The sequence below is a fragment of the Mycobacterium sp. NGS45 genome (assembly GCF_059812645.1).
Genome location: NZ_JCALDB010000011.1, coordinates 1 through 115343, shown reverse-complemented (window position 1 = coordinate 115343; position 115343 = coordinate 1). Strand labels below are relative to the sequence as shown.

The window sequence follows — 115343 nt, the reverse complement described above, 5'->3', positions numbered from 1 at the left end:
CTACGCCGAGCATTACGCGTCGGCGTTCCCAGAAAGCTACAAGCAGATCGTCGAGCCGGTCGATGCGCTGGCCGACATCGCGGTCATCCAGAAGTTGCACGGTGATTCGGTGCAGCTGGTGTTCGCCGACGGCCGCAGCGACGAGGACGCCCGGCTGACCTGGTACCTCGGTGGGCGTTCGGCGTCGTTGTCCGAGCTGCTGCCGATGCTGCAGTGCATGGGTGTGGTGGTGCTCGACGAGCGACCGTTCACCGTCACCCGCCCGGACGGGTTACCGGTCTGGATCTACCAGTTCCGGGTATCCCGTCAAGTCGGCATTCCGGCAGCCCCGGATGACGAATTCGAGTCGATGGCAGCGCGTTTCGCTGACGCGGTGACTGCGATCTGGCGCGGCTCGGTCGAGATCGACCGGTTCAACGAACTGGTTCTGCGCGCCGGCATGACCTGGCAGCAGGTGATGATCCTGCGCTGTTATGCGAAGTACCTGCGCCAGGGCGGGTTTCCCTACAGCCAAGCCCACATCGAAAACGTGCTCAACGACCACCCGCACACCGCGCGCTCGCTGGTCGAACTGTTCGAGGCGCTGTTCGACCCGAACCAGGACGATGCCGCCAAGGCGCGCCGGGCGCAAGCCGCCGCCGCGGCCGTCGCCACCGACATCGATGCGCTGGTCAGCCTGGACACCGACCGGGTGCTGCGTGCCTTCGCCTCGTTGATCCAGGCCACCTTGCGCACCAACTACTTCGTCACCCGGCACAATTCGGCTCGCGGCCTGGGTGCGGTGTCGGTGAAGCTGAACCCCGGTCTGATCGACGAGCTGCCCTTGCCGCGGCCCCGGTTCGAGATCTTCGTCTACTCACCGCGCGTGGAGGGCGTGCACCTGCGCTTCGGTCCGGTGGCCCGCGGCGGACTGCGCTGGTCGGACCGTCGTGAAGACTTCCGCACCGAAATCCTGGGCCTGGTCAAGGCGCAAGCCGTGAAGAACGCGGTGATCGTCCCGGTCGGCGCCAAGGGCGGATTCGTGGTGAAGAACCCGCCGCTGCCCACCGGCGACGCTGCCGCCGACCGGGAAGCCACCCGCGCCGAAGGCGTGGCCTGCTACCGGCTGTTCATCGCCGGTCTGCTGGATATCACCGACAACGTCGAAAAATCCAGCGGCGCAGTGCTACCCCCGTCGCAGGTGATCCGCCGCGACGGTGATGACGCCTACCTGGTGGTGGCGGCCGACAAGGGCACCGCGACGTTTTCCGACATCGCCAACGGGGTCGCCGACTCCTACGGCTTCTGGCTCGGCGACGCGTTCGCCTCCGGCGGCTCGGTGGGATATGACCACAAGGCGATGGGCATCACCGCCCGGGGTGGCTGGGAAAGCGTCAAACGCCACTTCCGGGAGATGGGCGTCGACACCCAGGCGCAAGACTTCACCGCGGTCGGCATCGGCGACATGGCCGGTGACGTGTTCGGCAACGGCATGTTGCTGTCCAAGCACATTCGGCTGGTGGCCGCGTTCAACCATATGCACGTCTTCCTCGACCCGAACCCGGACGCCGCCGGCTCGTGGGCCGAGCGGAAGCGGCTGTTCGAACTGCCGCGCTCGAGTTGGGAGGACTACGACGCCGCGTTGATCTCCGAGGGCGGCGGGGTGTACCGCCGCGACCAGAAGTCGATCCCGATCAGCCCGCAGGTCCGGGAGCGCCTCGGCCTCGGCGAGAACGTCACCGAACTGACTCCACCGGCGCTGGTCAAGGCCATCTTGACGGCACCGGTGGACCTGTTGTGGAACGGCGGCATCGGCACCTACATCAAAGCCGAGACCGAATCCGATGCCGACGTCGGCGACCGCGCCAACGACCCGCTGCGGGTGAACGGGAACCAGGTGCGCGCCAAGGTGATCGGCGAGGGCGGCAACCTTGGGGTGACCCCGCGCGGCCGGATCGAGTTCGACCTGGCCGGCGGCCGGATCAACACCGACGCGCTGGACAACTCGGCCGGGGTGGACTGCTCCGACCACGAGGTCAACATCAAGATCCTGGTCGACTCGCTGGTCACCCACCGCAAGATCGACCGCCGCGAACGCGGTGGTCTGCTCGAGTCGATGACCGAGGAAGTGGCCGAGCTGGTGTTGGCCGACAACTCCGCACAAAACGATCTGATGGGCACCAGTCGGGCCAACGCGCCGAGTCTGCTCAACGTGCACGCCCGCCAGATCAAGGACCTCGAGGCCAACCGCGGTTTGAACCGCGAGCTCGAAGCGTTACCGGCGGACAAGGAGATTCGGCGCCGCATCGATGCCGGGCAGGGTTTGACCTCGCCGGAGTTGGCCACCTTGATGGCGCACGTCAAGCTCGCGCTCAAGGACGACATCCTGGCCAGCGACCTACCCGATCAAGAGGTGTTCGCCTCCCGGCTGCCGTTGTACTTCCCGAGTCAGCTGCGCGAGCGGTTCGGTGCCGAGATCCGTACCCATCAGCTGCGCCGGGAAATCGTGACCACCATGCTGGCCAACGACGTCATCGACACCGCCGGCATCACCTACGCCTACCGGGTGACCGAGGACGTCGGCGTCGGCACCATCGACGCGGTGCGCACCTACGTGGCCACCGATGCGATCTTCAAAGTGGGCCAGGTGTGGCGGCAGATCCGCGCCGCCAGCGCCGAGCACGACATTCCCACCGACGTCTCGGACCGGATGACGCTGGATCTGCGTCGGCTCGTCGACCGGTCGGCACGCTGGCTGCTCAACTACCGCCCGCAGCCACTGGCCGTCGGCGCCGAGATCCAACGATTCGCAGCCAAAGTCGCCGATCTCACGCCGCGAATGTCGGAGTGGCTGCGCGGCGACGACCGGGCCGTCGTCGAGCGCGGCTGCGCTGAGTTGACCTCGCACGGGGTGCCCGACGACCTGGCCTACCTCCTGGCCACCGGGCTCTATCAGTACAGCCTGCTCGACGTCATCGACGTCGCTGACATCTGTGACCGGGACCCGGTCGAAGTGGCCGACACCTACTACGCGTTGATGGCGCATCTGGGCACCGACGGTCTGATGACCGCGGTGTCGCAGCTGCCGCGCGATGACCGCTGGCATGCGTTGGCCCGGTTGGCGTTGCGCGACGACATCTACAGCTCACTGCGCGCGTTGACCATCGATGTGCTCGCGGTCGGGGAGCCGGACGAGACCGGCGAGCAGAAGATCCAGGAGTGGCAGCACACCAACGAGTTTCGGCTACAGCGTGCGCGGAACACGTTGGCCGAGATCTATGCTGACGACGACCGCGACCTGGCCACCCTGTCGGTGGCCGCGCGTCAGATCCGCAACATGACGAGAACCACCGGAACTGGAGCATCCACTTGACCGAACGCTTCGTCACGCCCGTACCGATTCGTTGGTCGGACATCGACATGTATCAGCACGTCAACCACGCGACCATGGTCACCATCCTGGAGGAGGCCCGGGTCCCGTTCTTGGCTGATGCGTTCGGGCCCACGATCACCACCACCGGGCTGCTGATCGCCGAGGTCAAGGTGTCTTACAAGGGTCAGCTGCGGCTGGAGGACTCGCCGCTGCAGGTGACCATCTGGGTGAACCGGTTGCGCGCAGTGGATTTCACCCTCGGCTACGAGGTGCGCTCGGTCAACGCCGACCCCGACTCGCGCCCGGCGGTGATCGGCGAGACCCAGCTGGCGGCTTTCGACATCGATGAGCAGAAGCTGGTCCGGCTGTCCCCGGAGCACCGGGCCTACCTCCAGCGGTGGTTGCGATAACCGAGCGGGGCATCTGGCTGCCGGATCCGGCCGACCGCGCCGATCTGGGCACCTTCGTCAACCGGGTGCTGCGCCTGGACGAGACCGCGGTGGTGCGCCTGCGGATTCGCGACCCCGGGACCGTCGTCGCTTGGGTGGCAACGGGTTTCGATGTGCTGGCGGCGCGGGTGCTGCGCGGCCGGGTGAATCCGGCCGACTTGTCGGCCGGCGCCGACGCGCTCGCCAACAACCTGGCCCAGGCGTCGGCCGGCGCCGACGGCTTCGTCGACCCGGGCTTTGCGATGGACTCCAGTTGGCACGGTGTGCTGCCGCCGGACTCCGGCTTCGTGCATGTCGATGACGTCCCGGCCCGGGTGATGCTGGATCTGGCCCAGCGTGGCGTGGATCTGGCCCGCGAGCACAGCGGCGCGCACGGGCCGCCGCCGTCGCTGCTGGATCAGGAGGTCATCGAGGTGAGCGGCGACGGCGTCGCGGTGGGCGTGCCGATGCGCTGCGTCTTCGCGTTGACCGCGATGGGCTTCTTGCCGCAGAACCTGTCCGCCGACGAACTGGCGCCGGATTCGGTGGCCGCCGACGAGATCGTGCGGGTGCGGGCGCTACCGGCGTGGCTGCGCATCGACGCACGATTCGGCTCGGTCTATCGCCGCCGCGGGGATCCGGCGTTGGTGCTGCGCTGAACCGGACCGCAACGGCTCAAAACGAGGAGTTCACCAGCATCTCGGCGGCCATGTCGATGTACTCGACCAGCATCTTGCGGTGCGCGTCGTCCATGGTCTCGGAGTCGATCTCGGCGATCGCGGTGTGCATGCAGCGCAGCCAGGCGTCCCGTTCGATCGGGCCGATCTTGTACGGCACATGGCGCATCCGCAGCCGCGGATGTCCACGCTGGTCGGAGTAGGTGCGCGGGCCGCCCCAGTACTGCTCGAGGAACATCCGCAGCCGGTCCTCGGCCCCGGTCAGGTCCTCTTCGGGGTACATCGGCCGCAGGATCTCGTCCTCGGCAACCTGCTCGTAGAACCGCGACACGATCTTCTGGAACGTCGCGTGGCCGCCGACGGCGTCGTAGTAGGAGTGCTCGGTTTCGGGTTGCATCGGATCCATTGTCCCCGATCGGGCTCAGTCCGGAATTCGGGCCAGCATCTCCGCGACCATCCGGTCCGGGCCGGCGCCGATCTGCTTGGCGATCACACCGATGTCGATCACCACGTTGTTCTTCACCGCCAGGATGCGGGCCTGCGGCAGGTCCAGCGAGCCGCCGCGGCCGTCGGCGCTGCGCAGCGAGATGACGGTGTTGCGCACGCTGACCCGATCCGACTCGGCGATCGGGGTGCCCACCTGCCAACTCAGCGAAGACCCGCTGGCACCCGAGCTGGTCACCCGTTGATCGGCGCACTGCACCCACTGCCGGGTGGCGCGGGTCAACACCTCGGTCGCGGCGGCGGCGTCGGAGTACGACGACACCACCTGTTCGACGGCGGTGGCGGTGCTCGAATCGCCGTAGAACGCGCGCTCGATCCCGGTCGGTTTGCTGCCCTCGTAGGTCTCGGAACTGCCGCTGACCGCGCCCGCGCATTCGGCCGGGTCCACGGTGTCGGGCTCGCTGGCGGTGGAGCCCTGCGAACTCGGGGGTGTGGTCTGGTCCTTGAGCCCCGGCGCGTCGAGGATGTTGCTGGCTTCCGGGACCGACAGCATCAGCCTGGGCAGCTCACCCGGACGCACCCCGTCCGGTTCGGACGGGGTGGTGGGCGCGGCCGACGGCAGCGTGAGCTCCGGTGCGCCGGGCTCGGACGCCGTCGTGCTCGTCGGCGACGACGACGGAATCACCGCCCAGACCACCAGGCCGATCACGGCCAGCAGGGTGAAGGCATAGGACAGGGTCAGGCCGACCAGGGCGCGGTCGCGTCCGTGTTCGCCGCGGCGCCGGATCTGTTCGAGCGCCACGTGCCCGAGCACCGCGCCCACCGGTGCGAACAGGAAGGCGAACACCACCGACAGGGTCGCGTTGGTGTTGGCCTCCGAGGACGGATATTCCAGCACCGGCGGCTGCTGGGGGTAGCCCGGCGGGGGACCGGCCGGATAGCCGGGCTGCGGCGAACCGCCGGTGGGGTAACCGGGTGCGGGACCGCCGGGATACCCGGGCACCGGACCGCTGGCGGGATACCCGGGCACCGGACCGCTGGCGTCGGGATACCCGGGGTAGCTGGGCGGGGGAGTCCCGGCGTTCGGGTAGCCGGCCGGTGACCCCGCAGGTCCCGGATAGTACGGCTGGCCCTGCGGATACTGCGGATCGTTCGGCCCGGGGCCGTAACCGCCGTAGGTCATCCCATCTCCCGCCAAGTGCGCTTGACTCCAAGCTAGTCCACATCGGTCAACCGGTGTTCACCGGAACGACCAGCGAACTCACCGCAAATAGCCGTGCGATGGCGGCCGATCCATGGTGGACTGTCTCGCGGAGGACCACATGGTGCAGCGGAAAAATCGCATCAACCGAGTCGGCCCGCGAGGTGCGTCGGGCCGAGGACGACCGGCGCCGCTGCACAGTGTCGCCGTCGCGCCACCGGTTTCGGCACGTCCAGAGGCCACCTCGCTGTGGGGCCGGCGACGGGTGTTGTTGCTGAACTCCACCTACGAGCCGTTGACCGCGCTGCCGCTGCGCCGGGCCATCGTGATGGTGCTGTGCGGCAAAGCCGACGTGGTGCACGACGACCCGTCCGGACCGGTCATCCACTCGGCCACCCACACCATCGTGGTGCCGTCGGTGATCCGGCTGCGCAGCTACGTCCGGGTGCCCTACCGGGCCCGGATCCCGATGACCCGGGCCGCGCTCATGCACCGGGACCGGTTTCGCTGCGCGTACTGCGGGAACAAGGCCGACACCGTCGACCACGTGGTGCCGCGCAGCCGCGGCGGTGAACACACCTGGGAGAACTGCGTGGCGTGTTGTTCGACCTGCAACCACCGCAAGGCCGACAAGCTGCTCGCCGAACTCGGCTGGACGTTGCGGTTGGCGCCGTTGCCGCCCAAGGGGCAGCACTGGCGGCTGCTGGCGACGGTCAAGGAACTCGACCCGGCGTGGGTGCGCTACCTCGGTGGTGAGGGCGCGGCCTGACGGCTTTTCTGATGTTGTCGTGCCCTTGGGCCGACTTCGCTGGGCGGCTGCGATAGGTTAGGCGCGTGAGTGAAACCGCGATCATCCATTCGGTGCTGGGGGGAGTCCCCCTCGCCTTGTTCGTCGTGTTGTTCCTCTTGACCATGACCAAGAAGAACCCGCACCCGGCGTCCTACCAGCTGCCTGACCGGTGGACCTACGGGCCCATCCTGTGGGCCGCCGTCGATGAGAAGGTCGGTGCCCCCGGGCACGGCCATGGACACGCCGAGTTCACCGTGGGAGGTGGCGCAAGTGGCAAGTGGTGAGCACACGACCGTAGCTACCACGCTGGTCGATCCGGACAGCCTGCCGTACGGCTGGGCGATCACCTCGAGCGGCCGACTCTCCGGCGTCACCGAGCCCGGTGAGCTGTCCGAGGACTTCCCGTTCTCGATCAAGGACCGGGTGCTGCTCGACGACACCCTGAAGTACGGTTCGCGCGATTCCAAGGCCCGCTTCGCGGTCTACATCGGAGACCTGGGCGCCGACCCGGCCGCCGAGGCCCGCAAGATCCTGGCCAAGGTGCCCACCCCCAACGACGCTGTGCTGATTGCGGTTTCGCCGGATCAGCATGCGGTCGAGGTGGTCTACGGCGCCGGTGTGGCCAATCGCGGCGCCGAGTCGGCTGCCCCGCTGGGTGTTTCGGCAGCGGCCGCGTCGTTCAAGGAAGGCAACCTGATCGACGGTCTGGTCAGCGCGGTCCGCGTGATGAGCGCGGCGATCTCCCGGCCGTAATCCAGTTATCCCGAAAGCCGCCTGTTCGCACCCGAACAGGCGGCTTTCGGCGTTCTCGGTCAGGCCGAGTCGAAGTGGCGGGCGCGCAGCGAACGCACGATCCCGGCGCGGCCCTCGACCACCAGCCGGCGCAGCGCCGACGGCAGCTCCGGATCCGACAGGAACCGGTCGGCCGCCGCCACCGCCGCATCGCTGATATCCGACGACGGGTACAGCCCGATCACCACGGTCTGCGCCACCTCGCTGGAACGCCGGTCCCACACCCCGCGCACCGCCTCGAAGTAGCGCTGCGTGTACGGCGCCAGCAGCTCGGCCTGTCCGGGTGCGTTGAACCCGGCGATGATCGAGCGCGCGGTGATGTTGGCCAGCGTGTCGTCCTCGACCACCTGCTGCCAGGCGGCGTGCTTGACGTCGGGCTGCGGCCGGGCGGCCGAGGCGGCCGCAGCGTTGCGCTGACCGGCGGCGGTGTTGTCGCGCGCGGCTTCGGCGTCGATGAACGGGGTGGCCGGCCCATCGGCGTCGACGTGGCCGGCACCGGCCAGCGCGGTCACGATGCGCCAGCGCAGGTCGGTGTCGACCACCAAGCCTGGGAGGCCCGAATCGGCCGGGTCGGAGTCCAGCAGGTTGGCCAGCGCCGCGACGTGCCCAGTGGAGAGCACCGAGCTGCACAGTGCGTTGACGAACGCCAGCTGGTGATCCGACCCGGGCGCGGCGCCGCGGGCCAATTCCAGCAGCCGGTCGGCAAACGCCGGCCAGCCCTTGGTGCGCGCCCATTCGGGTTCGGCATAGGAACCCAACGCGGTCTGGGCCTGCAGCAGCAGCCGCTGCGCCACGCCGACCTCGGTCTCGGCGCCGATGCCGGCGCTGACCAGGGCCACGAAGTCGCGGGTCCGCAGCTCGGCCTCGCGGGTCATCTCCCAGGCCGCGCTCCAGGCCATCGTGCGGGGCAGCGGCTCGGCGATGTCGGCGATCCGGGTCAGCAGGGTCTGCAGCGAGTCCGGGTCCAGCCGCAGCGAGCAGTAGGTCAGGTCGTCGTCGTTGACCAGGATCAACTTGCCGCGCGAAACCCCGCGCAGGGCAGGCACGTCGGTTGACGGGCCCTCGACGTCGAGCTCCTCGCGGTGCACCCGGACCAGCTTGCCGGTGGCTGGGTCGTCGTCGTAGATGCCGACGGCCAGCCGGTGCACCCGGGTTTCACCGGCGCCTGGGGTGGCGCCGTCCTGCAGCACCGCGAACCGGGTGAAGGTGCCGTCGGCGTCGACGTCGAAGTCGGCGCGCAAGGTGTTCAGACCGGTGGTCTTGAGCCATTGCTGGCCCCAGTCGCTCAGGTCGCGCCCGGACGACTTTTCCAGTGCACCAAGCAGATCGGCGAACGTGGCGTTGTCGTAGGCGTGCTCGCGGAAGTAGTCACGCAGCCCGGACAGGAACGGCTCCAGGCCCACGTAGGCAACCAGTTGCTTGAGCACACTGGCGCCCTTGGCGTAGGTGATGCCGTCGAAGTTGACCTCCACGGCATGCAGATCGGGGATCTCGGCGGCGACCGGATGCGTCGAGGGCAGCTGATCCTGGCGGTAGGCCCAGGACTTCTCGACGTTGGCGAACGTGGTCCACGCGGTGTCGTATTCGGTGGCCTCGGCCTGGCACAGCACCGAGGCGAACGTCGCGAAGGATTCGTTGAGCCACAGGTCATCCCACCAGCGCATGGTGACCAGATCGCCGAACCACATGTGCGCCATCTCGTGCAACACCGTCTCGGCGCGCCGCTCATAGGAGTAGCGGGTCACCTTCGACCGGAAGACGTAGTCCTCCAGGAACGTCACCGCGCCGGCGTTCTCCATCGCCCCGGCGTTGAACTCCGGCACGAACAACTGGTCGTACTTGCCGAACGCGTACGGGATGCCGAAGTTCTTGTGATAGAAGCCGAAGCCCTGCTTGGTTTCGGTGAAAAGCCGTTCGGCGTCCATGAATTCGGCCAGCGAGGCCCGGCAGACCAGACCCAGCGGGATTTCGCCGTGCTCATCGACATAGCTGTCTCGCCACACCGCGTACGGACCGGCGATCAGCGCCACCAGGTAGGTGCTCATCTTCGGGGTGGTGACGAAGACATGCTTGGTGGCTGCGCCGTCGCGCTCCGCGCTGGCCGTGGCGCCGTTGGAGATCACTTGCCAGTGGGTCGGCGCGGTGACGGTCAGGTCGTAGGTGGCCTTCAAATCCGGCTGATCGAAGCAGGCGAACATCCGCTTGGCATCAGCGGTTTCGAACTGCGAGTACAGGTAGACCTCGCCGTCGACCGGGTCGACGAAGCGGTGCAGACCCTCGCCGGTGTTGGAGTAGCGGCAGTCGGCGTCGACCACTACGGTGTTGCGTTTGGCCAGCCCCTGCAGTGGGATGCCGGTGGACTCGTCATAGCCGGAGACGTCGATCGGGCGGCCGTTGAGGGTGGCGCTACGGATGGCCTCGGCGGCCAGGTCCAGGTAGCTGTCCGCACCGGGCAGCGCGTCGAACTCGACCGTGGTCACCGAACGGAACGTGCGCTCCCCGGGGGCGCCGTTGCCGTCGGTCAGATCGAGGTCGATGCGGTAGTTGTCGACGGTGACCAGGGCTGCGCGTTCGACGGCCTGGATCTGGGTCAGATTGGGAAGTGCCACGCCTGCTCACACTAGTCGGATCGTGGGGGAGTGCCCGGAGTAGCGTCGGGCAGAGCAGCACCCGGGAACAGAGCCTGCGCTCATCCGGTTGCTCCGGAGTGCAGACTGCCTACGACGAGAGGACCCCATGGCCGAGAAGGACGCCGCCGACTTCTGGTTCGACCCGCTGTGCCCGTGGTGCTGGATCACCTCGCGCTGGATCCTCGAGGTGGAGAAGGTCCGCGACATCGAGGTGAACTTTCATGTGATGAGCCTGGCGGTGCTCAACGAGGGCCGTGACCTGCCCGAGGAATACCAGGAGCGGATGAAGCAGGCCTGGGGTCCGGTGCGGGTGGCGATTGCCGCCGAGGCTGCCCGGGGGCCGGAGATCCTGCGGCCGCTCTACACCGCAATGGGCACCCGGATCCACAACCAGGGCAACCAGGATTTCGACGACGTCATCGCCGGGTCGCTGGCCGAGGTCGGATTGCCGGCCGATTTGGCCGCCGCGGCCACCTCCGAGCAGTACGACGAAGCGCTGCGCAAGAGCCACCACGAGGGCATGGACGCCGTCGGCGACGACGTCGGCACCCCGACCATTCACGTCAACGGTGTCGCGTTCTTCGGCCCGGTGCTGTCCCGGATCCCGCGCGGCGAAGAGGCCGGCAAGCTGTGGGACGCCTCGGTGATCTTCGCGTCCTATCCGCACTTCTGGGAGCTCAAGCGCAGCCGCACCGAGGGACCCGAGTTCGACTGAGCCCACACAGCGCCGCAGCCGGCAGGATTGAACCCAGCGCGCAACGGTATGACGGGGAAAGGCGGCCATGACGCATCCAGCCAACGGGTCCGGCGCCGGCGACCAAGCTCGGGGACCGATCGGGGCCCCACCCGCCTGGTCGCCGATACCACCGAAACAGCGCAACCTTGCCGTTCCGTTGGCCATCGCCGTCACCGCGCTGATCGCATTGGTTGTCGGCGGGATCGTCGGGGCCGCCCTGCGCGGAACGGGGGCGCAACCGGCGCCACAAGGTGAACCGGTTGCCGACGTGCCGGCGGCGCCGACGCTCGACACCGAAGCGCCCTCGGCCGCCGAAGTGCACTCCCAAGATGTCGAGCTGTGCACCAAGTACGCCATCATCAACGCCGCGACGCCGAAGGACGACAAGTCGGCACTGGAACTTCTTCCCGGCGCGACAGCTTTACAGAATGCTCTGGCTGAGAACCCGCACGCCAGCACCCGGGTCCGGGTGGCCCTCACCGATGTCGTCTCGGTGTACTACGCCCGGATGAGCGCCTACGGCAAGGTTCGAGAACGAGGGCTGGCAGTTCCGCCGCCGTACGACATTGCGGTCGCGCAGGCAGCCCACGACGAAGCCTGGGCCGTATGCGGGCTCGACTGAGTAGCGGCAGGGGGTTGCGGTGGCGGCGGTAGGTAATCCGGGTGATGTGCCGAAGCCGACGGGACCCGCCGCGGCGCTGACTGCGAGCGGGTTCTTGGAGCGTTGACAACCCGGTCGGGTGCGCGCACAATCTGACAACAATGGTTTTCAGATAGCGAGGTCACCGTGAGCGTGCCGATTCGAAGCCGGATGCAGCCGATCGCCCCGCGTCGCGGGAGGCGCACACCTCGGCACTTGCGGGATCTGTTGACGCTGGTCGGCCTGATCAACCCGGTGGCCAACATCATCATGCAGCTGTCGCTGCCGCCGGTCGGCCACGGTGTCAGCGAGAGCCGCGTGCAGTCCGGCAGTCCGCGCCGGTACCCATTGAAGCGGGCTCGCACCACGGGCCAATACCTGGCGCTTTCGGTGCTCGGCAGTGACGAGGACCGCGCGGTCATGCGCAGCGCGGTCGCCGAGGTGCACAAGGCGGTGCACTCCGAGGACGACAGCCCGGTCCGCTACAGCGGCAACAGCCGCGAACTGCAGGTCTGGGTCGCGATGTGCCTATTCAAGTTCTATCTCGACCAGTACACCTTCCTGTACGGGCCGCTGGACGAGGACACCCTCGACGCATTGACCCGCGCCGCCGAACCATTGGCCACCGGCGTCAACTGCGCACCGTCGGACTGGCCGCAGACCTGGGCGGAGTACACCGCGCGCTGGCAGGCCACCCTGCCCGAGCTGCGTATCGATCCGGTGGTGCGCCAGGAGTTCGTGACGCTGTCCAACCTGACCTTCGTCGGGGAAGCCTGGGGCCCAATCGGTTACGCGCTGGCCCGGCTGCCGGGCCCGTTCTATCAGTTCCTCACCAAGGCCACGCTGCCGCCGGAGTTCCGCGAACTGATGGGTTGGAGCTGGACCGATGCCGACCAACGCAAGTTCGACCGGGTGCTGGCGCTGCTGCGCCGGATCGACCCGCTGATCAATCCGGTGGCCTTCCAGCTGGCCTACCGACTGCAGGTAGCGGACTTCCGGCTGCGGCGCCGGCTTGGGCTGCCGGTGATGGGCAACCTCAAGGTCAGCGAAACCCGGATCCGGGACGGCGGCGGTCGACGTTGGCTGGCGCGCGGCGCTTGAGATCGGTGTAGCAGGCCGAACTCTGAGCGCCCGGCAGCCGCCGGGGTGCCGCAGCAGACGCAGTAGGGTAACCGGCATGCGCGTCTACCTCGGTGCCGATCACGCCGGATACGAACTCAAGCAGGCCATCCTCGAGCACTTGCAGTCCACCGGCCACGAACCGGTCGATTGCGGGGCCTTCGCCTACGACGCCGAGGACGACTACCCGGCGTTCTGCATCGCCGCGGCCGCCAAGACCGTTGCCGACCCGGGCAGCCTGGGCATCGTGCTGGGCGGTTCGGGCAACGGTGAGCAGATCGCGGCCAACAAGGTGCCCGGCGCCCGCTGCGCGCTGGCCTGGAGCGTCGAGACCGCCAAACTGGCCCGTGAGCACAACAACGCCCAACTGATCGGGATCGGCGGCCGGATGCACAGCACCGAAGAGGCGCTGGCCATCGTCGACGCGTTCCTGGCCACCCCGTGGTCACAGGCCGACCGGCACCAGCGCCGGATCGACATCCTGGCCGAGTACGAGCGCACCCACGACGCACCGGCAGTGCCCGGCGCCTAACTGCTTCCGTGCCTGAAGGCCATACCCTGCACCGACTGGCGCGGCTGCATCAGCGCCGGTACGGCCGGCGCCCGGTGCGCGTCGGCAGTCCGCAGGGCCGGTTCAGCCAGGGCGCGGCGTTGCTCGACGGCCGAGTGTTGCGCAGCGCCGACGCGTGGGGCAAGCACCTGTTCCACCACTACGACGGCGGCCACGTCGTACACATCCATCTCGGCATCTACGGCACCTTCACCGAGTTCCGGACCAACGACATCCCCGACCCGGTCGGCCAGGTACGGATGCGGATGATCGGCGCCGAGTACGGCACCGACCTGCGCGGCCCGACTCGCTGCGAGGTGATCGACGAGGCGCAGGTACCCGAGGTGGTGGCCCGCCTCGGTCCCGACCCGCTGCGCCCGGACGCCGACCCGGACCTGGCCTGGGCACGAATCGTCAAGTCCCGCCGCACGATTGCCGCACTGCTGATGGACCAGTCGGTGCTGGCCGGAGTCGGCAACGTGTACCGCAGCGAGGTGCTGTTCCGGCACGGCATCGACCCGTTCCGGCCCGGCACGTCGATCACCGCCGACGAGTTCGCCGCGCTGTGGAGCGATCTGGTGGCGCTGATGAAGGTCGGGGTGCGGGCCGGCAAGATCATCGTGATCCGGCCCGAAGACGACCACGGTGCCCCCGCCTACGGTCCCGGCCGGCCCCGCACCTACGTCTACCGCCGCGCCGGCGAAGCCTGCCGGCTCTGCGGTACACCGGTGCTGACCAAGGTGCTGGAAGGCCGCAACCTGTTCTGGTGTCCGAGCTGTCAGGTGTGATGCATTCGGGTCACGCCCGGCGCCGGTGTTGCTGAAAGAATCGACGAATGGAATTGATCCTCGTCGTCGTCGGCGCCATCGTGGTCACCGCCATCGCGCAGCGACGGGGGCTGGAACCGGCGCTGATCATCGTGCTGGTCGGCATCGCAGTGTCGTTCATGCCGGATTTCGAGCCGCCGGAACTGGATTCGCACATCCTGCTGACGGTGGTGCTGCCACCGCTGCTGTATTCGGCGGCGCTGAACTTCTCCTACCCGACCTTCCTGCGCAACATCCGGCCGATCCTCGGGCTCGGTGTCGGGCTGGTGGTGGTCACCGCGTTCGCCGTTGCTGCAGTGTCCTCGTGGCTGGTCGTGGTGCCGCTGAGCTTCGGGGTGGCGTTGGTGCTCGGCGCGATCGTGGCCCCGCCGGACGCGGTGACCGCCGTCGCGGTGGGCCGCAAACTGGGCCTGCCCAAGCGGGTGATGGCGATCCTGACCGGGGAGAGTCTGATCAACGACGCGGCAGCGCTGACCCTGTTCAGCATCGCCGTCGCGCAGGTGGCCGGCACCCAGACGTTCATCGACAATCCGTTCCTGTTGTTCGGGTACGGCGCGGTGGTCGGGCCGCTGGTCGGCGCGGCGCTGGGCTTCATCACCTTGTGGCTGCGCAAACGGCTCGACAATCCGGGGTTGGAAACCGTGCAGGGGTTGCTGGTGCCGTTCGCGGCGTTCATCGCGGCCGAGCAGTTGCACGCATCTGGGGTGTTGGCCGTGGTGGTCGCGGGCTTCGTGGTCGGCAACGGGGCGCTCGGTTCGGGCTATCAGACCCGGCTGCAGGAGCGGTACGTGTGGAACTCGCTGGACGTGTTACTCGAGGCCTTCGTCTTCGCCTACATCGGGTTGCACCTGCGGTTCGTGTTGGAAGACCTGCACGAGGCGCACGAATCGCTGGCCGTCGTGGCGGTTTCCTCGCTGATCGTGTTGGTCCTGGTGATGTTCATCCGGCCGCTGTCGGTGTTCTTGATCTTTGCGCCCAACAAACTGGTCCGCCATGTCGGATCCCGCCTGAACGGCACCACATCCGACGACGGATCCCCGCCCGAAACCGTGGTGCCGGCCGACGATCCGCGGCCGCGGGCCAAGTGGCGATCCCGCGTCGACCGGCGCCGGTTGTCCTGGCGGGAGAACGTCGTGGTGTCCTGGACCGGGATGCGCGGGGTGGTCACCCTGGCCGCCGCGGCCGCCATCCCGGCGACCACCGCGACCGGCGAACCGTTCCCCGAACGCGCCAGCATCCAGGCGATCGCGTTCGTGGTCAGCGTCGGCACCCTGCTGATCCAGGGCGCGAGCCTGCCGTGGCTGATCCGGAAACTGCAGCTGTCCAGGTTCTCCGACGATCACGCCTTCGACCGCGGTGAGGAACTCAAGGCCGAGCAGGTGGCACATGCGGCTGCCAAACGGGTGATCGGGGAGTTCCGAGCGAACCCGCCGCGCGGGATGAACCCGGCCGTCGTCGAGAACATGCTGGCCACCATCGCCCGGCAGTCGCAGGACGCCGACGAGATGCCCGACCCGGAGGCGCCGACCAAGCTGGCCGGAACCTACTCGCGGGTCTATCGCGAGGTGCTGAGCGCGCAGCGGGCGGCGTTGATCGACGAACTGGCGGCCGGCAACATCGAGGACGAAGCCGTGCGCGGCATGCTCGAACGCCTCGATCTGCAGGAAGCCGGCGTCTCGGCGCGCCTGGACAGCCGGCTCTGACCCCCGGCGGCGGTACGGATCAGAAGTCGAAACCGCCGAAGTCGAAGCCACCGCCGTCGAAACCGCCGCCGTCGAAGCCACCGCCGTCGAATCCGCCGCCGTCCTCGAAGCCACCGCCGTCGAACCCGCCACCGGCGTCCAGGCCCTGGTCGAAGCCCTGGTCGAAGCCGGAGCCGTAGCCACTTTCGAAGGCCTGCGCGTCGTAGCCGACACCTGACATGCCGGAGAACATCGCGTCGAACAGCAGCACCGAGCCCAGGCCCCAGGCGCCCGCGACCAGTGCGGGCTTCCACCACGGTTCGGAGTACCACCCGGCCGGCACCGGCCGGCCGGCCACCCGGCCGCCGGGGTAGTAGTTCGGAGTGCGCTGCGACGGCGTCGGCGAAGCTTCGATCTCGCGGCCCTCGACCTGCACGCGCCGGTCCTCGGTGACGGTGCCGGCGGACTTCTGCCCGGCCAGCGATTCGAGCTCGGGGCCGGGGTCCATGCCCATCGCGACCCGGGCGGCGCGCACGTAGTACATGCCTTCCAACGCGCTTTCCTTGGCCAGCATGGCCTGCCGGGCGGTGGTGGCCTGGTCGATCTGCGAGGACGCCGCGGTGTAGCGCTCCGAGGCATCGGCCATCGCCTGCTTGGAAGCCTCGTCGGTGCCACTGAGGTTGAGCACTTGGCCGCCGAGTCGCTCGATCACCCGGCGCGCATCGGCCTTGGCGTCGGCCAGGGAATTTGCGTTGCGCTGCTCAGAGGCGCGTGATGAAGTGACGACGGCGAAGGCAATCGCCGCAACCACGAGCAGGATCAAGAGCACCAGCACGCCATTCATTCCCCCAGACTACCTAGGGATCGGGTGCGTTCAGCCGAGAGCAGAACCGGCCGAGGATCGCACGCCGAGCGCGGCGTACACCTGGTCGGACAGGGCGGTGGAGCGCGGGTCGGCGTTGCACTTGGTGGCGTCGAAGTAGTTCATCACGTAGGCGTAACCGATCCGGTGCTCGAGGTCGGCGAATGCATAGGACCCGCCCGAGCCGCCGTGGCCGAAGATCAGCGGGTTTGGCCCGGCCACCCGGCGTTGGTTGAGCATGTAACCCAAACCCCAGCCGTGGTCGGCGACCCGCGCCCCGAGTACCACGTCTGCGTCGAAACCGCCCTGGGACAAGCGAACTCGCTGCATGTGTTCGTGGCTGAGCAACTTCTCGTTGGCCACCGCGTTGTAGAACGTGGCCATCCCCAGAGCCGAGACGTGCGCGTTGGTACTGGGGAACTCCGCGGCGCGCCAGGCAGTCAGGTCGTGCACCCCGAGTTCGTCGTCGGGCACGAAGTCCATCGACACCGCCCAACCGGCCATCGGGTGGTCGGCCAACGAGGTGGGGGTGCGATCGACTCCGGCGTTGGCCAACACCTCGCGCACCGACGGTTTGTTGACCATCTCCGCGCAGCGGTGATGCTCGTAGTGGGGCAGACCGATGTGCACGTCGGCGCCCAGCGGTTCGGCGATCTCGGCGCGCAGATACTGGCCCAGAGTGCGTCCGGTGACCCGGCGCACCACCTCACCGAGGATGAAACCGAAGGTCACCACCTGGTAGCCCTGGGCGCTGCCCGGCGGCCACCACGGCTCGGCGGCCGCGATCCGCTGGCACACCCGGTCCCAGTCGCCGACCTCACGCCAGTGCATCGGGGTCCGGGGTCCGATCACGCCGGACCGGTGCGCGAGCACCATCGCCAGAGTGATCGACTCCTTGCCGGCCTGACCGAACTCCGGCCAGTACCGGGCCACCGGGGCCGCCAGGTCGAGTTCGCCGCGGTCGGCCAACAGGTGCACGCAGGTGCTCAACAAGCCCTTGCTGCCGGAGAACACGCTGGCCAATGTGTTCTGCCGCCACCGGCGTCGGCGCGCGGCGTCGGCGTGCCCGCCGCACAGATCGACCACCAGTTCGCCGTCCACCCAGACCGCCACGGCAGCGCCCACTTCGGTGCGTTCGGTGAAGTTGCGTGCGAAAGCGTCCCGGACGCCGGAGAATTCGGGCGCGCAGCGACCACCGATCTCGATGCTGGGCTGGTTGCTCACCGGGCCTCCTGAACGGGGTGCGTCAACGCGCATCTGATGACGCGCCCGTCCCGACGATGCTAGGGGCGGCCCGGCCCGGTGCCGAGAGTTGTGCCGGATCGTTACCAGGTCGGCATGCTTCGGCGATCACCAGATCCAAGGGAAGTAGCCGTACGCGCCGTACATCGGATAGAAGCTGGACGGGTTGGGCGTCGCATAGATCTGGGTGTTTCCCGGCGACGTGCACTTACTGCTGACGACGGTGGTCGTGCACTGCGGGGCGTCGGCCACCGATACCGCCGGCGCCGGGCCGGAAGCGGCGGCCGCCACGGGTGCCAGGGGCAGCGCGGCGGCACCTGCCGTCAATAATGCTGCGGCAATTCTTCGAATCCTCACTTCAGAACCTCCAATGGCCTTGCGGCCGTCCATATTCAGTTGTGTGGTAGCTGGTTTCAGCTAGATCGGCATTCGGTAGCCGAAGTATTCGTGGTCTTCGTTGTAGCCGCCGTGTCCCCAGCCGACGTCCCGGAAGCTCGCCACGAACTCGATCGCGGCGATCCACTTCACCTGCTTGAAACCCAATTCCAGCTCGTTGCGCAGGCGCAGTGGGGCGCCGTGTCGAACAGTCAGTGGCGCCCGGTTCATCTCATAGGCGAGTAACGCTTGTGGTTCGCGCATGTGCTCGATCTTGTGGCAATCGTAGTAGCGACCAGAGCCGGGTTCGGGGCCGTCGGCCAGGGAATAGAACACCACCCAACGTGCGGTCGGTAGGGGCGCGACGATGTCCAGGATGTCGCTCATCCGAACCCCGGCCCACTGCGCGATCCCGGACCAACCTTGGATGCAGTAGTGCTGGGTGATTTGTTCGTGCTTGGGCAGCGATAGCAGGTCGGCATATGACAGCGTGCACGGGTTGTGCACCAAGCCTTCGATGCGCAGTTCGTAGTCGGCCCAGCTGGATTCCAGCATTCGGCGGTACTCGGGTGAGTCCGGCTCCTTGCCATTGGCCCACAGTTGCGGAGTGATGTCCCGCTCGCTGTACTGCGCCGTGGGGTGGGTGCGCTCCATCAGGTCCTTCGCCCAGCCCACCACGAAGCGACCGGTCTTCTGCACGGCCCGCGGATAGCGCATGGTCAGTGGCGACGCTGCCAACCAGAGCGCCACGAAAACCGTTGCGGCCAGCCCGAAGATGGCCACTCCCTGATAGGAGGCGGAGTCGGTGCCGGTCGTCATGTGGTTCAGATTGCGTGCCGCGCCGGTGATCAACACCATCGAGACGTGGCTGACCACAAAGATCAGCATCCAGACCAGGACGCCGAAGTGCACGGAGCGAGCGACTTGACGGTTCAGCAGGCCGCGACCGGTGCCCAGCCGCGTCGCCACGGCAGGTGCTTGCAGCAGCCCGGTGAGCAGCGCGAGCGGGGCCGCGACGAAGACCGTCACGAAGTAGGTGAGCATCTGCAGCCCGTTGTAGCTGACGAACCCGTTGTTGGTCGGAAAGTCCAGGGATGCATACTGAATCGCAGCGGAGAATGCGTTGGGGAACACCGACCAGGATTGCGGCACGATCCTGCGCCACTGATCGGTACTCAATAGCAGCACGTAGAACAGCGCACCGTTGATCAGCCACAACAGGTCGAAGCTGAAATGCCACCAACGTGCCAACCCGATGGAATGCCGGAATCCGGGTATCCCCAACCACTTCGGTAGTGCCACCGCGTCGTCCTTTGAGGTCCAGGTCGGGGATGGGTCGTCCGCGCCGAAGCGGTTGGCCGGCACTGCACCGCGCAGCCGCAACCACTCCGTGCCGGGCCGGCAGCCCGAATTCAGATACAGCCGTGGATGATCGGCCAGCACCTGCAAACCGGACCGGATGATGAACATCATGAAGACGACGTTGAACAGGTGCTGCCAGCGTAGCCAGACCGGGAATCCGGAGTGCACGGGCGGGGCGAAACTATCGGATGTGCCGGGATATTCGGCGATGAAACTCTGCATCCATTCGTAACCGCGTAACTCCTGCGCGACGGCGATGGTGATCAGTAATGCGACCGCGGACATCGGAATCAGCCAGGCAACGGAGAACCAGGTCCGGCCGATCCGCACCGTGGGCAACCGGGCCGGAACCTGGGGGATACCCCCGGCGAACTCGGAGAGTTCGATCCGCTCGTCTCGCGTGCGCTTCGGCGGATGTGGGTCCAGCAGAGCGCCCAGCGGCGCCGATGCCGACGGCGCTGTGGCCCGATTTCGGCCATCGGCCATGTGTTCACCACCCTTCGCGGTTTGGATGCGCAGATCCTGCGTGCGTCGCGCTCGCTGGGTGGACAACCGGACGTAGACACGACGTCCTGACTCCATGCAACGCCGCCAGTCTGAACTGCGGCTGGGTGCAAACTGGTAGCCGGCTGAAGATCGCGCCGACCTGCCTGCCTTCAGTTCGAGTCAGTGTCCAATGCGGTGTCGAAGATGTGACGAGTGGGTAGTCCGACCGGATGAGTAAACACAGTGCGAACGGCCCCGACCGGGCCGCCGACGATGAAGTCAGTGACCCGGCCAAGGGTGCCGGGGACCGTTCCGATTGGACTGATGAAGGTGGGGCGACGCCGCAGGGCCCGGCTAGCGACGTCGACGATGGCTGAGGTCAGACCAGCGGTGCTTCGCTGATCTTGCTGTCCGGGGTGCCGATGGTCTGGCAGAACGTCTGCACCGCGACCCGAGTGGCGTCGAGTTCGAGGTTCGCCGGCTCGTTCTTGCCCTTGTCTTCGAGCATCTTGGTGATGGTTTCGTTCTGCTCCTTCTCGTCAGCCGAGGAGAAGTCCGAGCACTTGGTGTCGCCGCCCTGATTGATCACTGCTGACGAGCAACCCGTCATCAGTGCAATTGCTGCCAGCCCCGACACTGCGATCATCTGCATGCGTTTCATGCGGTCATATGTTGCCCGCTGACGCGTTGGTCAAACCTAGATTTGCCGAAAGGGTTGGCTGCTCGGTCGCCGAACCGTCCTGGAACGGCCCTCAGCCGAGCAGCGTCTCGGTGGCAGCCCGGGCCGCGCTGGCGGCGATCTCGTCCCCGGTGATGGCGGCGGTGACGATCGCACCTTCGGCCAGCAGGCGCACCGGCTCGGCGGGCGCGTCGGTGGCGGCTGCGACCCACCCGGCAAGCTGTTCGTGGAACTACCGGCGCAAGCGTCGCCGACCTGGCCGACGGGGATGAGTCGACGATGGCCGCGCTGACCCGCTGCGGCTACGAACCCCGCCGCGACGGTGCCGACATCGTGCTCGCAAACTGCCCCTTTCACGCCCTCGCCCAGCAGCACACCGACCTGGTGTGTGGCATGAACCTCGAATTGATCGAAGGTTTGCTCGACGGTGCCGGCTGCACCAGCCGGCGCGCTCGCCTCGCTCCCCGCGAACGGCACTGCTGCGTCCGGCTCGAACCCGCCCCTTAGCGAGCGGTGTCGCCGCGACGTCGATCACCTCGCCAGACTGCCGAACGATAGGAAACCCCGTCATGACCACCGCGTTCGTGCTCTCCGGCGGCGCCAGCCTCGGGTCGGTTCAGGTCGGGATGCTCGGGGCGCTCGCCGAGTTGGGCATCGTGCCCGATCTACTGATCGGCACCTCCGCGGGAGCGCTGAACGCCGCCTACCTCGCCGGGCGTGGTTTTAGCCCCGATTCGGTCAACGATCTGGCCACGGTGTGGCGATCGCTGCGTACCCGAGATGTATTCCAGCCCGACGCTTTACGCCTCGCGGAAACTGTCTTGGGCCGCAGCACCGCACTGTTCAGTGATCGCGGTCTGCGCACCTTGGTCGACCATCAGCTGACCTTCGCCAGGATCGAAGATGCCGGGATCCCCCTGGAAGTGGTGGCCACCGATCTGCTCACCGGCGCCGAAGTCGTGCTCACCGAGGGTTCGTCCATCGAGGCAGTCCTGGCCAGCAGCGCCATCCCGGCGATGCTGCCATCGGTGAGTTGGGGGACACGGACTCTCGTCGACGGCGGTCTCGCCGACAACACCGCGATTTCCCGGGCCGTTTCCGCTCAGGCCACGACGATCTACGTCCTGCCGTGCGGCTACCCGTGCGCGCGGACCAAGCCGCCACGGTCGGCATTGGGCACCGTCTTGCAAGCGATGTCCTTGCTCGTCCACCAACGCCTGATCCACGACATCGCGCTGTACAACCCGGTCGCGGAACTGATCGTGGTGCCACCACCCTGCCCATTGTCGGTCGCGCCGACCGACTTCCGCCAGGGCGCCGAACTCATCAGCCGCGCGCACGCGGCCGCGGCAGCCTTCCTGGCCATCGACGGCGGCCGACGGGAGGGTCCCGTCGCGCACCTCGGCATGCACACACATGTCTCCCCGGAGGCACGCAGCGCGCACGTCTCGTTGAGCACCGGCGACGTCGGCAAGCCCGATGTTCAGGTGTCAGGCCTGCAGGATGATCTTGAGCGCCTTGGTCTCGGCAGCCCCGCTCGAAGGTGTCGTAGGCGTCGAGGATGTCAGTCAGGGCGAACCGATGGCTGATGAACCCGGCGACGTCGAGCTTCTTCTGCGTGAGCAGCTTTATCAGCATGGCCGAGCTGTCGGTGTTGACCAACCCGCTGGTGATGGTCCGGTTGTCGATCCAGACCCGCTCCACGGGAACTGCACGGGCGTACCGTGCACGCCGGCGTTGGCGACGTGCCCACTCGGACGCACGACAGACAATGCCATGTCCCAGGTGACCGGTAGGCCAACGGGTTCGATCGACACATGGGGTTAGCGGCGTTCTTGCATCGCTCGGGTGAGCGGCTCGTAGTCGCCGTTGATAATGTCGGCGGTCGGCGGAACCAAAGGATGCTGGCCGGTGGCTCAACGAGTTGATCAATCGAGCGCCGGATGCCGCTGCTCGCGCCGCGTTCCGTACGCGTCGAACCCCCAGCAGATCAGGCATGACGCCAAGAACACCGATAGGACTACCGCTGGCGTCGTGCGCCACAGCAACAAGGCGGCCAGCATCGTCGTCGGAAGCAGCCCAATAATCCACATGCGATTGCGTCGACGGGCGATTCCCCACGCCGCCACGAACCCGATCATCGCAAGGGCGCAGCAGACCCAGAAGCCGAAGGTGACGGCGTTATAGGTGTAAGCCTCTGCACCTTCCCCGACGGTCCGCACTTCGCGGAAGACTCGATAGCCGATTTGGATGAGCATTACCGCCGATACGGCCAGAATTGGTGCCCACAGTCTGCGTTTGGCGTCCCGCGCGAGCAAGATCACCGACACCACCAGACATATCTGGCCGACAAACTCGCAACCGGCACTGATGACGTCGCCGAATGTGATCTCGCCGTAAGCAAGTGTCGATGGCGGGAAAGGCCCCAGATATTGGTGTTGAAGCCAGTAGAGGTGGTATTGCCCCGACCCGTAGCGGGCGGATAGGAAATGCACGATCACGCTCAAGGCGAATAGACCACCATTGACGAGTATCTGCTGGCGCGGCGACAGTCGTCGAACGATTGAGCGGTCCGCGGCTACCGACGCGGCGACTTGCGGTGACGCAGGGCCCGGTCGCGGCTCGGGGGCGGCGACTGTTGGCCGCTCCGCTGGGGGCAGCGGTCGTTGCGGCGCGTAAAGCATTGGCGGAGCAGTCGGCTCAGGATTTCGCTGCGGGACGTAGGGTGGTCTCGGCGGCGGGGTTGTAGGCAGTTCCACTGCGGTGGCATCGCGGGCGGCTTCGGCAAACGCCATCACCGTCTGGAAACGATCGGCGGGGTCCTTGGCCATGCCCTTGGCGATCACGTCGTCGAACGCCGGGCTCAAACCGGCCATGATCGTCGACGGCTTCGGAGGCGGCTTCGTGAGATGGGCGGCGATCTGGCGCTGCATGGTGGTACCGGGAAATGGCAGCTGACTGGTGAGGCACTCGTACAGCACACATGTCAGCGCGTAGATATCGGCCTGCGGCCCACAGTCGTTGGTCTCGAACCGCTCCGGTGACATGTACGCGAACGTGCCGATCGCCATCCCCGTGTTGGTCATCCTCGTCTGATCCGACGCCCGTGCGATGCCGAAGTCGATCAGGTAGACGAAGTCCCGGGGCGTAACGAGAACATTTGACGGCTTGATGTCGCGGTGCACCAAGCTCGCCGCGTGGGCGGCGTCCAACGCCTCCGCCACCTGCTCGACCAGTCGCACTGCGCGAGCCGGCGGCAGCGGTCCGCCGTTTGATCGCAGAACATCACCCAGATCGCGGCCGTCGATGAGGCGCATGTCCACGAACAGGCGACCGTCAATCTCACCGTAGTCGTGGATCGGTACCACGTGCGGATCGTTCAAGCGTGCAGCTATCTCCGCCTCGCGCCGGAAGCGCTTCTGAAAGTCTTCGTCCTCGGCCGAATTCGGCAGTAGCACCTTGAGCGCGACTATGCGATTGGTGGCCGTGTCGTAGGCGCGCCAGACTTCGCCCATTCCCCCGCGGCCCAGCAAATCCTGCAGCCGGTATCGCCCGAACGGCGTCTCGTCCAACCCACCCCCCCGTTGTTAGGTAGGAGTCCACCATAGCGAGGTCTCGGCCAACGGCTCCTGCCTCCGGGGCAACAGGCGGCCCCATCGAACATGAGCTCCGCGTACGGGGCCGGATAGGGGACCGCGCGGGCCGTCGAACCGTTGTTCGACGGGCTCTGCGCTGCTGGTCCCTGTGGAGCGGGCGACGGGAATCGAACCCGCGTAGCTAGTTTGGAAGACTAGGGCTCTACCATTGAGCTACGCCCGCGTGTACTGCTCGATGCCAGACTGTACGGCCAGCTTGAGTTCAAATCCAATTCAGGCCGTCGCGTGTCCACAAGCGACTTGGCTGCGACGTGCCTGCAGGCCGTAGGATGCCGTGGGCTGTGCTCCAGCCTGCCGACATTCGGGGTGTAGCGCAGCTTGGTAGCGCATCCGCTTTGGGAGCGGAAGGTCGCAGGTTCAAATCCTGTCACCCCGACCAGAAGCACCACCTGCTTACTGCACGACCACCGCAAGCAACAGACATCCGAGGAGTACCCGTGAAGAGCACCGTCGAGCAACTGAGCCCCACCCGGGTCCGTCTGAACGTCGAGGTGCCGTTCGCCGAGCTCGAACCCGACTTCGATCGCGCGTTCAAGCAGCTCGCCCAGCAGGTGCGGCTGCCCGGTTTCCGGCCCGGCAAGGCCCCGCGCAAGCTGCTGGAGGCCCGGATCGGCCGCGGCGCGGTGCTCGAGCAGGTGGTCAACGACGCGCTGCCGACGCGCTACAGCCAGGCCGTCAGCGAGACCGACGTCAAGCCGCTGGGCCAGCCCGAGATCGACATCACCAAGCTCGAGGACGGCGAGGAACTGGTCTTCACCGCCGAGGTCGACGTGCGCCCGGAGATCACCCTGCCGGACCTGTCCACGATCAAGTTGACCGTGGATGCCATCGAGGTCGACGACGCCGACGTCGAGCAGGAACTGGATTCGCTGCGCGCGCGGTTCGGCACCCTCAAGGGTGTCGAGCGCCCGATCGCCGACGGTGACTTCGTCTCGATCGACCTGTCGGCCACCGTCGACGGCGAAGAGGTCGAGGACGCCAAGACCGAGGGCCTGTCCCACGAGGTGGGCTCCGGCCAGCTGATCGACGGTCTGGACGAGGCCCTGATCGGTACTTCCGAGGGCGAGTCCAAGACCTTCTCCACCAAGCTGGTCGCCGGCCCGCACGCGGGCTCGGACGCCGAGGTGACCGTGACCGTCAAGTCGGTCAAGGAGCGCGAGCTGCCCGAGGCCGACGACGAGTTCGCTCAGTTGGCCAGCGAGTTCGACACCATCGAGGAGCTCAAGGCCGACCTGCAGGATCAGGTCAAGCGGTTCAAGAGCATCCAGCAGGCCGAGAAGATCCGCGACGCCGCGATCGAAGCGCTGCTCGAGCAGGTGGAGGTGCCGCTGCCGGAGACCATCGTGCAGGCCCAGGTCGACGAGAACCTGCACAACGCCATCCACGGCCTCGATCACGACGAGTCGAAGCTGGACGCGCAGCTCGAGGAGCAGGGCAGCTCGCGCGAGGAGTTCGACGCCGAGGCCCGGACCAACGCCGAGAAGGCGATCAAGACCCAGCTGCTGATGGACGCCATCGCCGACGACCTGGACATCCAGGTCGGCCAGCAGGACATCACCGAGCGCCTGGTGCTGATGTCGCGTCAGTACGGCATCGAGCCCCAGCAGCTGATCCAGCTGCTGCAGCAGAACAACCAGCTGCCGGCCATGTACGCCGACGTGCGCCGCGGGCTGACCGTGGCTGCCGTGGTGGAGGCCGCCACCGTCACCGACAGCGACGGCAACGTGGTCGACACCTCGGAGTTCTTCGGCCGCGACCAGGCCGACGAGGGCGACGACGCGGTGGCCGACGCGGCTGATGACGCCGACGCCGACGCCGACGCCACCGACGACGAGTAACGCCCACAGCGAACGCGGGCCATCTGGGGGAGTGCTGGACGCCCCCAGTTGGTTAGGGTCGTTGAGTAACACCCACGAGAAAGCAGGTATCCCGTCGTGACTGACATGCGTTCTGGGTCCATGGGACTGACCCTCACGGACTCGGTGTACGAGCGGCTCTTGGCCGAGCGAATCATCTTCCTCGGCACCCAGGTCGACGACGACATCGCCAACAAGCTGTGCGCGCAGATTCTGCTGTTGGCCGCCGAGGACCCGACCAAGGACATCAACCTCTACATCAACTCCCCGGGTGGTTCGGTGACCGCGGGCATGGCGATCTACGACACCATGGTGTTGGCGCCGTGCGACGTGGCCACTTACGCGATGGGCCTGGCTGCCTCGATGGGCGAGTTCCTGCTCGCCGCGGGCACCAAGGGCAAGCGGTACGCGCTGCCGCACGCGCGGATCATGATGCACCAGCCGTCGGCCGGCATCGGTGGTAGCGCCGCCGACATCGCCATCCAGGCCGAACAGTTCGCGCTGACCAAGAAGGAGATGAACCGGCTGAACGCCGAGTTCACCGGTCAGCCGCTGGAGCGCATCGAGGCCGACGCCGACCGGGACCGCTGGTTCACCGCGCAGGAAGCCCTCGAGTACGGCTTCGTCGACCACATCATCACCCGCGCCCACCTGAACGGGAGTGCCTCATGAGCCAGTTCGTCCACGGCCACGCCGACAACCCGATGCAGTCGCGCTACATTCTGCCGTCGTTCATCGAGCACTCCAGCTTCGGTGTCAAGGAATCCAACCCGTACAACAAGCTGTTCGAGGAACGCATCATCTTCCTCGGCGTGCAGGTCGACGACGCGTCGGCCAACGACATCATGGCCCAGTTGCTGGTGCTCGAGTCGTTGGATCCCGACCGCGACATCACCATGTACATCAACTCCCCGGGTGGTTCGTTCACCTCGTTGATGGCGATCTACGACACCATGCAGTACGTGCGGGCCGACATCCAGACCGTGTGCCTGGGCCAGGCCGCCTCGGCTGCCGCGGTGCTGCTGGCCGCGGGCACCCCGGGCAAGCGGATGGCGCTGCCCAACGCCCGCGTGCTGATCCACCAGCCGGCCGTCGGCGGTGCGATTCAGGGCCAGGTCTCCGACCTGGAGATCCAGGCCGCCGAGATCGAGCGGATGCGCACCCTGATGGACACCACGCTGGCCCGGCACACCGGGAAGTCGCCCGAGCAGATCCGCAAGGACACCGACCGGGACAAGATCCTGACCGCCGAGGAAGCCAAGGAATACGGCATCATCGACACGGTGCTGGAGTACCGGAAGCTCTCGGCGCAGACGGCCTGATCGCGTCGCGCGGCGGTAACCGAGGCGACACGCCAAAGACACAGCTGCGCGTCGCGGAGCGGTCCGGGGCCAGGAGAGGATATGTTTCCTGCCACAGACGAATACCACTGACGCGATTCGCACCTATCAGTCGCATCCCGTCGCCGGGAGCGGGTAGCGTCGGAGAACAGCACCAGAAGTCGGCGAACAGGAAGTAGGACACCTACAGATGGCACGCATTGGAGACGGTGGTGACCTGCTGAAGTGCTCGTTCTGCGGGAAGAGTCAAAAGCAGGTCAAGAAGTTGATCGCGGGGCCCGGCGTCTACATCTGCGATGAGTGCATCGATCTGTGCAACGAGATCATCGAAGAGGAGCTGGCCGACGCCGACGAGGTCAAACTCGATGAGCTGCCCAAGCCTGCCGAGATCCGCGACTTCCTCGAGGGCTATGTGATTGGGCAGGACACCGCCAAGCGCACGCTGGCGGTGGCCGTCTACAACCACTACAAGCGGATCCAGGCCGGCGAGAAGGGCAGCCGGGACTCCCGCGCCGAGACCGTGGAGCTGGCCAAGTCCAACATCCTGATGCTGGGCCCGACAGGTTGCGGTAAGACCTACCTGGCCCAGACCCTGGCCAAGATGCTCAACGTGCCGTTCGCCATCGCGGACGCCACCGCGCTGACCGAGGCCGGCTACGTCGGCGAGGACGTCGAGAACATTCTGCTCAAGCTGATCCAGGCCGCCGACTACGACGTCAAGCGTGCCGAGACCGGCATCATCTACATCGACGAGGTCGACAAGATCGCCCGCAAGAGCGAGAACCCGTCGATCACCCGCGATGTCTCCGGTGAGGGCGTGCAGCAGGCGCTGCTGAAGATCCTGGAAGGCACGCAGGCCTCGGTGCCGCCGCAGGGTGGGCGCAAGCATCCGCACCAGGAGTTCATCCAGATCGACACCACCAACGTGCTGTTCATCGTGGCGGGTGCGTTCGCGGGCCTGGAGAAGATCGTGTCGGACCGGGTCGGCAAGCGCGGCCTGGGCTTCGGCGCCGAGGTGCACTCCAAGGCCGAGATCGACACCCAGGATCACTTCGCCGAGGTGATGCCGGAAGATCTGATCAAGTTCGGGTTGATCCCGGAGTTCATCGGTCGGCTGCCGGTGGTGGCCTCGGTGACCAACCTGGACAAGGAATCGCTGGTGCAGATCCTGTCCCAGCCGAAGAACGCGTTGGTCAAGCAGTACACCCGACTGTTCGACATGGACGGCGTCGAGTTGGAGTTCACCGACGAGGCGCTCGAGGCGATCGCCGATCAGGCCATCCACCGTGGCACCGGGGCCCGCGGGCTGCGCGCCATCATGGAGGAAGTGCTGCTGCCGGTGATGTACGACATCCCCAGCCGCGACGACGTCGCCAAGGTGGTCGTCACCAAGGAGACCGTGCAGGACAACGTGCTGCCGACGATCGTGCCGCGTAAGCCGTCGCGCAGCGAACGCCGCGACAAGACCGCCTGACCACTCCCGCGTTTCCGGCGCCACTGCGGTTTCATCCGCAACACGCCGTGCGGGGCGGATGAAACCGCAGTGGCGAGCCCGACCGACCGGCTCAGCACCCCACCCGGTCCGGGCGGGTGTAGACGTTCATCGTGTCGCCGCGCAGGAAGGCCACCAGCGTCAGTCCGGACTGGCTGGCCAGGTCGACCGCCAGCGACGACGGCGCCGACACCGCGGCCAGCATGGGGATGCCGGCCATCACAGCCTTCTGGGTCAGCTCGAACGACGCTCGTCCGCTGACCAGTAACACGGTCCCGGACAACGGAATTCGTTGTTGCTCGACCGCCCAGCCGATCACCTTGTCCACCGCATTGTGCCGACCGATGTCCTCGCGGACCGCGAGCATCTCGCCGCCGGCGGTGAACAGCGCTGCGCCGTGCAACCCGCCCGTGCTGGCGAACACCTTCTGGGCATCGCGGAGGCGGTCCGGCAGTGCGGCCAGGACGTCGGCGCTGATGGTCAACGGATCGTCGCCGGGGGAGTGCCGGCTCACCGCCGCCACCGCATCCAGCGACGCCTTGCCGCAGATGCCGCACGACGAGGTGGTGTAGAAGTTGCGTCGCACATCGACGTCGGGCATCGGTACGTCCGGCGCCAGGGTCACGTCGAGCACGTTGTAGGTGTTGGGGGCGCCGTCCTCGGCGCCGCGGCAATACCGCACCGAGACGACGTCGTCGCGGCCGGTGATGATCCCCTCGGTGAGCAGGAATCCCTGCGCCAGTTCGACATCGGAGCCCGGGGTGCGCATCGTGACGGTGAGCGCGGTGCCGTTCAACCGGATCTCGAGCGGTTCTTCGACCACCAGGGTGTCCGGGCTGTCTATGCCGGTCGTGCCGTCGGGAGATGTGGTGAGGCGAGTGACCCGGCGTCGTGCGGTCACTCGGCCCATGCCGGCTCCAGTCTGATCACCACGGCCTTGGACACCGGGGTGTTGGACTTGGCGGCGGTGTGGTCCAGCGGCACCAGCGGATTGGTCTCCGGGTAATAGGCCGCGGCGTTGCCGACGGGCGTGGCGTAGGGAACCACCAGGAAGTCCTTGGCGCGTCGTTCCTGCACGTCGTCGTCGAGGCCGAACTCCGAGATCAGGTCCACCCGCATACCGTCGGACAGGCCGAGTCGCTGGATGTCGGCCGGGTTGACGAACACCACCCGGCGACCGCCCTTGATGCCGCGGTAGCGGTCGTCGAGGCCGTAGATGGTGGTGTTGTACTGGTCGTGGCTGCGCAGCGTCTGCAGCACCAGGCGGCCCTCGGGCACCGGCACCCATTCCAGCGGCTGCACCGAGAAGTTGGCCTTGCCGGTGGTGGTGGGGAATTCGCGGGCATCGCGTGGCGGGTGCGGAAGCTGGAAGCCGTCCGGGCCCCGCACCCGCGCGTTGTAGTCGGTGCAGCCGGGCACCACGTCGGCGATCGCGTCGCGGATCAGGTCGTAGTCGCTGCGCAAGGACTCCCACGGCACCGGGTGCTCGGGTCCCAGCAGCGCGCGGGCCAACTCGCAGACGATCGCCACCTCGCTGCGCAGCTGGTCGCTGGGCGGCGGCAGGCTGCCGCGGGACAGATGCACCATCGACATCGAATCCTCCACCGACACCAGCTGTTTGCCGCCGGCCTGGATGTCGCGATCGGTGCGGCCCAGGGTGGGCAGGATCAGCGCGGTGCGGCCGGTGACGACGTGGCTGCGGTTCAGCTTCGTCGAAATCTGAACGGTCAGTGCGCAATTGGTCAACGCAGCCTCGGTGACCTCGGTGTCCGGGGTGGCCGACACGAAGTTGCCGCCCATCCCGATGAAGGTGCGCGCGCGGCCGTCGCGCATCGCCCGGATGGCCTCGACTGTGTCGTAGCCGTGCCGCCGCGGCGCCACGATGCCAAACCGACGATCCAGGGCGGCCAGGAACGGTTCGGGCATTTTCTCCCAGATCCCCATGGTCCGGTCGCCCTGCACGTTGGAGTGTCCGCGCACCGGGCACACTCCGGCGCCCGGCTTACCGATCATGCCGCGCATCAGCAGCAGGTTGGTGGCCTCACCGATGGTGGCCACGGCGTGCCGATGCTGGGTCAGGCCCATCGCCCAGCAGAACACCGTGCGTTGGCTGGCTATCAGCTGGGCGGCCACCCGTTGCAGCTGCGGCAGCGGCACCCCGGTGGCCGCCACCACGGTGTCGAGGTCGACCGCCCGGGTCTGGCGCTCGTACTCGTCGAAGCCGGCGCAGTGGGTGGCGATGAACTCGCGGTCGACCACGGTGCCGGGGGCGGCGTCGTCGGCCTCCAGCAGCAGCCGGCCCAGGCCGGCGAACAGGGCCATGTCGCCGCCGAGCCGGATCTGGACGAACTCGTCGGCGATCGGCACCCCGGACCCGATCACACCGTGCGGTTTCTGGGGGTCCTTGAACCGGATCAGGCCGGCCTCCGGCAGCGGATTGACCGCGATGATCTTCGCCCCGTTGGCTTTGGCCTTCTCCAGCACCGACAGCATCCGCGGATGGTTGGTGCCGGGGTTCTGGCCCGCGATCAGGATGCAGTCGGCCAACTCGAGGTCGGTGACACTGACCGAACCCTTGCCGATGCCGATCGATTCGGTCAGCGCGGTGCCCGAGGATTCGTGGCACATGTTCGAGCAGTCCGGCAGGTTGTTGGTGCCGAAGCTGCGCACCAGCAGTTGGTAGAGGAACGCGGCTTCGTTGCTGGTGCGCCCGGAGGTGTAGAACAACGCCTGATCCGGGGAGTCCAGGGCGCGCAGTTCCTCGGCGATCAGCTGGTAGGCGTCGTCCCAGGCGATCGGGCGGTAGTGCGTGTCGCCGGGGCGCAGCACCATCGGATGGGTCAGCCGGCCCTGCTGGGACAACCAGTACTCGGGCTTGCCGGCCAGTTCGGCCACCGAGTGCCGGGCGAAGAACTCTGGATCCACGGTGCGCTTGGTGGCTTCCTCGGCGACGGCCTTGGCGCCGTTCTCACAGAACTCGGCCAGCTTGCGGCCGCCGGGCTCCTCCGGCCAGGCGCAGCCCGGACAATCGAAGCCGTGCCGCTGGTTCATCCGGCTCAGCGTCTTGGCGGTCCGCCACGGCCCCATCTGGGTCAGCGTGTGTTGCAGCGCCACGAGGACGCCCTTGACGCCGGCGGCGACGTCCTGGCGACCGGTCGCGGTGACGGTGTGCTCGTCGTAGCCGGCGTCGCGATCCCGGTCCGAGCGAGTTCGACGTGCCATGACCGCCAGCCTAGTCGGCGTGATCTGGCTCGGAAATCACGCTTGAAGTGGCGCAGCCCACCTTGATGGATTTTGACCGGAGCTGAATTAGGCAGGCTAAGATATCGGGCATGAGACGAGTCGCGCTCGCAGCGTCCGCAGCCGCCATCGCCGCTCTGGTGACCGCCACGCCGGCCCATGCTGATGTCGACACCGACTTTGCCAATACCCTGCACACCTACGGCATCTACGGGCAGCGCGATTACAACGCGTGGATTGCCAAGATCGCGTGCAAGCGGTTGCGCAACGGTACCGACACCGATGCCTACGCGTCTGCGTCGTTCGTCGGCGATCAGCTCGATCGGGAGAGCACCACCGAGCAGGCGTGGAAGTTCCTCGGATTGACCATCGAAACCTACTGCCCTGATCAGCGTCCGGTGCTCGAGCGGGCCGCCGGGACGGCACCCGCACCCGCACCGACCGACGGGCCTGCGCTCGCCGCTGAGCAGCCCAGCTGAGACTCCAGGAGAACACCATGGCCCGTAACCGTTTCCGCGCTGCCTTGACCTCCGGCATCGCAGCCCTCGCCGTCGGCGGCACCCTGATGGCCGCGCCGGTGGCCGGCGCAGACGCCACCGACGACTACCCGATCCCGAACCGGATCCTGCGCACGCCGTGCACCGCCGAGCAGATCCTGGCCGCGGTGCGCGACACCCGGCCGATCTACTACGAGCGCTACATGATCGACTACAACAACAAGAGCCCGGAACTGCATCAGGCCGTTCAGGACCGGATCCACTGGTTCTTCTCGATGGACTACGCGGGCCGCCGCCAGTATTCGGAGAACACCGCCACCAACGCCTTCTTCGAGGGCCTGGCCTGGCAGTGGCCGAACTGGGCGAAGATCTTCTTCAACAACAAGGGTGTCGCCGCGGCGGCCACCGACGTCTGCGAGAGCTACCCGGCCAACGACATGTCGGTCTGGAACTGGGACACCGTCCCGCGCTGAGTCGCCAAACCATCCGAAAGCCACTGCTGCGTTGTGCGGCAGTGGCTTTCGTCGTAGCGGCGGCGGGGATGCCCAGGTAGCGACAGAGCAGTCCGCGCCGGCGTCGAGCGTCGGCGCGGACTGCCTCAGTGGGTCAGCTCGCGCTGCACCGGCTGCGGCCACGGCGCGGGCCGGGGGCGCTGGCGCACCTGCTGCGGCCACCAGAACCACTTGCCCAGCAGCGCGGCGATCGACGGCGTCATGAAGGCCCGGATCACCAGGGTGTCGAACAGCAGACCCAACCCGATCGTGGTGCCGACCTGACCGATCACGGTCAGCTCACTCACCGCCATCGACATCATGGTGAACGCGAACACCAAACCGGCCGAGGTGACCACCGATCCACTGCCGCCCATGGCGCGGATGATGCCGGTGTTCAGCCCGGCGTGGATCTCTTCCTTCATCCGGGACACCAACAGCAGGTTGTAGTCCGCACCGACCGCCAACAAGATGATCACGGCCATCGCGATCACCATCCAGTGCAGCGGTATTCCGATCAGGTGCTGCCAGATCAGCACCGAGAGCCCGAACGACGCGCCCAGTGACAGCACCACGGTGCCGACGATCACCGCGGCCGCGATGATCGCGCGGGTGATCAGCAGCATGATGATGAAAATCAGTGCCAGCGCGGCGATTCCGGCGATCAGCAGGTCGTAGTTGGCGCCCTCCTGCATGTCCTTGAAGGTCGCTGCGGTACCGCCCAGATAGATGTTGGAGCCCTCCAGTGGCGTGCCCTTGAGTGCTTCCGAGGCGGCCTGCTGGATCGCGTCGATGTGCGAGATGCCTTCGGGGCTCATCGGGTCGCCGTCGTGGCTGATGATGAACCGCACGGCGTGCCCGTTGGGCGAGAGGAACATCTTCATGCCGCGCTTGAAGTCCGGATTGTCAAAGGTCTCCGGCGGAAGATAGAACGAGTCGTCGTTCTTGGCGGCGTCGAAGGCCTCACCCATGGCCGTCGAGTTCTCCTGCATCTCCTTCATCTGCAGTTGCATGCCGTTCTGCGTCTGATACATCGTCAGCATCATCGACTTCATGAACTCCATGGTGGAGATCATCTCCGGCATCAGCGCGACCATCTGCGGCATCAACTCGTCCAGACGCTCCATGTCGGGCATCAGGTCCTGGATGCTGTCGGTCATGGTGTCGATGCCGTCGAGGGCGTCGAAGATCGACCGGATCGCGGTGCACGCCGGGATGGTGGCGCAGTGCGGTTCCCAATAGAAGTAGTTGCGTATCGGACGCAGAAAATCATCGAAATCAGCGATGTGGTCCCGCAATTCGGCGATATCGAGCGTCATGGTCTTCATCTTGGTGACCATGCTGTGCGTGGTGTCGGCCATCTGCACCGTGATCGACTGCATCTTGTTCATGCTGTCGATGGTCGATTGCATCTCGTCGGCCTGCACCAACATGTCCTGCATGCGGTCCAGCAGATACTTCTGATTCATCTGGTTGGTGGTGCCCTGCATGCTGATCTGGAACGGGATCGAGGTGTGCTCGATCGGCGTGCCCTGCGGCCGGGTGATGGCCTGCACGCGGGCCACCCCAGGTACCCGGAAGATCTCCTTGGCAATCTTGTCGATCACCAGGAAGTCGGCCGGATTGCGCAGATCGTGGTCGCTCTCGATCATCAGCAGTTCCGGGTTCATCCGGGCCTGGGAGAAGTGCCGGTCGGCCGCGGCGTAGCCCTCGTTGGCCGGCAGATCGGCCGGCAGGTAGTTGCGGTCGTTGTAGTTGGTCTCGTAGCCGGGCAGGGTCAGCAGACCCACCAAGGACAACGCGATGGTGGCCACCAGGATCGGGCCGGGCCAACGCACCACCGCGGCACCGATCTTGCGCCAGCCACGCACCCGGGTCGCGCGTTTGGGTTCGAGCACCTTGCCGAACCGGGACGCCACCGAGATGATCGCCGAGCCCAGCGTCAGCGCCGCGAAGACGACGATCACCATGCCGATCGACAGCGGGACGCCCATCGATTGGAAGTACGGCAACCGGGTGAAGTGCAGGCACAGCGTGGCGCCCGCGATCGTCAAACCCGAACCCAGGATGACGTGCGCGGTGCCGTGGAACATGTCGTAGTAGGCGGTTTCCCGGTCCATTCCTCTGGACCGGGCCTCCTGATACCGGCCGATCAAGAAGATCGCGTAGTCGGTGCAGGTCGCGATCGCCAAGGTGACCAGCAGGTTGGTGGCGAACGTGGAAAGCCCGATGATCTCGTAGTAGCCGAGCACCGAGACACCGCCGCGTGCCGCGGACAGCGACAGCACGACCAGCACCAGAGTCAAGATGGTGGTGATGATCGAGCGGTAGATCAGCAGCAGCATCACGATGATCACCGTGAAGGTCAGCGCCTCGATCACCCGCATGGAGCGGTCACCGGCGATGTGCTGATCGGCCGACAGCGCCGCCGGTCCGGTCACATAGACGTCCAGACCCTCGGGCTGCTCGGCCTTCAGGTCGGTGACGATCTGCTGGACGGCTTCCACGGACTGGTTGGCCAGCGCCTCGCCCTGGTTGCCGGCGGTGTAGACCTGCACGTAGGCGGCCTTGCCGTCCGGGCTTTGGGCACCGGATGCGGTCAGCGGATCGCCCCAGAAGTCCTGAGCGTGCTCGACGTGGTCTTTGTCGGCCCGGATCGCGGCCAGCATCTTGTCGTAGAACTCGTGGTCCTGGTCGCCGAGCTTGCGCTGCGGGGTCTCCAGCACGATCATCACCGAGCTGTTCGACTTGAACTCCTCGAACACCTCGCCCACGCGCTGCATCGCGATCACCGACGGGGCGTCGGTGGGGGCCAGGGACACCGACCGCAGGGCACCGACCTCTTCGAGCTGAGGTGCCGCCACGTTCAGCGCAGCGATGATCGCGACCCAGGCCACGATGATCGGGATGGCGAGACGGCGGATCCACTTGGCGATCGCGCTGCGATGAACCTGATGGGTCGGGATCTCCTCGGTCGGCGAATCCGCCAGAGGCGCGCTCATGCGGACTTCACCAAGCAGAAGGTCTGGGCGCTCACCCCGGAGTTGGTCCGTTCGTCTTTGACCTCGTCGTCGACGGTGATGCGGCAGGTCAGGTTGGTGGAGTCACCCTGGGCGACGACGTTGGGGAACACCGAGGGGTCGGTGGTCTCCAGGGTCAGGGTCCAGGGCAGGGCCGCGCCGTCGACGCGCTGCGGTTGGGCGTCGAGGTCGAGGTAGTTGATATCGGCGTAGCTGCCGTCGCCCCACACCTCATAGGTGACGACCTTGGGGTTGAACGGTTCGGTGTCCTCGATGGCCGCGCTGGTGCCGAACTCATTGGGGTCGGCACCGAAGAAAGTCCGGATCCGGGAGACCGTCAGCCCAGCGATCACCAGGACTGCGACGATGACGAGTGGAAGCCACGTCCGTCGCACGAGTTTCAGCATCTATTACTCCGCACCGTCGGTGTCGTCGTGCGCGGGCAGTGCGCGGGGGACCGAAGGCCCCACTCGTCGCATACGCCGCAGATTAGCCCAATTAACGGACAGATTAGACCATATAACAGAATTTCGGATCCACGCCGGGTCCGGCGTCGCCGGCCGCCGGGCGGGCCCGATGTCGCCCGTCCCTACCAGCCAGTACGCCGCGACGGCAGGTGGCCGACGCCGGGCGCGAAGTGCAAATCACAACGACCAGTCAGTATGATCTCCGTCACCATTTCAACGACGCGAGCGGGGCTGGCTGACGACCCTGCAAATTTGCTGAAACGACGTCGTCGGGGTTCGTGCCGGTGTGCGTCCGGCGCCGCGGTCAGGCCCCGCCGGCGCCGCGTTGGCAACGTGCGCGGTCCAGCGCAGCGGGGATACCGACGGCGCGGCGGGTGTCAGCGCACGGTCGTCGAGCTCGCTCGCCGCCCGGTAGCTGGGGCGCGCCTCGATGGCCGGGCCGGGTCGCGCGCGCAGCGCCACGACCTGCACGACGACGGGTGTAGTCCAGTTCCCCCGGTCGCAACCCGCCGGCCTGCAGCCGCCCCAACGGCGCCCGGCCGAGGCTCGGAGCGCTTCGCTTCCGCGTAACAGGCCAACCTGGTACTGTAATGCTGAGCGACTGCTCAGCAGGGTGCTGGCTAATTCGCTCGCGCGTTGTTCGGGTTTCTTAGAATTTGCCTCCCGGCCAAAGTGACGAAAACCACAGATTCGTCACGACCGATCGGGCGGCGCGGCTCTGAACTGCAGCGTCGCTGCACGGCGCGCGGCGTGTCGGGCGGTGCCGGGGTGAAGCGGGACCTAAGAGAAGTGCAATAATCGGTACTAGCAGTGACACCAAACTCGGTGGGCCCTCACTGTGAGTCGTATCCGCGCGCCGGTATCGACTCGTGGAGAAGGCCCCAGCACGCTTGTGTGTCAGGACAGGCAACAAGACGAAAGGCGGGGATGTGGCCTCTAGCGTGAACGGAGCACCTCCGCGGGAAAAACTGGAAAAGGTCGTCATCCGGTTCGCCGGTGACTCCGGCGACGGCATGCAGCTGACGGGTGACCGATTCACCTCCGAAGCCGCGCTGTTCGGTAACGACCTGGCCACCCAGCCCAACTACCCGGCTGAGATCCGCGCCCCACAGGGCACCCTGCCCGGCGTTTCGTCGTTCCAGATCCAGATTGCCGACTACGACATCCTCACCGCGGGCGACCGCCCGGACGTCCTGGTGGCGATGAATCCGGCCGCGCTCAAGGCCAACATCAACGACCTGCCCCGCGGCGGTCTGGTGATCGCCAACTCCGACGAATTCACCAAGCGCAACCTGGCGAAGGTGGGCTACGAGGCCAACCCGCTCGAGGACGACAGTCTGTCCGAATACGTCGTGCAGCCGGTGGCCATGACCACCCTGACGCTGGGCGCCGTGGAAGAGATCGGCGCCACCAAGAAGGACGGCCAGCGCGCCAAGAACATGTTCGCGCTCGGTCTGCTGTCCTGGATGTACGGCCGGCCGATCGAGACCTCGGAGAACTTCATCCGGGAGAAGTTCGCCCGCAAGCCCGAAATCGCCGAAGCCAACGTGCTGGCGCTCAAGGCCGGCTGGAACTACGGCGAGACCACCGAGGCCTTCGGCACCACCTACGAGGTGTCCCCGGCGAAGCTGAAATCCGGTGAGTACCGCCAGATTTCGGGTAACACCGCGCTGGCCTACGGTCTGGTCGCGGCCGGCCACCTGGCCAACCTGCAGGTGATGCTGGGCAGCTACCCGATCACCCCGGCCAGCGACATCCTGCACGAGCTGTCCAAGCACAAGAACTTCAACGTGCTGACCTTCCAGGCCGAGGACGAGATCGCCGGGATCGGCTCGGCCATCGGTGCCTCCTATGGCGGCGCGCTGGGTGTCACCACCACCTCGGGTCCGGGCATCTCGCTGAAGTCCGAGGCCATCGGCCTGGCCGTGATGACCGAGCTGCCGCTGGTGATCGTCGACGTGCAGCGCGGTGGTCCGTCCACCGGCCTGCCCACCAAGACCGAGCAGGCCGACCTGCTGCAGGCCATGTTCGGCCGCAACGGTGAGTCCCCGGTCGCGATTCTCGCGCCGCGTTCGCCCTCGGACTGCTTCGACGTCGCCGTGGAGGCCGCGCGTATCGCGGTCAAGTACCACACCCCGGTGATCCTGCTGTCGGACGGCGCGATCGCCAACGGCTCTGAGCCGTGGCGGATTCCGGACATCAGCAGCTACCCGGCCATCGAGCACACCTTCGCCCGCGCCGGTGAGCCGTTCCAGCCCTACGCGCGCGACGCCGACACCCTGGCTCGGCAGTTCGCGGTACCGGGCACCCCGGGTCTGGAGCACCGGATCGGTGGCCTGGAGTCGGCCAACGGCTCCGGCAACATCTCCTATGACCCGGCCAACCACGACCTGATGGTGCGGCTGCGTCAGCTCAAGATCGACGGCATCGAGGTGCCGGACATCGAGGTCGACGACCCCGACGGTGACGCCGAACTGCTGCTGCTCGGTTGGGGCAGCTCGTATGGTCCGATCGGCGAGGCGTGCCGGCAGGCCCGGCGCAAGGGCATCAAGGTGGCGCACGCCCACCTGCGGCACCTCAACCCGTTCCCGGCCAACCTGGGTGACGTGTTGCGCAGCTACAAGCAGGTCGTGGTGCCGGAGATGAACCTTGGTCAGCTGGCGCTGCTGCTGCGCGGCAAGTACCTGGTCGACATCCAGTCCGTGACCAAGGTGCAAGGACTTGCGTTCCTCGCCGACGAGATCGGCCGGGTCATCCGGGCTGCGCTGGGCGGGACCCTCACTGAAATCGAGCAAGACAAGACGATGGTTGCCAGACTGTCGGCAGCCACCGTGGAAAGCGGTGTAGGAGCAGGGGCATGACAGACCTGATGAACAGCATCACCGGTGTCGAGCTGGGGTTGACCCCCGGCCAGTCCAAGACCCACGGCGTGCCGACCACCGACACGCCGCAGAAGGGCAAGGACTTCACCAGCGACCAGGAGGTCCGTTGGTGCCCGGGCTGCGGTGATTACGTCATCCTGAACACCATCCGCAACTTCCTGCCGGAGTTGGGCCTGCGCCGCGAGAACATGGTGTTTGTCAGCGGCATCGGCTGCTCGAGCCGGTTCCCGTACTACTTGGAGACCTACGGGTTCCACTCGATCCACGGCCGCGCCCCGACCATTGCCACCGGGCTCTCGCTGGCCCGCGACGACCTGTCGATCTGGGTGGTCACCGGTGACGGTGACGCGCTGTCGATCGGCGGCAACCACCTGATCCACGCGTTGCGGCGCAACATGAACATCACGATCCTGCTGTTCAACAACCGGATCTACGGCCTGACCAAGGGGCAGTACTCGCCGACCTCGGAGGTCGGCAAGGTGACCAAATCCACCCCGATGGGGTCGATCGACACCCCGTTCAACCCGGTGTCGCTGGCCTTGGGTGCCGAGGCGACCTTCGTCGGCCGTGCGCTGGACTCCGACCGGGCCGGCCTGACCGAGGTGCTGCGCGGCGCTGCCGAGCACCGCGGCGCAGCGATCGTCGAGATCCTGCAGGACTGCCCGATCTTCAACGACGGTTCCTTCGACCTGCTGCGCAAGGACGGCGCCGAGGAACGCGTCATCAAGGTCTCCCAGGGTGAGCCGATCACCTTTGGCGCCGACGGCGAATACTGCGTCGTGCGTTCAGGTTTCGGACTCGACGTGGCCAAGACCGCCGACGTGGCGGCCGAGGACATCGTGGTGCACGACGCAACGCTGAATGATCCGGCGTACTCGTTCGCGCTGTCGCGGTTGTCCGACCAGAACCTGGAACACACCGTGATGGGCATCTTCCGCTCGGTGCAGCGGCCGACCTACAACGATCAGGCGCGGGCGCAGGTGGCCCAGGCGCGTGAGACCACTCCGCATGACACGGCTGCGCTGCAGTCGCTGCTGCGTGGTCGCGACACCTGGACCGTCGACTAGCACGCCATGTCTGCAGCCTTGGCCGGGGTGGTGCTCGCGGGTGGGGCATCACGCCGGATGGGCCGAGACAAGGCCACGGTGCCCTACACCGGACCCGACGGCACCAAGACCATGGTCGAGCACGTCGTGGCTGCGCTGGCCCGGCGCTGCGAACCGATCTTCGTTGTTGCCGCGCCCGGACAACCACTTCCCGAGTTGGCGGCCACGGTGCTGCGCGACGAGATCCGCGGTCTGGGACCTTTGGTGGCCACCGGACGCGGACTGCGTGCCGCCGCCGCGGCCGGACGGGAGCGGGCGTTCGTGTGTGCGGTCGACATGCCGCTGCTGACCGCCGAACTCATCGATGAGCTGGCCGCCTGTGAGGGTCCCGCTGCGGTGTTGCCCTGGGACGGCCGCGACCACTATCTGGCCGGCGTGTACCGGACCGAGTTGGCCGACCAGATCGACGAATTGGTGGCCGGCGGTGCGCGCAGCATGCGGGAGCTGACCGGTTCGGTGGACACCCAACGCATCGTGCTGGCCCCGAGTCCGGCCCTGACCAACGTCAACACCCCCGCCCAATTGGTCTGAGCCACAACGCTATTCACCTGGACTCCCGGGTGCGTCCGCGCGCAGCTCGCACTACAGCCTTGAGGCCCGTCGAGCTGCGCACGCGGCGCCATCCCAGCAGCATCGCCGAGATCGCAAAGTCGGCGGGTCCGATTAATTCAATTCCCGGCTGTCCCAAACCAATGGTGGGGCCAGTGCGACGACCGTGCAGAATTCGTCCGTGGCTGAATGATCACCAGTGGACGCATTCCCTCATTCCGCACTTGTCACTCCTGTAACAGTTATTTCGATCGCGGGCTTTCGGCTACCGAAAGCGGGGACTGCCCGAGTCGTGTCCTGGGTCACAAAAAGCTGGTGATCTCGGTCACCAGGGGCGCATCGGCGCTGGCTGTGGCCCCATTCGGCAAAGCCTGCGATGACCTGCACAGACCCGGCACGGTTTCGGTCGTGATCGTTCCGTTATCGAATCGAGATAGCCGTTTCGGCGATGTGACTAAACCTCGATGGCTTTGTAGCGTCTTTTTCGACCCCATGCACGGGGAGACAACTGAACAACAAGTACCCCCCTTGCGTGTGAGTGGGAACTGTCGGGGCCGCTAGGCGTGGCCCGCCAGCCGCTGGGCCGAATCCGGCCCGCGGGGCGCCATCGGGTGCGCCTCCTGCTGTCGTGCCTGACCGAGATGGCACGCCTCAAGCAACTTCATTGCCTGACCACAGGTTTGACGCGTCCGCCCCCGGGTGGACGGGTCCTTGGCGCGCGCGCTGTGAAAGGAACGAACGTTGAAGAACCTCCGGAACAAGCTTGCCATGGCTGCGATCGGTGGAGCGCTCATGGCGGCTCCGCTGGCCCTGTCCACCGCCACCGCCAACGCGGACAGCGTGAACTGGGATGCCATCGCGGCCTGCGAGTCCGGCGGCAACTGGGCCATCAACACCGGCAACGGTTACTACGGTGGTCTGCAGTTCTCGATGAGCACCTGGCGCGCCAACGGCGGCACCGGCTCACCGCACACTGCCAGCAAGGCCGAGCAGATCCGCGTCGCCGAGAACACCCTGCGCAGCCAGGGCATCGGTGCGTGGCCGTCCTGCGGTGGCCGCGGCTAACCCAGCCTTTCTCTGCAGCCTTCGATGGCGCCGGGCTTCGCAGCCCGGCGCCATCGGGCTTTTTCGGGCAGCGCTCGGGCCCGGGAGTACCGCAGGCGCTCGGCTACGGGAGCTGGAATGCCGAACCGGCGGCGACGGCGGCCATCTGCCGGATCAGCACCGACTCCGGAACCACCGCGCTGGCGTGCCCGAGCAGGCCGGACAGCGCAGCGGGCCGCAGGTTGACCGCCTCGCCGATCAGCCGCGACGTGCGCACCAACGCATTGACCCGGGGCTGCCGGAACCGCTCGTACACCGCGAAGGCGGTGACCAGATCCGCTTCCCGCGCCACCAGATGAGCCAGGATCGCCGCGTCCTCGATGCCCTGGCAGCCACCCTGGCCCAGGTGCGGGCGCATGGCGTGCGCGGCGTCGCCGACCAGGACGGTCCGTCCGGCCGCCCAGCGCCGGGCCCGCTGCCGGTCATACAGGTCGTTGCGCAACACATCGGTTTCTGCGGTGTGCTCCAGCAGCTCGGGGATCGGTTCGGCCCAGCCGGCCAGCAGCGTGCGCAGATGCGCCAGCTCGCCGCCGGGTTCCCGGCGGCCCGGTGCGGTGCGCTCGGTGGCGAACCAATAGGTGCGGTCCGGGCCCATCGGCACGTGCCCGACCTCCACGCCGGGGCCCAGCGTCTCTCCGGCCAACTGCGGGTCCAGCATGCTTTCGGCCACCCCGCGCCAGGCCGTGTAGCCCACGTAGCGGCTGCGCAGCGGCCCGTTGAGTTGCCGGGCCAGCAGCGATCCGACGCCGTCGGCGCCGATCACCGCGGCCGCGCGCATCTGCGAACCGTCCGAGCAGGCCACCCGCACCGCGTTGCCGTCGTCGACCACACCGGTGACTGCGCGGCCGGCCGTGATGCTGCCCGGTTCCAGCGCGCCGGCCAGGATGTCGCGCAGGGCCGCGCGCTGCACCACCACCAACGGCTCACCGAGCGCACGCACGATCCGCTCCGGGGCGGGCCGGCGCAACCACCGGCCGCTGCGCCAGCGCATCGCACCGGCGGTGATCCGGCCACCGGCGGCGCGGACCTCGTCGCCGAGGCCGATGACGTCGAGCGCAGCCAGCGCATTGGGCCAGATGCTGATCCCGGCGCCGGACGAGGTGTCGGTGCGTTCCTCGACCACCTGTACCGACCGACCCCGGCGCTGCAGCGCCGCCGCGGTGGCCAGACCGGCGATACCGGCCCCGATGACGACGAACTCGGCGACCTGCTCACTCACGTCTGAAAAGCTACGGCAGCGCCGGGTTCGGTAGCCCGCTGCCGTGCCCACCGACAGGTGAGTATGGTCGGTGAGCATGGCTTCGACGCAGCGCGAATTCGACCTGGTGCTCTACGGAGCCACCGGCTTCGTGGGCCGGCTCACCGCCGCGTATTTGGCCGGCGCGGCGCCGGACGCCCGAATTGCACTGGCCGGTCGGTCCGCTGAGCGGGTGACGGCGGTGCGCGACGGCCTGGGTGCGGCGGCGGCCGACTGGCCGGTGCTGGTCGCGGACGCCGACGCGCCTTCGACACTGGCCGACATGGCTGCCCGCACCCGCGTCGTGGTCACCACCGTCGGGCCCTACGCCAAGTACGGCATGCCACTGGTGGCCGCGTGCGCGGCGGCCGGTACCGATTACGCCGACCTGACCGGCGAGACCAACTTCATCCGGGACAGCATCGACGGCTACCACAAGCAGGCCGCCGACACCGGGGCGCGGATCGTGCATTCCTGCGGCTTCGACTCGGTGCCGTCCGACATCTCGGTCTTTGCGCTGTACCGGCGCGCACTCGAGGACGGCGCCGGTGAATTGGAGGAGACCGACTTCGTTGTGCGCGAGCTCGTCGGCGGCGTGTCGGGCGGCACCGCGGCGTCCATGGTCGAGGTGATCAATGCCACCGCCAAGGATGCGAAACTGCGTGCCGCCCTTGCTGATCCGTACACCTTGAGCTCGGACCGGCCGGCCGAACCGGACCTCGGTGCGCAGTCGGATGTGCGGTTGCGGCGCGGCGGTTCGATCGCCCGGGAACTGCGCGGGTACTGGACCGGCGCGTTCGCGATGGCGATGCCGAACAGCCGCATCGTGCGCCGCAGCAACTCGCTGCTGGAACACGCCTACGGCTGGCGCTTCCGCTACAGCGAGCAGATGAGCGTGGGCCGCTCGCTGGCCGCGCCGCTGGCGGCGGTCGCTCTGACCGCGATCAACGCCGGCATGCTCGGTTTGGGCGGGCGGCTGCTGCCGCTGGTGCCGCGCGCCCTGCTGGATCGGGTGCTGCCCAACCCGGGCGAGGGCCCCAGCGAACGCGTCCGAGAGACCGGACGCTACCTCGCCGAGACCTACACCAACACCGTCGACGGCAGCCGCTACCGGGCCATCATCGGCCAGCAGGGCGACCCGGGGTACAAGGCCACCGCGGTGCTGCTCGGGCAGTGCGCGCTGGCGTTGGCGTTCGACCGCGACGAACTCTCCGAGCTGCGCGGTGTGCTGACGCCGGCCGCCGCGATGGGTGACGTCTTGCTGCGCAGATTGCCCGCCGCCGGGGTCCGGTTGGAGACCGAAAGGCTGAATTGATCAGGCTCGAGGAATCAATTCGCCGGCCGGTGTCGGTTGGGTAGGGTTTTGACTCGACGGTCAATCAATAACAGCAAAGTAGGTGCAATATGGCGGGTCTCGACGATCTGTTCGCGCAGATCCCGGTGCAGGACATCGCGAACAAGCTCGGCGCCCCGGAGGGCGAAGTCAACACCGCGATCCAGCAGCTGGTCCCTGCCCTGGTCGGTGGTCTGCAAGTCAATGCGCAGAACGACGAGGGTGTCGCAAGCAAGATCGCGAGCTCGGCCGAAAAGCACGCCGGTCTGCTCGACGGCGGCGTGGCCGTCGATGACGTGGACGCGGACGACGGCGACAAGATCGTGGCCAACATCTTCGGCGGCAACAACAGCGACCAGGTGGCCTCGGCGCTGGCCGGTGGCGGCGCGGGCGGTGCCGGCGGCGATCTGATCAAGAAGCTGCTGCCGATCCTGGCGCCCATCGTGCTCGCTTACATCGGTAAGCAGTTCGGTGGCGGCCAGGCCGCGCAGGCCGAGCCGGCGGCTCAGTCCGGCGGCGGCAACGTGCTCGGCGATGTGCTGGGCAGCATCCTCGGAGGTGCCAGCGGCGGCGGCAACAACCCGCTGGGCAGCATCCTGGGCAGCGTGCTCGGCGGCGGTGGGGGTAACAACCCGATCGGCGACATCCTCGGTGGACTGCTCGGCGGAAAGAAGTAATTCGCCGGCAAACGTGCGTCCAGGCCCCCGAACTCCGGTCGTGAGTTCGGGGGCCTGCGCGTCGGAGGACCGGGCTTCCTAGAATTGGCCTGGTGACCGCCAGTACCCACCCCGATGCCGTCGACCCGCGGGCTGCCAGCCTGCCCAAGTCGTGGGATCCCGGTGAGGTAGAAACCACGCTGTACCAGCGCTGGGTCGACGCCGGCTATTTCACCGCCGACCCGACCAGCGGCAAGCCGCCGTACTCGATCGTGCTGCCGCCGCCGAACGTCACCGGCAGCCTGCACATGGGGCATGCGTTGGACCACACCCTGATGGACGCGCTGACCCGGCGCAAGCGCATGCAGGGCTTCGAGGTGCTGTGGCTGCCCGGCATGGACCACGCCGGCATCGCCACCCAGTCGGTGGTCGAGAAGCAGCTCGCCGCCGACGGCAAGACCAAGGAAGACTTCGGCCGCGAACTGTTCGTGGACAAGGTGTGGGACTGGAAGCGCGAGTCCGGCGGCACCATCGGCGCCCAGATGCGCCGGATCGGTGACGGCGTGGACTGGAGCCGGGACCGCTTCACCATGGACGAAGGTCTGTCCCGCGCGGTGCGCACCATCTTCAAGCGGCTCTACGACGACGGGCTGATCTACCAGGCCGAGCGGCTGGTGAACTGGTCACCGGTGCTGCAGACCGCGATCAGCGACCTCGAGGTCTCCTACCTCGACGTCGAAGGTGAGCTGGTGTCGTTCCGGTACGGCTCGCTGGACGACGCACAGCCGCACATCGTGGTGGCGACCACCCGGATGGAAACCATGCTCGGTGACACCGCGATCGCGGTGCATCCCGACGACGAGCGGTACCGGGACCTGGTCGGCAAGACCCTGCCACACCCGTTCCTGGACCGCGAGATCGTGATCGTCGCCGACGAACACGTCGACCCCGAATTCGGGACCGGCGCAGTCAAGGTCACCCCGGCGCACGACCCCAACGACTTCGAGATCGGGCTGCGGCATTCGCTGCCGATGCCGACCATGATGGACGAGCAGGGCCGGATCGCCGACACCGGAACCCAATTCGACGGCATGGACCGCTTCGAGGCCCGCGTCGCGGTGCGCGAGGCGTTGGCCGCCGAAGGCCGCATCGTCGAAGAGAAGCGGCCGTACCTGCACAGCGTCGGGCACTCCGAGCGCAGTGGCGAACCGATCGAACCGCGGCTCTCGCTGCAGTGGTGGGTCAAGGTCGAGACGATGGCTCGCGCGGCCGGCGACGCAGTGCGCAACGGCGACACCGTGATTCACCCCAAAAGCCTGGAACCACGCTGGTTCGGTTGGGTCGACGACATGCACGACTGGTGCATCTCGCGCCAGCTGTGGTGGGGACACCGCATCCCGATCTGGCACGGACCCAACGGCGAGCAGGTGTGCGTGGGGCCGGACGAAACCCCGCCGGACGGCTGGGAACAGGACCCGGACGTGCTGGACACCTGGTTCTCCTCGGCGCTGTGGCCGTTCTCCACCATGGGCTGGCCCGACCGCACGCCGGAGCTGGAGAAGTTCTACCCGACCTCGGTTCTGGTCACCGGCTACGACATCCTGTTCTTCTGGGTGGCGCGGATGATGATGTTCGGCACCTATGTCGGTGGCGACGACACCATCACCCTCGGTGGGACCCGGGGCGCGCAGGTGCCGTTCCAGAATGTGTTCCTGCACGGCCTGATTCGCGACGAGTTCGGTCGCAAGATGAGCAAGTCCAAGGGCAACGGGATCGACCCGCTGGATTGGGTCGAGGCGTTCGGCGCCGACGCGCTGCGCTTCACCCTGGCCCGCGGCGCCAGCCCGGGCGGGGACCTGTCCATCGGCGAGGACCACGCCCGCGCGTCGCGCAACTTCGCCACCAAGATCTTCAACGCCACCCGGTTCGCGCTGATGAACGGCGCCGCACTGGCCCCGTTGCCGGCCGAGCTCACCGACGCCGACCGCTGGATCCTGGGCCGGCTCGAACAGGTGCGCGCCGAAGCGGATTCGGCGTTCGAGAACTACGAGTTCTCCCGGGCCTGCGAGGCGCTCTACCACTTCGCCTGGGACGAGTTCTGCGACTGGTACGTCGAGTTGGCCAAGGTGCAACTGAACGCCGGCGCCCAGGGCACCACCGCGGTGCTGGCCGCGGTGCTGGACACCTTGCTCAAGCTGCTGCACCCGGTGATGCCGTTCGTCACCGAAACCCTGTGGCAGGCGCTGACCGACGGTCAGCCCGGCGCCGAGTCGTTGGTTGTCGCCGACTGGCCGCAGCCGTCTGGCTTTGAGCTGGATCCGGTTGCCACCCAACGCATCGCGGACATGCAGAAGCTGGTGACCGAGGTCCGCAGGTTCCGCAGCGATCAGGGTTTGGCCGACCGGCAGAAGGTGCCGGCCCGGCTGTCCGGCATCGCGCAGGCCGACCTGGATTCGCAGGTGCCGGCCGTCACTGCGCTGGCCTGGCTGACCGACGCCGACGCCGACTTCACCCCGACCGCCTCGATCGAGGTCCGGCTGGCCGGCGGCACCGTCGGGGTCGAACTGGACACCTCGGGCACCGTCGACGTGGCCGCCGAGCGGCGCCGCCTGGAGAAGGATTTGGCCGCTGCCCAAAAGGAATTGGCCGGTACCACCGCCAAGCTGGAGAACGAGGCGTTTCTGGCCAAGGCACCCGAGCAAGTGGTCGCCAAGATCCGGTCCCGCCGGCAGTTGGCCGGTGAAGAGGTGGAGCGGATCAGCGCGCGACTGGCCGCGCTGACATGACCGAACCGGCCCCGGACGAGATCGCCGCACTGCTGCAGGTCGAACACCTGCTGGACCAGCGCTGGCCGGAAACCAAGATCGAGCCGTCCACCGCGCGGATCTCGGCGCTCCTGGAGATGCTGGGTTCGCCGCAGGCGAGCTATCCGTGCATCCACATCGCCGGCACCAACGGCAAGACGTCGGTGGCCCGGATCATCGACGCCCTGCTGACTGCGTTCAGTCGGCGCACCGGCCGCACCACCAGCCCGCACCTGCAGTCGGCGGTGGAACGCATCTCGATCGACGGTCAACCGATCAGCCCGGCGACCTACGTCGAGACCTACCGCGAGATCGAACCGTTCGTGCAGCTGGTCGACGCCCAGTCGGAGGCTGCCGGCGGGCCGGCCATGAGCAAGTTCGAGGTGGTCACCGCGATGGCGTTCGCGGCGTTCGCCGACGCGCCGATCGACGTCGGGATCATCGAAGTGGGCTTGGGCGGGAGTTGGGACGCCACCAACGTGATCGACGCCCCGGTCGCGGTGATCACCCCGATCGGGATCGACCACGCCGAGTTCCTGGGTCCCGATGTCGCCTCGATCGCTGCCGAGAAGGCCGGCATCATCAAGCGGGCGGCGCAGGACCTGGTGCCGGTCGACACCGTTGCGGTGATCGCCGAGCAGCCTCCCGAGGCCATGAAAGTGATTCTGGAACAGGCGGTCTCCAGCGACGCGGCGGTGGCCCGGGAGGGCTCGGAGTTCGCGGTGCTGAACCGGCAGGTCGCGATCGGCGGGCAACTGCTGGAACTGCAGGGACTCGGCGGGGTGTACTCGGACATCTTTTTGCCGCTGCATGGTGAGCATCAGGCGCACAACGCGGTCGTCGCGCTGGCCGCGGTGGAGGCGTTCTTCGGCGCCGGGGCCGACCGGCAACTCGACGTCGACACCGTGCGGGCCGGTTTCGCGGCGGTCCGCAGCCCCGGGCGGTTGGAGCGAATGCGCAATGCCCCAACGGTTTTCATCGACGCTGCGCACAACCCGGCCGGTGCCACCGCGCTGGCGGCGGCGCTGGCCGACGAGTTCGACTTCAGCTTCGTGGTCGGCGTGCTCGCGGTACTGGCCGACAAGGACGTCCACGGCATCCTGGAAGCGCTGGAGCCGGCCTTCGATCAGCTGATCGTCACGCAGAACGGTTCACCACGCGCGCTGCCGGTGGCCGAGCTTGCCATGCGCGCCGAGGACCGCTTCGGCCAGGACCGGGTGGTGATCGCCGCGACGCTGGCCGACGCCATCGAGATGGCCATCGCCCTGACCGAAGAAGCCGGCGCGGATGCCGGGATGTCCGGGACCGGGATCGTCATCACCGGTTCGGTGGTGACCGCCGGTGCCGCGCGCACCCTGTTCGGGAGGGATCCGGAATGAGCGAGCAGCCCGACGCAGCAGGTCGGTCCGAGCCGCAGGATCAGCCGGCGCCGTCGGACCCGTGGCGCAGCTTCCGCGGCGTGATGGCCGGCACCCTGATCCTGGAGGCCATCGTGGTGCTGCTGGCGCTGCCGGTGGTCGGTGCCGTCGGCGGCGGGCTGACCGGATGGTCGACGGCCTACCTGATCGGATTCGCGGTGCTGTTGGTGCTGATGGCCGGGGTGCAGGGCCGGTCCTGGGCGCTGTGGGCCAACATCGGCGTGCAGGTGCTGTTGATCGCCGGTTGGCTGATCTATCCCGGGGTGGGCTTCGTCGGGATCCTGTTCTTGGTGGTGTGGCTGCTGATCGCCTACCTGCGCGCCGAGGTGCTGCGCCGGCAACGCCGGGGACTACTGCCCAGCCAGCGGATCGCCGAGCCGCCACCGGAGTAGCCCGCCAACCGCCGCTCTACCATCTCCGTCCCGCTCTGCGGGCCCGAAACGCGGGAAGGAGACGGCAGAGCGAATGGGCATCGGGCTAGCCGGCGATGGTTGCGAAGAGCCGCCATTCGCCCGGCACACCCTTGAGCTCATGGCTGCCACGGTCGTCGAATTCCAGCCCTGACCCAATCACCAGATCGCGCAGCGTGCTCGACACCAGCACCTCGTTCGGCCCCGCCAGCGCGGCCACCCGCGCGCCGATGTGTACCCCGATCCCGCCGATGTCGTGACCGCGTACCTCGCACTCGCCGGTGTGCAGGCCGGCGCGCACCTCGATGCCGATCGCCTGCACTGGATCCCGAATCGCCATGGCGCAGCGGATCGCTCGCTGCGGACCGTCGAACATCGCCAGGAAACCGTCGCCCGTGCTGTTCACCTCGTGCCCGCGGAAGCGTTCGAGCTGGGAACGTACGACGGCGTCGTGCGCGTCGAGCAGGGTGTGCCAATTCCGATCACCCAGCTGCGCGGCCCGGCGGGTCGAATCGACGATGTCGGTGAACAGCACCGTGGCCAGCACCCGATCGTCGATGACAACGGTCTGCTCGCCGGTGAGGAACTTGACGACCTCATGGTGCGACGCCCGCCAGTCCGGTTCGTAGCAGTGGTTGACGTTGTGCCCGGGGAGCTCGATGAACTTCGCGTCCGGCACGCGATCGGCGACGTCCTTGCCCCACGCGGGCGGGATGACCGGGTCGTCGCGGTGATGCAGGACCAGCGTTGGTACCCGGACCGTGGGAAGCAGTGCGCGAACGTCCATCTCGGCAAGCAACGGCACCATGGCTGCAACGGTGCCGGGGCTGGCCGCACCCCGTTCCCAGCGTGCCGTCGCGGCCCGAATTTCCTCGTTCCACGGCATGTCCGGGTTCATCGCGTGCATGTGTTCGCCGGTACCCCAGAGGGTGGAGAGGCCTGCTGCGACCTGTTCGGGTGTGGGTCCGTCGGCGCGCGCGGCCACTGGACTGGCGTAGCCCTCCAGCACCAGCAGTGCGACGGTGCGGGAAGGATGGGTGGCCGCGAACAGTGCACTCGTCGGCAGCGCACCGATACCCGCGTAGAGGACCGCTTCGCGACTTCCGAGATCGTCGAGCACCGCGGTGATGCTGTCAGCCCACAACTCCAGCGTGGGCAGCGCGCCCGAGCCGATCGGGTCGGACGCCCCGGTACCTGGCTGATCCAAGAGAATGACCCGGCCCAGTGATGTCATGGCCTGCAGCCACGCCTGAACTGGCGGTTGGGTGGGAAGGTCCTCACTGTTGCTGAACCACCCCGGCACCAGCACGATGTCGCGGGCGCCCGCGAGCGACGTCCGATAGGCGACGCGCAAGTCGCCGTTCATCGCGTACCGCGGCTCGCAGAACACTTCAGGATTCTAGTTCCGCCAACCGCCGCTCTACCATCTCCGTCCCGCTCTGCGGGCCCGAAACGCGGGAAGGAGACGGCAGAGCGAATGGGCCTGCCGGAACGTAGAACCCACTTGCCCCGCCGTCGTCAGTACGCTTCGAACCGTGCTGCCCAATCGGCTCAAGTTCGCCATCGGCGCTCCCGTCCTGGAGTGGTACAACCCGAAGATCGCCGGGCATCCGCACCAGCGCGTCGCAGACCTGGTCGACGCCGACGACCACCGGGTGTTGGAACTGTGCGCCGGCACCGGCTACCTGTCCCGGTTGGTGGCCCAACGCCTACCGGAATGCCGGATCGACGCGATCGACCTGTCCGTCGAGTCCTTGGCGCTCGGTCGGCGCAAGGCAGCGGCCGGCGGTCTGACCAACATCGAGTTCGTGCCGGCTTCGGCCGCCGAGTTGCCCTTTCCCGACGACACCTTCGACACCGCGATTTCGTGCTACGGCCTGCACGAAATCCCCAGTACCGAACGGGCATTGGCCTACACCGAGCTGGCCCGGGTGCTCAAACCCGGCGGTCGGGTCATCGTGGCGGACTGGGACACCCCGCAGCGTGGCGCCGCCGCAGTCGAGTTCGTCATCAAACTGACCGAGAAACCGCACGCGCTCGAGGTGCTGCGCGACGGCATCGTCGACGCCCTGCGCGCCGAGGGCTTCTCCATCCGACGGCACGACCGCGCGCAGAGTCGATTGCTGTCATTTCAACTGGTCGAGGCGGTGCTCGCCGAGCCTGCGGCCTAGCCCCAACCCGTCGTCGCCGGCTCCGGACCGGCAGGTACGCTGTGCGCCGTGACTGAGCGGACCCTGGCATTGATCAAGCCCGATGGCGTGCAGCGACAGCTGGTGGGGGAGATCCTCAGCCGCATCGAACGCAAGGGCCTCACCATCGCGGCACTGGAGCTGAAGGTGGTCAGCGAAGAGCTGGCCCGGGCGCACTACGCCGAGCACGACGGTAAGCCGTTCTTCGGCTCGCTGCTGGAGTTCATCACGTCCGGCCCGGTGGTTGCCGCCGTCCTGGAGGGTCCGCGCGCCATTGCTGCGTTCCGGCAACTCGCCGGTGGCACCGATCCGGTCGAGAAGGCGGCACCCGGCACCATCCGCGGTGACTTCGGCCTGGAAACCCAGTTCAACCTGGTGCACGGATCGGACTCGCCGGAGTCCGCAGAGCGTGAGATCGCGCTCTGGTTCCCTTCGCTCTGAACCGATCGACCCCAGCTTGGTCAACCGGCTGTCCTGGGTGTGGGATACTGACTGAGGGTGTACGCCGTCACATCGGCGGCTGAAGCCCGGATGAAGACTTCGACGAGCGCGACCACCACTAGCCTGCGGTGCGGCGCCGACCGTCACGGCCATCATTCACAACCAGGCACCGAGTGGACTCCACCAGAGTTGCTCGGGGCGAGACCCTGATAAGCCCGGGGAGAGTTACCGGGTACATAGCGGAAGCCCTCGCGCGGCCGCGTCGAACTCGACGCGCCCGGGGGCTCAAGGAGACTACGTGGAACACGATGCAGACATCCATGACCACACTGACAAAGACACCGCAGCCGAGGTGCAAACCGAGGCCCTAGGCGGCCAGGAAGCCCCGGAGGAACTGCCGGAACGGCTCCGGGTTCATTCGCTGGCCCGGGTGCTGGGAACCACCAGCCGCCGGGTACTCGACGCGCTGATCGAGCTCGACGGACGCAACCGCAGCGCACACTCCAGCGTCGACCGCGTCGACGCTGTGCGGGTGCGCGACGTGCTGGCCGCCGCCGAGGTCGCGGCCCAGACCCCGGTCAGTGAGCCCGCCGAGGCCGACGTGGCCCCGGCCCCCGAGGTCCCGGAGGCGGTGACCGAACTCGAGGCCGACCTCGACGTTCCCGAGGTGGCCACGGCGGCCGACCTGGTCGACGCACCGGCGGTCGCATCCGACCTGGACGGCACCAGCGCGGCCGACGAGCCCGAATCCAGGCTGCTGCTCGAGACCCCGGAACCTGCCCCCGAGCCCGCCCCGCAGGCCGACTACCTGCCGCTGTTCGTGGCGCCGCAGCCGGTGGCTGCGCGCCCGGCACCGGCCCCCGCCGACTCCGAGGACGACGCCGACGACGGCGACGACAGTGAGGACGGCGAGGACTCCGACGATCAGACCGAGCGGCCGGCCAATCGGCGGCGCCGGCGCGGCCGGCGCGGTCGGGGCCGGGGCCGCGGCGGGGAGACCGGCGGCGACGACGAGCGCGCCGACGGTGACAGCGACGAACAGTCCGAATCGTCCGACGACACCAGCGCCGCCGACACCGACGACGACTCCGATGACGATTCCGGCGACGACGAATCGTCCAACGGCGAGGGCGGCAGCAGTCGCCGTCGCCGCCGTCGGCGCAGGCGCAAGTCCGGGTCCGGCTCCGGCGACGATTCCGAGGCCGGCTCACCCGACGACCCGCCCAACACCGTGGTGCACGAACGCACGCCGCGGTCACGGTCGAGCCGCAACGACCGGTCGGACAACGACGAGATCCAGGGCATCACCGGTTCCACCCGGCTGGAAGCCAAGCGGCAGCGTCGCCGCGACGGACGCGATGCCGGTCGACGCCGCCCGCCGATCCTGAGCGAAGCCGAGTTCCTGGCCCGTCGCGAGGCTGTCGAGCGCACCATGATCGTCCGCGACAAGGTGCGCACCGAACCGCCGCACGAGGGCGCCCGTTACACCCAGATCGCGGTGCTCGAAGACGGCGTGGTGGTCGAGCATTTCGTCACCTCGGCGGCGTCGGCGTCGCTGGTCGGCAACATCTACCTGGGCATCGTGCAGAACGTGCTGCCGTCGATGGAGGCCGCCTTCGTCGACATCGGCCGTGGCCGCAACGGCGTGCTGTATGCCGGTGAGGTGAACTGGGAGGCCGCCGGGCTCGGTGGCTCCAACCGCAAGATCGAGCAGGCGCTCAAACCCGGCGACTACGTCGTGGTCCAGGTGAGCAAGGACCCGGTGGGGCACAAGGGCGCCCGGCTGACCACCCAGGTGTCGCTCGCGGGCCGCTACCTGGTGTACGTGCCGGGGGCCTCATCGACCGGGATCAGCCGCAAGCTGCCCGACACCGAACGGCAGCGGCTCAAGGAGATCCTGCGCGAGGTGGTACCCGCCGACGCGGGCGTGATCATCCGGACCGCCTCCGAGGGCGTCAAGGAAGAAGACATCCGCGGCGACGTCGAGCGGTTGCAGAAGCGCTGGTCTGAGATCGAAGCCAAGGCCGACGAACTCAACCAGAAGAAGGCCGGTGCTGCGGTCGCGCTCTACGAAGAGCCCGACGTCTTGGTCAAGGTGATCCGCGACCTGTTCAACGAGGACTTCTCCAACCTGATCGTGTCCGGTGAGGAATCCTGGAAGACCATCACCGGGTACGTGGATTCGGTTGCACCGGAACTGGTTTCGAAGCTGAACAAGTACGAGGCCGCCGAGGGTGGACCGGATGTGTTCGCGGTGCACCGCGTCGACGAGCAGTTGACCAAGGCCATGGACCGCAAGGTCTGGCTGCCGTCGGGCGGCACGCTGGTGATCGACCGCACCGAGGCGATGACCGTCGTCGACGTCAACACCGGGAAGTTCACCGGTGCCGGCGGCAACCTGGAGCAGACTGTCACCAAGAACAACCTGGAGGCGGCCGAGGAGGTCGTGCGCCAGCTGCGGCTGCGCGACATCGGCGGCATCGTGGTGATCGACTTCATCGACATGGTGCTGGAGTCCAACCGCGATCTGGTGTTGCGTCGGCTCACCGAGGCGCTGGCCCGTGACCGGACCCGGCATCAGGTCTCCGAGGTGACCTCGCTGGGCCTGGTGCAGCTCACCCGCAAGCGTTTGGGCACCGGCCTGGTCGAGGCGTTCTCCACCACCTGCACGCACTGTCAGGGCCGCGGCATCGTCTTGCACAGCGATCCGGTGGACAACGCCCCGCCCGCGCAGCGCAGCCAGTCCGGCGGCAGTCGGCGCAGCAAGCGCGGTCGTGGCAAGAGCAAACCCGAAGAGCAGGTGCAGGTGGCCAAGGTGCCGCCGCACCCCGCCGCTGAGCATCCGATGTTCAAGGCGATGGCCGCGGCCGGCAAGGACGACGAGGAGACCGCCGAGGACGCCGCCGGTGGCGACGAGGCCGAGGAGACCACGGCCGAGCGAGACGCTGAGCAGATCGACGTGATCGAGGACTTCGAGGCGGTCGACTCGGCCTCGGACGAGGACCAGGACGAGGATGACGGCGATGAGCCGGATGTCTCGGACGAGGACTCGGACGAGGATGAGGATGGGATCGACCTCGACGATGACGACGACGAGGATGACGACGAACTCGACGACATCGACCTCGATGACGAGGACGACGACGAAGACGACGAGGACTCCGATGACGAGGACGACTCGGATGACGACGACGAAGATGATGACTCCGACGAAGATGACGACGACGAGGACGAGGACGATGAGCCGGTGGCGGTGGTAGCCCGTCCGCGGCGCCGCCGCGCAGCCGCCCGACCAGCCGGCCCGCCGCGCAGCTGAGCCCCCAACACGCGGTTTGACCCTCTAGCAGCTGGTCACGTAACCTTGAGCAGTTGTCTGCTGGCCTTGGCCCGCAGTGGCGGACGGTCGCGGCGAAACCGCAGCCCCGCACCCCAGACCCGCGCTCGCACCCACGGGTAGCGCGCGCCCGAAGACGAGACAGAAGGCCCAAAGAGCGATGGCAGGCGAAACGAGCAAGTACGCAATCGTCAAGACCGGCGGCAACCAGTACAAGGTTGCTGCAGGTGACGTGGTCAAGGTCGAGAAGCTCGACGCTGAGCCCGGCGCCCAGGTGCAGCTTCCGGTGGCGCTGGTCGTCGAGGGTGCCAACGTCACCTCCAAGGCCGACGACCTGGCCAAGGTCTCGGTCACCGGCGAGGTGCTCGAGCACACCAAGGGCCCCAAGATCCGCATCCACAAGTTCAAGAACAAGACCGGCTATCACAAGCGCCAGGGCCACCGTCAGCAGCTGACGGTGCTCAAGGTCACCGGCATCAAGTAACCAGGAGTAGCGACATGGCACACAAGAAGGGCGCATCCAGCTCACGTAACGGTCGCGACTCTGCCGCCCAGCGCCTCGGCGTCAAGCGGTTCGGCGGCCAGGTCGTCAAGGCCGGCGAGATCATCGTCCGCCAGCGCGGCACCCACTTCCATCCCGGCGTGAACGTCGGTCGTGGCGGCGACGACACGCTGTTCGCTTTGTCGGCCGGCGCCGTCGAGTTCGGCAGCAAGCGCGGCCGCAAGACCGTCAACATCGTTCCGCAGGTCTAGCCAGAAGGACCTACCATGCCCCGGTTCGTGGACCGCGTGGTGATCCACGCGCGAGCCGGTTCCGGGGGACATGGCTGCGCGTCGGTCCACCGCGAGAAGTTCAAGCCGCTCGGCGGCCCCGACGGTGGTAACGGTGGCCGCGGCGGCAGCGTCGTGCTCGTCGTCGACCCGCAGGTGCACACCCTGCTCGACTTCCATTTCCACCCGCACGTGGTGGCACCGTCGGGCAAACAGGGTGCCGGCAGCAACCGCGACGGCGCGGCCGGCGCCGATCTCGAAGTCAAGGTGCCCGACGGCACCGTCGTCCTCGATGAAGCCGGCCGTCTGCTGGCCGACCTGGTGGGCGCCGGAACCCGGTTCGAAGCAGCCGCCGGCGGCCGCGGCGGGCTCGGTAACGCCGCGTTGGCCTCGCGCGCGCGCAAGGCGCCCGGGTTTGCGTTGCTCGGTGAGCAAGGCGAAGAACGCGACCTGGTGCTCGAACTCAAGACCGTCGCCGACGTCGGCCTGGTCGGCTTCCCGTCGGCCGGCAAATCGTCACTGGTGTCCAGCATTTCGGCGGCCAAGCCCAAGGTCGCCGACTACCCGTTCACCACGCTGGTACCCAACCTCGGTGTGGTGTCGGCCGGTGAGCACACCTACACCGTGGCCGACGTGCCCGGGCTGATCCCGGGGGCCTCGGAGGGTCGCGGGCTGGGGCTGGACTTCCTGCGGCACATCGAACGCTGCGCGGTGCTGGTCCACGTGGTCGACTGCGCCACCATGGAACCGGGCCGCGACCCGATCTCCGACATCGACGCGCTGGAAGCCGAGCTGGCCGCCTATCAGCCCACGCTGCAAGGAGACTCGACGCTCGGCGACCTGGCCGACCGGCCGCGCGCGGTGGTGCTCAACAAGATCGACATCCCAGACGCCAAGGAACTCGCCGAGTTCGTCAAGGCCGACATCGAAGCCCGCGGCTGGCCGGTCTTCCTGGTCTCCACTGCAAGTCGAGAAGGCCTGCGGCCATTGACCTTTGCGCTGTGGGAACTCGTCGAGACCTATCGCAAGGCGCAACCGGAGGCGCCGGTGCGCCGCCCGGTGATCCGGCCCATCCCGGTCGATGAGACCTCGTTCACCGTCGACCCCGACGGTCAGGGCGGCTACCTGGTGCGCGGCACCCGGCCGGAGCGGTGGATCAAGCAGACCAACTTCGACAACGACGAGGCCGTCGGTTACCTCGGTGACCGGCTGGCGCGCCTCGGGGTCGAGGAGGCGCTGCTGCGGCTCGGCGCCAAACCCGGCTGCGCGGTCACCATCGGCGACATGACCTTCGATTGGGAGCCGCAGACCCCGGCCGGCGTCGACGTCACGCCGTCCGGCCGCGGCACCGACACCCGACTCGAGCGCAGCGACCGGATCGGCGCCGCCGAACGCAAGATCGCGCGCAAGCAACGCCGCGAAAGCAATCCGGAGCAGTGAGCGCGCACCGCGAGGCAATCCGCACCGCCCGCTCGGTCGTCGTCAAGATCGGCACCACCGGTCTGACCACGCCATCGGGCATATTCGACGTGCGCCGGCTCGAAGAGCTCGCCGAGGCCATCGAGGGCCGGATGCGGGCCGGCTCGGATGTGGTGATCGTGTCCTCGGGTGCGATCGCGGCCGGTATCGAGCCGCTCGGATTGAACCGGCGCCCAACGGATCTGGCCACCAAGCAGGCCGCGGCCAGCGTCGGGCAGGTGGCTTTGGTGAACGCCTGGAGCGCGGCCTTCGGTCGGTTCGACCGCACGGTCGGGCAGGTGCTGCTAACCGCGCAGGACATCGCCCAGCGCGTGCAGCACACCAACGCCCAGCGCACCCTGGATCGGCTGCGCGCGCTGCACGCCGTGGCGATCGTCAACGAGAACGACACCGTGGCCACCAACGAGATCCGGTTCGGCGACAACGACCGGCTCTCGGCGCTGGTCGCGCATCTGGTCGGCGCCGACGCGCTGATCCTGCTCTCCGACATCGACGGTCTCTACGACGGTGATCCACGCAAGGCGCCCAAGGACAAACCGGCCCGCTTCGTTCCGGAGGTCGCCGGGCCCGAGGACCTGGCCGACGTCACCGCCGGGCAGGGCAGCCGGTTGGGCACCGGCGGCATGGTCTCCAAGCTGTCCTCGGCGCTGCTGGCCGCCGACGCCGGCGTGCCGGTGTTGTTGGCGGCCGCCACCGACGCCGCCGCAGCGCTGTCCGACGCTTCGGTCGGCACGGTGTTCGCGGCCCGGCCCGCGCGGATGTCGGCCCGGCGGTTCTGGCTGCGCCACGCCGCCGACGCGGCCGGTGCGCTGACCCTGGACGCCGGGGCGGTGGCCGCGGTGCTGGGGCATCGGCGCTCGCTGCTGGCCGCCGGCATCACGCAGGTGTCCGGGCAGTTCCACGGCGGCGACGTCGTCGAGCTGCGCGACCCGGACCAGACCGTGGTGGCGCGCGGCGTGGTGGGTTTCGATGCCGGTGAGCTGGCCACCATGATCGGCCGGTCCACCGCGGATCTGCCGGCCGAGTTGCGTCGGCCCGCAGTGCACGCCGACGATCTGGTCGCCGTCTAGCTAGCGCGATTTCGGTGCGCTCAGGTGCGCTCAGCGCCCCCAAACGCACCGAAATCAGCACGCAGATACAGTGCGCCCCAGACTATTTGGGTCAGCACGTCGGCCAGCTCGGCATCCTGCGAGGCCGGCCGACGGGGCAGGTTCTGCTGACAGGTCCGTTCCACCATCCAGGTCAGCGCGCTGGCCGTACTCGCTGCGGGTAGCTCGGGGCGGATCGTCCCGGCGGCTTGGCCATCGGTGATCACCCTGGTCACCCCGGCGGTGACCTCGTCGAGCAGATCCCGATAGGTCTGGCCCACCAGCTGGTCATAGGGTGCCATCTCGTTGAGCGCGACCAGCACCGGTTGGTGCCGGCGGTAGGCCGCGATGATCGCAGCCATCCCGGCTCGGGTGTCGGCCGGATCGTGCCGGTGTGCCACCGACCACCACAGCTGCGCCGCCTCGGTCAGATCGGTGAACACCTGGCTGGCCAGCCGACGCAGCAGATGGCCCTTGTCCTCGAAGTAGATGTAGAAGCTGGCCCGTGAGATGCCGGCTTCGGTGGCCAGCCGGTCCACGCTCAGTTCGGTGTAGCTGGTGCCGTCGGCCATCAGGCGGTCGGTGGCATCGAGCAGCCGGCGCTCGATCTGTTCGCGCCGTTCCTGCCGATTGGCCTGCGGCTTGCGGGTCACCGATGCCATGGTTGGAAGCGTATCCGCTCACCGCACAGCTTGACTAGACATTATGTCTAGACCTATCGTCAGGACAACCGTTTGTTGTGAGGAGGATCACTATCGTGACCGAACGCCCCTACGACCCGATCGATCTGTCCTCCCGCGCCTTCTGGTCGACGACGGCCGCCGAACGGGAGAAGTCGTTCGCCGAGCTGCGTGCCGAGCGCCCGGTCAGCTGGCATCCGCCGGTCGAGGACTCGCTGATGCCCGATCCCGAGGACCGGGGGTACTGGGCGGTGACCCGGCACGCCGACATCGTGGCCGTCAGTCGGGACAGCGACACCTACCTGTCCGGCCAAGGTGTGCTGTTCGAGAACATCCCCCCGGAGCTGCTGGAGGCCTCGCAGTCCTTCCTGGCGATGGACCCGCCGCGGCACACCCAGATCCGCAAGGTGGTGCATGCCGCGTTCACGCCGCGCCAGGTGCGCCGGATCGAGGACTCGATCAAGGCCAGCGCCCGCGACATCGTGACCGAACTACGCGCCGCCGGCAGCGGAGCCGACTTCGTCCAGCTCTGCGCCAAGCAGCTGCCGCTGCGCACGCTGTCGGACATGGTCGGGATCCCGGAAAGCGAGCGCCAGCAGGTCGCCGACGCCGCCGACGCGTTGGTGTCCTGGGGTGACCCCGTCTACCTGGCCGGCCGCAACCCGCTCGAGGTGCTGGTCGCCAACCAGATGTATCTGCATCAGGTTGCGCTGTCGCTGGCCGCGGAACGACGGGAGAACCCCGGAGACGATCTGTTCACCGCGCTGGTGCACGCCGAGGTGGAAGGCTCGCGGTTGACCGACCCGGAGATCGCGGCATTCTTCGTACTGCTAGCGGTGGCCGGCAACGACACCACGCGGCAAACCATCAGCCACGCCATGAAGGCGCTCACCGACTTCCCCGAACAGCGGGCCTGGTTGCTGGAGTCCTTCGACGACCGAATCGGCATGGCGGTAGAGGAATTCGTGCGTTGGGCCTCCCCGGTGATGACGTTCCGGCGCACCGCGGCCGTCGACTGCGAGCTGGGTGGTCAACAGATCGCGGCGGGGGAGAAGGTGGTGATGTTCTACTCGTCGGGCAACTGGGACACCGACGTCTTCGAGAACCCGGACCGCTTCGATCTCGGCCGTGACCCCAACCCGCACGTCGGATTCGGCGGCGGCGGGCGGCACTACTGCTTGGGTACCCATGTCGCGCGTACCCAGCTGCGGGCCATCTTCGGCGAACTGCTGACCCAGCTACCGGACCTGCAGACCGGCGAACCGAGTTATGTGGCAGGCAATTTCATCCACGCTATTCGGAGTATGCCGGCGACGTGGTGAGCTCGCAGGCCAGCAGGGTGAGCAGCTCGGAGCACCCGGCGTCCAGTTTGACGGTGGCCAAGTCGTCGCCGCGGGTGGGCCCGCGGTTGATGATCGCCACCGGCATGCCGGCCGCCGCCGCATGCCGGACGAACCGGTAGCCGGAGAACACCGTCAGCGACGACCCCGCAACCAACAGCGCGTCGGCGTCGTCGACCAGCGAAAAAGCCTGCGCCACGATGTCTTTGGCGACGTTCTCGCCGAAGTAGACGATGTCGGGTTTGAGCATGCCGGAGCAGCACGGGCAGTCCAGGTACTGGAATGACGCAGTGTCGCGCACCATCGCGTCGGCATCCGGGGCCACCGCGATCCCGCCCACCTGCTCGGCGCGCTCCAGGAAACCGGGATTGAGTTCCTCGAGCTCCTCGGCCAGCTCGGCGCGATCGAGCGCGAACCCGCACCGTAGGCAGATCACCCGCGCGTAGCTGCCGTGCAGGTTGATCACCCGCCGGCTGCCGGCCTTGGTGTGCAGCAGATCGACGTTCTGGGTGATCACGCCGTTGACCACGCCGGCGCGTTCGAGCTCGGCCAGTGCGCGGTGGCCCGGGTTGGGCTCGGTGCCGTGCATGTGCCGCCACCCGACGTGGTTGCGTGCCCAGTACCGCCGGCGGAAGTCCGGATCGGAGGTGAACTGCTGGATCGTCATCGGGTTGCTCGGCGGCGAGTCCGGTCCGCGGTAGTCCGGGATTCCGGAGTCGGTGGACAGGCCCGCGCCGGTCAGCACGGCGACGCGGCGACCTTCCAGCACGGCGACCAACTCCGGGGCATCCACGCTTCGACGCTAGCCCAGCCCCGGCGAACCGCGCGATGGTCGGTGCCAATGAGACAGAATGGGCGACGATGAGCTTCTACTCCGCCTACCGGCACGGCTTCGTCCGGGTCGCGGCCTGCACGTTGCACACCACGATCGCCGATCCGGCCGCCAACGCCGAATCGGTGCTGCGTGCGGCCCGCGAATGCCACGACGACGGCGTCGCGCTGGCGGTGTTTCCCGAGCTCACCCTGTGCGGCTACTCGATCGACGACATCCTGCTGCAGGACACCCTGCTGGACGCCGTCGAACACGCGATCGGCCAGATCTGCGCCGCGTCGGCCGACCTGCTGCCGGTGCTGGTCGTCGGCGCCCCGCTGCGCTACCGCAACCGGGTCTACAACACCGCGGTGGTGATCCATCGGGGCGTGGTGCTGGGGGTGGCGCCCAAGTCCTACGTGCCGAACTACCGCGAGTTCTACGAGCGACGGCAACTGGCTCCCGGCGACGACGTGCACGAGGTGATCACCGTGGCCGGCGCGCAGGTGCCGTTCGGCCCGGACCTGTTGTTCAGCGCGGTCGACGTCCCCGGCTTCGTGCTGCACATCGAGATCTGCGAGGACATGTGGGTGCCGGTGCCGCCGAGCGCGCGGGCCGCACTGGCCGGCGCGACCGTGCTGGCCAACCTGTCCGGCAGCCCGATCACGGTGGGCCGGGCCGAGGACCGCAAGTTGATGGCCCGTTCGGCGTCCTCACGTTGTCTGGCCGCCTACGTCTACGCCGCCGCCGGTGAGGGTGAGTCGAGCACCGACCTGGCCTGGGACGGCCAGACCATGATCTACGAGAACGGGGTGTTGCTGGCCGAGTCCGAACGTTTCCCCAAAGGCCCGGCCCGCAGCGTCGCCGACGTCGACGTCGAGTTGTTGCGTGCCGAACGAATCCGGATGGGCAGCTTCGACGACAACCGGCGCACCCTGGCCGACTCGGGAGCGCCGGCATCTCGGCGGGTGGAGTTCCGGCTCGACCCACCCGACGACGACCTGGGATTGCGGCGCGACGTGCAACGGTTCCCGTTTGTGCCGTCGGATCCGGCTCGGCTGCAACAGGATTGCTACGAGGCCTACAGCATCCAGGTGGCCGGCCTGGAGCAGCGGCTGCGGGCGCTGAACTACCCCAAGGTGGTGATCGGGGTCTCCGGCGGTCTGGACTCCACCCATGCGCTGATCGTGGCGGCGCGCGCGATGGACCGGGAGGGCCGGCCGCGCAGCGACATCCTGGCGTTCACCATGCCGGGGTTCGCGACCGGCGATCACACCAAGAACAACGCGATCGCGTTGTCGCAGGCGCTCGGGGTGACGTTCGAGGAACTCGACATCCGGGACACCGCCACGTTGATGCTGGGCGGTCTGGGGCATCCGTTCGCAAGCGGTGAGCCGGTCTACGACGTCACCTTCGAGAATGTGCAGGCGGGTCTGCGCACCGACTACCTGTTCCGGCTGGCCAACCAGCGCGGCGGCATCGTGCTGGGCACCGGTGATCTGTCCGAGCTGGCGTTGGGGTGGTCGACCTACGGGGTGGGCGATCAGATGTCGCACTACAACGTCAACGGCGGTGTGCCCAAGACGTTGATCCAGCACCTGATTCGCTGGGTGATCTCCAGCGGGCAGTTCGAACGCAGCGTCACCGACGTGCTGGTATCGGTGTTGGACACCGAGATCAGCCCCGAGTTGGTGCCCAGCTCCGACGGGGCGCAGGTGCAGAGCACCGAGGCCAAGGTGGGACCCTATGCGCTGCAAGATTTTTCGCTGTTCCAAGTGCTGCGGTACGGGTTCTCGCCGTCGAAGATCGCGTTCTTGGCCTGGCATGCCTGGCATGACGCCGAGCGCGGGCACTGGCCGCTGGGCTACCCGCTGGACAAGCGACCGTCCTACCCGCTGACCGAGATCCGGCATTGGCTGCAGGTCTTCGCGCAGCGGTTCTACTCGTTCAGTCAGTTCAAACGCTCGGCGCTGCCCAACGGTCCCAAGGTCGCGGCCGGCGGTGCGCTGTCCCCGCGCGGGGACTGGCGGGCGCCATCGGACATGTCGGCGCGGATCTGGCTCGACGAGATCGAACGCAACGTACCTGCCGAGTAGCTATCGGCGCAGCAAGCCGAGGCCGGGGACGAAGCGCCCCACGGTCGCGGTGTAGTCGCGATACGCGTCGCCGTGCACCCTGGCCAGGTAGGGCTCCTCGACCGCGCGCACCTGCACTTCGACGGTGCCGAGCAGCAGCAGGAAACCCAGCAGCGCCAACGGATTCGGGGTCACCAGCGCGATGCCGAAACCGAACACCAACATGGCGGTGAAGATCGGGTTGCGCACCCGGCCGAACACCCCGGAGCGCACCAAGGCGGTGCGTTCGCCGGCATCGACTCCGATCCGCCAGGAATCGCCCATGTCCACTTGCGCGTAGACCGTGCCGGCGATGCCGAGCAGCGCCAGCGCGATCCCGACGTACTGAATCCAGGGGGCCGTCAACCAGCCCAGCGGGGCCAGCATGCCGACCCATTGCAGCGCCGGCGCCGCCACCGCGAGGGCCACGGCCAGCAGGAACCCGAGGCCGGCGGACCATTCGATCGAACCGACCCGACCGGTGACGCCCTTGAACCCGGTGGACCCGGTGCGCCGCCATTGCAGCCAACTGCGCCAACCGAATCCGAGTGCGGCGAACACCGCGAACAGGGCCAGCGCAGTGACCGCCATGACCTCTGACTGGCTTTGCGGCATGAGTTCACGATAGCGGTCGAAACTGCGTTCAGTCAGAACCCAGGTAGCCGATCCACGCCAGATCGCCGACGCCAGCGCTATCTCAACGCGGGAGAGCTACAGCCGGTCGTCGGTGCGCAGCTCGGGGTGCACCCAATCCGGTGTCCGCCGCTGCTTGAACGCCAGGAAACCCTGCCGCGCTTCGTCGCCGGAATAGCTGGCCTTCATGCCAATTCGGTCGAACAGGCCCATATAGGCATCCAGGCTGGACTTCACCACACCGCGGGCTCGCGGCGCGGTCCGGCAGCACTGCGCGAGCACCTCGCGGGCGGTGTCGAGCAACACATCGTGCGGCACCATCCGCGCCACCAGGCCCCACTCGACGGCTTCGGCAGCCGAAAGCACTCGGCCGGTGAACATCAGGTCCCGGGTGCGCACCGGACCGATCATCCGGGCCAGCATCTGGCTGTAGTAGGTGTCGGCGATGCCGCGGTAGAGCTCGGGCACCCGGAAGGTGGCCCGCTCGCTGACCACGGCCATGTCGCTGCACATCGCGATCTGCAATCCGCCGCCCTGGCACAGCCCGTTGACCGCGCTCACCACCGGCTTGACCGACTGGCGTAGCCGCTCGAACGGCGTGACGTCCATGTCCAACGCCTTGCCCACCGACGCCAGCCAGTCGTCGGAGCCGTCGCCGCCGCCCAGATCGCCACCGGGGGCGAAGACGTCGTCGGTGCCGGTGATCAGCAGTCCGGCCAGGTCCGGGTCGGCGTCCACCAGTCCCACCGCATACCGCACCCCGAAGTACATCGCGGGGGTCAGGGCATTGCGGGCCGCCGGCCGGTCGATGGTCACCACCCCGAACGGACCCTGCCGTTCGAACCGCAGATACGGGGTGCCCAGCCAGTCGCCGTCGGGGGGTCGCGCAGTCACGCTCGACACTATAACCGTAGAGTCCAGCGAGACCGGACGAAGCAACGGTAACGGTTTCGGTCCGAACGCCGGCCGGGCGACGCGACGGGTCCGTCAGTCGAGGTTCAGCACGTCGTCGATCGCCTCCGCGGTGGGTGCGCAATCACCGGCACCGCCGGCCAACGTGGCCAGCGCCCCGGCCACACACGCGCGGCGCAGGGCTTGCTCGCGATCCCCGGTCCAGCCCGCCGCCAACACCCCGGCGAACACGTCGCCGGCCCCGGCGGTGTCGATGACTTCCACGGCCGGTGCGGCCACCGTGATCTCGGTGCCGTCGGCCATCCGGTACAGCGCCCCGCGCGCGCCGCGGGTGATCACCAACCCCTCGACCGGCCAACTCCAGCGCTGCGCCTCGGTTTCGTTGACGATCACCACGTCGACCACCGAGGCCAACTCGGCCAGGTTCCGACTCCCGTCGTCGGCCAGCGGCGAGGCGTTGAGCAACACTGCCGCACCACCCTGACGCGCGGTGCGGGCGGCCGCGATCGCGGTCGGCACCGGGATCTCGAGTTGCAGCAGCACCACATCGGCGTCGGCGACCACGTCGCGCGCGATCGGGGAATCCAGCGCCAGATGCCCGTTGGCGCCGGGCGCCACCACGATCATGTTCTCCCCGGAACGCTCGACCAGGATGATCGCCGCGCCGCTCGATGTCGGCAGGGTGATCGAGCCGTCCAAGCCCACCCCGTTGCGACCGAGATGCTCGCGCAGCCGACCTGCGGCCTCGTCGGTGCCGAACGCGCTGACCAACTGCACCGCGGCACCGGCCCGCGCCGCTGCGATCGCCTGATTGCCGCCCTTGCCGCCCGGACCGGACTGGGCCGAATGCGCCAGCAGCGTCTGCCCCGGCCGGGGCAACTCCTCGACCCCGTAGATGGTGTCGAAGTTCACGCTGCCCACCACGGTCACCCGAGCCACCCGATCAGGCTAACTGCTGACAGGCCCGATAAGCTGGGCTAATGAATCTGCAAGCGCCGACGCTTTCGGATACCGCCGCCGACCTGCGCAGCCAGGTGCACGACGCCGCCCGTCGCGCCCGAGTCGCCTCCCGCGTGCTCGCGTCGCTGCGCACCGACGTCAAGGATCGCGCACTGCACACCGCAGCTGACGCATTGCTGGCCGCCGTCGATGACATCCTGGCCGCCAACGCCCAAGACCTGGAAGCAGCGCGCACGGCCGGTACCCCGGAAGCCATGCTGGACCGATTGGCACTGAACCCGCAGCGGGTCGACGGCATCGCCGCCGGCCTGCGCCAGGTGGCCGGCCTGCCCGACCCGGTCGGCGAGGTGCTGCGCGGCCGCACCCTGCCCAACGGGCTGCAGCTGCGGCAACAGCGGGTACCGCTGGGTGTGGTCGGCATCGTCTACGAAGGTCGGCCCAACGTCACCGTCGACGCGTTCGGGTTGACCCTCAAGGCCGGCAACGCAGTGCTGCTGCGGGGCAGTTCGTCGGCCGCGCAGTCCAACGCCGCGTTGGTGACCGTGCTGCGCAAGGCGCTGGCCACCGCCGGTCTACCGGAAGACGCCGTGCAGTTGCTGCCCAGCGCCGACCGCGCCAGCGTCACGCATCTGATCCAGGCCCGCGGCCTGGTCGACGTGGTGATCCCGCGCGGTGGCGCGGGTCTGATCGACGCCGTCGTGCGCGACGCCACCGTGCCCACCATCGAGACCGGCGTGGGTAACTGCCACGTCTACGTCGACGCCGCGGCTGACCTGGACGTCGCCGAGAAGATCCTGCTCAACTCCAAGACCCGCCGACCCAGCGTGTGCAACGCCGCCGAGACGCTGCTGGTCGACAAGGCCATCGCCGCGACCGCGCTGCCGCGGTTGACCGGCGCGCTGCGCCAGGCCGGGGTCGACGTACACGAGGATCCCAGCGAGGAGGATCTGCGCGCCGAGTTTTTGTCGATGGACCTCGCGGTGACCGTGGTCGACGGCGTCGACGGTGCGATCGCGCACGTCAACGAGTACGGCACCGGCCACACCGAAGCCATCGTCACCACCAATCTTGCTGCGGCCCAACGCTTCACCGAACAGGTGGATGCGGCCGCGGTGATGGTCAACGCCGCCACGGCGTTCACCGACGGCGAGCAGTTCGGGTTCGGTGCCGAGATCGGCATCTCCACCCAGAAGCTGCACGCCCGGGGCCCGATGGGGCTGCCGGAACTGACCTCGACCAAGTGGATCGTCTGGGGCGACGGCCACACCAGACCCGCTTAAGGACATCTCGTGGAAACTCCCGCCAAGCCGGCGCCGCTGTTCGCCGACATCGACGACGTGGCCCGGCGGCTCGCCGAGACCGGCTACCTGCCCGACACCGCCACGGCCACCGCGGTCTTCCTGGCCGACCGGCTGGGCAAGCCGCTGCTGATCGAAGGTCCGGCCGGTGTCGGCAAGACCGAACTGGCCCGCGCCGTCGCGCAGGCCACCGGTTCGGAGCTGGTCCGGCTGCAGTGCTACGAGGGCGTCGACGAGGCCCGCGCGCTCTACGAGTGGAACCACGCCAAGCAGATCCTGCGCATCCAGACCGCGCACGGTTCTGGTTCCAGCGACTGGGATCAGACCAAGACCGACGTGTTCAGCGAGGAATTCCTGCTCAGCCGCCCGCTGCTGACCGCGATCCGGCGCACCGAACCGACCGTGCTGCTGATCGACGAAACCGACAAGGCCGACATCGAAATCGAAGGCCTGCTGCTGGAGGTGCTCTCCGACTTCGCGGTGACCGTGCCGGAGTTGGGCACCATCACCGCCGAACGCAAACCGTTCGTGGTGCTGACCTCCAATGCCACCCGGGAACTGTCCGAGGCGCTCAAGCGGCGCTGCCTGTTCCTGCACATCGACTTCCCGGATGCCGATCTGGAACGCCGGATCCTGCTGTCCCGGGTGCCCGAACTGCCCGAGAAGATGGCTGATGAGCTGGTCCGGATCATCGGTGTGCTGCGCGGCATGCAGCTCAAGAAGCTGCCGTCGGTGGCCGAGACCATCGACTGGGCCCGCACCGTGCTGGCGCTGGGTCTGGACACCATCGACGACGCGACCATCGCCGCGACGCTGGGCGTGGTGCTCAAACACCAAAGCGACCAGCAGAAGGCCGCCGGTGAGTTGAAGCTGAACTAGGCGCACACCGATGGCCGTCCGACGTATCCGACCCGCACAGCCGCTGGCTCCGCACGGTATCCCCGGGCATCTGGTGGAGTTCGTCGAAGCCCTACGTGCGCAAGGCATTTCGGTCGGTCCCTCGGAAACCGTGGACGCCGGTCGGGTGCTGGTGACGCTGGGGCTGGGGGACCGCGAGGTGCTGCGCGAGGGCTTGGCCTGCGCAGTGCTGCGCCGACCCGATCACCGCGAGACCTACGACGCGCTGTTCGACCTGTGGTGGCCGGCCGCGATCGGCGATCGCACCATCCTGGCCGACGAGGACGGCGGCGAGGACCCGCAGGGCACCCCCGAGTTGCCGCCCGAGGATGTCGAGGCGATGCGCGAGATGTTGCTGAAGTTGTTGAGCGACAACGAGGATCTGGCCAACCTCGATGACCGGCTGGCCGCGATGATCGCCCAGATCGTCGAGCAGTACGGCAAGTACAACTCCAGCCGCGGTCCGTCCTACTCCAGCTACCAGGCGCTCAAGTCGATGGCGCTCGACGAACTGGAGGGCAAGCTGCTGGCCGGTTTGCTCGCCCCGCACGGCGAGGACGTCACCCCTACCCAGGAGGAGATCGCCAAATCCCTGGCGGCCCAACGCATCAACCAGCTGCGCAAGATGGTGGAAGCCGAAACCAAGCGGCGCACCGCCGAGCAGCTGGGCCGCGAGCACGTGCAGACCTACGGCATCCCGCAGCTCAGTGAGAACGTCGAATTCCTGCGCGCCTCCGGCGAACAGCTGCGTCAGATGCGCAAGACTGTGGCGCCGCTGGCTCGCACTCTGGCCACCCGACTGGCCGCCAAACGACGTCGGCACCGGGCCGGGCAGATCGACCTGCGCAAGACGCTGCGCCGGTCGATGTCCACCGGCGGCGTGCCGATCGACGTGGTGCTGGCCAAACCGCGCCCGGCTCGCCCCGAACTGGTGGTGCTCTGCGATGTCTCCGGCTCGGTCGCCGGCTTCAGCCACTTCACCTTGATGCTGGTTTCGGCGCTGCGCCAACAGTTCTCCCGGGTGCGGGTGTTCGCGTTCATCGACACCACCGACGAGGTGACCCACCTGTTCGGCCCGGACGCCGACCTGGCGGTCGCGGTGCAGCGGATCACCCGCGAGTCGGCGGTGTACACCCGCGACGGGCACAGCGACTACGGGCATGCGTTCGTGTCGTTCCTGGAGAAGTACCCGAACGTGCTGTCCCCGCGCACCTCACTGCTGATCCTCGGGGACGGCCGGAACAACTACCGCAGCCCGGAGACCGAGTTGCTGAGCCACCTGGTCAGCTCGGCCCGACATGCGCACTGGCTCAACCCCGAACCCAAGCATCTGTGGGGCAGCGGTGACTCGGCCATTCCGCGCTACCAGGACCTGATCCCGATGCACGAGTGCCGCTCGGCGCGGCAGTTGGCCGCGGTGATCGACGGTCTGCTGCCGGTCTGAGTCAGGACTCGGACTCATACACCGACGGCGGGCCCCAGCCGGGTCCGCTGAAGCACGCGTCGCCCTTCTGCTTGGCGCATTCGAGTAGGTCCTCGCTCAGCCCGGGGGCGGTCGGCGTGCTGGTCGTGGTGGTCACGGTGTGGAACGACAGTCCGGTGACGCCCGGGTTGGGCAGCCGCAGGTACTGCACGGTGGTGGTGAGGTCGGGCGGCACCGGCGCGTCCGCCTCGATCTCGACCGCCCAGCGTTGATCGTGCACGGCCGCGCCGCCGACCAGGTTGTGGTCGTGATCGGCGCGATCACGCGGCCGGACCAGTACCACGACGCTGTCCACGTCGGCGGCTGCCGAACCGGCCACCGAGACCGTCGAGCCGGCCACCGTCAGCCGGTCGATCGAGCCGAGCGGCGAATCGATGCGCGGCGTCTGAGTGACCGTGATCGTGGCCGACGTCGAGTCGACGGTCGATCCGCCGTCGTCCTTCAACGCGCTGATGATCAGCGGGGTGGCCCCGATCAGCGCAGTCGCGACGGTGCCGATCAGCGTCAGCCGCGCTTTCGACAAGGAACCGGCCGACTCGGTTTCGGCCGCCGCGGGCTGGGCAGGTCCGGCATGCGTAGTCATGGCTCTGACCCCCTGAGAACTGGTATCGGTCGGATGGTTCCATCCGACCGCGGCGGCCGCGCGGACGCACGCGTAGCGCGGTACTCGAAACTCGCGCCGATCTCAGCCGCGGAATCACTCCAGTAAGCTGGCCTACCGTGCAAACGGCCGGTGACCGGCCCGGCCGCCGGCTGGGCGTGATGGGTGGGACGTTCGACCCGATCCACCATGGTCACCTGGTCGCGGCCAGCGAGGTGGCCGACCTGTTCGACCTCGACGAAGTGGTGTTCGTGCCGACCGGTGAGCCGTGGCAGAAGCAGGGCCGGCATGTCACGCCTGCCGAGGACCGCTACCTGATGACGGTGATCGCGACCGCCTCCAATCCGCGGTTCTCGGTCAGCCGGGTCGACATCGACCGCGGCGGCCCCACCTACACCCGGGACACGCTGCGGGATCTGAGTGCGATGAACCCGGACGCGCAGCTGTACTTCATCACCGGTGCGGACGCGTTGGCCTCCATCCTGTCCTGGCAGGACTGGGAGGATCTGTTCGCCGTCGCCCGGTTCGTCGGGGTGAGCCGGCCCGGTTACGAGCTGGACGACCAGCATGTCGCGACCGCCGCAGCAGCCGAGTTGCCGGCCGAGGCCTTGACCCTGGTCGAGATCCCGGCGCTGGCCATCTCGTCCACCGACTGCCGCCGGCGCGCCGCCGAAGCCCGACCGATCTGGTACCTGGTGCCCGACGGGGTGGTGCAATACGTGTCCAAGCGCGGGCTGTACGGCCGTGCCGAGAGTGAGGTGTCCCGGTGACTGCCACCGATGAAGCGATCGCGATGGCGACGGTGGCCGCCCGCGCGGCCGCGAACAAACTGGCCGAGGACGTCGTCGTGATCGACGTGTCCGGTCAACTGGTCATCACCGACTGCTTCGTGATCGCCACCGGCGCCAACGACCGCCAGGTCAACGCGATCGTCGACGAGGTCGAGGAACGGATGCGGCTGGCCGGAAACAAGCCGGCGCGCCGGGAGGGCACCCGGGAAGGTCGCTGGGTGCTGCTCGACTACGTCGACGTCGTCGTGCACGTTCAGCACCGCGAGGAACGCGAGTTCTATGCCCTGGACCGGCTGTGGCGGGACTGCCCGACGATTCCGGTGGACTTGGAGGGTGAGTTGCCGGGCCCCGCGGAGGACGCCGAATGAGGATCCGTCGGCTGGTGCTGTTGCGGCACGGCCAGACCGAGTACAACGCCGGCAGCCGGATGCAGGGCCAACTGGACACCGACCTGTCCGATCTGGGCCGCGCCCAGGCCGTGGCGGCGGCCGAGGTGCTGGCCAAACGCACCCCGTTGTTGATCGTGTCGTCCGATCTGCGCCGGGCCTACGACACCGCGGTGACCCTGGGGGAGCGCGCCGGGGTGCCGGTGGCCGTCGACGAACGGCTGCGCGAAACCCATCTGGGTGACTGGCAGGGCATGACCCACACCGAGGTCGACGCCGTCGCTCCGGGCGCCCGGTTGGCGTGGCGCGACGACGCCCGCTGGGCTCCGCACAGCGGCGAGAGCCGGGTGGACGTGGCGGCGCGCGGCGTCCCGGTGGTCGCCGAACTCGTCGCATCCCAGTCAGATTGGGGCACAGACGAATCCGACCGTCCGGTGGTGTTGGTGGCGCACGGCGGCCTGATCGCCGCGGTGACCGCGGCGCTACTGGGGCTCCCGGTGGACAACTGGCCGATCCTCGGCGGCATGGGCAACGCCAGTTGGGTGCAACTGTCCGGGCATTCGCTGCCGGGCACCGATCCTGAGGTCTTCGAGCAGATCAAGTGGCGCCTCGACGTGTGGAACGCCTCAGCGCAGGTGGCCAACGATGTCCTCTGACCCGACCCGGCCCACGCTGCTGGTGTTCGCCGACTCACTGTCCTACTACGGACCGACCGGCGGGCTGCCGTCGGACGATCCCCGGATCTGGCCCAATATCGTTGCCGCCGAACTGGGTTGGGATGTCGAGCTGATCGGACGGATCGGCTGGACCTGTCGCGACGTCTGGTGGGCGGCCACCCAGGATCCGAGGTCGTGGGCCGCACTGCCGCGGGCCGGCGCTGTGGTCTTCGCGACCTGCGGCATGGATTCGCTGCCCTCGCCGCTGCCCACCGCGCTCCGCGAACTGATCCGGTACGTGCGACCGCCGCGGGTGCGCCGCTGGGTGCGTGACGGCTACGGTTGGCTGCAGCCGCGGCTGTCCCCGATCGCGCGTTCCGCGCTGCCCCCGCGGCTGACGGTGGAATACCTGGAAATGACCCGTAACGCCATCGATTTCAACCGGCCCGGCATCCCGGTGGTGGCGTCACTGCCCAGCGTGCACACCGCCGACACCTACGGCAACGCCCACCACGGACGCGCCGGCACGGTCGCGGCGATCACGGCCTGGGCCGCCGAACACAAGCTGCCGCTGGTCGATCTCAAGGAGGCGGTGGCCGAGGAGATCTACGCCGGGCGCGGCAACCCGGACGGCATCCACTGGAACTTCGAAGCGCACCGCAGGGTCGCCGAACTGATGCTCGCGGCGCTGGCGGCGGCCGGTGTCGAAGCCGACGGGATGGCGGCCAACCAGTGACGGTCGTCGTGGTCACCGACTCCTCGGCCCGGTTGCCGGCAGAGGTGTTGGGCGGCACCGGGATCCGGGTGGTGCCGTTGCACATCCTGGTCGACGACCAGGATCTGCTCGACGGTGTCGACGACGTTCCAGAGGACATCCACGACCGCAACGCCACCACCGCCGCGGCTGGGCTGGCCGAGCTCACGGCCGCCTACCAGGCCGCGCTGCGCGACAGCGACGGCGACGGGGTCGTCGCGGTGCACCTGTCGGCGGCACTGTCGGGCACCTTTCAGGCCGCCGAGCAGGCCGCCGCCGAACTCGACGGGCAAATTCGCGTCGTCGATTCCCGTTCCACGGCAATGGGAACCGGCTTTGTGGCGTTGGCCGCCGCCCGAGCCGCCGCCGACGGCGCCGATTTGGACGCGGTGCACCGGGCCGCCGACGCCGCGGTGACGCGTAGCCACGGCTACATCGTGGTGCACCGACTGGACAACCTACGTCGCAGCGGGCGGATCGGCGGCGCCGCGGCCTGGCTGGGCACCGCGCTGTCGCTCAAACCGTTGCTGCGCATCGACGACGGCAAACTGGTTCTGGCGCAACGGGTCCGCACTCCGTCCAAGGCCGTGGCCACCATGATCGAACGGGTTTGCGCAGACGTCGGCGAGCAACCGGCGGTGATCGCGGTGCACCATGTCGCGGACCCGGACGGCGCAGCCTCGGTGGCCGCAGCGTTGGCCGAGCGGCTGCCGCAGTGCGCGCCGGCCACCATCACCGAGTTGGGTCCGGTGCTGGCGCTGCACGTCGGCGCCGGGGCCCTGGCGGTGGTGGTCGAGGTGGGCCCGGGTGCGCCGGGGGCCGCGGCGCACTAGAGTTCCCCCATGACCACATTTGGGTTGGGGCGCCGCCGGATTGCGGTGGGCATCGGGGTTCTCGCGATCGCGACCATGGCGACGCTGTCCTCCTGCGCCGACGAAGAGCAACCGTCGGAGCCCACGACCACCACCACGACCACCACGACCACCACCCCGCCGCCGGTGACCCCGACCGAGAAGAACCTCGACCCGAGGGGCGGCAACAAGTTCACCCCGACGGTCAAGGCTCCCGGGCCGGCCACCGCGGTCCCGGGCGACAACTAGGACCGCTCACGCCGACCCGGGTGCGCGCGTCACTGGCGCTGCTGCTGGCCGCGCTGGTCACTCTCGGCGCGGTGCAACTGCTCGGTGAGGACACCACACCGGAGAGTCCCGGCCCGGCGCCGATCGCCCAGCAGATCACCGGACCGATGGCCCAATTGCTGCGTGCCTCAACCGATCTGGGCCCCTCACCGCAGGCCGCCCAGCTCACCGCCGAGCTGGCTGACGCTGCGCGTCCGGACCGGCTGATCCGGTGGGCCGCCCGGCATCGGCTGGCGGTGCGCTGGCAACCCGGCAACGCCTGGGCGGTGCTGGCCGGCTCTGCCCGCGACCTCGGTGCGGCCTTCGGGGTCGCGGTGCACGACTACCGCGGCCGACGCGGCCAGGTGTTCTATGCTGCGGCCCGACAACCCGAGATACCCAGCGGGCTGCACCATGAGATCCGCGGACTGGGCCGGATCCTGGGCTACACCCCGTTTCACGAGTCGGCGCCGGGCATGTTCCCCGCCGACGTACCGGACCAGGGCCTGACGCCCGCCGGGTTGCGTCGCACCTACAACGTGGGCCCGCTGACCGACGCCGGCTACACCGGCGCAGGTCAGACCGTCGTGGTGTTCGCCTTCGACGGCTTCGATCAGGCCGACCTGGACTCGTTCGCCACCGCTTTCGGCCTGCCGCCCCTGGTGCCGACGGTGTTCGGAGAGCTGCCGGCCGAACGTAGCGGCGAGGCCACGATGGACCTCGAGATGGTGCATGCGATCGCTCCGGACGCGCGCAAGGTGTTGGTCAACGCGCGCCCGACGGTCGCCGGTGACGGGGCCTACGAGAAGATCGGAGCACTGATGGATGCGGTGCACCGGCAGTTCCCCGGCGCGGTGTGGAGCTTCTCGATCGGCTGGGGCTGCGACCGGTTGTTGACCGCAGCCGACCTGGCCCCGGTGCGCGCGGCGCTGGGCCGGGCGCAAGCCGCCGGGACCACCGCGTTCAACGCCAGCGGTGACCTGGCCGGTTTGGAATGCAAAGGGGGACAGGACTGGTCGGCGCCACCCGGCCCTGAGGACGTCGGCCTGGACGCGGTGGCCTCGCTGCCGGAGATGACCGTCGTCGGCGGCACCACATTGTCCACCGACCAGCGTGGCGGATGGCTGGCCGAACAGGCCTGGTTCGACGTGCCGCTGTCGCAGGGCACCGGAGGCGGGGTGTCGAACCTGTTCGACCGACCCGCCTGGCAGCGCGAGGTGGCCCCCGACCGGGCCGGCCGTCGGCTCAGTCCGGACGTCTCCGCGGTGGCTGATTCCTTCACCGGCGTCCGGATCGTGTTCGACCAGCAGAACCTGGTGGGTGGCGGCACGTCGATGTCGGCGCCGATCTGGGCCGGCCTGGCCGCAGTGCTGAACCAGTATCTGCTCGACCACCGGGGCCGTCGGCTCGGCGAGTTCAACGCGCTGCTGTACGCCGCGGCGCGCAGCGCGCCGCAGGCGTTCCGCGACATCACCTTGGGCGGCAACGCCGTCGAATCCGCAGGCCCGGGCTATGACCTGGTCACCGGACTGGGCACCCCCGACGTGGACCAGCTGGCGCGCGCCTTGCTGGTGGTCCAGGCGGCATTGCGATGAGCGCGCCCACCGCATCGAATGCACCCGTGGCGCGCTGCCGGGTCTGCGAGATCGACGTCCCGGCGGGGGAGTTCTGCGGGTGGTGCGGGCTGCGCTTGCAGCGGCGCCGCGGCGACGGTCCGGACTGGGTGCGGATCGGAGTCTTCGGTGCGGCCCCGGGCGAGCACGTGCTGCGTCCGGCGCTGGCCAGTTCGCTGTTCCCGCACCTGCCGCCGGGCTCACGCACCGCGTTCCGGTGGGGCTTGGCGCTGCTGGTGTGTGCACTGGTGGCCTTCGCGCTGCTGCGGATGCCGGGTTGCCTGATCGCAACGGCTGCGCTCGGCCTGCCGGTGCTGTTCGTGCTGTACCTGCGGGAGGCCGACGCCGTTCGCGATTTCGACGGCGCGGCCCTGCTGCTGGCCGCGACGCTGGGTGTGCTGCTCGGGGTCGGCTGGGTCCTGCTCACCGGTGAGCTGATGGCCCGCGCCTACGGTGTGCCGCTGGGCGGGGGATTGGTGCTGGCCCGTGCGATGCGCGAGGGCGTGGGTATCCCGCTCGGCGGCGCGGTGCTGATGTTGCTGCCCGCGGTGCTGGTACGCCTGGTTCGGCCGTCGAACCGAGAGTCCTTGGACGGCTTTGTGATCGGCGCGCTGGGCGCGCTGTCGTTCACCGCCGCTGCCACCCTGACCCGGCTCGCGCCGCAACTGGCCACCGGCCTGATCAATCGCAGCCGGCCCACCAGTGGGCTACTGGTCGAGGCGGTGCTCCGCGGCGCCGCGGTGCCGCTGACCGCAGCGGCCATCGGCGGACTGGTCGGTGCCGCACTGTGGTTCCGTCGTCCGGCCAGCAAGGCCGACCAGCATGCGGGGTGGGTGCGGGCCGCGCTGGCGTCATTCGCCGCCGGTGTACTGCTGATCTACGTGGCGCTGGGCCTGGTGGACGTGCAATCCCTGTCGCAGTGGGTGCAACTGTGCTGTCACCTCGCGGTGACCCTGTTGGCCGTGTTGCTGCTGCGGGTCGGCCTGCAGTTGGCGCTGCTGCACGAGTCGACCGACGACGTCGACGCGCACGCCCCGATCCGCTGCCCGACCTGCAGCCAGGTGGTCCCGGACATGGCGTTCTGCCCCTGCTGCGGGGTGGCGACCCGGGCCGCGTCGCGCACCTCGCGCCGCGCGCGCCGACTGGCCCGGCCGCGTCCCGCCGACGCCGCCGACGCCGCCGGTGAACTGTGTGTCGCGACCGCGCTGCCGGCGCCGCGGTACCGGGCCGCGCCGGTCGCCCGCACCCCGCGACGACGGGTGATTGCCGGCTGGGTCGGGGCGATCAGCGCGGTGGCGCTGGCCCTGGTCGGGGTGGCGGCGGTGATGAGCACACCAGCGGTGCGCTACGCCTGCCCACCGAATTGCGGCCGGCCGCCGACCGGTACGCCGGTGACGACCAATCCCCGGTTCACCGCGGCCGACGGCGCGTTCACGGTGTCCTATCCCGCCGCCGGCGCGGCCTATGACGTCACCCAGCGCGCGGCCGGTGTGACCGCGCGGTACACCGCCGGTGACACCGGAACCCTGCAGTTGTTCGGCCAGCCGGCCGCCGGACGCAGTCCCGAGCAGATCGTGCGTGCCCTGCTGGCGTCCACCTACCCGGACTTTCGCACCGCCTATCAGATCCCCAACGCGATGGTCGGTTATCAGCCGGGCTACGGCGAGGTGGCCGACTGCTGGCCGCAGGGGGCGAACAGCAACTACACCAGGATGCGGATCGTGGTGGTTGCGGCCGTCAAGGATGACCTGGCCTTGATCGCTGCGGCGGTGGGGCCGTTCCGTCAGTTCGGACCGGACGTCGGGCCGGGGCCGCCGTCGGGCGCCAATCTGGAACTCGCACAGGACATGGGCAAGTACGTCAACAGCTTTCGCTGGCGCGGTGACCCGCAACGCTGACCGGGATGCGGCGACTTCGGTTGCGCTAAGCCTGGATCCGGGACCGGGCCGATGAGTTGTCTTGGTCGGGTCAGTGCCCGTTGCTGCGCGGCCGGGTGTCGGGCACCGGCACCCGCACTGCGCCGGGGTTGTTCACCCACATGGCCAGGCAACCCGGGATGCCGCGGCAGGCCACGATCGCCCCGGCGCTGGGCGCGGCGCCGATCGCCGGGGGCGGAGTGACCACCAGGTCGCAGTTCTGCGTGAAGGGAGCGCCGATCGCGTTGAGGCCCACCGGGATTCCCTGACCCTGACAGCCTGCGAGTGCGGTGCCGGGCCCGGTCGTGACACTGAGCGGGAACCACACCGCCGCGGTCAGCGCTGCGGCGGTGAGCAGTCGAAGCGCAATCCAACGTGCGCAGCTCATCTGTTCAGGCTACGCCGCTGCGTCGGTGCACAGTTTCCGATTCATCCCCAGGGCGCGCTGAAAGCGGCTGCGCTGCGGCCGTTCGGTCGGCGCCGGGTCCTAGCTTCGGGCCATGCGCACCGATCTGCCCGCCGAACCGCCCGCCGAACGCCTGCACCGCCGATTGTCCGGTGGTCCGCGTCCGACGGCCGCCACGCTCACCGACCCGGACGACACCTCCGCCACCCACGACACCTCCGCCGGCGCCCACCTCCTCGCCGTCCCGGCCGACCGCGACCAACCGGCCGACACCGGCCCCGACGGGGATCCCACCGCGTTGTTGCCGCGTTGGCTCCCAGAACCGTCCGCGGGCGCGGTGAGTTGGCGTGACCGGCTCGCCGACCTGCGCGCGGACCCGGGTCGGGCCGGTGCGATCGGCCTGACCGTCGTCGCCGTGATCGCGGTACTGATCACGATTTTCACCGTGCTGCGGGCCGAACCCGAACCCGTAGTTTCGGCGAAACTGCCGCCGGTGCAGACCGCGGCCGAAGCCGAGAACCAGACCGCGCAGCCCAGCGCATCAGCCGCCCCGCCGGGACCGGTTGTGGTCAGCGTCGTCGGTCTGGTCACCGAACCCGGCCTGGTGACCTTGACACCCGGAGCCCGGGTCGCCGACGCCATCTCGGCGGCCGGCGGGACCGTCGGCGCCGCCGACACCGCGGGGCTGAACCTGGCTCAACCGTTGACCGACGGTCAGCAGGTGGTGGTCGGGGTGGCGCCCGGGCCGGGCGCCCCGGCCGTGCTGGGCAGTTCGGTGAGCGCAGCCGAGCCGGCCGGGCCCGGCGGACGCCCCGCCACCCAACCGGGGCCGTCGCGCGCACCGGACCCGACGCCCGGCGAGCCGGTGAACCTCAACGAGGCCAGCGCCGAACAGCTCGAGGCGCTACCCGGGATCGGGCCGGTGATGGCGGCCGCCATCGTGGCCTGGCGTGACGCGAACGGCCGCTTCGACAGCGTCGACCAACTCGGCGAAGTGGACGGGATCGGCCCGGCCCGGCTGGCCAAGCTGCGTGATCTGGTGCGTGTCTGAGCGGTGGAACGGCTCGACGTCCGGCTGGTGCCGGCGGCACTGACCGGGTGGGCGGTGACCGCGGCCGGCATCGTCTGGGAGTTCGGTGCCGCCCTGACGCTGAGCTGCGCACTGATCGCCGGGACCGCAGCGCTGCTGGCCTACCGGTGCCCGGCCGAACGCGCAGCGGCCCGCGCGGTGGCCGTCGCGGTGTTCGCGGCAGCCGTCGTCGGAACCGGATTCGGGTGTGCGATTACGTTGCGCAGCAATGATGTTCGGACCAACCCGGTAACCGATCGGTACGGCACGGTGACCGCGGTCGAGGTGCTGGTGACCGAGAGCCCGCGCCCGCTCGGGTCGGGCCGGGTGCTGCTGCGCGCGGACCTGCGGATGGTCGACGGCCTACCCGCGCGCGGTCGAGTGGTGGTGTTCGGTGCTGGCCACCGGCTGGCGGCCGCGGCGGCCGGTCAACCCGTGCGGCTGCGCGCCCGGATCAGTGCGCCGCGGCGCCGCGACCTCACGGTGGCCACCCTCAACGCGACCGGCGACGTGCAGATCGGTCGCGCCGTCCCGGTGCAGCGTGCCGCCGCGCTGGTGCGCGCCCGGTTCGCCGAGCAGGCCCAGGCCGCGCTGCCCGGCGATCAGGCCGCCATGCTGCCGGCCCTGGTGCTGGGGGACACCTCGACCGTCGACCCGGTGATCATCGAAGAGTTCAAGGATTCCGGGCTGATGCATCTGACTGCGGTGTCCGGCGCGAATGTCACCATCGTGTGCGGCGCGGTGCTCTTCGTCGGCGGCTTGGCCGGACCGCGCTGCGCCGTCGCGGCGGCCGCGGTCGCACTGCTGGCCTTCGTGATCGTGGTGCAGCCGACGGCCAGTGTGCTGCGGGCCGCGGTGATGGGTGCGGTCGCGTTGCTGGCCGTGCTGACCTCCCGGCAGCGGCAAGCCGTACCGGCCCTGGCCGGCACCGTGCTGGTGTTGCTCGCGCTGGCACCGCAGTTGGCGGTCGATGCCGGCTTCGCGTTGTCGGTCGCGGCCACCGCCGCGCTGGTGGTGTTGGCGCCGGTGTGGTCGCAGCGGCTGGTCGAACGCGGCTGGCCGCCGACCGCCGCGCACGCGCTGTGCTTGGCCTGGGCCGCGCAACTGGTCACCGCGCCGCTGGTGGCCGGCATGTCCGGGAAGGTGAGTGTGGTCGCGGTGGCCGCCAACATCGCGGCGGCACCGCTGATCGTCCCGATCACGGTGTTGGGCACCACCGCGGCGGCCATCAGCCCGTTCTGGCCGACTGCGGCTGGGCTGCTGATCCGGTTCACCGGTCCGGAACTGAGCTGGGTCATGCGCGTCGCGCACTGGTCGGCGGGCATCCCGAACGCCACCGTCGCGGTCCCTTCCGGTGCGGCCGGGGTGTGCCTGGTCGCGGTCGGCGGCGCAGTCGTGGTGATCGGGTGGGGTCGGCGCTGGTTCCGGGCCGCGGCCGCCGTCGCGGTGCTGGTGGCGCTGTCCTGGTCGGCGTCGGCGTGGGCCGTCGGCACGCTGTGAAACGATCGTCGGGTGAGCCAAGCCGTTCCCGGACTGCATCTGATCCTCGGCGACGAGGAGTTGTTGGTCGACCGTGCGGTGAGCAGTGTGCTGCGTGCCGCGCGGGAGCGCGCCGGGAGCGCCGACGTTCCGGTGGACCGGCTGCGTGCCGGTGACGTGAGCACCAGCGAACTCGCCGAGTTGCTCAGCCCGTCGCTGTTCGCCGACGAGCGGGTGGTGGTGTTGGAGGCGGCCGGTGAGGCCGGCAAGGACGCCGTCGAACTGATCCGCTCGGCGGCTGCCGACCTACCGCCGGGCACCGAGTTGGTGGTGGTGCATTCCGGCGGTGGCCGGGCCAAGGCGCTGGCGGGTCAGTTGCGGGATCTGGGCGCGTCCGTGCACCAGTGCGCCAAGATCAGCAAGCCCGGTGAGCGCGCCGACTTCGTGCGCCGCGAATTCCGCGCGCTCAAGATCAAGGTCGACGACGACACCGTGATCGCGCTGCTGGACGCGGTCGGTTCCGATGTCCGCGAGTTGGCCTCGGCCTGCTCGCAGCTGGCCGCCGACACCGACGGCCGGGTCGACGCCGGCGCGGTGCGCCGCTATCACAGCGGCAAGGCCGAGGTGAAGGGCTTCGACATCGCCGACAAGGCCGTTGTCGGTGATGTCGCCGGCGCCGCCGAAGCGCTGCGCTGGGCCATGCTGGCCGGGGAACCGCGCGTCGTGCTGGCCGATGCTCTGGCCGAGGCGGTGCACACCATCGCCCGGGTGGCGCCGCTGACCGGTGATCCGTACCGGCTGGCCGGTGACCTGGGCATGCCGCCGTGGCGGATCCAGAAAGCGCAGAAACAGGCCCGGCGCTGGACGCGGGACAGCGTGGCCAGCGCGATGCGGCTGGTCGCGGCGCTCAACGCCGACGTCAAGGGCGCGGCAGCCGACGCTGACTACGCGTTGGAGTCCGCCGTGCGTGCGGTAGCCGAGTTGGCCGCCAAAGGCCGGGGCTGACCTCCGGCCAGACGGTCCACCACCAACGAATCGGGCCGGACCATTGCTGGTCCGGCCCGCAAGCGGGATATCCCGCGAAACGTCTAGCTCAGAGCTTGTTCAGCGCCAGCGCCAGCGCGGACTTCTTGTTGGCCGCCTGGTTCTTGTGGATGACGCCCTTGCTGGCGGCCTTGTCCAGCTTGCGGCTGGTCGAGACCAGCAGCTCGGCGGCCTTGTCCTTCTCGCCGGCCTCGACGGCCTCGCGGAACCCGCGGACCGCCGTACGCAGCGACGACTTCACCGACTGGTTGCGCAGTCGGGCGCGCTCGTTGGTGCGGTTGCGCTTTTGCTGCGACTTGATGTTGGCCACGCGCTAGTTCCTTCTGGTTCTAAGTCTGGTGTCATTGCGTCTGGACTGCCGTGCGTCCAGATACCCATGAATGGGCAGCGATGGCTCAGGTTACCAGTTCAGCCTCGAATTACCCAAAGTCGCCCGCCCTGGCCTGCCGAAACGGCTGATGTGGTGCAGCATGTCACCCGTGAGCCCTCGAACTTTGCCCAGCCAGACCGCGCGGACCTCGCGCAACGGCGCACGCGCCGGGCGCAAGAAGCACGACCGCATCTTCGACGGCTACAACCGGTCCGGCAGCTATGACCAGGCGTTCGACGAGATGTTCGACGCCGACGGCAACGTGCGCGCCCCGTACAAGGGCATCTTTGCCGAGCTGGGGCCGGCCGATGCCGCCGATCTGGAGGCCCGCTCCGAGGCGCTGGGCCGGGCGTTCGTCGACCAGGGCATCACGTTTTCGCTGTCCGGGCAGGAGCGGCCGTTCCCGCTGGACCTGGTGCCGCGGGTGATCTCGGCGGCCGAGTGGACCCGGCTGGAGAAGGGCATCATCCAGCGGGTCAAGGCGCTGGAGGCCTACCTCGACGACATCTACGGCGATCAGGAGATCCTGGCCGACGGCGTCATCCCGCGCCGGCTGATCTCGTCGTGCGCGCACTTCCACCGCGAAGCCGCCGGCATCGTGCCGCCCAACGGGGTGCGCATCCACGTGGCCGGCATCGACCTGATCCGGGACGGGCAGGGCACCTTCCGGGTGCTCGAGGACAACCTGCGCTCACCGTCCGGGGTGTCCTACGTGATGGAGAACCGGCGCACCATGGCGCGGGTGTTTCCCGACCTGTTCGCCACCCACCGGGTGCGTACGGTCGGTGACTACTCCTCGCACCTGCTGCGCGCGCTGCGCAAGGCCGCCGCCACCAACGAGGCCGACCCGACCGTGGTGGTGCTGACCCCCGGGGTCTACAACTCGGCCTACTTCGAGCATTCGCTGCTGGCCCGCCAGATGGGCGTGGAACTGGTCGAGGGCCGCGACCTGTTCTGTCGCGACAACACCGTCTACATGCGCACCACCGAGGGGGAACGCCAGGTCGACGTGATCTACCGGCGGATCGACGACGACTTCCTGGATCCACTGCACTTCCGGCCCGATTCGGTGCTCGGGGTCGCCGGGGTGCTCAACGCGGCCCGCGCCGGCAACGTGGTGATCTCCAGCGCGATCGGCAACGGCGTCGGCGACGACAAACTGGTCTATACCTACGTGCCCACGATCATCGAGTACTACCTGGGCGAGAAACCGAGCCTGGCCAACGTCGACACCTTCCGGTGCTGGCTGCCCGACGAGTGCGAAGAGGTGTTGGACCGGATCGACGAACTGGTGGTCAAACCGGTGGAGGGTTCCGGCGGGTACGGCATCGTGTTCGGGCCGGAGGCCTCCGAGAAGGAATTGGCCGCGGTGGTGAAGAAGATCCGCGCCGACCCGCGCGGCTGGATCGCCCAACCGGTGATGCAGCTGTCCACGGTGCCGACCAAGATCGACGACTCGCTGGCCCCGCGGCACGTCGACCTGCGGCCGTTCGCGGTCAACGACGGCGACGAGGTCTGGGTGCTGCCGGGTGGTTTGACCCGGGTGGCGCTGCCGGAGGGCTCGCTGGTGGTGAACTCCAGCCAGGGCGGCGGCTCGAAGGACACCTGGGTGTTGGCCTCGCGGACCTCGGCGGCCACCCGCGAACTGGCTGCGGCTGAGGTGGTGCGCAAGCTGCCCGACGATCCCGACGAACATCCCGCCGACCGGGCTGGGGCCAAGACCGGCAAGACCGGCCGCGCCGGCGCCGAGCCGGAGAACACTCAGCAGCAACGCCAGCAGCAGCAGGCCAGTCTGGGTGCGGAGGTGAGCGGCTGATGTTGGCCCGCAACGCAGAATCGCTGTATTGGATAGGCCGCTACGTCGAACGCGCCGACGACACCGCGCGCATCCTCGACGTCGTCGTGCACCAGCTGCTCGAAGATTCCAGCGTGGACCCGGATTCCACGTCGCGGCTGCTGCTGCGGGTGTTGGGCATCGTGCCCCCCGAACAGCCCTTGGACGTGTGGTCGCTGACCGACCTGGTGGCGTTCTCCCGGGAGACCGCGGGCGGGTGTTCGATCGTCGATGCCATCTCGGCGGCCCGGGAGAACGCGCGCGGCGCGCGTGAGGTGACCTCGACTGAGATGTGGGAATGCCTCAACACCACCTACAACGCGCTCCCGGAACGCGAACGGGCCGCCAAACGTCTTGGCCCGCACGAGTTCCTGGCCTACGTCGAGGGCCGCGCGGCGATGTTCGCCGGATTGGCCGACTCCACGCTGTCCCGCGACGACGGCTACCGGTTCATGGTGCTCGGCCGGGCCATCGAGCGCGTCGACATGACGGTGCGGATGCTGCTCACCCGGGTGGGGGACAGCGCGTCGTCGCCGGCCTGGGTGACGGTGCTGCGCTCGGCCGGAGCGCATGACACCTACCTGCGCACCTACCGCGGTGTGCTCGACGCCGGCCGGGTGGTGGAGTTCATGCTGCTGGACCGACTGTTCCCGCGGTCGGTGTTCTATTCGCTGCGGTTGGCCGAGCACAGCCTCGACGAACTGCTGCACCGCCAGCACAACCGGGTGGGCTCCACCGCCGAGGCGCAACGGTTGCTCGGCCGGGCCCGCAGTGAACTCGAGTTCCTGCAACCCGGCAAACTGCTGGAGTCACTGGAGACCCATTTGGCCAGTCTGCAGAATACCTGCTTCGAGGTCGGAGAAGCGTTGGCGCTGCAGTACTTCCACTCCGCACCGTGGGTGGCGTGGACCGACGCCGGGCAGCACGGCCTGGTGATCGAGGAGGGGGAGATCTGATGCCCGCGACTGAACCGAAGAGGGGTTGCTGATGTGGCGCATGCGGGTGGTGCACGCAACCGGATACGCCTACAAGGCGCCGGTGACCGCGTCGTTCAACGAAGCCCGGCTCACGCCCAGGTCGGACTCCCGGCAGAACGTCATCCTGAACCGGGTCGAGACCGTGCCGGCCACCCGGTCCTACCGCTACACCGACTACTGGGGAACCGCGGTGACAGCCTTCGACCTGCACGCACCGCACACCGAACTGGAGGTCACTGCGTCCTCGGTGGTCGAAACCGACCGGCCCGAACCGGTGCAGAGCAAGGTGAGTTGGGAGGATCTGGCCTCCGAAGCCGTCGTCGACCGGTTCGATGAAGTGCTGGCGCCCACCGCCTACGTCCCGGCCAGCAAGCGCATCGAACGGGTCGGGCGCCGGATCGCCAAGTACCACGACCCGCAGCAGGCGGTGATCGAAGCAGTGCGCTGGGTACATCAGGAGCTGCAGTACGTGCCCGGCACCACCGGCGTGCACTCCTCGGGCCTGGACGCGCTGCGCGAAGGTAAGGGGGTGTGCCAGGACTTTGCGCATCTGAGCTTGATCCTGTTGCGCAGCATGGGGATTCCGTGTCGCTACGTGTCCGGCTATCTGCATCCGAAGCGGGCTGCCAAGGTGGGCGACACCGTGGACGGGCAGAGCCACGCCTGGATCCAGGCCTGGACCGGCGAGTGGTGGTTCTACGACCCGACCAACGACGTCGAGATCAACGAGCAGTACATCAGCGTCGGGGTCGGCCGCGACTACGCCGACGTGCCGCCGTTGAAGGGCATCTACTCCGGTGCGGGCTCCACCGACCTGGACGTCGTCGTCGAGATCACCCGGCTGGCCTGAAGCGCCGGCTCAGCACCGCTCGTACTGCGCGGCCAGTTCCCGTTCGGCATCTGATTCCTGGTGTGTCGCCCCATGTTCGAAGCAGCCTCCGATGGTGACCTGGATGCCTTCGCGGCCGCCGCCACGCTGTTCGAGTCGCACCGGCCGGTCCAGGGCGGCGAGCAGTGGCGCCACCCGCTGTGCCGGGGCCGCAACGCTTCCCGGACCATCGATCCAGACCGTGGTGACCCCGCGCGCGTGTTCGCCATACACGGTGGACGGCGCAGCCACCCGAACCAGCTCGGGCCACAGCTGCGCGAGCGCCGGATCCGGCGGTGCGCCCACCGAGGTGAAAGTTCGAGCGAGGTAACCGCCCTCAACAGGTGGGAAGAACAACTGCCATTCGACCCGGTCGCCGTCGAGTTCGGGGTAGTCGCGGCGCAACGCGTCGGCGGCGTCGTGATCGACCGGCTGTCGCAGTCGGATGGTGGTGCCGTGGACCCCGCCTATCGAAAGGTGATCGACGGCGGGTGAGGCGGCGGCGGTGAAGGTCCGCGCCACCCGCTCGGCCGCCTGATCAGCGGTCAGCACCGGACCGTCGTCACCCAGCGGGGCGATCTCCACACCTGATCTGGGCGCATTCAGCGACAACCTGACGTAGCTGCCGCCGGTGAACCGCCCGTCGCTGACGGCGTCGACGAAGGTCCGGGCGACCTGCTGCGCCTGTTCGCTGCTGGCCGAGGGTTCCAGTTCGGCGGTCAGCTGGAACTCCTCACCCCGTTCGAAGGTCTTGAGGTAGCGATGGTCGACCGTCCGAACCCCGGGCAGCGCCGCGATGTCATCGGAGATCTGTTGGGCCGGGCCGGCCTGGCTGTTGACGCAGGCCGTCATCAATGTCATCCCGAGCAATGCGAAGACGACACGGCATATCAGGCGGGTCGGCGAACGCATGCAGACATTGTGCCCCGCGAATTCAGTCGTCGAGATCACCGGCTGGCCTGAGGACTGCTCAGCCGACGACGACGGTGTGCAGGTCGTCACCGAGTTCGATGTGGCCGTCGAACTCCTCGGCCGCCAGCGCGCGCCACTGCTCCTCCTGACCGGGCGCGATGGTCGGAACGAAATGCGTCAGGATCAGCGTCTTGACCCCGGCGCGTTGCGCGGTGGCGCCGGCCTGCTGCACCGACGAGTGGTAGTCGCAGATGTCCCGGATTCGTTGCATCGGCAGCTGCTCGATCAGGTCCTTGCGAATCACGGTGTGCACCAAGGCATCGGCGTCGCGGGCCAGCTCGTCCAGGCCCGTGCACGGCACCGTGTCGCCGGCCAGCACCACCGTCGCACCGGAGTGCTCGACCCGGAAGCCGATGGTGGGTTCCACCGGGCGGTGATCGGTGGGTCCGGCCGTGATCGTCACGCCGTCGCGGTCCCACACCGGACCTTGGGTGTACTCCCGGACCTCGAGCGGCGGCGGTGCGGTCAGGTCGTCGTGGTGCGCGATCCGGTAGCCGATGTCGAATCCGAACGCTTGCAGCGTCGCGTCGACCACTTCGGCGGTGCCCGGCGGGCCGATGATCGGCAGCGGCACCGGTTCGGGCTGCTCGGCCGACGGGAACGTGGTCACCCACCGGCTGATGATCACGTCACCCAGATCGGCGATGTGATCGCTGTGCAGATGGGTGAGGAACAACGCGTCGATGGCGTTGGCGCCCAAACCGACTGCGGCAGCTCGCATCAGCACCCCGCGACCACAGTCGATCAGCAGATTCTGCCCGCCGGCGCGGACCAGGGTGGCCGGACCGGCGCGCCGCGGATCGGGAATCGGACTGCCGGTGCCCAACAAGATGACGTCGATGCTCATACCTCTGGTATGCCACAGCCTAGGGTGGCGGCATGGCGGATCCGGCGAATGTATCGCGGTATTCCACTGCCACCTGGTTGTGGAAGTTGCCCGACGATCCCGCTGCGGTGGTCGATTTCGTGCGCCGCCGCGCCGTCACCGAGGTTTTCGCCGACCCGTCCGCACCGGCCGTGGCCGGCCTGGTCGACCAGTTGGCCCGGATCGGGGTGGCCACCTCGTGCCTGGGCGGTGACCCGCACTGGGTCTTCGATCACGACGGTGCGCAACGTTGGTGCACCGACGCGTTGCGGCGCGCCGAGTTCAGCGGCTTGCATCTGGATGTCGAGCCGTGGACGCTGCCGCAGTGGCGCACCGATCCGCTCGGCACCGCAGACGCGTACGCCGCGCTGGTGCAGCGGTTGGCCGATCAGGCGGAGCGGCTCGGTGCCGAGCTCGACATAGATGTTGCCGCTTGGGTGTTCGCGGTGGCACCCGCTGCGCTGCGGCGAGTGCTGCGGGCCTGCTCGAGGGTGACCGTGCTGGCCTACCGGGACCGCGCCCGCGACATCGTGGACTTCTCGGCGACCGCCCGGGCGGCCGTTCGCTCGGCGCGTCGGCGCTACCGGATCGGGGTGGAAACCCAGCCGGTGTCAGTGGAAGTTCCGGCGCACAGCACGTTTGGTGACGATGGCGGCGCGGTGCTGGCGAACGAGTTGAGCGCATTGCGCCGAAGCTTGGCCGGCGATTCCCGGTTCGACGGAATCGCGGTGCACCACTGGGGGTCCTGGCGGGCGTTGCAACCCTGACAGCTTCCGAATAGCCTGGTGTGAGCTGAGTCACAGCCGTGGAGGTCACCATGCGGATCGCGGATGTCCTACGAAACAAGGGCGCAGACGTCGCCACCGTGCGACCAGAAGTCACCGTGCGAGAACTGCTGGCCGGACTGGCCGGCCGCAACATAGGTGCCATGGTGGTGGTCGATGGCGAACGCGTGGTCGGCATGGTCTCCGAGCGCGATGTGGTGCGCCATCTGCACGACCACGGGCCCGACGTGCTCGGGGTCGAGGTGGGGCGGATCATGACCGCGGTGGTGGCCACCTGCGGCCCGGATTCGCTGGTCGACGACCTGGCCGAATTGATGACCGAGAACCGGGTGCGTCATATTCCGGTGCTGGTCCGTGGCCGATTGGTCGGCATCGTCAGCATCGGCGACGTGGTCAAGACCCGGCTCGAAGAGTTGCAGGCCGAACGCGAACAACTGCACGCCTACATCACCCAGGGTTGATGCAGCCGGCGGCCGCTTCGACGGCCCGGTGCGTAGGAACGTGAAGGCCCGCGGCGCCCTGGCATGCAAAGCTGGGCTACGTGACTGAACAGGTGCGCCCAGCAACCCGCGCCGACGTCGGCGAACTCGCCCACACCCTGGCCCGAGCCTTCTTCGACGACCCGGTGATGACCTGGGTGGTGCCCGATGCGCCGCGCCGGATCAACGCCGGCCGACGCTTCTTCGGTGCCCTGGCCCGGGCGCACTACCTACCCGCCCAAGGCTGTGACGTCGTCGGCGACGGTGTGCAGATCGCCGCGGCCGCGCTCTGGTCCGGCCCTGGTCACTGGCAGCTCTCGGCGCGCGAAAGCCTGCGTATGCTGCCGAGCCTGGTGCGCGCGTTCGGGTCCTCGATGTCGCGCGGCCGCAGCCTCGAACAAGTGATGAACCAGCACCACCCCGAAGAGCCGCACTGGTATCTGTCCACCATCGGCAGCGACCCGACCTTCCGCGGGCAGGGCTACGGCCGCGCGCTGATGGTCTCGCGGCTGGAACGGGTCGACGCCGAACATGCCCCGGCCTACTTGGAGTCCAGCAAAGAAGAGAACGTGCCCTACTACCAGCGGTTCGGCTTCGATGTCACCGAGGAGATCGTGGTGCCCGACGGCGGTCCGACGCTGTGGGGCATGTGGCGCGCTCCGCGCTGAATGCGAGATACGCGTGCATACGTGGCGCGCGGGGCTCATTCGTGTGCACTGCCTGCACGCAGTGTGCAGTGAGTGCACGCAAACGGTGGGTTTTGTGTGCACTGCCCGCACGCAGTGTGCAGTGAGTGCACGTGCCGCCGTCAGCTCCAGGAGTACTCGGCGCGCAATCTCGTAGCGACGATCTCAAACTTGGTGCGCTCCAGGACGGCGCCTTCGCGGCGGATGCCTTCCTCGGGCACGTCGAGCACCCGGTCCAGCCGCACCCAGCTGGGTCGCCCGTCGTAATCCCACGGTCCGGCGCCGATCCCCACCCAGTCCGGGTCGTCGGCGTGGTGCTGCCGACTCGACAGCATCAACCCGAGCAAGGTCTTACGGTCGCGGCCGACCACCAGCACCGGACGGTCCTTGCCCTGGGACGGGTCGTCCTCGTAGACCACCCAGGTCCACACGATCTCGCCGGGATCAGCCTGGCCATCCAGGTCGGGGGCGTAGTCGATCTTGCGGGCCCGGTGCGCGGTCGGCACACTGCGGTCGGTGACCGGACGGCCCACGGTGATCTCCTTCGGCGGCTGTGCAGCGGGACCGGCCAAGGCGTCCAGGCCCACCTTGATGCCCTGCGCCAGGCCCTGCGCGACATTGCGCTGCAGGTTCTGCGGATCCTGCAGGGTGCGCAGCAGGCGAGGTGCTTGGGAGAACACGAAACGCTCCGTGTTGTCGAGAAACCGTTGGAACGGCCCCTGTCGCGACGCCATAGCGCCCAAGCATATGCGCTCGCGGCCGTGCTCGATTGTGTCGGTGGGGGCCGGTGTCGATACCCTTGACATGGTCCGTCACGGGCCCGAAGGCCGACTCACCAGGAGATTCCCATCACTAGCTTCGCCGACAAGACGTTCACTGCGCCGGCGCAGATCAGGAACTTCTGCATCATCGCCCACATCGACCACGGCAAGTCGACGTTGGCCGACCGGATGCTGCAGCTCACCGGCGTGGTCGACGACCGCTCCATGCGCGCGCAGTACCTGGACCGGATGGACATCGAGCGGGAGCGCGGCATCACGATCAAGGCGCAGAACGTCCGGCTGCCCTGGCAGGTCACCGACCAGAACGGCGTGACCCAGGACTACGTGCTGCACCTGATCGACACCCCCGGCCACGTCGACTTCACGTATGAGGTGTCTCGCGCGCTGGAGGCCTGCGAAGGCGCGATCCTGTTGGTCGACGCCGCCCAGGGCATCGAAGCGCAGACCCTGGCCAACCTGTATCTGGCGTTGGATCGTGATCTGACCGTCATCCCGGTGCTGAACAAGATCGACCTGCCGGCCGCCGACCCGGAGCGCTACGCCGGCGAACTCGCGCACATCATCGGCTGCGAGCCCAGCGACGTGCTGCGCGTGTCCGGCAAGACCGGCGAGGGTGTGACCGAGCTGATCGACGCCGTCGTGCGGCAGGTACCGCCGCCCACCGGCGACGCCGACGCCCCCACCCGGGCGATGATCTTCGACTCGGTCTACGACATCTACCGCGGCGTGGTGACCTACGTCCGGGTCGTCGACGGCAAGATCACGCCGCGCGAGAAGATCTCGATGATGTCCACCGGGGCCACCCACGAACTGCTCGAGGTCGGCATCGTCTCACCCGAGCCCAAGGCCAGCGCCGGCCTCGGCGTCGGTGAGGTCGGTTATCTGATCACCGGCGTGAAGGACGTGCGGCAATCCAAGGTCGGTGACACCGTCACCACCGCGCGCAACGGTGCCGCCGAGGCGCTCACCGGCTACCGCGAACCCAAACCGATGGTGTACTCCGGGCTGTATCCGGTCGATGGATCCGATTACCCGAACCTGCGCGACGCGCTGGACAAGCTGCAACTCAACGACGCGGCGCTGACCTACGAACCGGAAACCTCGGTGGCGCTCGGCTTCGGTTTCCGGTGCGGCTTCCTGGGCCTGCTGCACATGGAGATCACCCGGGAACGGCTCGAGCGTGAGTTCGACCTGGACCTGATCTCCACCTCGCCCAACGTCGTCTACCGCGTCATCAAGGACGACGGCACCGAACTGACCGTGACCAACCCGTCGGACTGGCCCGAGGGCAAGATCGGCAAGGTCTTCGAGCCGGTCGTCAAGACCACGATCATCGCGCCGAGCGAGTTCATCGGCACCATCATGGAACTGTGCCAGTCCCGCCGCGGCGAGCTCGGCGGCATGGACTACCTGTCACCGGAACGCGTCGAGTTGCGCTACACCATGCCGCTCGGCGAGATCATCTTCGACTTCTTCGACTCGCTGAAATCGCGCACCCGCGGCTACGCCAGCTTGGACTACGAGGAGGCCGGCGAGCAGGAGGCCGCGCTGGTCAAGGTGGACATCCTGCTGCAGGGCGAGGCCGTCGACGCGTTCAGTGCGATCGTGCACAAGGACTCGGCGTTCGCCTACGGAAACAAGATGACCACCAAGCTCAAGGAGCTGATCCCGCGGCAGCAGTTCGAGGTGCCGGTACAGGCCGCGATCGGCTCGAAGATCATTGCGCGCGAGAACATTCGGGCCATCCGCAAGGACGTCTTGAGCAAGTGCTACGGCGGTGACATCAGCCGTAAGCGCAAATTGCTGGAGAAGCAGAAGGAAGGCAAGAAGCGGATGAAGACCATCGGTCGGGTCGACGTGCCGCAGGAGGCCTTCGTCGCCGCGCTGTCCACCGATTCGGCCGCCGCGGACAAGAACGCCAAGAAGTAGCTCAGATGTACATCGCCGGGTCGATGTAACTGGTCGGGTCGACCAAGGGCTCACGCTGCTTCTCGGTGCGGTGCCGGACCACCGCCGGGATGCCGGTGGCGATCGAGTCCGCCGGTACGTCGTGGGTCACCACGGCGTTGGCGCCGATCGCGCTGCCGTCCCCGACCGTCAGTGGCCCAAGCACTTTCGCGCCGGCGCCGACGGTGACTCCGTTGCCCAGGGTGGGGTGCCGCTTGCCCTGGTTCAGCGAGCGGCCACCCAGCGTCACGCCGTGGTAGATCATCACGTCCTCGCCGATCTCGGTCGTCTCACCGATCACCACGCCCATCCCGTGGTCGATGAAGAAGCGTCGGCCGATCGTCGCGCCGGGGTGGATCTCGATGCCGGTGGCGAACCGGGTGCCCTGGGACAGCAGCCGCGCCAGTCCGCGCAGCCGCGGCCGGCGCCACAACCGGTGCGCGATCCGGTAGGACCAGATCGCATGCAGTCCCGAGTAGACCAGCGCGTTCTCCAGGTCGCCGCGTGCGGCCGGGTCATGGGCACGCGCGTTGGCGAGGTCTTCGCGCAGCGTCGAGAGCAGGCTCATATCAGTCGCGGATGTGCTCGAACAGCGGCGTGGAGATATAGCGCTCGCCGAAGTCCGGCACGATCACCACGATCAGCTTCCCGGCGTTGGCCGGGCGCTTGGCCAACTGCAGCGCGGCCCACACGTTGGCGCCGGCCGAGATGCCGCCCAGGATGCCTTCCTCGGTGCCCAGCTCCCGGGCCACCCGCAACGCGTCGTCGAACTCGACGTCGACGATCTCGTCGTAGACGTCACGGTCGAGTACCTCGGGGATGAAGTTGGCGCCCAGGCCCTGGATCTTGTGCGGTCCCGGGTCACCGCCGGTGAGGATGGCGGAGTCCTTGGGCTCGACGCCGACGATCTGCACGCCCGGCTTGCGTTCGCGCAGCACCCGCCCGACCCCGGTCAGGGTGCCGCCGGTGCCGATGCCGGCCACGAAGATGTCCACGGCGCCGTCGGTGTCGGCCCAGACCTCCTCGGCGGTGGTGGTGGCATGGATCTGCGGATTGGCCGGGTTGGCGAATTGATCGGCGGCCACCGCGTTCTCGGTCTCGGAGATGATCTGTTTGGCCCGGGCCACCGCGCCGGCCATGCCTTCGGAGCCCGGGGTCAGCACGATCTCGGCGCCGAACGCCTTGAGCATCACCCGGCGCTCGGTGGACATGGTGTCCGGCATGGTCAGGATCACCTTGTAGCCGCGAGCCGCACCGACCATGGCCAGCGCAATGCCGGTGTTTCCGCTGGTGGCCTCGACGATCGTGCCGCCGGGACGCAGTTCGCCGGACGCTTCGGCGGCATCGATGATGGATACCCCGATCCGGTCCTTGACGCTGTTGGCCGGGTTGTAGAACTCGAGCTTGGCCGTCACCTGCGCATCCAGGCCCTCGGTCAGCCGATTCAGCCGCACCAGCGGGGTACCCCCCACCAGCTCGGTGACGTTGCCGTAGATATTGCCCATTGCTGACCTCTCGTCGTGCCCTACTCGTGCTGCCCTGCCGGTGTGGACGCCCCGGCTCAACTCAGCCGATGCCGAGCCGGGATTATTCCGATGCTATTCGTCGCCCGCCACGGCGCGGCGAACAGCCCTGACGAACATGTCGACTCGTGGTCTCGAGTCAGCAGCTAGGTAAGCTGGTCGCCGTGTCGTACACCGCACCGCCGAGCCGCACTGCCGTGCTGTGCCGCGCCGTGCGTTGTTGTCGTCGTTGACGCTCTGACGCCCTGATTCCCCGGCGTTGCGGCCGCTGCCTGCCGATGGTGCGGTACCGCGCCGTTCGTCTTCGAAAGTCAACCGGTATGACCGCTACAGTTTCCGAACTCCGCCGACCCGGCCCGCGCCGCAGCGCGTTCACCGACGGGAGTTCTGCTCACCCTGATTCGATCCGGCACCGACCGCACCGACGGGCACTGTGGAAGCCATGAATACCGACAACGTTCTCCTGGTGCACTGGCATGACCTGGGCCGCTACCTGGGGGCCTACGGGCACTCGGATGTGGTCAGTCCCCGGATGGACGCGCTGGCCGCCGAGGGCATCCTGTTCACCCGTGCACATGCCACCGCTCCACTGTGCTCACCATCGCGCGGATCGTTGTTCACCGGGCGCTATCCGCAGTCCAACGGACTGATCGGTCTGGCGCACCACGGCTGGGAGTACCGCCCTGGGGTACGCACCCTGCCGCAGATCCTGTCCGGATCAGGTTGGCGAACCGCACTTTTCGGGATGCAGCATGAAACCAGCGTGCCGTCCCGGCTGGGCTTCGATCATTTCGACGTGTCCAACTCGTACTGCGAATACGTGGTGGAGCAGGCGACCGAATGGCTGCGTAGCTCGGCCGCACAGCCGTTTCTGTTGACCGCCGGGTTCTTCGAGACCCACCGGCCCTATCCGCACGACCGCTACCAGCCGGCCGATGCCGCGGCAATCGCGGTGCCCGACTACCTGCCCGACACACCCGAGGTGCGCCAGGATCTCGCGGATTTCCACGGCTCGATCACTGTCGCCGATGCCGCGGTGGGCCGCCTGCTCGACGTGCTCGACGAGACCGGGCTGGCCGAGAACACCTGGGTGGTGTTCGTCACCGACCACGGCCCGGCGCTGCCGCGGGCCAAATCCACGCTGTACGACGCGGGTACCGGCATCGCCCTGATCGTGCGTCCACCACGCAGCCGTGCGGTGCCGTCGGGGGTCTACGACGAGCTGTTCTCCGGGGTGGATCTGTTGCCCACTTTGCTGGATCTGCTGGGCGTGCAAATCCCACCGGAAATCGAAGGGTTGTCGCACGCCCAGAATTTGCTGAATGGGAACATTGAAGTGCGTTCCGCGGTCTATTCGATGAAGACTTTCCACGATTCATTCGATCCGATCAGAGCCATTAGGACCAAGGATTTCAGCTATATAGAAAACTATGCCGCGCGGCCATTGCTCGACCTGCCCTGGGACATCGCCGAGAGTCCGTCCGGGCAGGCCGTGGCCGGGGTGGCCGGGACGCCTCGACCGGAGCGTGAACTGTACGACCTCAGGGTCGATCCGGGTGAGCAGAACAACCTTTTGAACTCGGGTGATGCTGGAGATTTCGCCGTGCTGGCAAAGGATCTCGCGATGCTGTTGAACGACTGGCGGCAAGCCACCAACGACGTGCTTCCCTTCGAGTTCGCCGGCACCCGGATCTCCGAGCGATACACCCAGACCTACGCCCAGATCAAGGGCATCCCCCATCCGAGCAGGGCCGCCGACGCCGCACACCGAGGCATTCGCGGAGAAACTGGACAATAGTTCTTTTCGCGGTGAATGAATTTCGCCTGCGCTGCGATTAATATCAGTTGCTATTACGCTCCCCGCATGCCCGATCATCCGACCGCGTATCTGGTCCTCGCCGCACAGCGCAGCGGCAGCACCCTGCTGGTCGAATCACTGCGCGCCACCGGCGTGGCGGGGGAGCCGCAGGAGTTCTTCCAGTACCTGCCGCACACCTCGATGTCGCCGCAGCCGCGGGAGTGGTTCGCCGACGTGGCCGACGAATCGATCCTGCGCTTGCTCGATCCGCTGGTCGAGGGCAAGCCCGACCTGGCACCGGCCGAGATCTGGCGCGACTACATCCGCACGGTGGGCCGCACCCCCAACGGCGTGTGGGGCGGCAAGCTGATGTGGAACCAGACCCCGCTGTTGCTGCAGCGCGCCAAGGAGCTTCCGGAGCGTTCGGGAGACGGGTTGCTGGCGGCGATCCGCGACGTGGTCGGATCCGATCCGGTGCTGGTACACGTCCACCGGCCGGATGTGGTGTCGCAGGCGGTGTCGTTCTGGCGTGCCGTGCAGACCCGGGTGTGGCGCGGCCGACCCGAACCGGTGCGGGACGCTCGCGCGGAGTATCACGCCGGAGCCATCGCGCACGTGGTGTCGATGCTGCGGGCCCAAGAGGCCGGCTGGCGGGACTGGTTCGCCGAGGAGGGCGTCGAACCGATCGAGGTGCCCTATCCGGTGTTGTGGCGCAACCTGACCCAGATCGTCGGCGACGTGCTCGAGGCATTGGGGCAGGACCGCCGGCTGGCGCCGGACCCGGTGTTGGAACGCCAGGCCGACCAGCGGTCGGATGCCTGGGTCGAGCGCTACCGCACCGACGCGCAACGAGAGGGGCTGCCGCTGTGAGCACCGCGACCACCGACACCACGCACGTCGACGAACTGCGGCTGCTGGAAGCCGAAGCCGTGCACATCATTCGCGAGGTGGCGGCCGAACTGGCCAAGCCGGTGCTGCTGTTCTCCGCTGGCAAGGACTCGATCGTATTGCTGCGGTTGGCAGAGAAGGCGTTTCGGCCGGCACCGCTGCCGTTCCCGGTGCTGCACATCGACACTGGACACAACTTCGACGAGGTGATCGAGTTCCGGGACCGGCGCATCACCGAGCACGGCCACAAGCTGCTCGTCGGCTCGCCGGCGACCGAGCCGAGAACATTCGGCGGGTCGGGCATCTGACCAGGCTGCTGGCCGACTCCGGGGTCGTTGCCCTGGCTTCGCTGGTCTCCCCGCTGAAGTCGGATCGCGAGATCGCGCGCAAACTCAATGAAGCCGCCAAGCTGCCGTTCCTCGAGGTCTACATCGCGACCTCGCTGGCCGAATGCGAACGCCGCGACCCCAAGGGGCTGTATGCGCGGGCGCGCAGCGGTGAGCTCCGCGGGCTGACCGGTGTCGACGGCCGCTACGAGCCGCCGGAGAGCCCGGATCTGGTGCTGGACACCACCGGTGCGGATATCGACGCGCTGGTGGGCCAGGTGCTCGACGTGCTCAAGCTCGCCCAGGAGTAGACCGCACGGCGGCTGAAATCACCGTGGCCGCATCCGGTGTCCAGCGGGTCGTCGGTGGCACCCTTCACCCAGGGCGCCCAGGGCGCCCAGGGTGTCCAGCAGCTGAGTGGCGGGTGCGGGGTCGGCCGGGTGACCGGCCCGGCACCCGCCGTGCGGTGGATGGCGTCGTCTCTGTGGAATTGTCAAGGTGCGTACGAATATTGTTGTCTCTGTGTAGTTTTCGAGTTGTACGGTGTGTCGGCGTCCTGCTGGGTGGGGTGGTCAGGCGGCAGTGGGCAGTGCAGTCAATGTGCGGCGGGCGTGGCAGCGGAGGTGTTCGGGCGCTCTGGTGGGATGAGCCGGGTCGACCGGTGGGATGAACCAGGGGTGGCGGTCGGGACCGAGGTAGACCTGCCAGCCATCGTGGTGGATCATCCGGTGATGGCGCCGGCACAGCAGGACGCCGTTGTCGACGCTGGTGGTCCCGCCGGCCGCCCACGGTCGGATGTGATGAGCGTCGGTCCACGACACCGGGCGCCCACACCCGGGGAATGCGCACCCACAGTCCCGGGCGGCCAGGGCTTTGCGGATCTTCGGCGGGAACAACCGTTGGGTGCGACCCACATCCAACGGTGCCCCGCAAGCGTCGACGTAGACCGCGGTGACCGCGGCGTCACAACTGATCAACTCGGCCGTGGTGGTGGTGACCGGACCGCAGAACCCGAGGGTGTCGACCGCCGACCCGATGCCAGGGAAGGCTCCAGGGCCTGCAACCGCACCCAGCTCGGCAACAAGAGCGTCGGGGTTGCCCGCCGCGGCGCCTGCAGATGCTGGGCGGATGAGGGTGATGTGCGGCAGGACCCCGCCGGAAGTGGGCCGAGACTGTCCACTGAGGTAGCTGCGCAACAGTTGGCCGAATCCGTCGGCGCGGCGTTGCCCGGCCGTACGGGGGTCTGGTGAGCCGTCGGGTGCCGGGCTGGGGCGGCACAACGCGTCCAACGCCGCGTGCAACTCCTCGCCGGTATGTACGTCCAGGTCCATTCGTGCTTGTACCCGGCCGTCACGGGTTTGGGACAGGGTCATGTCGTTGAGTGCGGCGTCCTCGGCGACTGGCACACCTGCCGGCGTCGGGTGGTCGGGGGTCAAGGCGATCGCCAAGCCGCGCGCCTTCCGTGTGATCGCTGCGGGACTGGCCTCGACCATCAACGCCGTCGTGATCCGCGCCCGCTCTGTTTCGTCGATCGCCACTCGGGCCTGAATGTGGGCGATACCGGCGCAGATCGCGTCGGCGGCTTCCAGGCCCACGCCACCGACCCGGGCAGCGCGGGCCAGCGCCGGTATGCCGGGGGCAGCGCGGCCGACGCGCATGGCGCGGTAGGCCACCGCCGGAGCCACGCCCAACCTCGTCAAGGATTCCGCTCCTGCGCCGACTCCGAGGCGCTCAACCGCATTCGCGGCGCCGGCCATCACCGCGTCGAGCAGGTTACGCAGCGCGACCACGGCGGTCAGCACCGCAGCCAGCCGTGGTTCGTCGTCACGGCGCGGTGCGGCGAAGACTTCGTAGAGCCTGCGACCTCCACCACCATCAACACCGCCAGGGCAGACGGGTGGCGGTGCCAACTCCTCGATGAGCAGATTGACGACGGTATCGATGTCAACGGAATCCATAGTGGACACCTGAGCTTCCCTATTACCCGCGCAACAGCGCGACACCCACGAAGAACAACGGACACCGACGGCCCCGCCAGAGGGGGCAGCACCATCGAGTCACACAATGACGAGGCGCGTTAGGAGTCCGGGAGAGTCAAACCCCTATTCGAACGTTTGTTCTAGTCTACGCCGATTCGGCGACAATGCAAGAGAATTCGAGGACATCTCCGGCCGCCGTCCGACCACTCCGGAACCCGCCCGTCCGACCACTCCGGAACCCGCCTACTCGCGCCCCGGCGATAGGTGCCGAGGTAGTTGGCGGTCGCATCACCGAGGCCGTCGCATCGCCGTGGCCATCGGGGCCGGGGGAGGCCGCTGGTTCGGCCATGTCTGGCATCAGCGGAGCATCCGTTGGCAGCTTGAGCATCAAGCATTAACGGGACGAGCTGACCGGTTCCCGGGTCAGCGCCCGACGGGCGTAGGCGCGCACGTCCGCATCGCTGTCGACCAGGGCGCCGTCGAGTGCCGCCCTGGCAGCGGGCTCGGTGCTCGCCCACGGGCTCAGGCTCAGCACGGCAGCCTTGCGCACGTCCAGGTGCGGGTCGGTCAACGCGTCGGCCAGCAGCGGCACCGCGGCCTGCGGTTCGGCGCCGGCCAACGCCCGGGCAGCGCCCTGCCGGATCTGCCAGGCATTCTCGCGCAACGCCCGAGCGACGACGTCGACGTCCTCGGCGGTGCACCCCACCGCGCCGAGCGCCGCCAACGCGGCGGCCCGCACCAACGGATCCGGGTCGGCCAGCAGCTCACGCACCACCGCACCGCTGCCGCTCGACCTCACGCCGCCAGCCGCCAGTGTGCCCAGCCCGCCGGCCACCGCGATCCGCACCTCGCGGTTGGCGTCGGCGGCCGCGGATGCGACACCGTCGGCATCGTCCACCGACACCAGGGCCCGCACCGCCTCGATTCGCACCCGATGATCGACGTCTTCGAGTGCCGTTCGGTACCAGGAGCTTTCGCCGCTGCGCCGGGCGGCCAACAGGTACAGCGCGGTGGCGCGCACGATGGGGTCGGCCGAGCCGAGATGGGCGGCGACCTCGGCGGGTGCCGGCACCACCTCGACCAGTTCGCGCAGGCCTTCGGCCGCGGTCCGGCGCACCGCGACGTCGGCATCGGCCAGTGCGGCCACCAGGGCCGGACCGTAACCGTCGCACAGGGTTTCGGTCAGCACGTCGACGGCGGTGCGGCGGACGCCGGGATCGTCGTCGGCGAGGAACTCGGCCAATTCGTCGAGGCTCGGCGACTCCAGCGCCAGCACCGCGACGATCCGCGCCGACGGCGGCGCCACCGGCTCGGCGGCCGCCACCCGCTCGGCGACCGGCTCCGGTGCCTGGCCGGTGGCCAGCGGCGGCTGGGCCACCGGAATCGGCTCGGTCTCCGGTCCGGGCAGGTCATCGAGCCCGGGCACCGGCACGAAGTACGGTGCCACCGGACGTTTGACGAACTGCATGGTGCCGTCCGCACCCCGGTACAGGTTGAGGTGGAAGCGCCAATTGGCATCGTCACGGCGCGGGGCGTCGGCGCGGTCGTGGTAGAGGCCCCACCGGGATTCGTCGCGGGTCAACGACGACCGCGCGGCCATCTCGGCGCAGTCCCGGATGAACGACACCTCGACCGCGCGCATCAGTTCGTGCGGGGTGCGGGCCCCGATGCCGGCGACCTCGGCCCGCATCCGCTCGAAGGTCTGCACCGCCAGCGACAGCTTGGTCGCGGTCTTCGGTGGTGCCACATAGTCGTTGACGAAGCGGCGCAGCTTGTATTCGACCTGCGGCTGCGGCGGACCGTCCGGCTGGCGGGCCGGACGGTAGATCAGCTCGTGGGCGGCCTCGATCTGCTCGGGCGGCAGGTCCTGCGGTGCAGTCAACTCGGCCAGAGTGCCGGCGGCGTGCGCACCGGCCAGGTCGCCGTAGACGAACGCCCCGATCATGTAGTTGTGCGGCACGCAGGCCAGGTCGCCGGCCGCGTACAGCCCGGGCACCGTGGTGCGGGCGTGCTCGTCGACCCACACTCCGGACGCCGAATGCCCACTGCACAAACCGATCTCGGAGATATGCATCTCGATGTCGTGGCTGCGGTAGTCGTGCCCGCGGTTGGCGTGGAAGGTGCCGCGGGTGGGTCGCTCGGTGGTGTGCAGGATGTCCTCGAGTGCGCTGAGCGTCTCGTCGGGCAGGTGACTGACCTTCAGGTAGATCGGGCCCCGGGCGGATTCGATCTCGCGCTTCACCTCGGCCATCATCTGACCCGACCAGTAGTCGGAGTCGACGAACCGCTCACCGAGTGCGTTGACCTGATAACCGCCGAACGGGTTGGCCACGTACGCGCAGGCCGGGCCGTTGTAATCCTTGATCAGCGGGTTGATCTGGAAGCATTCGATGCCGGACAACTCGGCGCCGGCGTGATAGGCCATCGAATACCCGTCCCCGGCGTTGGTCGGGTTCTCGTAGGTGCCGTACAGATATCCCGACGCCGGCAAGCCGAGCCGGCCGCACGGTCCGGTGGCCAGGATCACCGCCTTGGCGCCGACCACGACGAATTCGCCGGTGCGGCTGTTGAATGCCGCTGCGCCCACCGCGCGGCGCTGCTCGCCGGTGCCCTCGGTGAGCACCCGCACCGGCACCACCCGGTTCTCGATCCGGATCTTCTCGCGCATGGATCGTTGCCGCAGCACCCGGTACAGCGCCTTCTTGACGTCCTTGCCCTCGGGCATCGGCAGCACGTACGAGCCCGACCGGTGCACCTGGCGCACCGCGTACTCGCCGTGCTCGTCCTTCTCGAATTTGACGCCGTAGCGTTCCAGCCGCTGCACCATCGCGAACCCGCGGGTGGCGGTCTGATAGACGGTGCGCTGGTTGACGATTCCGTCGTTGGCCCGGGTGATCTCGGCGACGTAGTCCTCGGGCTCGGCCTTACCCGGGATGACGGCGTTGTTGACGCCGTCCATGCCCATGGCCAGCGCACCGGAGTGTCGCACGTGCGCCTTCTCCAGCAGCAGCACCGAGGCGCCGTTCTCGGCCGCGGTGAGCGCGGCCATGGTGCCCGCGGTCCCGCCGCCGATCACCAGCACGTCGCAGTCCAGACGCAGGGCGTCCTTCGGTTCGGGGATGTCCATCAGCCAACCAGCTCCGTATGATCAAGTGCAGTAAGGATTTCGGTGCGCAGCGCGGCTCGGTCTTGGCCGGGCTGGCGCGGGTTGGGTATCTCGAGCAGGGCCCGCACCGGCTCACCGGCCCGGCCCAGCACCGCCACCCGATCACCGAGCAGCAACGCCTCGTCGACGTCGTGCGTGACGAACACGACCGTGGTGGGGTGCGCGCCCCAGGTGTCGATCAGCAGCCGCTGCATGCTGGTTCGGGTTTGCGCGTCCAGGGCGCCGAACGGTTCGTCCATCATCACCGCGCGCGGCGCGCCGGCCAGGCCGCGGGCCAGCTGCACGCGTTGGCGCATGCCGCCGGACAGACTCTTGGGCAGATAGCGTTCGAAACCGGACAAACCGACGTCGGCGATCCAGCGCTGTGCCTCGGCGCGCCGGCCCGAGCGCGGCCGGCCGGCCAGCGACAACGCCAGCTCGACATTGGATTGCACGGTGCGCCAGGGCAACAACGCGTTGTCCTGGAACACCATCGCGCGGTCCCGCGAGGTGCCGGTGACCGGCTGGTCGTCGGCGGTGATGGTCCCGGCGTCGGGCGCCAGCAACCCGGCCAGCGCACGCAGCACGGTGGACTTGCCGCAGCCGGACGGCCCGGTCAGCACCAGGATCTCGCCGGCCCGCACCGACAGGTCGAGCCCGTCGACCACTGCCGCGCCGCCGTAGGACAGCACCACGCCGCTCAGATCCAATCGCATTCCCTGGCTGGTCATTTCGCGTTCTCCTCACCGCGCGGCAGCCACCGGGTCAGCCGACGTCCGGTCAACTCGACCGCGGCCGAGGTGAGAAAGCCCAGCACGCCGATGGTGATGATGCCGACGAAGACATCCGGGTAGGCCAGCACGGTGTAGGCCTGCCAGGTGCGGTAGCCCACACCCAAACGGCCGGAGATCATCTCGGCGGAGATTACACAGATCCACGCCACTCCGATCCCGACCGACAAGCCGCCGAACACGCCGGGCAGGATGCCGGGCAGCACCACCCGGGTCAGCACGTCGAACCGGCCGCCGCCCAGGGTGCGCACCGAGTCCTCCCACAGTGTGGGCAGGGCGCGCACCGCGTGCCGGGTGCTGACCATGATCGGGAAGTAGGCGGCCAGGAACGTGATGAACACGATGCCGGACTCGTCGCTGGGGAACAGCAGGATGGCCACCGGGACGATCGCGATCGCCGGGATGGGCCGGGCCAGTTCGGTCAGCGGACCGAAGATATTCGCGAACCACCGCGAGCGGCCCAGCATGATGCCGGTGGCCACCCCGGCCACCCCGGCCAACGCGAATCCGGTCAGGATGCGGATCAACGACTGCCCGAGGTCCAGCCAGTACTCGCCGGTACCCAACCGGTCGATGAGCACCGAACCGATCTCGGTCACGGTCGGCAGCGTGTCGAAACGCAGCCACAGCCGGACGTCGTTGCTGGTCAGCAGTTGCCAAGCGAGGATGAAGGCGAGCACCGAGCCGACCCGGACCGCGATCGCGGTCCAGGAGCGGCGTTGCGGCGCCGCGGCGGCGGCGGGTGCGACGACGACGTCGTCGGCGGGTTGCTCAGCGGTCAGCACGGCTGCGGGGGCGCTCATTGCACACCCGCCAGGGCCTGCTGGTAGTCGAGCACGGTGCCAGTCGGGTGCGTGCTCAGGTAGCGCTGCGCGCCGGCCTGGGTCGCGAACGGCAGGTAGTCGGCGCCGTCGCGCACCCACACCGACTTGTCGGCGAACCAGCGGGTACCGAACTCGGTGTCCGGCACGTAGGCCGCACGCACCTGCGCTCCGTCAGCGGTCGCTTCCCGGATGGCGCGCAGCAGGCAGCCCGGGTCGGCGGCCGGCTGGGTGGCGTTGCGGCCGACCAGCCACAGCTCCCCGGCGCGCGCCGGGTCGTCCACCTCGACATTGCAGACCGGGTCGTGACCGCGCACCGCCGACGGGTTGACCAGGCTGGCCAGTTCGGCGTCGTAATCGCGGTCCCGCTCGGTGAAGGCCTTGCGCAGCGCGGTGTCCGAGATGAACCGGTCGATGTCCAGATCGGCGAAGTCGCCGATCGACTTCAGGTAGGGCACATCACCTTTGAACGCCTCGATCAGCTCGGGCTTGAGCGTGGTGTCGAAACTGGTGCCGCCCGGACCGTTGTACAGGTAGACCACCTCGGCGGGCAGACCGCTGCCATCGGCCACCAGCTGCGCCGACTCCAGCGGGTGTTCGTTGAGGTAATCGGTGGCGTCGAGCTGGGCCTGCAGGAACGCGTCGAGCACCTCCGGATGGGCATTCGCGTAGTCGCGGCGCACCACCACGCCGTGGAAGGTGGGGTAGTCACCTTCGGCACCGTCGTAGAGCAACTTGGCCTTGTCCTGGAACACCAGCAGTCCGGGCCAGGCCACGAACTGGGAAAGTGCTTGCACCTGACCGGATTCCAACGCCGACGCACCGACCTGCGGCTGCTGGTTGAGCACCTCGACACCGGTGGCCGGGTCGATGCCGGCGTTGTCGAGTGCGCGCACCAGGGTGCCGTGTCCGGCCGAGCCGACGCTGGCTGACACCTTCTTGCCGCGCAGATCGGTGATCGAGGTGACCGGCGAGTCCGGGGTCACCACCACCATGTTCAGTGCGCCGGTCGGGCTGTAGCCGGTGACCGAAACCATCTCGGTGCGGGCCCGTTCGTTGCTCTGCGTGCGTGAGCCGTTGATCAGCATCGGATAATCGCCCATCGAGCCGATGTCGATCTTCTCGGCGACCATCTGCGCGGTGATCGGGGCGCCGGTGTCGTAGTCCTGCCACTGCACGTCGTAGTCGACGCCGTTGGCCGCGCCGATCTCGGCCAGACGCTGCTCCAGGAATCCCTTGGCGCGCAACAGGGTTCCCGCGGTGACGGTGTTGATGGTCTTGGATTGGTAACCCACCACCACCGGGATGGTGTCGGCCGAGCCGGAACCGGAGTCCAGCGAACAGGCCGAAAGGGTCGCCGCGGTGGTGACGGCGAACAAACTGGCTAGTGCACGTTTCATGGGCTGTGCCTCTTCGGGGGATGTCAGCGGAGCAGATAGGGCATGTTGACCGAGACTGCGCCGGTTGGACATCGGGCTGCGCACGGCCCGCAGTACCAGCACTCGTCGACGTGCATGTAGGCCTTGCCGTTGTCCGGGTTGATCGCCAGCGAATCCAGCGGGCAGACGTCCACGCACAACGTGCAGCCTTGGATGCACAGCGATTCGTCGATGGTGACCGGCACGTCGCCGCGCTGGTTGGTCAAGGTCATGTCAGGCCCCTCGCGAGATGTCCGCGCAGCGTGATCCGGTCGCCGCGCATGCGGATGTATTCCAGGTCGACGGGCGTGCCGTCGTCGAGATGGCTGAGCCGTTCCAGCAACAAGACCGCGGCGCCGTCGGGCACCTGCAGGATCGCCGCCGAATGCGGATCGGCGGCCACCGCCTCGATGGCCAAGGTCGCCGACCCCAACGACTGGCCGGTGACCTCCTCGATCAGTGCGAACACGTCGTTGTGTTCCAGCGAGTGCTCCAACAGCTGCTCGCCGACGTCGGGGTTCAGGTAAGTCATGTCCAGGCTCAGCGGCAGATCGCCCAGATAGCGCAGCCGCTCCAGGAAGATCACCGGCGCGCCGGGACGAAGCCGCAGCCGGTGCGCCACCGCCGGGGGAGCGGTGACGCGGTGCGCGGCGCGCACCTCGTTGCGAATCTCGCCGTAACCCTTGAACGTTTCCTTGAGCCCCACCAACGCATCCAGGCCGTGGTCGTACTTACGCACCGCGACGTGCGTACCGACCTTGGGGCCGCGGTCGATCAAACCCTCGGACTTCAGCGTCGTCAACGCTTGCCGCACGGTGTTGCGGGATACGAAGAACTCCTCGGCCAGCTGCGTCTCACCCGGCAGGCCCTCGGGGTATCCGCCGGAGTGGATCTGGTGTCGCAGCATGTCGGCGACCAGCCGGGCGTGGTCGGCGCGGGTACGCCGCCGCAGCGGGATCGGGTCCGCTTCGGTCACCGTGTACCTCCGGTTCGGCTGGCTGACTGGTCGCCCTCGAGACGTTAGGGACCAATTCAGCCGAGCCCGAAGCGGGCGCCGACCAGGTTGTGCGGGCAGCGGCCGAATCCGCCACTCGAGCCACCGGCGTGGCCGCTGTTACCAGCGACGACGGCTCAGGAACCGGGTATTGCGCCAGCCTTCACATCGGGCGCAGCGTTGCGATCAGCCTGAACGGAACTGCTCGCGCCGGGAAGGCTGATTCAGTTGGTGGCGGCGATCTGCCAGCCGGCGCTGTCCTGGCGCTGCCGCCAGAACTCGGCGAACCGGCCGCCCGCGGTCGCGAGCGCATCGATCGCGCCTTGTTCCACGATCCGGCCGCCGTCGACGAACAGCACCTGGTCGGCGTGGCTGATGGCGCCGAGGCGGTGCGCGATGATCACCCGGGTGCGGGCCTGCGGGTCCTCGGCGATGGCCCGGGTGATGGCGGCCTCATTCTCGTTGTCCAATGCGCTGGTGCCCTCGTCGACCAGTAGCAGACCGGACGGTTTGACCAGGGCGCGCGCGATGCTGACGCGTTGCCGTTCACCACCGGACAGGCCGGTGCCGGCCTCGCCGACCCGGCTGCGTTCGCCGTCGGGCAGCCGCGCGGTGATCACGTCCACCCGGGCCAGCCGCATCGCGGCGTCCAACTCCTCGGCGCTGGCTTGCGGATGGCCGACCCGGACGTTGTCTTCGATCGGCCCGTCGAACAGGTACGGGTGCTGGAACACTATGGCGGGCAACGCCGCCCGGGTGGCCGGGTCCAGGTCGGCCAGATCGGTGCCGTCGATCAGGATCTGTCCGCTGGTCGGGGTGTGCAGCCCGGCCAGCAGCGCCACGATGGTGCTCTTACCGGACCCGGACGGGCCGACCACCGCGGTGGTACTGCCCGGCTCCAAGGTGAAGTTCAGCTCGGAAACCACCTCCGGGCCGTCGCCGTAGCCGAACCCGACGTTGCGGAATTCCACCCGCGGCGAGCGGGTTTCGGTGCTGAAGTCCGGGTCGGCCAAAGCGGACACCGCGGGCGCCTGCTGCACCGAGCGCAGCCGGTCCAGCAGTCCGCGGGCGGACTCGATGGCGGTGGCCAGTTCGGACAGCACAGTGAACGGTTCCAGGTAGCGCACCGTGACCACCAGCAGCGCAACCGCTTCCGGGGCGCTGAGTTGCCCGCGCACGGCCAGCGTGACGACGGTGCCGGCCAACGCGATCAGGCCGATCTGGCTGGCGATGCTGAACAACACCTGCCCCGGAATCTGGAACAGCAGCAGCCGGCGGGTGGCACCCTGGGCCGCGGTCACCGCCGCACCGGTGTGGCTGTGCGCCGCGGTGACCCGCCGCGCCGCGCGCAACGCCTGCTGGGTACGGGCGAACTCCAGGATCCGTTCGGTCAGTGCACTGTGCGCGGCGGCGTCGGCCGCGTCGGCGGCCCGCACGATCCGCATGCTGGCCCACAGCGCACCCAGCAGCAGCGGCAGCGCGATCAGCGCGGCCACGCCCAGCTGCCAGGTGATGAAGAACAAGCCGATCGCAATGGCCGCCGGCAGCAGCACGGCCCCGATGATCGGGGTGACCAGGTTGGCGGTCATGCCCACCAGGTCGGGTGCGGTGGCGGCGATGGATTGCCGTGCCGCAGCGGTGTTGTCACCGTCGAACCAGGACAGCGGGATCCGGGTGAGCCGTTCGGTCAGGCCGCGCTGCGTGGTGTCCATCAACGCGAAACCCAGCCCGTACCCGATCCGGGCCAGCGTGTAGTCGACCAGCCAGGCCGCCACCGTGACGACGGTCAGCCAACCCACCCACGGCCAGGCCTCCGAGGGCGTCGGGCCGAACAACGCGCTCAGCAGCGGCACCAGCAGCAGGCAGCTGGCCGCGCGCAACACCACCGACAGCAGGGTCAGCACGCCGTAGCCCAGCAGTTGGCTGCGTTGGGTGGCCGGAACCAGTGAGATCAGTGTGCGAATCATGCCTGCCCCTGTCCGCTCAGCACGGTCTCATCGGTCATCCGGTGTTCCCACAGCCGGCGGTAGCCGCCGTCGGCCTCCAACAGCTGGGCGTGCGTGCCGCGTTCGGCGATCCGGCCGTGTTCGAGCAGCACGATCTGGTCGGCGTTGGTGATGGTATGCAGCCGGTGCGCGATGACCAGCACGGTGCGGTGCGCGATCAGCCGGGCCAGGGCCTGCTGCACCAGGTACTCCGATTCCGGGTCGGCGAAGGCGGTGGCCTCGTCCAGGATCAGGATTTCGGTGTCGGCCAGCAACGCCCGGGCGATGGTCAGGCGTTGGCGTTCGCCGCCGGACAGCGCGGTGGCGCCGTCGAGCACGGTGTCGTAGCCGTCCGGCAGCCTGGTGATCCGCTGGTGGATCTGGGCGTCGGTGGCCGCCGCGATGATCTCGTCGCGGCTGGCGTCCGGGCGGGCCAGCGCGATGTTGTCGGCGACCGTGCCGGCCACCAGCTGCACATCCTGAAACACGAAGCCGACCTTGGCGTAGAGCTCATCAGGGGTCAGCGAGCGGATGTCGCGGCCGCCGATCCGGATCGCCCCGGAATCGACGTCGTGGAAGCGGGCCAGCAGCGCGGCCAGCGTCGACTTACCCGAACCGGACGGGCCGACCAACGCGGTCACGGTGCCCGGCGACAGCTGCAGGTCCACGTCGTGGATCACCGGCACACCGGGCCGGTAGCCGAACGTCACGCCGTCGAATCGGACACCCTCGTCGTGCGCTTCGGCAGTGCTGTCGGCGACGGTGTCCAGTTCGTCGGCCTCCAGCGTGACGGCGATGTTGCGCGCGGCCTGCATGCCGTCGCGCAGCCCGGCGAAGCCGTAGGCGATGCCCAGCAGCCGGCTGCCGAACGTGGTGCCCAGGATCAAGAACGGCAGCAGCGTGCTGGCCGGCATCGAACCGCCCGCCACGAACAGCGTTCCGACGGTGGTGATCAGCCACAGGAATGTGGTGGGCCGGGTGGCCAGGTCCATGAACGTCTTCTTGCCGATGAACGGCCGCTGCCAGTCGTTGAGGAACGCAATGTAGGCGTCCAGCTTGGCGGTGAACGACGACGCCGCCGAGCCGCCGAAGATCCGGATCACCGGCTGGCCCTCCAGGTAGGCACCGGCCGAGCCGTTCATCTGTTCGGCCCACTTGGCGGCCTCGACGATCTTGGGTCCGCTCTGGAACACCATGGTGTAGGTGGTCAGCAGGTAGACCAGGATCGGGATCAGCAGCACCAGCGCCAGTCGCCAGTCCACCACGAACAGGTAGATCAGCACGGCCAGCGGAGCGACCACGGCGGCCACCGCATCCGGCACCGCATGCGTGATCAGGTAGTGCAGCGACAGGGTGTCATCCGAGATCAGCTTCTTGACCGCTGCCGAACCGCGAAGGTCGAACCAGCCCAACGGAACTCGGGCCAATTTGTCCAGCAGTCGGCGTCTGATCGCGGCCGAGAATTTCACGTCGACCAGGTGCAGCCAGAAGGTCAGGATCGCGGCCAGCAGGGTGCCCACCCCGAGCAGCACCACGAACAGCACCAGCGTGCTGCGCAGCTGATCCTCGCCGGCGCCGGTCAGCAGTTGCCGGGCCAACTCGACCAGCACCACGAACGGCGCCAACTCCACCAGCGTGATCAGCCCCTGCAGCACACCGCTGGCGATGAGTTGACGCTTGACCGGGGCCAGCAGGTCGCCGGTGGCCTGCGCCCGCCAGCGCCCGCGCGGCGCGCTCGGCGGCGGCAGCTCGGCAGCCTGGTCCGTGGCCGCGCCCACGGCAGCGGGCACCGGCGCATCGGGCCCGGCCGCTTCGGCAACCGACTCAGCGGTGGCGGACTGCTCGTCGGCCGGCTCGTCGGCGCGTGAACTGCCCATCGCCTTGCCGCGGTTCCAGTACGCCTGGGCGTGGATCTCGGACTTGGGAAAACCGAAGTCGCGCAGCCGTTTACGCAGATGCTTGAGTGCGGCAGCCTCTGGTCCGGCCCAGGCATACCAGTTCGACCAGTCCCGGTCCTCGACGGCGGCGGCCAGCGCGGTGTCGTCGGTGCGCTCCACCCAGTGCAGCCGTCGGCGCGGATGCTCGGTGACGGTGAGCAAATCGTCGTCGGCGCAGTGCTTTTCCAGATACACCTCGACGTCCACGTCGGGTGGCAGCACGGCCAGGATCGAGTTGATCGCCGGCAGTGACGCCGAATCACCGATCAGCAGGAAACCGGCGGGCAGCTCGTCGGGCACCTCGAACCGCGACGAGCCCAGCGTCATCACCGAGACCGTCATACCCGGTTCGGCGCTGGCGGCCCAGGCGCTGGCCGGGCCGGACGGCTCATGCAGCATGACGTCGATGCTGAACCGGCCGACGTCGGGATCGGCCCAGGAGAAGGTGTAGGCCCGCTGGAATTCGGTGCTGCCGCCGTCGGGATCGGGGAACCAGAACCGCAGCCAGGCGGTGGGCTCGTAGCGGGCATCGGTGAACACTGTCTCCGAGGAGAAGGTGATCCGGACGCAGTGCGGTGTGACCCGCGTGGTCTCGAGCACCGTGGCCTGATGGTCGCGCGCGCCGAAGCCGCGCATCATGGCGCCCTGAATGCCTCTACCCATAGATGATCTCTGTCCTCCAGGTCGACGTCCCCGCGCGAGTTGTTAGGTTACGCTAACTTGCTCGCCTGGGGGAGGGTCGAGCGGCCTGTCCGAGATCACCGAACAACCCGCGGACGCCGCCTGGGTCAGCCGGGTGAATGCGCGGGCTGAAACACCCCGGACAGATCGGATTCCTGCTCGGCCCGGATCACGTGCACGACGGCGTTGATCAGCGCCAGGTGCGTGAAGGCCTGCGGGAAGTTGCCCAGGTGCCGGCCGGTGCGCGGCTCGATCTCCTCGGCGTACAGGTGCAGCGGGCTGGCGAAGGACAGCAGCCGTTCGCACAGGTGCCGGGCCTTGTGGATCTCGCCGATCTCGACCAGCGCCGAGACCAACCAGAACGAGCAGATCGTGAAGGTGCCCTCTTCCCCGGACAGGCCGTCGTCGGTCTCCTCGACCCGGTAGCGCAGCACCAGGCCGTCTTCGGTGAGCTCGTCGGCGATCGCCAGCACGGTGGCCCGGATCCGCGGGTCGTCCGGCGGCAGGAACCGGGTCAGCACCGCCAGCAGCAGTGACGCGTCCAGTGCGTCGTCGCCGTAGCGCTGGGTCAACACGCCGCGCTTGTCGACACCGCGTTTGAGCACGTCGGCCTTGATCTCCTCGGCGACCGCCCGCCACTGTTGGGCGTAGCTCTTCTCGCCCTGCAGTTCGGCCAGTTTGGAGCCGCGGTCCAGCGCCACCCAGCACATGATCTTGCTGGAGGTGAAGTGCTGCGGTTCGCCGCGCACCTCCCAGATCCCGCGGTCGGGTTCGCGCCAGTGCTTGATGGCCTCTTCGACCTGTTCCTTGAGCACCGGCCAGAGCGTCTCGGGGATCTGTTCGCGGGATTTGGCGTGCAGATACACCGAGTCGAGCATGGTGCCCCAGATGTCGTGCTGCATCTGGTTGTAGGCGCCGTTGCCGATCCGGACCGGCCGCGAATTGTCGTAGCCGGACAGGTGGTTGAGCTCCTCTTCGACCAGGCTGCGCTCACCGCCGACGGCGTACATCACCTGCAGCGGGTGCCGTTCGCCGTTGTTGGCGCCGGACACGTCGGCGATGAAGGCGAAGAAGTCGTCGGCCTCGCGGTCCAGGCCCAGGGTGTAGAGGCCCCACAGCGCGAACGTGGAATCCCGCACCCAGGCGTAGCGGTAGTCCCAGTTGCGTTCACCTTGCGGGGTCTCCGGCAGCGAGGTGGTGCTGGCGGCCAGCAGCGCGCCGGTCGGCGAGTAGGTCAGGCCCTTCAGGGTCAGCGCGCTGCGCTGCAGATAGGACCGCCACGGATGGTCCGGGAAGTCACCGACGTTGATCCATTGCCGCCAACACTCGCTGGTGGTCCACATCTTCTCGGCGGCTTCTTCGAAGTTCTGCGGCGCCGGGTGCTTGGACCAGCTCAGCGCGACGAACACGGTGTCGCCTTCCTTGAGCCGGGTGCGGGCCCGGGCCTCGTGGCCCTCCAGACCCAAACGCAGGTTGGTGGTCAGCCGCAGCGTGGGGTGCGCGTCCGGGTTGCGCGACGCCCGCGCAATCGCCTCGCCGTAGGCCTGCGCCGAGTACTCCCAGCGGGCCGGGATGCGGTGGTAGTCGAAGCTGGGCTCGCAGTTCATCACCATTTCGACGGTCCCGGACACACACCGCACGGTGCGCAACAGGATGTGTTCGGCATCCCAGTCCATCGGGGTGCGCCGGTGCGTGCGGGACCGCGATTCGATGTCGTGCCAGGGGCCCATCACCAGCGCTTCGCGCACGATCAGCCAACCGGTGTGGGTTTGCCAGGTGGTTTCCAAGATCAGGCTGCCGGGCAGATAGCGGCGCGCCGACGGGACCGAGACGCCGTACGGCGCCAGCCGGAAGTGGCCGGCGCCGCGGTCCAGGATCGCGCCGAACACGCTGGGCGAATCCGGACGCGGCACGCACAGCCACTCCACCGAACCGGACGAGGAGATCAAGCAGGTGTTCTCGCAGTCCGACAGGAATCCGTAGTCGGCGATCGGCGGGAACGCGTTGCGCAACGTGCCCGAGGGCAGGTGCGGCACCGGGGCGGTCGGGGTGAACGGTGGGGTGTCTCCGGATTGGACGTCTCCGGATTGGATGTCGATCGCCATCGCACCATCTTGGGCTGCGGACACCATTGCCGTCTACCGGCCCAGCTCGGCTGTGCGCGCCCCGGCCGACCGCCAGGCGCTGTGGTCTTGGCGAATCATCACGTGCTGATCGTAAGGTGGTCGCAATGGATGGAGTCCTGAGTTGGTGGGATGGGGTCGAGCTGTGGCTGTCCGGCCTGGACTTCGTGCTGCAAACCATCGTGGTGATGCCGGTCGTGCTGCTCCTGGCCTATGCCATCGCGCTGCTGCTCGATGCGGTGTTGGGCAACACCATCCGGGTGTTGCGCCGGCTGCGCGGTAAGGACGAGGTGCCCGGATGAGCGGTATGCCGCGGTCCCGTGTGACCCTGACGCTGGTGCTGCTGTTGGTGCTGGTCGTCCTCATGTGGTTGCTTGCCCGCTGAGCTGTTAGGCTTCCCGCCATGCAAACGGCGTCGGGCAACAGGGGTGGCCACGTGCTGACCCTCATTGCCGTCGGTTTCTGTGCCGTTGCCGATGTTTGCTGTTGTCGTCGCTGATTCCGCCCCGTCCGCCTCGGTTCGGTGTCGGTGATGTCTGAGTTCTGCGCATAGCGCCGCTGCCATCGCCTCCCTTTCATGAGGACCACGGGTTCCCAACCATCACTCCTCACCAGGCATAGAAAGGGCAGTCCATGTCATTCCTGAAGTTCGTTCGGCCGCACGGGCGCAAGCTGGCCGTGGCTGCTGCGCTGGCCGGCACCGCCTCGCTGGTCGCTGCCTGCGGCGGCGGATCGAGTGACGTGGTCGGGGCCGAGGGCGGCAGCGACGCCGAAACCACCCTGACCCTGGTGGCCTACGCGGTGCCGGAGCCCGGCTGGAGCAAGATCATCCCGGCGTTCGCCGAGACCCCGGAAGGCAAGGGCGTGGCCGTGACCACGTCCTACGGCGCCTCCGGCGACCAGTCCCGCGGCGTCAAGGAAGGCAAGCCGGCCGACCTGGTGAACTTCTCGGTGCAACCCGACATCACCCGTCTGGTCGACGCCGGCAAGGTCGCCGAGGACTGGAACGCCGACGCCACCAAGGGCATCCCGTTCGGCTCGGTGGTCACCTTCGTGGTGCGCGAGGGCAACCCGAAGAACATCAAGGACTGGGACGACCTGCTGGCACCCGGCGTCGAGGTGGTCACCCCCAGCCCGCTGAGTTCCGGGTCGGCCAAGTGGAACCTGCTGGCCCCGTATGCGGCCAAGAGCAACGGCGGCAAGGACCCGCAGGCCGGTCTGGAGTTCGTCGACAAGCTGGTCTCCGAGCACGTCAAGACCCGCCCCGGCTCCGGCCGCGAAGCCACCGACGTGTTCCTGCAGGGCACCGGCGACGTGCTGATCAGCTACGAGAACGAAGCGATCCACGTCGAACGGCAGGGCAAGCCCGTCGAGCACGTCAACCCGCCGCACACCTTCAAGATCGAGAACCCGGTCGCGGTGGTGACCACCAGCGCGCACCACGACAAGGCCGTCGCGCTGAAGAACTTCCTGTTCACCGCCGAGGGTCAGAAGCTGTGGGCCGAGGCCGGGTTCCGCCCGGTCGACCCCGCGGTGGCCGTCGACTTCAAGGACGACTTCCCGACGCCGGAGAAGCTGTGGACCATCGCCGACCTGGGCGGCTGGGCTGAGGTCGACCCGGCGCTGTTCGACAAGGACAACGGCAGCATCACCAAGATCTACACCAAGGCCACC

General features: G+C 68.2%; 100 protein-coding genes, 2 tRNA genes and 4 pseudogenes (1 of these 106 running past the window's edge). 67 read left to right on the top strand and 39 right to left on the bottom strand.

Annotated features, from left to right (window positions below; all coding sequences use genetic code 11):
* The 3 genes in view from AC5Y3P_RS12295 to AC5Y3P_RS12285 are tightly spaced (each overlapping or abutting the next) and all read left to right on the top strand, a layout consistent with a single transcriptional unit that may run on beyond the window.
* On the top strand, positions 1-3352 hold the 3' portion of the coding sequence (locus AC5Y3P_RS12295) for an NAD-glutamate dehydrogenase (protein ID WP_500046172.1). The gene continues 1508 nt to the left of window position 1, outside the view; the window shows 3352 of its 4860 coding nt (coding positions 1509-4860); its start codon lies beyond the left edge, outside the window; it ends in the stop codon at positions 3350-3352.
* Positions 3349-3762 (top strand): acyl-CoA thioesterase, encoded by a 414-nt coding sequence (locus tag AC5Y3P_RS12290; protein WP_500046171.1) that lies wholly within the window; start codon positions 3349-3351, stop codon positions 3760-3762. The genes AC5Y3P_RS12295 and AC5Y3P_RS12290 overlap by 4 nt, the downstream gene beginning before the upstream one ends.
* A complete protein-coding gene (locus AC5Y3P_RS12285) occupies positions 3750-4439 on the top strand; it encodes a DUF8185 domain-containing protein (RefSeq protein WP_500046170.1) in 690 nt (229 codons plus the stop codon). The genes AC5Y3P_RS12290 and AC5Y3P_RS12285 overlap by 13 nt, the downstream gene beginning before the upstream one ends.
* A gap of 16 nt (positions 4440-4455) precedes the next feature.
* Here the strand turns inward: AC5Y3P_RS12285 and AC5Y3P_RS12280 are convergent, their stop codons facing one another.
* The gene (locus AC5Y3P_RS12280) at positions 4456-4854 is read right to left on the bottom strand and encodes a globin (protein ID WP_500046169.1); all 399 of its coding nucleotides are present in this window, start codon (positions 4852-4854) and stop codon (positions 4456-4458) included.
* A gap of 24 nt (positions 4855-4878) precedes the next feature.
* Complete coding sequence (locus tag AC5Y3P_RS12275; protein ID WP_500046168.1) at positions 4879-6084, bottom strand: sensor domain-containing protein; 1206 nt, start codon at positions 6082-6084, stop codon at positions 4879-4881.
* A gap of 139 nt (positions 6085-6223) precedes the next feature.
* Here AC5Y3P_RS12275 and AC5Y3P_RS12270 point away from each other — a divergent pair, with 139 nt between their 5' ends.
* The 3 genes from AC5Y3P_RS12270 to AC5Y3P_RS12260 all read left to right on the top strand — a co-directional run bounded on the left by AC5Y3P_RS12270 (position 6224) and on the right by AC5Y3P_RS12260 (position 7645).
* Positions 6224-6871, top strand: a complete 648-nt coding sequence (locus tag AC5Y3P_RS12270; RefSeq protein WP_500046167.1) for an HNH endonuclease — start codon at positions 6224-6226, stop codon at positions 6869-6871.
* A 65-nt stretch (positions 6872-6936) separates the two neighbouring features.
* Positions 6937-7176 carry an aa3-type cytochrome oxidase subunit CtaJ gene (gene ctaJ / locus AC5Y3P_RS12265; protein WP_500046166.1) on the top strand — a complete coding sequence of 80 codons (240 nt, stop codon included), beginning with the start codon at positions 6937-6939 and terminating at the stop codon, positions 7174-7176.
* Positions 7163-7645 carry a DUF5130 domain-containing protein gene (locus AC5Y3P_RS12260; RefSeq protein WP_500046165.1) on the top strand — a complete coding sequence of 161 codons (483 nt, stop codon included), beginning with the start codon at positions 7163-7165 and terminating at the stop codon, positions 7643-7645. Before ctaJ ends, AC5Y3P_RS12260 begins: the two co-directional genes overlap by 14 nt.
* Before the next feature lie 59 nt (positions 7646-7704).
* On the opposite strand, the gene pepN is transcribed toward AC5Y3P_RS12260, so the two are convergent.
* Entirely contained in the window at positions 7705-10293 is a 2589-nt protein-coding gene (gene pepN / locus AC5Y3P_RS12255) for an aminopeptidase N (RefSeq protein ID WP_500046164.1), read from the bottom strand.
* Positions 10294-10420: 127 nt separating this feature from the next.
* Between pepN and AC5Y3P_RS12250 the strand changes: the two genes are divergently transcribed.
* The 6 genes from AC5Y3P_RS12250 (at position 10421) to AC5Y3P_RS12225 (ending at position 15889) form a co-directional block, all read left to right on the top strand.
* Positions 10421-11029, top strand: a complete 609-nt coding sequence (locus tag AC5Y3P_RS12250) for a mycothiol-dependent nitroreductase Rv2466c family protein (RefSeq protein WP_500046163.1) — start codon at positions 10421-10423, stop codon at positions 11027-11029.
* A 178-nt stretch (positions 11030-11207) separates the two neighbouring features.
* A complete protein-coding gene (locus AC5Y3P_RS12245; RefSeq protein WP_500046162.1) occupies positions 11208-11672 on the top strand; it encodes a hypothetical protein in 465 nt (154 codons plus the stop codon).
* A gap of 234 nt (positions 11673-11906) precedes the next feature.
* On the top strand, positions 11907-12791 hold the full coding sequence (locus tag AC5Y3P_RS12240) for an oxygenase MpaB family protein (RefSeq protein WP_500046161.1): 885 nt from the start codon (positions 11907-11909) through the stop codon (positions 12789-12791).
* Between the two features lie 76 nt (positions 12792-12867).
* Complete coding sequence (locus AC5Y3P_RS12235; protein WP_500046160.1) at positions 12868-13341, top strand: ribose-5-phosphate isomerase; 474 nt, start codon at positions 12868-12870, stop codon at positions 13339-13341.
* 8 nt (positions 13342-13349) lie between these two features.
* Complete coding sequence (locus AC5Y3P_RS12230; RefSeq protein ID WP_500046159.1) at positions 13350-14147, top strand: Fpg/Nei family DNA glycosylase; 798 nt, start codon at positions 13350-13352, stop codon at positions 14145-14147.
* Positions 14148-14194: 47 nt separating this feature from the next.
* Complete coding sequence (locus AC5Y3P_RS12225; protein ID WP_500046158.1) at positions 14195-15889, top strand: cation:proton antiporter; 1695 nt, start codon at positions 14195-14197, stop codon at positions 15887-15889.
* A gap of 19 nt (positions 15890-15908) precedes the next feature.
* Here the strand turns inward: AC5Y3P_RS12225 and AC5Y3P_RS12220 are convergent, their stop codons facing one another.
* The 5 genes from AC5Y3P_RS12220 to AC5Y3P_RS12200 all read right to left on the bottom strand — a co-directional run bounded on the left by AC5Y3P_RS12220 (position 15909) and on the right by AC5Y3P_RS12200 (position 20847).
* The gene (locus AC5Y3P_RS12220; RefSeq protein WP_500046157.1) at positions 15909-16712 is read right to left on the bottom strand and encodes a DUF1542 domain-containing protein; all 804 of its coding nucleotides are present in this window, start codon (positions 16710-16712) and stop codon (positions 15909-15911) included.
* A 30-nt stretch (positions 16713-16742) separates the two neighbouring features.
* Positions 16743-17954 (bottom strand): serine hydrolase domain-containing protein, encoded by a 1212-nt coding sequence (locus tag AC5Y3P_RS12215; RefSeq protein WP_500046156.1) that lies wholly within the window; start codon positions 17952-17954, stop codon positions 16743-16745.
* Between the two features lie 126 nt (positions 17955-18080).
* Entirely contained in the window at positions 18081-18329 is a 249-nt protein-coding gene (locus AC5Y3P_RS12210) for a hypothetical protein (RefSeq protein WP_500046155.1), read from the bottom strand.
* Between the two features lie 60 nt (positions 18330-18389).
* A complete protein-coding gene (locus AC5Y3P_RS12205; RefSeq protein ID WP_500046154.1) occupies positions 18390-20195 on the bottom strand; it encodes a molybdopterin-dependent oxidoreductase in 1806 nt (601 codons plus the stop codon).
* A 379-nt stretch (positions 20196-20574) separates the two neighbouring features.
* Positions 20575-20847, bottom strand: coding sequence for a hypothetical protein (locus AC5Y3P_RS12200; protein ID WP_500046236.1), 273 nt, complete (start codon positions 20845-20847; stop codon positions 20575-20577).
* Positions 20848-21153: 306 nt separating this feature from the next.
* Here AC5Y3P_RS12200 and AC5Y3P_RS12195 point away from each other — a divergent pair, with 306 nt between their 5' ends.
* A complete protein-coding gene (locus AC5Y3P_RS12195) occupies positions 21154-21381 on the top strand; it encodes a hypothetical protein (protein ID WP_500046153.1) in 228 nt (75 codons plus the stop codon).
* Positions 21382-21443: 62 nt separating this feature from the next.
* Positions 21444-22463, top strand: a complete 1020-nt coding sequence (locus AC5Y3P_RS12190; protein ID WP_500046152.1) for a patatin-like phospholipase family protein — start codon at positions 21444-21446, stop codon at positions 22461-22463.
* Positions 22464-22802: 339 nt separating this feature from the next.
* On the opposite strand, the gene AC5Y3P_RS12185 is transcribed toward AC5Y3P_RS12190, so the two are convergent.
* A complete protein-coding gene (locus AC5Y3P_RS12185; RefSeq protein WP_500046151.1) occupies positions 22803-24446 on the bottom strand; it encodes a serine/threonine-protein kinase in 1644 nt (547 codons plus the stop codon).
* A gap of 173 nt (positions 24447-24619) precedes the next feature.
* Positions 24620-24693 (bottom strand) — tRNA-Gly (locus AC5Y3P_RS12180).
* 139 nt (positions 24694-24832) lie between these two features.
* On the opposite strand from AC5Y3P_RS12180, the gene AC5Y3P_RS12175 reads away from it, so the two are divergent.
* The 5 genes from AC5Y3P_RS12175 to clpX all read left to right on the top strand — a co-directional run bounded on the left by AC5Y3P_RS12175 (position 24833) and on the right by clpX (position 29200).
* Positions 24833-24909: transfer RNA gene (locus AC5Y3P_RS12175), tRNA-Pro, on the top strand.
* Between the two features lie 58 nt (positions 24910-24967).
* Positions 24968-26368, top strand: a complete 1401-nt coding sequence (gene tig / locus AC5Y3P_RS12170) for a trigger factor (RefSeq protein WP_500046150.1) — start codon at positions 24968-24970, stop codon at positions 26366-26368.
* Positions 26369-26473: 105 nt separating this feature from the next.
* A complete protein-coding gene (locus AC5Y3P_RS12165; RefSeq protein ID WP_500046235.1) occupies positions 26474-27058 on the top strand; it encodes an ATP-dependent Clp protease proteolytic subunit in 585 nt (194 codons plus the stop codon).
* Between the two features lie 32 nt (positions 27059-27090).
* Positions 27091-27708 (top strand): ATP-dependent Clp protease proteolytic subunit, encoded by a 618-nt coding sequence (locus tag AC5Y3P_RS12160; protein ID WP_500046234.1) that lies wholly within the window; start codon positions 27091-27093, stop codon positions 27706-27708.
* Between the two features lie 208 nt (positions 27709-27916).
* Positions 27917-29200 carry an ATP-dependent Clp protease ATP-binding subunit ClpX gene (clpX, locus tag AC5Y3P_RS12155; RefSeq protein ID WP_500046149.1) on the top strand — a complete coding sequence of 428 codons (1284 nt, stop codon included), beginning with the start codon at positions 27917-27919 and terminating at the stop codon, positions 29198-29200.
* A gap of 91 nt (positions 29201-29291) precedes the next feature.
* On the opposite strand, the gene fdhD is transcribed toward clpX, so the two are convergent.
* Positions 29292-30128 carry a formate dehydrogenase accessory sulfurtransferase FdhD gene (fdhD, locus tag AC5Y3P_RS12150; protein ID WP_500046148.1) on the bottom strand — a complete coding sequence of 279 codons (837 nt, stop codon included), beginning with the start codon at positions 30126-30128 and terminating at the stop codon, positions 29292-29294.
* The gene (locus tag AC5Y3P_RS12145; RefSeq protein WP_500046147.1) at positions 30116-32440 is read right to left on the bottom strand and encodes an FdhF/YdeP family oxidoreductase; all 2325 of its coding nucleotides are present in this window, start codon (positions 32438-32440) and stop codon (positions 30116-30118) included. The genes fdhD and AC5Y3P_RS12145 overlap by 13 nt, the downstream gene beginning before the upstream one ends.
* 110 nt (positions 32441-32550) lie before the next feature.
* On the opposite strand from AC5Y3P_RS12145, the gene AC5Y3P_RS12140 reads away from it, so the two are divergent.
* Together AC5Y3P_RS12140 and AC5Y3P_RS12135 are read left to right on the top strand one after the other, a co-directional pair.
* Positions 32551-32937: a DUF732 domain-containing protein gene (locus tag AC5Y3P_RS12140; RefSeq protein ID WP_500046146.1), complete on the top strand. Its 387-nt coding sequence runs from the start codon at positions 32551-32553 to the stop codon at positions 32935-32937.
* A 17-nt stretch (positions 32938-32954) separates the two neighbouring features.
* On the top strand, positions 32955-33428 hold the full coding sequence (locus tag AC5Y3P_RS12135) for a DUF5078 domain-containing protein (protein ID WP_500046145.1): 474 nt from the start codon (positions 32955-32957) through the stop codon (positions 33426-33428).
* A gap of 125 nt (positions 33429-33553) precedes the next feature.
* Here the strand turns inward: AC5Y3P_RS12135 and AC5Y3P_RS12130 are convergent, their stop codons facing one another.
* Entirely contained in the window at positions 33554-36448 is a 2895-nt protein-coding gene (locus tag AC5Y3P_RS12130; RefSeq protein WP_500046144.1) for an MMPL/RND family transporter, read from the bottom strand.
* Positions 36445-36873 carry an MmpS family transport accessory protein gene (locus AC5Y3P_RS12125; protein WP_500046143.1) on the bottom strand — a complete coding sequence of 143 codons (429 nt, stop codon included), beginning with the start codon at positions 36871-36873 and terminating at the stop codon, positions 36445-36447. The genes AC5Y3P_RS12130 and AC5Y3P_RS12125 overlap by 4 nt, the downstream gene beginning before the upstream one ends.
* Before the next feature lie 989 nt (positions 36874-37862).
* Here AC5Y3P_RS12125 and AC5Y3P_RS12120 point away from each other — a divergent pair.
* The 4 genes and pseudogenes from AC5Y3P_RS12120 to AC5Y3P_RS12105 all read left to right on the top strand — a co-directional run.
* Positions 37863-39794 (top strand): 2-oxoacid:acceptor oxidoreductase subunit alpha, encoded by a 1932-nt coding sequence (locus AC5Y3P_RS12120; RefSeq protein ID WP_500046142.1) that lies wholly within the window; start codon positions 37863-37865, stop codon positions 39792-39794.
* Positions 39791-40882 carry a 2-oxoacid:ferredoxin oxidoreductase subunit beta gene (locus tag AC5Y3P_RS12115; RefSeq protein ID WP_500046141.1) on the top strand — a complete coding sequence of 364 codons (1092 nt, stop codon included), beginning with the start codon at positions 39791-39793 and terminating at the stop codon, positions 40880-40882. The genes AC5Y3P_RS12120 and AC5Y3P_RS12115 overlap by 4 nt, the downstream gene beginning before the upstream one ends.
* 6 nt (positions 40883-40888) lie before the next feature.
* Complete coding sequence (mobA, locus tag AC5Y3P_RS12110) at positions 40889-41452, top strand: molybdenum cofactor guanylyltransferase (protein WP_500046140.1); 564 nt, start codon at positions 40889-40891, stop codon at positions 41450-41452.
* Positions 41453-42301: 849 nt separating this feature from the next.
* Positions 42302-42535: pseudogene (locus tag AC5Y3P_RS12105) on the top strand (transglycosylase family protein); the annotation flags it as partial.
* 103 nt (positions 42536-42638) lie between these two features.
* Here the strand turns inward: AC5Y3P_RS12105 and AC5Y3P_RS12100 are convergent.
* Positions 42639-43793, bottom strand: coding sequence for an FAD-dependent oxidoreductase (locus AC5Y3P_RS12100; RefSeq protein ID WP_500046139.1), 1155 nt, complete (start codon positions 43791-43793; stop codon positions 42639-42641).
* Between the two features lie 76 nt (positions 43794-43869).
* Here AC5Y3P_RS12100 and AC5Y3P_RS12095 point away from each other — a divergent pair, with 76 nt between their 5' ends.
* The 5 genes from AC5Y3P_RS12095 (at position 43870) to AC5Y3P_RS12075 (ending at position 50414) form a co-directional block, all read left to right on the top strand.
* Positions 43870-45126, top strand: coding sequence for a saccharopine dehydrogenase family protein (locus tag AC5Y3P_RS12095; RefSeq protein ID WP_500046138.1), 1257 nt, complete (start codon positions 43870-43872; stop codon positions 45124-45126).
* An 89-nt stretch (positions 45127-45215) separates the two neighbouring features.
* Positions 45216-45821 (top strand): DUF937 domain-containing protein, encoded by a 606-nt coding sequence (locus AC5Y3P_RS12090; RefSeq protein WP_500046137.1) that lies wholly within the window; start codon positions 45216-45218, stop codon positions 45819-45821.
* 92 nt (positions 45822-45913) lie between these two features.
* Positions 45914-48586, top strand: coding sequence for a valine--tRNA ligase (locus tag AC5Y3P_RS12085; RefSeq protein WP_500046136.1), 2673 nt, complete (start codon positions 45914-45916; stop codon positions 48584-48586).
* The gene (gene folC / locus AC5Y3P_RS12080) at positions 48583-49983 is read left to right on the top strand and encodes a bifunctional tetrahydrofolate synthase/dihydrofolate synthase (RefSeq protein WP_500046135.1); all 1401 of its coding nucleotides are present in this window, start codon (positions 48583-48585) and stop codon (positions 49981-49983) included. Before AC5Y3P_RS12085 ends, folC begins: the two co-directional genes overlap by 4 nt.
* Positions 49980-50414 (top strand): DUF4233 domain-containing protein, encoded by a 435-nt coding sequence (locus AC5Y3P_RS12075; protein WP_500046134.1) that lies wholly within the window; start codon positions 49980-49982, stop codon positions 50412-50414. Before folC ends, AC5Y3P_RS12075 begins: the two co-directional genes overlap by 4 nt.
* A gap of 85 nt (positions 50415-50499) precedes the next feature.
* Here the strand turns inward: AC5Y3P_RS12075 and AC5Y3P_RS12070 are convergent, their stop codons facing one another.
* A complete protein-coding gene (locus AC5Y3P_RS12070; RefSeq protein ID WP_500046133.1) occupies positions 50500-51822 on the bottom strand; it encodes an adenylate/guanylate cyclase domain-containing protein in 1323 nt (440 codons plus the stop codon).
* A gap of 145 nt (positions 51823-51967) precedes the next feature.
* On the opposite strand from AC5Y3P_RS12070, the gene AC5Y3P_RS12065 reads away from it, so the two are divergent.
* The 7 genes from AC5Y3P_RS12065 (at position 51968) to proB (ending at position 59716) form a co-directional block, all read left to right on the top strand.
* Positions 51968-52603: a class I SAM-dependent methyltransferase gene (locus tag AC5Y3P_RS12065; RefSeq protein ID WP_500046132.1), complete on the top strand. Its 636-nt coding sequence runs from the start codon at positions 51968-51970 to the stop codon at positions 52601-52603.
* 48 nt (positions 52604-52651) lie between these two features.
* Positions 52652-53062 (top strand): nucleoside-diphosphate kinase, encoded by a 411-nt coding sequence (gene ndk, locus AC5Y3P_RS12060; RefSeq protein ID WP_500046131.1) that lies wholly within the window; start codon positions 52652-52654, stop codon positions 53060-53062.
* Between the two features lie 352 nt (positions 53063-53414).
* The gene (gene rne, locus AC5Y3P_RS12055) at positions 53415-56378 is read left to right on the top strand and encodes a ribonuclease E (RefSeq protein ID WP_500046233.1); all 2964 of its coding nucleotides are present in this window, start codon (positions 53415-53417) and stop codon (positions 56376-56378) included.
* A gap of 178 nt (positions 56379-56556) precedes the next feature.
* The gene (gene rplU, locus AC5Y3P_RS12050; RefSeq protein WP_500046130.1) at positions 56557-56880 is read left to right on the top strand and encodes a 50S ribosomal protein L21; all 324 of its coding nucleotides are present in this window, start codon (positions 56557-56559) and stop codon (positions 56878-56880) included.
* Positions 56881-56894: 14 nt separating this feature from the next.
* The gene (gene rpmA, locus AC5Y3P_RS12045; RefSeq protein ID WP_500046129.1) at positions 56895-57149 is read left to right on the top strand and encodes a 50S ribosomal protein L27; all 255 of its coding nucleotides are present in this window, start codon (positions 56895-56897) and stop codon (positions 57147-57149) included.
* Positions 57150-57164: 15 nt separating this feature from the next.
* On the top strand, positions 57165-58607 hold the full coding sequence (gene obgE / locus AC5Y3P_RS12040) for a GTPase ObgE (protein ID WP_500046128.1): 1443 nt from the start codon (positions 57165-57167) through the stop codon (positions 58605-58607).
* Positions 58604-59716 carry a glutamate 5-kinase gene (gene proB / locus AC5Y3P_RS12035; protein ID WP_500046127.1) on the top strand — a complete coding sequence of 371 codons (1113 nt, stop codon included), beginning with the start codon at positions 58604-58606 and terminating at the stop codon, positions 59714-59716. Before obgE ends, proB begins: the two co-directional genes overlap by 4 nt.
* A gap of 20 nt (positions 59717-59736) precedes the next feature.
* On the opposite strand, the gene AC5Y3P_RS12030 is transcribed toward proB, so the two are convergent.
* Complete coding sequence (locus tag AC5Y3P_RS12030; protein WP_500046126.1) at positions 59737-60396, bottom strand: TetR/AcrR family transcriptional regulator; 660 nt, start codon at positions 60394-60396, stop codon at positions 59737-59739.
* Positions 60397-60482: 86 nt separating this feature from the next.
* On the opposite strand from AC5Y3P_RS12030, the gene AC5Y3P_RS12025 reads away from it, so the two are divergent.
* Complete coding sequence (locus AC5Y3P_RS12025; protein WP_500046232.1) at positions 60483-61736, top strand: cytochrome P450; 1254 nt, start codon at positions 60483-60485, stop codon at positions 61734-61736.
* Here AC5Y3P_RS12025 and AC5Y3P_RS12020 read toward each other — a convergent pair.
* Entirely contained in the window at positions 61708-62547 is an 840-nt protein-coding gene (locus AC5Y3P_RS12020) for a Sir2 family NAD-dependent protein deacetylase (protein WP_500046125.1), read from the bottom strand. The two genes, AC5Y3P_RS12025 and AC5Y3P_RS12020, sit on opposite strands and share 29 nt — an antisense overlap.
* A 68-nt stretch (positions 62548-62615) precedes the next feature.
* Here AC5Y3P_RS12020 and AC5Y3P_RS12015 point away from each other — a divergent pair, with 68 nt between their 5' ends.
* Positions 62616-64661 carry an NAD(+) synthase gene (locus AC5Y3P_RS12015; RefSeq protein ID WP_500046124.1) on the top strand — a complete coding sequence of 682 codons (2046 nt, stop codon included), beginning with the start codon at positions 62616-62618 and terminating at the stop codon, positions 64659-64661.
* Here AC5Y3P_RS12015 and AC5Y3P_RS12010 read toward each other — a convergent pair whose 3' ends face one another.
* From AC5Y3P_RS12010 to AC5Y3P_RS12000, 3 genes are all read right to left on the bottom strand, one after another.
* Positions 64662-65270, bottom strand: coding sequence for a methyltransferase family protein (locus AC5Y3P_RS12010; RefSeq protein ID WP_500046231.1), 609 nt, complete (start codon positions 65268-65270; stop codon positions 64662-64664). It abuts the gene before it with no gap.
* Between the two features lie 120 nt (positions 65271-65390).
* Entirely contained in the window at positions 65391-66215 is an 825-nt protein-coding gene (locus AC5Y3P_RS12005) for an enoyl-CoA hydratase/isomerase family protein (RefSeq protein ID WP_500046123.1), read from the bottom strand.
* An 84-nt stretch (positions 66216-66299) separates the two neighbouring features.
* The gene (locus AC5Y3P_RS12000; RefSeq protein ID WP_500046122.1) at positions 66300-67163 is read right to left on the bottom strand and encodes a ribokinase; all 864 of its coding nucleotides are present in this window, start codon (positions 67161-67163) and stop codon (positions 66300-66302) included.
* Between the two features lie 41 nt (positions 67164-67204).
* Here AC5Y3P_RS12000 and AC5Y3P_RS11995 point away from each other — a divergent pair, with 41 nt between their 5' ends.
* From AC5Y3P_RS11995 to AC5Y3P_RS11985, 3 genes are read left to right on the top strand one after another with little or no spacing between them, the layout of a single operon-like run.
* Positions 67205-68464, top strand: coding sequence for a glutamate-5-semialdehyde dehydrogenase (locus AC5Y3P_RS11995; protein WP_500046121.1), 1260 nt, complete (start codon positions 67205-67207; stop codon positions 68462-68464).
* 9 nt (positions 68465-68473) lie between these two features.
* The gene (locus AC5Y3P_RS11990; protein WP_500046120.1) at positions 68474-69361 is read left to right on the top strand and encodes an AAA family ATPase; all 888 of its coding nucleotides are present in this window, start codon (positions 68474-68476) and stop codon (positions 69359-69361) included.
* 10 nt (positions 69362-69371) lie between these two features.
* Complete coding sequence (locus tag AC5Y3P_RS11985) at positions 69372-70823, top strand: vWA domain-containing protein (protein ID WP_500046119.1); 1452 nt, start codon at positions 69372-69374, stop codon at positions 70821-70823.
* A gap of 1 nt (position 70824) precedes the next feature.
* Here the strand turns inward: AC5Y3P_RS11985 and AC5Y3P_RS11980 are convergent, their stop codons facing one another.
* Positions 70825-71445: a hypothetical protein gene (locus AC5Y3P_RS11980; RefSeq protein ID WP_500046118.1), complete on the bottom strand. Its 621-nt coding sequence runs from the start codon at positions 71443-71445 to the stop codon at positions 70825-70827.
* A gap of 176 nt (positions 71446-71621) precedes the next feature.
* Here AC5Y3P_RS11980 and nadD point away from each other — a divergent pair, with 176 nt between their 5' ends.
* From nadD to AC5Y3P_RS11940, 8 genes are read left to right on the top strand one after another with little or no spacing between them, the layout of a single operon-like run.
* Positions 71622-72233, top strand: a complete 612-nt coding sequence (gene nadD / locus AC5Y3P_RS11975; RefSeq protein WP_500046230.1) for a nicotinate-nucleotide adenylyltransferase — start codon at positions 71622-71624, stop codon at positions 72231-72233.
* Positions 72230-72622 (top strand): ribosome silencing factor, encoded by a 393-nt coding sequence (gene rsfS / locus AC5Y3P_RS11970; RefSeq protein WP_500046117.1) that lies wholly within the window; start codon positions 72230-72232, stop codon positions 72620-72622. The genes nadD and rsfS overlap by 4 nt, the downstream gene beginning before the upstream one ends.
* The gene (gpgP, locus tag AC5Y3P_RS11965; RefSeq protein WP_500046116.1) at positions 72619-73296 is read left to right on the top strand and encodes a glucosyl-3-phosphoglycerate phosphatase; all 678 of its coding nucleotides are present in this window, start codon (positions 72619-72621) and stop codon (positions 73294-73296) included. Before rsfS ends, gpgP begins: the two co-directional genes overlap by 4 nt.
* Entirely contained in the window at positions 73286-74032 is a 747-nt protein-coding gene (octT, locus tag AC5Y3P_RS11960) for a diglucosylglycerate octanoyltransferase (protein WP_500046115.1), read from the top strand. Before gpgP ends, octT begins: the two co-directional genes overlap by 11 nt.
* On the top strand, positions 74029-74883 hold the full coding sequence (locus AC5Y3P_RS11955) for a DegV family protein (protein WP_500046114.1): 855 nt from the start codon (positions 74029-74031) through the stop codon (positions 74881-74883). Before octT ends, AC5Y3P_RS11955 begins: the two co-directional genes overlap by 4 nt.
* A 9-nt stretch (positions 74884-74892) precedes the next feature.
* Entirely contained in the window at positions 74893-75150 is a 258-nt protein-coding gene (locus tag AC5Y3P_RS11950; RefSeq protein WP_500046113.1) for a hypothetical protein, read from the top strand.
* Between the two features lie 20 nt (positions 75151-75170).
* A complete protein-coding gene (locus AC5Y3P_RS11945) occupies positions 75171-76763 on the top strand; it encodes a S53 family peptidase (protein ID WP_500046112.1) in 1593 nt (530 codons plus the stop codon).
* Positions 76760-78679 carry a zinc ribbon domain-containing protein gene (locus tag AC5Y3P_RS11940; RefSeq protein ID WP_500046111.1) on the top strand — a complete coding sequence of 640 codons (1920 nt, stop codon included), beginning with the start codon at positions 76760-76762 and terminating at the stop codon, positions 78677-78679. The genes AC5Y3P_RS11945 and AC5Y3P_RS11940 overlap by 4 nt, the downstream gene beginning before the upstream one ends.
* Positions 78680-78749: 70 nt before the next feature.
* Here AC5Y3P_RS11940 and AC5Y3P_RS11935 read toward each other — a convergent pair whose 3' ends face one another.
* A complete protein-coding gene (locus AC5Y3P_RS11935) occupies positions 78750-79085 on the bottom strand; it encodes a hypothetical protein (RefSeq protein WP_500046110.1) in 336 nt (111 codons plus the stop codon).
* 112 nt (positions 79086-79197) lie between these two features.
* Here AC5Y3P_RS11935 and AC5Y3P_RS11930 point away from each other — a divergent pair, with 112 nt between their 5' ends.
* The 3 genes from AC5Y3P_RS11930 to holA are packed head-to-tail and all read left to right on the top strand — an operon-like array spanning position 79198 to position 82656.
* The gene (locus AC5Y3P_RS11930) at positions 79198-80154 is read left to right on the top strand and encodes a ComEA family DNA-binding protein (protein WP_500046109.1); all 957 of its coding nucleotides are present in this window, start codon (positions 79198-79200) and stop codon (positions 80152-80154) included.
* 3 nt (positions 80155-80157) lie between these two features.
* Positions 80158-81672 (top strand): ComEC/Rec2 family competence protein, encoded by a 1515-nt coding sequence (locus AC5Y3P_RS11925; protein ID WP_500046108.1) that lies wholly within the window; start codon positions 80158-80160, stop codon positions 81670-81672.
* Between the two features lie 12 nt (positions 81673-81684).
* A complete protein-coding gene (gene holA / locus AC5Y3P_RS11920; RefSeq protein ID WP_500046107.1) occupies positions 81685-82656 on the top strand; it encodes a DNA polymerase III subunit delta in 972 nt (323 codons plus the stop codon).
* A gap of 88 nt (positions 82657-82744) precedes the next feature.
* Here holA and rpsT read toward each other — a convergent pair whose 3' ends face one another.
* Complete coding sequence (gene rpsT / locus AC5Y3P_RS11915; RefSeq protein WP_500046106.1) at positions 82745-83005, bottom strand: 30S ribosomal protein S20; 261 nt, start codon at positions 83003-83005, stop codon at positions 82745-82747.
* Positions 83006-83306: 301 nt separating this feature from the next.
* Between rpsT and AC5Y3P_RS11910 the strand changes: the two genes are divergently transcribed.
* The 3 genes from AC5Y3P_RS11910 to AC5Y3P_RS11900 are packed head-to-tail and all read left to right on the top strand — an operon-like array spanning position 83307 to position 86726.
* Positions 83307-84881: a circularly permuted type 2 ATP-grasp protein gene (locus tag AC5Y3P_RS11910; protein WP_500046229.1), complete on the top strand. Its 1575-nt coding sequence runs from the start codon at positions 83307-83309 to the stop codon at positions 84879-84881.
* Positions 84881-85855 (top strand): alpha-E domain-containing protein, encoded by a 975-nt coding sequence (locus AC5Y3P_RS11905; protein ID WP_500046105.1) that lies wholly within the window; start codon positions 84881-84883, stop codon positions 85853-85855. The genes AC5Y3P_RS11910 and AC5Y3P_RS11905 overlap by 1 nt, the downstream gene beginning before the upstream one ends.
* A gap of 31 nt (positions 85856-85886) precedes the next feature.
* Positions 85887-86726 carry a transglutaminase family protein gene (locus AC5Y3P_RS11900; RefSeq protein ID WP_500046104.1) on the top strand — a complete coding sequence of 280 codons (840 nt, stop codon included), beginning with the start codon at positions 85887-85889 and terminating at the stop codon, positions 86724-86726.
* A gap of 9 nt (positions 86727-86735) precedes the next feature.
* On the opposite strand, the gene AC5Y3P_RS11895 is transcribed toward AC5Y3P_RS11900, so the two are convergent.
* Both AC5Y3P_RS11895 and AC5Y3P_RS11890 read right to left on the bottom strand, forming a co-directional pair.
* The gene (locus tag AC5Y3P_RS11895; protein ID WP_500046103.1) at positions 86736-87656 is read right to left on the bottom strand and encodes a hypothetical protein; all 921 of its coding nucleotides are present in this window, start codon (positions 87654-87656) and stop codon (positions 86736-86738) included.
* Between the two features lie 58 nt (positions 87657-87714).
* Positions 87715-88563 carry a ribonuclease Z gene (locus tag AC5Y3P_RS11890; RefSeq protein WP_500046102.1) on the bottom strand — a complete coding sequence of 283 codons (849 nt, stop codon included), beginning with the start codon at positions 88561-88563 and terminating at the stop codon, positions 87715-87717.
* A gap of 32 nt (positions 88564-88595) precedes the next feature.
* Here AC5Y3P_RS11890 and AC5Y3P_RS11885 point away from each other — a divergent pair, with 32 nt between their 5' ends.
* The 3 genes from AC5Y3P_RS11885 to AC5Y3P_RS11875 all read left to right on the top strand — a co-directional run bounded on the left by AC5Y3P_RS11885 (position 88596) and on the right by AC5Y3P_RS11875 (position 90513).
* Positions 88596-89348 (top strand): hypothetical protein, encoded by a 753-nt coding sequence (locus AC5Y3P_RS11885; protein ID WP_500046101.1) that lies wholly within the window; start codon positions 88596-88598, stop codon positions 89346-89348.
* A 50-nt stretch (positions 89349-89398) separates the two neighbouring features.
* The gene (locus AC5Y3P_RS11880) at positions 89399-89827 is read left to right on the top strand and encodes a CBS domain-containing protein (RefSeq protein ID WP_500046100.1); all 429 of its coding nucleotides are present in this window, start codon (positions 89399-89401) and stop codon (positions 89825-89827) included.
* 80 nt (positions 89828-89907) lie between these two features.
* Positions 89908-90513 carry a GNAT family N-acetyltransferase gene (locus tag AC5Y3P_RS11875; protein ID WP_500046099.1) on the top strand — a complete coding sequence of 202 codons (606 nt, stop codon included), beginning with the start codon at positions 89908-89910 and terminating at the stop codon, positions 90511-90513.
* Positions 90514-90653: 140 nt separating this feature from the next.
* Here the strand turns inward: AC5Y3P_RS11875 and AC5Y3P_RS11870 are convergent, their stop codons facing one another.
* Positions 90654-91265, bottom strand: coding sequence for a type II toxin-antitoxin system PemK/MazF family toxin (locus tag AC5Y3P_RS11870; RefSeq protein ID WP_500046098.1), 612 nt, complete (start codon positions 91263-91265; stop codon positions 90654-90656).
* 13 nt (positions 91266-91278) lie between these two features.
* Between AC5Y3P_RS11870 and lepA the strand changes: the two are divergent.
* Positions 91279-93242: pseudogene (gene lepA, locus AC5Y3P_RS11865) on the top strand (translation elongation factor 4).
* Between the two features lies 1 nt (position 93243).
* On the opposite strand, the gene epsC reads toward lepA, so the two are convergent.
* Together epsC and cysK are read right to left on the bottom strand one after the other, a co-directional pair.
* Complete coding sequence (gene epsC, locus AC5Y3P_RS11860; RefSeq protein WP_500046097.1) at positions 93244-93828, bottom strand: serine O-acetyltransferase EpsC; 585 nt, start codon at positions 93826-93828, stop codon at positions 93244-93246.
* Between the two features lies 1 nt (position 93829).
* On the bottom strand, positions 93830-94765 hold the full coding sequence (cysK, locus tag AC5Y3P_RS11855; protein WP_500046096.1) for a cysteine synthase A: 936 nt from the start codon (positions 94763-94765) through the stop codon (positions 93830-93832).
* A gap of 460 nt (positions 94766-95225) precedes the next feature.
* On the opposite strand from cysK, the gene AC5Y3P_RS11850 reads away from it, so the two are divergent.
* From AC5Y3P_RS11850 to AC5Y3P_RS11835, 4 genes and pseudogenes are all read left to right on the top strand, one after another.
* Complete coding sequence (locus AC5Y3P_RS11850) at positions 95226-96581, top strand: sulfatase family protein (RefSeq protein WP_500046095.1); 1356 nt, start codon at positions 95226-95228, stop codon at positions 96579-96581.
* Between the two features lie 66 nt (positions 96582-96647).
* Complete coding sequence (gene stf0, locus AC5Y3P_RS11845; protein WP_500046094.1) at positions 96648-97451, top strand: trehalose 2-sulfotransferase; 804 nt, start codon at positions 96648-96650, stop codon at positions 97449-97451.
* A pseudogene (locus AC5Y3P_RS11840) lies at positions 97448-97735 on the top strand (phosphoadenosine phosphosulfate reductase domain-containing protein); the annotation flags it as partial. The gene stf0 and the pseudogene AC5Y3P_RS11840, both read left to right, overlap by 4 nt.
* Before the next feature lie 2 nt (positions 97736-97737).
* A pseudogene (locus tag AC5Y3P_RS11835) lies at positions 97738-98106 on the top strand (adenylyl-sulfate kinase); the annotation flags it as partial.
* 261 nt (positions 98107-98367) lie between these two features.
* On the opposite strand, the gene AC5Y3P_RS11830 reads toward AC5Y3P_RS11835, so the two are convergent.
* The 10 genes from AC5Y3P_RS11830 to AC5Y3P_RS11785 form a co-directional block, all read right to left on the bottom strand.
* Entirely contained in the window at positions 98368-99753 is a 1386-nt protein-coding gene (locus AC5Y3P_RS11830; protein ID WP_500046093.1) for an HNH endonuclease signature motif containing protein, read from the bottom strand.
* A gap of 415 nt (positions 99754-100168) precedes the next feature.
* A complete protein-coding gene (locus AC5Y3P_RS11825; protein ID WP_500046092.1) occupies positions 100169-102901 on the bottom strand; it encodes a fumarate reductase/succinate dehydrogenase flavoprotein subunit in 2733 nt (910 codons plus the stop codon).
* Positions 102901-103650, bottom strand: a complete 750-nt coding sequence (locus AC5Y3P_RS11820) for an ABC transporter ATP-binding protein (protein ID WP_500046091.1) — start codon at positions 103648-103650, stop codon at positions 102901-102903. The genes AC5Y3P_RS11825 and AC5Y3P_RS11820 overlap by 1 nt, the downstream gene beginning before the upstream one ends.
* Complete coding sequence (locus tag AC5Y3P_RS11815) at positions 103647-104513, bottom strand: ABC transporter permease (protein ID WP_500046090.1); 867 nt, start codon at positions 104511-104513, stop codon at positions 103647-103649. The genes AC5Y3P_RS11820 and AC5Y3P_RS11815 overlap by 4 nt, the downstream gene beginning before the upstream one ends.
* Complete coding sequence (locus AC5Y3P_RS11810; protein WP_500046089.1) at positions 104510-105931, bottom strand: ABC transporter substrate-binding protein; 1422 nt, start codon at positions 105929-105931, stop codon at positions 104510-104512. The genes AC5Y3P_RS11815 and AC5Y3P_RS11810 overlap by 4 nt, the downstream gene beginning before the upstream one ends.
* Before the next feature lie 23 nt (positions 105932-105954).
* On the bottom strand, positions 105955-106182 hold the full coding sequence (locus AC5Y3P_RS11805) for a 4Fe-4S dicluster domain-containing protein (protein ID WP_500046088.1): 228 nt from the start codon (positions 106180-106182) through the stop codon (positions 105955-105957).
* Positions 106179-106856: a GntR family transcriptional regulator gene (locus AC5Y3P_RS11800; protein WP_500046228.1), complete on the bottom strand. Its 678-nt coding sequence runs from the start codon at positions 106854-106856 to the stop codon at positions 106179-106181. The genes AC5Y3P_RS11805 and AC5Y3P_RS11800 overlap by 4 nt, the downstream gene beginning before the upstream one ends.
* A 311-nt stretch (positions 106857-107167) precedes the next feature.
* Positions 107168-108910 (bottom strand): ABC transporter ATP-binding protein, encoded by a 1743-nt coding sequence (locus AC5Y3P_RS11795; protein ID WP_500046087.1) that lies wholly within the window; start codon positions 108908-108910, stop codon positions 107168-107170.
* The gene (locus tag AC5Y3P_RS11790; protein ID WP_500046086.1) at positions 108907-111528 is read right to left on the bottom strand and encodes an ABC transporter ATP-binding protein/permease; all 2622 of its coding nucleotides are present in this window, start codon (positions 111526-111528) and stop codon (positions 108907-108909) included. The genes AC5Y3P_RS11795 and AC5Y3P_RS11790 overlap by 4 nt, the downstream gene beginning before the upstream one ends.
* A 125-nt stretch (positions 111529-111653) precedes the next feature.
* Positions 111654-113651 (bottom strand): glycoside hydrolase family 15 protein, encoded by a 1998-nt coding sequence (locus AC5Y3P_RS11785; RefSeq protein WP_500046085.1) that lies wholly within the window; start codon positions 113649-113651, stop codon positions 111654-111656.
* 125 nt (positions 113652-113776) lie between these two features.
* Between AC5Y3P_RS11785 and AC5Y3P_RS11780 the strand changes: the two genes are divergently transcribed.
* The 3 genes from AC5Y3P_RS11780 to AC5Y3P_RS11770 form a co-directional block, all read left to right on the top strand.
* Positions 113777-113971, top strand: a complete 195-nt coding sequence (locus AC5Y3P_RS11780) for a hypothetical protein (protein ID WP_500046084.1) — start codon at positions 113777-113779, stop codon at positions 113969-113971.
* Positions 113972-114072: 101 nt separating this feature from the next.
* Positions 114073-114168: an Ms4533A family Cys-rich leader peptide gene (locus AC5Y3P_RS11775; RefSeq protein ID WP_500046083.1), complete on the top strand. Its 96-nt coding sequence runs from the start codon at positions 114073-114075 to the stop codon at positions 114166-114168.
* Positions 114169-114302: 134 nt separating this feature from the next.
* The coding region (locus AC5Y3P_RS11770) for a sulfate ABC transporter substrate-binding protein (protein WP_500046082.1) at positions 114303-115343 on the top strand (1041 nt) is incomplete at its 3' end.

What these genes read in the sequence shown, in the direction of transcription:
- AC5Y3P_RS12125 (WP_500046143.1), bottom strand. Translation starts at nt 36,873, where the DNA reads ATGCTGAAACTCGTGCGACGGACGTGGCTTCCACTCGTCATCGTCGCA.
- fdhD (WP_500046148.1), bottom strand. Translation starts at nt 30,128, where the DNA reads ATGGGCCGAGTGACCGCACGACGCCGGGTCACTCGCCTCACCACATCT.
- AC5Y3P_RS11795 (WP_500046087.1), bottom strand. Translation starts at nt 108,910, where the DNA reads ATGATTCGCACACTGATCTCACTGGTTCCGGCCACCCAACGCAGCCAA.
- AC5Y3P_RS12160 (WP_500046234.1), top strand. Translation starts at nt 27,091, where the DNA reads ATGCAGTCGCGCTACATTCTGCCGTCGTTCATCGAGCACTCCAGCTTC.
- mobA (WP_500046140.1), top strand. Translation starts at nt 40,889, where the DNA reads ATGTCTGCAGCCTTGGCCGGGGTGGTGCTCGCGGGTGGGGCATCACGC.
- AC5Y3P_RS11910 (WP_500046229.1), top strand. Translation starts at nt 83,307, where the DNA reads ATGTTCGACGCCGACGGCAACGTGCGCGCCCCGTACAAGGGCATCTTT.
- AC5Y3P_RS11785 (WP_500046085.1), bottom strand. Translation starts at nt 113,651, where the DNA reads ATGGCGATCGACATCCAATCCGGAGACGTCCAATCCGGAGACACCCCA.
- AC5Y3P_RS12275 (WP_500046168.1), bottom strand. Translation starts at nt 6,084, where the DNA reads ATGACCTACGGCGGTTACGGCCCCGGGCCGAACGATCCGCAGTATCCG.
- AC5Y3P_RS11830 (WP_500046093.1), bottom strand. Translation starts at nt 99,753, where the DNA reads ATGGATTCCGTTGACATCGATACCGTCGTCAATCTGCTCATCGAGGAG.
- gpgP (WP_500046116.1), top strand. Translation starts at nt 72,619, where the DNA reads ATGAGGATCCGTCGGCTGGTGCTGTTGCGGCACGGCCAGACCGAGTAC.
- AC5Y3P_RS11900 (WP_500046104.1), top strand. Translation starts at nt 85,887, where the DNA reads ATGTGGCGCATGCGGGTGGTGCACGCAACCGGATACGCCTACAAGGCG.
- AC5Y3P_RS11790 (WP_500046086.1), bottom strand. Translation starts at nt 111,528, where the DNA reads ATGGGTAGAGGCATTCAGGGCGCCATGATGCGCGGCTTCGGCGCGCGC.
- AC5Y3P_RS12145 (WP_500046147.1), bottom strand. Translation starts at nt 32,440, where the DNA reads ATGGCACGTCGAACTCGCTCGGACCGGGATCGCGACGCCGGCTACGAC.
- AC5Y3P_RS11810 (WP_500046089.1), bottom strand. Translation starts at nt 105,931, where the DNA reads ATGAAACGTGCACTAGCCAGTTTGTTCGCCGTCACCACCGCGGCGACC.
- AC5Y3P_RS11950 (WP_500046113.1), top strand. Translation starts at nt 74,893, where the DNA reads ATGACCACATTTGGGTTGGGGCGCCGCCGGATTGCGGTGGGCATCGGG.
- AC5Y3P_RS12130 (WP_500046144.1), bottom strand. Translation starts at nt 36,448, where the DNA reads ATGAGCGCGCCTCTGGCGGATTCGCCGACCGAGGAGATCCCGACCCAT.
- AC5Y3P_RS12235 (WP_500046160.1), top strand. Translation starts at nt 12,868, where the DNA reads ATGCGCGTCTACCTCGGTGCCGATCACGCCGGATACGAACTCAAGCAG.
- folC (WP_500046135.1), top strand. Translation starts at nt 48,583, where the DNA reads ATGACCGAACCGGCCCCGGACGAGATCGCCGCACTGCTGCAGGTCGAA.
- AC5Y3P_RS11995 (WP_500046121.1), top strand. Translation starts at nt 67,205, where the DNA reads ATGAATCTGCAAGCGCCGACGCTTTCGGATACCGCCGCCGACCTGCGC.
- AC5Y3P_RS12115 (WP_500046141.1), top strand. Translation starts at nt 39,791, where the DNA reads ATGACAGACCTGATGAACAGCATCACCGGTGTCGAGCTGGGGTTGACC.
- AC5Y3P_RS12095 (WP_500046138.1), top strand. Translation starts at nt 43,870, where the DNA reads ATGGCTTCGACGCAGCGCGAATTCGACCTGGTGCTCTACGGAGCCACC.
- obgE (WP_500046128.1), top strand. Translation starts at nt 57,165, where the DNA reads ATGCCCCGGTTCGTGGACCGCGTGGTGATCCACGCGCGAGCCGGTTCC.
- AC5Y3P_RS12280 (WP_500046169.1), bottom strand. Translation starts at nt 4,854, where the DNA reads ATGCAACCCGAAACCGAGCACTCCTACTACGACGCCGTCGGCGGCCAC.
- octT (WP_500046115.1), top strand. Translation starts at nt 73,286, where the DNA reads ATGTCCTCTGACCCGACCCGGCCCACGCTGCTGGTGTTCGCCGACTCA.
- AC5Y3P_RS11890 (WP_500046102.1), bottom strand. Translation starts at nt 88,563, where the DNA reads ATGAGCATCGACGTCATCTTGTTGGGCACCGGCAGTCCGATTCCCGAT.
- AC5Y3P_RS12250 (WP_500046163.1), top strand. Translation starts at nt 10,421, where the DNA reads ATGGCCGAGAAGGACGCCGCCGACTTCTGGTTCGACCCGCTGTGCCCG.
- AC5Y3P_RS12200 (WP_500046236.1), bottom strand. Translation starts at nt 20,847, where the DNA reads ATGCAGATGATCGCAGTGTCGGGGCTGGCAGCAATTGCACTGATGACG.
- clpX (WP_500046149.1), top strand. Translation starts at nt 27,917, where the DNA reads ATGGCACGCATTGGAGACGGTGGTGACCTGCTGAAGTGCTCGTTCTGC.
- AC5Y3P_RS11805 (WP_500046088.1), bottom strand. Translation starts at nt 106,182, where the DNA reads ATGACCTTGACCAACCAGCGCGGCGACGTGCCGGTCACCATCGACGAA.
- stf0 (WP_500046094.1), top strand. Translation starts at nt 96,648, where the DNA reads ATGCCCGATCATCCGACCGCGTATCTGGTCCTCGCCGCACAGCGCAGC.
- AC5Y3P_RS12135 (WP_500046145.1), top strand. Translation starts at nt 32,955, where the DNA reads ATGGCCCGTAACCGTTTCCGCGCTGCCTTGACCTCCGGCATCGCAGCC.
- AC5Y3P_RS11930 (WP_500046109.1), top strand. Translation starts at nt 79,198, where the DNA reads ATGCGCACCGATCTGCCCGCCGAACCGCCCGCCGAACGCCTGCACCGC.
- AC5Y3P_RS12030 (WP_500046126.1), bottom strand. Translation starts at nt 60,396, where the DNA reads ATGGCATCGGTGACCCGCAAGCCGCAGGCCAATCGGCAGGAACGGCGC.
- AC5Y3P_RS11940 (WP_500046111.1), top strand. Translation starts at nt 76,760, where the DNA reads ATGAGCGCGCCCACCGCATCGAATGCACCCGTGGCGCGCTGCCGGGTC.
- AC5Y3P_RS11780 (WP_500046084.1), top strand. Translation starts at nt 113,777, where the DNA reads ATGGATGGAGTCCTGAGTTGGTGGGATGGGGTCGAGCTGTGGCTGTCC.
- AC5Y3P_RS12010 (WP_500046231.1), bottom strand. Translation starts at nt 65,270, where the DNA reads ATGGCGGTCACTGCGCTGGCCCTGTTCGCGGTGTTCGCCGCACTCGGA.
- AC5Y3P_RS11850 (WP_500046095.1), top strand. Translation starts at nt 95,226, where the DNA reads ATGAATACCGACAACGTTCTCCTGGTGCACTGGCATGACCTGGGCCGC.
- AC5Y3P_RS11985 (WP_500046119.1), top strand. Translation starts at nt 69,372, where the DNA reads ATGGCCGTCCGACGTATCCGACCCGCACAGCCGCTGGCTCCGCACGGT.
- AC5Y3P_RS12190 (WP_500046152.1), top strand. Translation starts at nt 21,444, where the DNA reads ATGACCACCGCGTTCGTGCTCTCCGGCGGCGCCAGCCTCGGGTCGGTT.
- AC5Y3P_RS12075 (WP_500046134.1), top strand. Translation starts at nt 49,980, where the DNA reads ATGAGCGAGCAGCCCGACGCAGCAGGTCGGTCCGAGCCGCAGGATCAG.
- rplU (WP_500046130.1), top strand. Translation starts at nt 56,557, where the DNA reads ATGGCAGGCGAAACGAGCAAGTACGCAATCGTCAAGACCGGCGGCAAC.
- AC5Y3P_RS11880 (WP_500046100.1), top strand. Translation starts at nt 89,399, where the DNA reads ATGCGGATCGCGGATGTCCTACGAAACAAGGGCGCAGACGTCGCCACC.
- AC5Y3P_RS11980 (WP_500046118.1), bottom strand. Translation starts at nt 71,445, where the DNA reads ATGACTACGCATGCCGGACCTGCCCAGCCCGCGGCGGCCGAAACCGAG.
- AC5Y3P_RS11905 (WP_500046105.1), top strand. Translation starts at nt 84,881, where the DNA reads ATGTTGGCCCGCAACGCAGAATCGCTGTATTGGATAGGCCGCTACGTC.
- AC5Y3P_RS12140 (WP_500046146.1), top strand. Translation starts at nt 32,551, where the DNA reads ATGAGACGAGTCGCGCTCGCAGCGTCCGCAGCCGCCATCGCCGCTCTG.
- rpmA (WP_500046129.1), top strand. Translation starts at nt 56,895, where the DNA reads ATGGCACACAAGAAGGGCGCATCCAGCTCACGTAACGGTCGCGACTCT.
- AC5Y3P_RS11870 (WP_500046098.1), bottom strand. Translation starts at nt 91,265, where the DNA reads ATGGCGTCGCGACAGGGGCCGTTCCAACGGTTTCTCGACAACACGGAG.
- AC5Y3P_RS12205 (WP_500046154.1), bottom strand. Translation starts at nt 20,195, where the DNA reads ATGGCCGATGGCCGAAATCGGGCCACAGCGCCGTCGGCATCGGCGCCG.
- epsC (WP_500046097.1), bottom strand. Translation starts at nt 93,828, where the DNA reads ATGAGCCTGCTCTCGACGCTGCGCGAAGACCTCGCCAACGCGCGTGCC.
- AC5Y3P_RS12225 (WP_500046158.1), top strand. Translation starts at nt 14,195, where the DNA reads ATGGAATTGATCCTCGTCGTCGTCGGCGCCATCGTGGTCACCGCCATC.
- AC5Y3P_RS11885 (WP_500046101.1), top strand. Translation starts at nt 88,596, where the DNA reads ATGGCGGATCCGGCGAATGTATCGCGGTATTCCACTGCCACCTGGTTG.
- AC5Y3P_RS12220 (WP_500046157.1), bottom strand. Translation starts at nt 16,712, where the DNA reads ATGAATGGCGTGCTGGTGCTCTTGATCCTGCTCGTGGTTGCGGCGATT.
- AC5Y3P_RS11775 (WP_500046083.1), top strand. Translation starts at nt 114,073, where the DNA reads ATGCAAACGGCGTCGGGCAACAGGGGTGGCCACGTGCTGACCCTCATT.
- AC5Y3P_RS11800 (WP_500046228.1), bottom strand. Translation starts at nt 106,856, where the DNA reads ATGCTGCGACACCAGATCCACTCCGGCGGATACCCCGAGGGCCTGCCG.
- AC5Y3P_RS11935 (WP_500046110.1), bottom strand. Translation starts at nt 79,085, where the DNA reads ATGAGCTGCGCACGTTGGATTGCGCTTCGACTGCTCACCGCCGCAGCG.
- cysK (WP_500046096.1), bottom strand. Translation starts at nt 94,765, where the DNA reads ATGGGCAATATCTACGGCAACGTCACCGAGCTGGTGGGGGGTACCCCG.
- AC5Y3P_RS11820 (WP_500046091.1), bottom strand. Translation starts at nt 103,650, where the DNA reads ATGACCAGCCAGGGAATGCGATTGGATCTGAGCGGCGTGGTGCTGTCC.
- AC5Y3P_RS12165 (WP_500046235.1), top strand. Translation starts at nt 26,474, where the DNA reads ATGCGTTCTGGGTCCATGGGACTGACCCTCACGGACTCGGTGTACGAG.
- AC5Y3P_RS12270 (WP_500046167.1), top strand. Translation starts at nt 6,224, where the DNA reads ATGGTGCAGCGGAAAAATCGCATCAACCGAGTCGGCCCGCGAGGTGCG.
- AC5Y3P_RS12195 (WP_500046153.1), top strand. Translation starts at nt 21,154, where the DNA reads ATGGCCGCGCTGACCCGCTGCGGCTACGAACCCCGCCGCGACGGTGCC.
- AC5Y3P_RS11895 (WP_500046103.1), bottom strand. Translation starts at nt 87,656, where the DNA reads ATGCGTTCGCCGACCCGCCTGATATGCCGTGTCGTCTTCGCATTGCTC.
- AC5Y3P_RS12090 (WP_500046137.1), top strand. Translation starts at nt 45,216, where the DNA reads ATGGCGGGTCTCGACGATCTGTTCGCGCAGATCCCGGTGCAGGACATC.
- AC5Y3P_RS12015 (WP_500046124.1), top strand. Translation starts at nt 62,616, where the DNA reads ATGAGCTTCTACTCCGCCTACCGGCACGGCTTCGTCCGGGTCGCGGCC.
- AC5Y3P_RS11825 (WP_500046092.1), bottom strand. Translation starts at nt 102,901, where the DNA reads ATGGACATCCCCGAACCGAAGGACGCCCTGCGTCTGGACTGCGACGTG.
- AC5Y3P_RS11815 (WP_500046090.1), bottom strand. Translation starts at nt 104,513, where the DNA reads ATGAGCGCCCCCGCAGCCGTGCTGACCGCTGAGCAACCCGCCGACGAC.